This is a genomic window from Rhodococcus sp. 14-2496-1d (assembly GCF_002259365.1).
Taxonomy (GTDB): domain Bacteria; phylum Actinomycetota; class Actinomycetes; order Mycobacteriales; family Mycobacteriaceae; genus Rhodococcoides.
In genome coordinates this window covers 1-85,556 of sequence record NZ_NPFV01000022.1, presented here as the reverse complement: position 1 = coordinate 85,556, position 85,556 = coordinate 1, and the positions used below count along the sequence as shown (strand labels likewise).

The window sequence follows — 85,556 nt, the reverse complement described above, 5'->3', positions numbered from 1 at the left end:
CCGCTCGTGTACCCCGAAAGGCCTTACCGCTCGACTTGCATGTGTTAAGCACGCCGCCAGCGTTCGTCCTGAGCCAGGATCAAACTCTCCGTAAAAGACCTGCGAAACAACAATCCCCACAAGGGACCGTGAATCAGTCAAAGACATCAAGTCAAATCACTAGCAAAAAAACTCAACTAGCATTTCAAACAACACCCGACAACAACCACCACAAGCGGATGGCTGATACATCGAATGCTTTCACCAAAATAATTTCGGCACTGACATTCATCGACACACTGTTGAGTTCTCAAAGAACACGCACACACTGTCACCCCACGAACACACAGTCCGTCGGCCTCGAGGGCAACTGTTCCAGCGTATCCCAGCTTGGTCTCGGACACAAGGCCCGACTCTTGGGGGACACAACCTGCCGAGCCACACGTCCAACCTCGTTCACCCAGTCCGTGAAGACCGGGTCGGTGTCCGTCGCTCTGACTCGACAAAAGTTACGCCACCAACCACACCAACGCAAATCGGCAGGTCGACCGACGGTCTCGGGGCATTTGCGCAGCTCGACCTCGTAGCGTCACGTCATCGATCCCGCCACACGCTGCAACAACCATATGTGATGACAGCCACAACCCGAACTGCCTCTCACGCAACAGCGTTCACTACCGAAATACGTTCCGGCCCATGGCATCTACATGGTCCGGCACCGGTATGTCTTCCGCGAGATCCTCGGCAGGTTCGGCGTCACCGAGCGCCTCCCACACCGGGACGACGCCCGCCCACACGTCGCTCTGTCGAATGTCACGGTCGTCGTCGACGGGTCCACCGGTCCGCGATTTCACCGACGCCTCGTACATAGGAAGCGCCAGTACCGCGGTCGCAGCAAGCTCCTTCCTCGTATGCGAACGCAGATGCGCGCTTCTTCCGGGGACCACCTGATCGACTATCGCGTCCAGCGCCCGAATCCGTTCATCGGCGTCCTCCACTCTGCGGGGCCGGCCGACCACGACCGCACTTCGGTAATTCATCGAATGGTGGAATGCCGATCGAGCAAGGACGAGTCCGTCGACGACGGTCGTAGTGACGCAGATGTCCTGCTCGGGAGCATCGATCATGCTGCGTGATGCCACTGATCCGTGGAGATACAGCGTGCCCTCCCTGTCCGGACCGTTGGGATCCACGCCGAACACCGTCGGTACGACGCGAGTCAATCCAGCCACGACCACGCCGACATGACAGATGCGCGCCGAGCGTAGGACGTCGAGCAACGTTGCCCGTTCGAGGCTGGCACGGCTGCTACCCCGCATCACTACGGTTCGCGCTGTCGGGGAAAGAGGCACGTCGTCGACTGTCATGATTCACAAGATGCCGGACAAGTGGCCTTCTGTCATGGTCCAATCAAGGCAAACTTGTTCAGGCCACTTCGTCGAGAAAGCCAAGGGATACCGAAGCTCCATGCTCCCGATCTCTCTGTCGATCACCATCGACCGCGCCGACTCTCGGACGCTTCCCGTCCAGTTGGCCGATCGCATCCGATCCGCAATCGACGACGGAGAGCTGGAACCCGATTCTCGATTACCCAGTACCCGAGCACTTTCCGTCGATCTGGGCATTGCGCGTGCGGTCGTGGAGAAGGCTTACGAACAGCTCGTCGCGGAAGGATGGCTCGATCCCCGGCGCGGTTCGGGCAACTATGTCCGACGTATCCCCCGCGCAGGTCGGTCGGTGGCGGTGTCGCCGAGTGCACAAGCACCACCACGAACTCCCCCGCGCATATCGCTCCGTCCGGGAATCCCGTGGACTCCCCCCTCGGCGTCGGATGCCTGGAAGCGCGCATGGCGCGACGTCGGCAGCACACCGCCCCCGGCCGACTATCCCGATTCTGCCGGCACGCTCGAGCTCAGAACTCGCGTCGCCGAGCTTCTGCGCCGCGCACGCGGCCTTCACACCACCCCGGCGTCGATCGTGATCACGACGGGCAGCATCCATGGTCTCGATCTCGCCCTGGGTGCGCTTTCGGTTGCCGAGTCGATCGAACATGTTCTGGCACTGGAGAATCCGGGCTACAAGTCCGCTGCTGCGCTTGCGACGCACCGCGGATGGTCGGTACACGACGTTCCCGTCGACGGCGCCGGCCTGATCGTCGAACAGCTCGGCTCGGCTCCCCCGCGGACACCAGCGGTGTACGTCACGCCGTCGCACCAGTACCCGACCGGGGCCTTCATGCCCATCGGTCGCCGGCGCGCCCTTGCAGACTGGGCCCGCGACAACGATTCGATGATCATCGAGGATGACTACGACTCCGAATTTCGCTACGGTGCAGCACCTTTACCCACTGTGGCCGAATTGGCACCCGACCGAACCGTCTACCTCGGCACCGTCTCCAAGACCCTCGGTGCCGGGATACGTCTCGGCTGGATGGTGGCACCCCGGTCGATGGTCGACCGCATCTCGGCAACGCGCCGCGCAATCGGCGATCTTCCATCGGTTCCCGTTCAGCAGGCAATGACGTCGATGCTGCGGGACGGCGAATGGGACAGAGCCGTTCGAACGGCGCGACGGCTCTATCGCACCCGCGACCGCATGGTCGCCGCAGCGCTGGCCAGGTTCGGCGAGCTCCGGGGAGTAGGAGCCGGACTGCACACGGTGTTGGTACTCGATTCCGACGCAGCCCGTGCCGTCGCTACGTCCTGCGCCACGAAGGGTGTGGACGTACCGACGCTCGAGCACTCGACCCGCTCGCCCACAGCGCGCGGTGGAATCGTCGTCGGATACGGCTCCGTCTCCGACGACGAATTGGATTATGCCATCATCATATTGGTCGAGGCGCTGGAAGCCGCGCTACTCAGCTGACCCGCTCGATGCTGCCACCGAGTGCACTCAGGTTCTCCACGAATCTCGGATAACCGCGATCGATGTGAAACACGTCGTGCACCTCCGTCGTGCCGTCGGCCACCAATCCCGCGAGCACAAGACCCGCTCCGGCTCGGATATCGGAGGACCACACCGGCGCACTGGACAGCTGCGGCACACCGCGAACCACCGCATGGTGTCCATCGGTACGCGCGTCGGCCCCCAGCCTGATCATCTCCTCGACGAACCGGAATCGAGCCTCGAAGACGTTCTCGGTGATCATCGACGTGCCGTCGGCGACGGTGGCAAGCCCGATGGCCATCGGCTGCAGGTCGGTCGGGAACCCTGGATACGGAAGCGTCGCGAAATTGACCGCCCGCGGCCGCTCGCGCTGAACGACGCGGAAGCCGTCCGGCTCGCTGGTGACCTCGGCACCGGCAGATCTCAGCTTGTCCAACACCAACGACAGGTGCTTGGGATTGACACCACGGACTCGCACATCCCCACGCGTCATGGCAGCGGCGATTCCCCAGGTCGCAGCAACGATGCGATCGCCGATCACCCGATGGGTCGTCGGCTTCAGCGCGCTCACACCACGGATGGTCAAGGTCGACGTGCCGGCACCACGGACGTCGGCACCCATCTCGTTGAGCATGTTGCACACGTCGACGATGTCCGGCTCACGCGCGGCGTTGTCGATGACCGTCTCCCCGGTGGCCAGGACTGCGGCCATCAGGATGTTCTCGGTGGCACCGACGGACGGAAAAGCCAGTCTGATGTTCGCGCCGCGCAATTCGTCTGCTTCGGCGACGACACACCCGTGCTGAATCTCGCTGCGCGCCCCGAGCAATTGAAGACCCGACTGGTGCATGTCGAGGGGACGCGACCCGATCGCGTCACCACCCGGCAGTGCCACAACTGCTCGCTTGCACCGCGCAACCAGCGGTCCCAACACGCAGACCGACGCTCGGAACTGGCGGACTGCCGCGAAATCGGCGTGATACTTCGGCATGGCAGGCGTGGTGATGTGAACGACCGATCCCTCCAACTCGACCTCACAGCCGAGCCCACGCAACACCTCTGCCATCAGTGGCACGTCCAGGATGTCGGGGCAATTGGTGATCGTGCTCGTACCCTCTGCCAGCAGCGCCGCCGCCATCAATTTGAGGACGCTGTTCTTCGCACCACCGACCGCCACCTCACCGACGAGGCGATTACCACCGTTGACCAAAAAGCGTTCACTCACGTCGACAGCGTAGCCAGCGGGACCGGCCGACACCCGCGCGGTACCGTAGCGCCCATGGCCGTCCACCTCACCCGCATCTATACGAGAACCGGCGACGACGGGACCACCGGGCTGAGCGATTTCTCGAGGGTGTCCAAGAACGACGAACGACTGATTGCCTACGCTGACTGCGACGAGACCAACGCCAGCCTCGGTGTGGTTCTCGCACTGGGCAACCCGCCCGAATCGGTCCACTCGGTGATCCGCACGATCCAGAGCGATCTTTTCGACGCGGGCGCCGATCTGTCGACTCCGGTCGTCGAGAATCCGCAGTACCCGCCACTGCGCATCGATCAGAGCTACGTGGACCGCCTCGAAGGGTGGTGCGACGAGTTCAACGAGGATCTTCCTGCACTGACGTCGTTCATCCTGCCCGGCGGAACGCCGCTGGGAGCGCTGCTTCACGTATCGCGAACGGTGGCCCGACGCGCGGAGCGGTCGGCGTGGGCTGCTGTGCACGCAAGCCCGGAGACAACGAGTGCCTTGCCCGCGAAATACCTCAACCGACTCTCGGACCTACTGTTCATTCTGAGCCGCTACGCCAACCCCGAAGGCGACGTCCAGTGGGTCCCCGGATCGAGCCGCACGCCGGGTGAACCGGCTACAGACGAGAGCTGATCAGGCCGCAGGCCTGCGGCGACGCGAGCGGCCGGAGGGCCGAGACTCGACCCAGGACAGGAAAGCGGTCAACGCACTTCTGTCCAGGGCGATCTCGAAATATTTGCCGTTGTCTGACAGTTCCAACACCGCGATGTCGGGAGTCATGATGTCGAACTCGGTGTCCCGTGGGGCTCGTCGATCACCCACGTGAATGTCCTGCCGACCCAGGCGGTGATCAGGGCCGGGGCGAAGACTAGACAGCTTGAAGAAGACGAGCGTGTTGTCGCCGTACCGGATGATGCCGTGGCGCCAACCTGCGCCGCCGTCCGACGGCAACACCCGCATGATCGCCGCGGTTCCACCGCGGCGAAGAACCATCAGACGGTACGCGAAAGCCGCGACGAGCCCTGCGAGCAGCACAACCAGAATGATCAGAACAATCAATCCGTAGTGCATCGCAGGTCTCGTCGCGGCTTCTCGTGAACCTAGGACCGCTCGACAGCGCGGATACGACCCTTGGCCACCGCAATGGCCTCGACGTCGTCGCCGTTCTCTGCCACTACAGCCCGTGCCGCCTCGACATCGATGTCGTCGGCGAAATCGGCCGATTCTGCCAGCACGGTGACCGTCTTGCCCGTCACCGACAGGAATCCACCGTGGACGGCTGCGATGAGCTTCTCGCCGTCCGTGGTCGTGATCGACACCGTGCCACCCTCGATCAACTGACCGAGGACGGGCTCGTGGCCCAGCATGATGCCGATCTCACCTTCGGTGGTCTGGGCGCTGACGATGGTCGCGGTACCGGACCACAGCTTTTGCTCCACAGCGACCAGGGAGACCTCCATGCCGCTCTTCTCGGAAGAAGTCACGTCGGTCTACTTTCCGGCCATCTTCTTCGCGGCTGCCTCGACATCGTCGAGACCGCCACAGCTGTTGAAGGCCTGCTCGGGAAGGTGGTCGTACTCACCCTTGGTGACCTTGTCGAATGCCTCGATGGTGTCGGAGAGCGACACGACCGAACCGGCCTCGCCGGTGAACTTCTCGGCAACGATGAAGTTCTGGCCGAGGAACTTCTGGAGGCGACGTGCGCGGCCGACCAGAACCTTGTCCTCTTCCTGAAGCTCGTCCATACCGAGGATGGCGATGATGTCCTGCAGTTCCTTGTACTTCTGCAGGATCCGCTTGACCTCGTTGGCGACGCGGAAGTGCTCCGCGCCGACGATGCCGGGCTCGAGGATGCGTGAGGTGGAGCTCAGCGGGTCCACAGCGGGGTAGATACCCATCTGCGAAATCGGACGCGAGAGCTCGGTCGTCGCATCGAGGTGCGCGAACGTCGTGGCCGGGGCCGGGTCGGTGTAGTCGTCGGCGGGAACGTAGATCGCCTGCAGCGAGGTGATCGAGCGTCCACGGGTCGAGGTGATGCGCTCCTGGAGCTCACCCATCTCGTCCGCCAGCGTGGGCTGGTAACCGACGGCCGACGGCATACGACCGAGAAGGGTCGACACCTCCGAACCGGCCTGGGTGAAGCGGAAGATGTTGTCGATGAACAGAAGAACGTCCTGTCCCTGAACATCGCGGAAGTACTCCGCCATGGTCAGTGCCGACAACGCCACGCGCATACGCGTGCCGGGCGGCTCGTCCATCTGGCCGAAGACGAGGGCGGTGTCCTGGAGGACGCCCATCTCTTCCATCTCGAGGTGAAGGTCGGTGCCCTCACGGGTGCGCTCGCCGACTCCTGCGAATACCGAGGTGCCGGAGAACTCGCGTGCGATACGAGTGATCATTTCCTGGATCAGAACGGTCTTGCCGACGCCGGCACCACCGAACAATCCGATCTTTCCGCCCTTGACGTACGGGGTCAGAAGGTCGATGACCTTGATGCCGGTCTCGAGGATCTCTGTCTTGCCCTCGAGCTGATCGAAGGCTGGTGGCTTCCGGTGGATGCCCCACTGCTCGCCGTCGCGGCCGAGTCCGGGGGTGTCCAGGCAGTCACCGAGGGCGTTGAACACGTGGCCCTTGACGACGTCACCGACGGGAACAGAGATCGGCTTGCCCGAGTCGACGACTGCAGTGCCGCGGACGAGTCCGTCGGTGGGCTGCATCGAGATGGTGCGAACCAAGTTGTCGCCGAGGTGCTGAGCGACCTCGAGCGTCAGGGTCTTGGCCACGGTCGGCAGAGTGATCTCTGCGTTGAGGGCGTTGAACAGTGCGGGAATCGAGCCGCGCGGGAACTCGACGTCCACAACGGGGCCGATGACCCGAACGACACGGCCGGACTGTGTGTCCGCTCCGCTCGCGTTCTCTTGGGCTACTGCTGCGGTCATTGCTTAGTCACTTCCTGCGCTGTCGGCCAACGCGTTGGCGCCACCGACGATTTCGCTGATTTCCTGGGTGATCTGGGCCTGCCGAGCCTGGTTGGCCTGGCGGCTCAGGGTCTCGACCAATTCGTTCGCGTTGTCCGTCGCTGCCTTCATGGCGGTACGACGCGCCGCGGACTCCGACGCTGCTGCATCGAGCAACGACGCGTAGATCCTGGTGCTGATGTACTTGGGCAGCAGCGCCGAGAGCAGAGTTCCTGCTTCCGGCTCGAACTCGTACTGTGCCTGCACATCTGCGTTCGGCGAGTCGCTCAGCGCATCCGCACCCATCTCGAATTCCTCGTCGGTGTACGAGATTTCGAGCGGTGCCATACGGCGAACTTCGGGCTTCTGCGTGAGCATCGACACGAAGCGGGTGTAGACGATGTGCAACTCGTCCACGCCCTCGACGGTGCCTTCACCGTTGGGAGCGTCGACCTCGGTGCCCGAGCCGGCCATGAACAGCTCGACCAGGTGCCTGCTCGCCTTGGCCGCGTCGGCATATCCGGGCTCCTGGGAGAAGCCCGTCCAGGCACCCTTCACATCCCGCTCGCGGAATGTGTAGTAGCCCAGGCCTTTTGCGCCGAGGACGTAGATGACCGGATCCTTGCCCTCGGAACGGAGCAGCTGGAACAGCTCCTCCGTCTCCTTGAGCACATTGGAGTTGTAGCCGCCGCACATACCGCGGTCGCTGGTCACGACCAGAACCGCAGCACGCTTGGGCTCGGGTCGCTCGTTGAGCAGCGGGTGATCGAGCGAGCTCGATGCACTCGCCAACGCGGAGAGCACCTTGGTGATCTCTTCCGCATACGGCTTCGATGCGGCAACGCGGGCCTGAGCCTTGGTGATTCGCGATGTCGCGATCAACTCTTGTGCTTTGGTGATCTTCTTGGTCGAGTTGACCGACTTGATGCGGGAGCGAAGCTCGAGAATGCTTGCCATCTAGCTGTTCACGCTCCCTTCTGTACTCGTCTTGTCACCTGTCATCGCCGGCCTACTTGCTGACTGTCTTGCGGGTGACGTTGACCTGCTCCTGGCTGACCTCATCGGCGTTCAGAGTGTCGGCCTCCGCTTCGTTGACGACGCGGTTGCCGTCCGAATCGACGAATCCGGCCTTGAACTTCTCGGTCGCCTCGGTCAGTGCCTTCTGGTTGTCCTCGTCGAGGGCCTTGCCGCCGGCAATGCTGTCGTAGACGCCGCCGGCGTTGCGGTGCAGATCCTCGAGCAGCTCGGTCTCGAAGCGACGGACGTCGCCGACGGGCACCGAGTCGTACGTACCCTGGCCTGCGAGCCAGATCGAGACGATCTGATCTTCGACGGCAACCGGGGCGTACTGATCCTGCTTGAGCAGTTCGACCAGACGTGCGCCGCGCTCGAGCTGTGCCTTGGAGGCCGCGTCGAGGTCGGAAGCGAACGCCGAGAAGGCTTCCAGCTCGCGGAACTGAGCGAGCTCGAGGCGAAGAGATCCGGAGACCTTCTTCATGCCCTTGGTCTGTGCCGCGCCGCCGACTCGGGACACCGAGATGCCGACGTTGATCGCGGGACGGACGCCCTTGTTGAACAGGTCCGATTCCAGGAAGACCTGGCCGTCGGTGATGGAGATGACGTTGGTCGGGATGTACGCCGAGACGTCGTTGGCCTTGGTCTCGATGATCGGCAGAGCCGTCAACGATCCGCCACCGAGCTCGTCGGACAGCTTCGCCGAACGCTCCAGCAGACGGGAGTGCAAGTAGAAGACGTCACCGGGGTATGCCTCGCGGCCCGGCGGGCGGCGCAGCAGCAGCGAGATGGCGCGGTACGCCTCGGCCTGCTTGGTCAGGTCGTCGAACACGATGAGGACGTGCTTGCCCTGGTACATCCAGTGCTGGCCGATGGCCGAGCCGGTGTACGGGGCGAGCCACTTGAAGCCGGCCGAATCGGACGCGGGAGCCGCGACGATGGTCGTGTATTCGAGTGCGCCCTGCTCTTCGAGTGCAGCCTTGACGCCTGCGATCGTGGAGCCCTTCTGGCCGATGGCGACGTAGATGCAGCGAACCTGCTTCTTCTCGTCACCGCTCTCCCAGTTGGCCTTCTGGTTCAGGATCGCGTCGATGCAGACCGCGGTCTTGCCGGTCTTGCGGTCGCCGATGATGAGCTGACGCTGGCCGCGGCCGATCGGGGTCATGGCGTCGATCGCCTTGATGCCGGTCTGCAGCGGCTCCTCGACGGGCTGACGCTCGAGCACCGAGGCAGCCTGCAGTTCGAGGGCGCGGGTCTCGGAGGACTCGATGTCGCCGAGGCCGTCGATGGGCTTGCCCAGAGGATCGACGACGCGGCCGAGGTAGCCGTCGCCCACGGGGACCGACAGCACGTCTCCGGTGCGCTTGACTTCCTGGCCTTCTTCGATGTGCTCGTAGTCACCGAGGATGACGGCACCGATTTCGGTGGCATCCAGGTTCAGCGCGACACCGAGGACTCCGCCGGGGAATTCCAGCAGTTCGTTGGACATCGCCGACGGCAATCCGGACACGTGAGCGATTCCGTCGCTCGTGTCCGTAACCGTGCCGACCTCCTCGCGGGAAGACTCCGGTGAGTAGCTCGCGGTGAAGTTATCGATCGCGCTACGGATCTCGTCGGAGGAGATCGTCAGCTCCGCCATAGTGTTTCCTGCTCTTCCTTCAAATGATCGCGGGGTGAAATGTCTCGAAAGTCGAGACGCTTCTTCTCGTTACTGTGTCCGTGTCGGACTATTTGAGCGTCTTTCGCAATGCAGCGAGGCGGCCTGCCCCGCTACCGTCGATGACCTCGTCGCCGATACGAACGACAAGTCCGCTGAGCAGTTCGGTATCGACCTCGACATGCACCGTGACCTGCTTGCCGTACGTGCGGGTCAAGGTGGCCGTCAGCTTCTCGAGCTGACTGTCGCTCAGTGGTGCTGCGCTCCGGACGTGTGCCACCGCGCGGTCGCGCTGTTCGGCGGCCAGATCGGCCAGACCGTTGAGTACGTCGGCGGGGGCCGCCTTCCCCGGACGCGTCACAGCCTGAACTGCGAGCGCCTCGGTGACCGCGGTGACCTTGCCGTAGAGCAGACGACCGAGCAGTTCGCGCTTGGCCTGCGAAGGCTTCGAGCGATCCGACAGGGCCTGCTCGAGCTGCGGGTTGGCAGCGATGATCCGTCCGAGCCGGAACAGTTCGTCCTCGACCGTGTCCAACTGATCCTGATCGGCCGCGGCGCGAAGCAGAGCTTCACGACCCAGCTCGACCAGCGAGTTCAGCAGGTCACGGGCGTTGGACCAGCTTTCGCCTGCCGCGGCCTTGACGATCGTCGCCGTTGCACTCGACACCTGGCCGGAGAAGACCTCTCCGGCCAGATCGCTTCGCCGAACGCCCTCGACCGACGAGTCGGCAAGAGCGGTACGCAACGTGCGCTGCGCGTCGAGAGTCTCGACGACGGCGAACAACTCGGCACCGGTCTGAGCAGCGACGGCTGTTGCCTCGCCTGCCGACGCGGACCCCAGAGCTTCGTGGGCGACCGACCGCGTGCGAGCGAGTGCCTCACGAGAAGTTGCGTACATGGTTCGACTCACTTTCCGGATGCGGAGTCCGCGGTGACGGAATCCAACTCGTTGAGGAAGCGATCGATCGAACTGGAACGCTTCGCGTCGTCGGACAGCTGCTCTCCGATGACCTTCTCGGCGAGTTCGACGGCCGTGCGTCCGAGGTCGCCACGAAGTTCGGTGACGATCTGCTGACGCTGAGCAACGAGCTGATTGTGACCTGCAGCCACGATCCGGTCGCTTTCTTCCTGCGCCTTTTCCTTCATCTCGGCGAGAATCGCCTGCCCCTGGGTGCGCGCTTCCTCACGGATCTGCGCGGCCTCGGAACGGGCGTCGGCCAGCTGAGCGTGGTACTGCTCGAGTGCAGCCTTGGCTTCTGCCTGTGCCTCTTCGGCCTTCTTGATTCCGCCTTCGATGAGCTCGGAACGCTCAGCGAGAACCTTGGTGAAGCGCGGCACCACGTACTTCCAGAAGAGGAAGCCGATTGCCGCGACACAGACGATCGACCAAACGATGTCGTAGGTTGCGGGCAGAAGAGGGTTGTATTCCTCCCCCTCCGCCGCCAGCAACGTAATCGCGTTTGTCATCGCGCTCTCAGAGAATGAAGCCGGCGACGAGGCCGATCAGGGCGAGGGACTCGGTGAATGCGATGCCGAGGAACATGGTGGTACGGAGCTGACCGGCCAGCTCGGGCTGACGAGCGGTTGCTTCCATGTTCTTGGCGACGACCAGGCCGAGGCCGATGCCACCGCCGATCGCTGCGAGGCCGTAGCCGATGGCGCCGTATCCGCTTGCGGTGATTTCCTGCGCCTGGGCCAGAACTTCAAGGCTCATTGGGTTTTCCGTTCCCTTTCTTCGGTCCACATCCGGGTGTCGGAAGTGGCGGTGTAGCTGGTTCGGTCAGTTGGTCGGTCAGTGCGAGTCGGCGTGCAGCGACAGATCGATGTAGATCGCCGTGAGCAGCGCGAAAATGTAGGCCTGGAGGAAGATCACCAGCATCTCGAACATCGTGAACAAGAAGCCCATGATGAGCGAGGGTGCAGCGAAAATCTTCAGCCCGGCCGACGCCTCGAAGAGGAAGAACTGGGTCGCGCTGAAGAACAGCACGAGCATGATGTGGCCGGCCAGCATGTTGGCGAGCAGACGCACCGTCAGCGTGAACGGACGGAGTACGAAGTTCGAGACGAACTCGAGCGGGATCAGCAGCACGTGCATCGCGGGCGGAATGCCCGGGATGACGATGGTGCCCTTGACGAACTTTCCGACACCGAACTTCTTGACACCTGCGTAGATGAACGCGACGTACGCGACCGCGGCAAGCACGATCGGTAGACCGATGCGGGCATTCGACGAGATGTTCAGAAACGGAATGACGGCGCTCGCGTTCACCGCGAACACAGTGAAGAAGATGGTCATGATGACGGGCAGGAACCGACGACCCTGTTCTTTACCGAGCACATCTTCTGCGACGTGGATCCGAACGAAATCGAGAGCGATCTCTCCGACGTTCTGAAGACCACGCGGAACGATCTTCGGGCTGCGGAGGGCAACCACCATGAAGATGATCAGAATCGCCGACATCAGGATGCGGATGAGCATCAGCCTGTCGAGCTCGAACGGGGTCCCCTCGAACAGCACCGCGGGAGGAAAGAAATCGGATAGTGACGGCGGACTGTATTCCGCAGCCAGGGTGGTGACGCTCAGCGGTCTCTCCCGTGTTCGGGCCGCAGCCGGGTAGCGACTGCGGTTCGATCGGACAATGACGATCTATCAAGTCGACGAAAATCGGCTCGCAATCGTCAGAGGCTGAGGCCCGGTCTTCATCGGCCAAGCGTCTGTCGGGTGTCGGCGACTCACGTCGACTCGGCAACTCTCAGGGCGGAACCTTACGTTGCCGAAGTCGATGACTCCGGGCCTACTGTAAGGAAGCTCACGCTGACTGCTACCTGCGGGGGTCGAGTCCGGGGAAAAAGTCTCTTTCGTCCCGGTCTTGCCCGCCGCTTGATGCAAACTTTATCAACAGAACTACGACGTTGTGTAGGCGGCCCTCAGCTTAACCGATTACGACAGGCTGTCGTACTACCGATCGTCGGTCTTGTCCTCGGCGGGGACGCTGTCCACGTAGGCCACCTTGGTCTTGACGACCCCGAAGACCTCCGCACCGAGAACGACGACGAGTGCTCCCAGAATGGTCAGTCCCAACGAGTAACGGTTGTAGAAGTCGGCATCCTTGAGTGCGACCAGCACGATCAGGGCGATCACCATCTTCACCAACCAACCGCCCAACAACAGGGCTCCGACCGCCGAGGCCGGGAAACGCGTGGTCAGAGCAACCGACAACGCCGTCGTGATGACGAAGCCTCCGCCGATGGCCACGCCGATGATCGATCCCCACAGGCCGGGCGTTCCAGCCGCGGCCACGGATATGCCCACACTCACCACGGTCAGCACCACCAGTCCGATGAGTCCGTATCGGACTGCGGCGCGCAGCGGCGCGAATTGATCGGGCATGGACTGCGGAGTGAAGGTCACAGTTGTCGAGGGTACCCAGCACGCGACCGCGAACAGCCGACGGGATCAGCCGCCCCGTCGAGCGCTTCGTACTCGCGACCCATGCGATCGATCCACCCTCAGCGTTGGTACAGCGGTGACGACCAGCGCGAACACCAGGCCGGCCGCGACCAGGAGCACCACGATTCGGCGATCCAACAGGGACGACCCCACCGCCCCGAAAGCGAGGACACCGACCCACAGATAGATCACCAGCACCACCCGGCGGTGCGAATGTCCGATCTGGAGCAACCGATGATGCAGATGCATCTTGTCGGGACTGAAGGGACTCCGCCCTGCTCGGGTGCGGCGGATGACAGCCAGCAGAAGGTCGAGGATCGGAATGAGCATCACGGCCCCGACCAGCAGCAGCGGCGACAGCAAACCCAACAGATCTCGTGGACCGTACGCCGTCAGCGGGATCCGCCCCGAGGCGCTCGTCGAGATCGTGGCCAGCGTCAGCCCGATGAGCATGGAGCCCGAATCTCCCATGAAGATGCGCGCGGGCTGAAAATTGTGCGGCAGGAACCCCAGGCACGCGCCCGCCAGCGCCGCTGCGATCAGCGCCGGTGGGTAGACGCCGACGTCGCCACCCTGCTCTTGCAGCAACCCCACCGAGAAGATGCAGATGGCCACCGAGGAAATGAGCCCGAGACCGGCCGCCAGACCGTCGAGACCGTCCACGAAGTTCATCGCATTGACGATCACGACGGTGATCAGAACCGTCACCAGTCCGGCTTGCAGTTGATCGAGAACCAGGGTGCTGCCCGGCTGACCGGGCTCGCCTCCCCACGGCTGATACAAGACGACCCAACTGACACCCATGATCACCAGCACGCCCGCTGCCGTTACCTGGCCGACGAACTTGGTGAGGGCGTCCAGACCCCATCGGTCGTCGATGACGCCGACGAGCACGATCACGAAGCCCGCGACCAGCGCGGCCGGGATGTCGCGGTTGTAGGCGACGTCGAATCCACGTGCCAGAGCGGGCAGCTGCGACGCGAACAGCAGCGCAGCCAGCATGCCCACGTAGATGCCCACTCCCCCGAGCCTCGGGGTCGCCTGTACGTGGACGTCACGATCACGTGGAACGGCGACGGCCCCGAACTTGACGGCGGCTACGCGGACCCCGCCGGTGGCGAAGAACGTGACCACTGCGGCAGTGAGAAAGACCAGCAGCAGCTCGCGGATCGGAACACCTGCACCCAGGTTCGACTGAGCCAGCATTTCGACGCTCATGCGGCGCGGACAGGCATGTCAGGACGCTCCCGGGACCAGGCTTTCGGCGGTGACACCGAGAACCTCGGCAATCTTCTCGGTGGGGATTGCACCGACCCGCAGAATTCGAGCTCGATCGCTCGTCAGATCGATGATGGTCGACGCCACCGCGTGATCGGCCGGTCCCCCGTCCAGATAGACAGCGGCCGAGCCGCCCAGTTGTTCTCGTGCCTCCGTCACGGTGGTGGCGGGTGGACTGCCGGAGATGTTGGCGCTGGACACCGCGAGTGGGCCGACCTCGCGCAACAGCTCGAGTGCAACCGGGTGCAGCGGCATCCGCAACATGACGGTGCCCTGGGCGTCGCCCAGATCCCAGGCCAGGGATGGAGCCTGCTGCACGACGATGCTCAGTGCGCCGGGCCAGAAGGCACGAATGAGATCTCGGGTCCGTGGTCGGACGCTCTGGACCAGTCCGTCGATGGTGTTCCACGATCCGACGAGCACGGGCACGGGCATGTCGCGTCCCCTGCCCTTCGCGCGGAGCAGATCCGTGACGGCGCTGCCGTCGAATGCATCGGCGGCGATCCCGTACAGGGTGTCGGTAGGCATCACGACGAGTCGGCCGGACTTGAGGGCACCGCGGGCAGCGGTCAATCCGGCAGCGCGCGCGTCGGCTTCACGGCAGTCGTAGACGGTACTCACGGCACCTATCCTTCCACCTTCGATAACGAAGTGATGTCAGGTGTCGCCCGCCTGCCGTTCTCGTCGTCAGGCCGAGGCCGGATGTGCCCGTGCGGCGACGACGAACCGGGGCCTGCCCGCCAGATCCGGATGCGCGGTGACCTCGGTGAACACTCGTCGCCTGGACAGCAACGCCGCAACCTCGCTGCCATTGGAGTCGTCGTGTTCGATCGCGACGCCACCGCCGACCCGAAGCCAACGGGCGATGTTGGCGATCATCGGTTCGATGACCGACAGTCCGTCCGCACCGCCGAACAGCGCCATGTGTGGATCGTGGTCGATCACCTCGGGATCGAGTTCTGCCCCCTCCGGGATGTAGGGCGGGTTGGCGACGATCATGTCGACTGCACCGTCGAGCTCGGTCAACAGGTCACGGGCCGTGACGTCGCCGTGGTGCAGTGCGATCGGGGTATCACCGAGGCCACTGCGCAGATCGGCATTGCGCCGGGCCCACGCCAATGCCGACGGGTCGAGTTCGACGGCATGGACGACGGCGTCGGGCCGAGCGTTTGCGATCGCCAGTGCCAATGCCCCCGAGCCCGTACACAGATCGAGAATCACCGGCGGGTGGTGGTCGACGTTTTCGAGGAACGCCAGAGCCCAGGCCAACAACAATTCGGTTTCCGGTCGGGGCACGAACACGCCCGGTCCTACTTCGACGTCGATGTTGCCCAGCGACGTGGTTCCCGTGATGTATTGCAGCGGAATGCGTTTCGCGCGTTGCTCGACGGTTCGGAAGTACGCCTCGACGAGCTCGGGTTCCACGAGCGGCACCAGACCGAGACGGCCGCGATCGACTCCGACGAGGTGTGCGGCGAGCAGCTCCGCATCGACCCGTGGGCTCGGCACACCGGCAGCATCGAGCATCGATGTTGCTTCGAGGATGGCCAGACGTAACGGCTTTCGGCTCACTCGTACAGACTGCCACGAGGCTCCGACAGCCCGGTCACAAGCGCCCCAGCAACTCCGACTTCTTGGCGTGGAACTCGTCGTCGGTCAGGAAGCCTTTCGCGTGCAGACCCGCCAGCGCCTCGATCGCCGCCGTGATGTCGGAGATGTCAACACCCGACGGGTTGCTCCGGAGCGATTGGTTCGAGGACGGTTCCGAGGACGACGCGTGCGCGTGGGGCGGCGAGGCGGATTGCGGTGCCGGCTGGTTCTGCGAGTTCGTTCCACTCGACTGCTGGTCGACGCGAGGCAGGCTGCCGGCGGTGAACGTGCCGTACTGGCTGGTGAACTCCAGCGAGCCCGGTCCGCCGCCCTGCTGTTGCTGAACCCCGCCGATGGAGTGATCGAGAGTGTCGTACACGGCCAGTTCGCCGCCGACCGACACGGCGAGGCGTCGAGAACCCGGGAACACGGCGTACTGCGAGCCGTTCTGACCACCGCTCGAGCTCGGCGTACCGAGATCCGACGGCCACCACGAGCCGCCGCCGAACGAGTTGCCACCGAACGAGCCGCTGCCGGTCTCTCTGGGTGGGTACACCTGATGCTGCGAGAGCACGGCAGACAGATCGCGGCAGAGGCCGTCGACCCGGCTCTTGAGTCCGTGATCGAACATGTTGCCCACCATGATCATTCCGCCGCGCATCCACTGTCCACTGCCGCCGAGCTCGGGGATGTTGAACTGCGCCATGCTGCCGCGGCCGTTGTTGACGGCGTCGAGCATGGTGCGGACGGCGTCGGTCGAGACGCCGTAGCGCGCCGACAGCTCGGACACGGCGTTCTCGCCTGCGGGGGTCAGGGCCTGGTTCATCTCTGGTGTGCCTCTCGGGCGCTGTTACGGGGTCGAACCTGGCCGCCAGGGTAACGCACCGATCCGTGAATCAGCCCGGCGAAATCTGTAAAGCTTTGCGCCGCAGCTACTCTGCCTGCATGCGCGCATCGCGGTCTGCCTTGGCGAGCGCGTCGAGCAACGCATCCATTTCCCCGTCGAGCAGAGCGTCGAGGTTGTGTGCCTTGAAGCCGATGCGGTGATCGGTGATGCGGTTCTCGGGGTAGTTGTAGGTTCTGATCCGCTCCGAGCGGTCGACGGTACGCACCTGGCTGGCTCGACCGGCCGAGGCCTCTTCGTTGGCCGCTTCCTCCGCGGCCGCCTGTAGGCGAGCGGCGAGAACCTGCATCGCGCGCGCCTTGTTCTGCAGCTGCGAGCGCTCGTTCTGGCAGGTGACCACGATGCCCGTGGGCAGGTGCGTGAGCCGGACTGCGGAGTCGGTGGTGTTGACGCCCTGTCCACCCTTGCCCGACGAGCGGTACACGTCGATACGCAAGTCGGACTCGTCGATCTGTACCTCTTCGACTTCGTCCGGCTCGGGGTACACCAGGATGCCTGCCGCAGAGGTGTGTACACGCCCCTGCGATTCGGTCACCGGTACCCGTTGGACGCGGTGGACTCCGCCCTCGAACTTCAGCCGTGCCCAGACGCCGTCGAGGGGATCCTTGGTCTTGATCGACAACGTCGCGTCCTTGTACCCGCCAAGGTCGGAGACGTTCGCGTCGAGCACCTCCACGCGCCACCCGCGGCGTTCGGCGTAGCGCACGTACATCCGTGCGAGATCGGCCGCGAAGAGCGCCGACTCCTCGCCGCCCTCACCCGACTTGACCTCCATCACGATGTCGTCGCCGTCGTGCGGATCGCGCGGTGCCAGCAGGTCGGTCAGAGTCTGCTCGAGCTGCAGCACCGTCGCTTCGAGGTCGGGAATCTCGGCCGCGAACGACGAATCGTCGGCTGCCAACTCCCGTGCGGCTTCGAGGTCGTCCTGCGCGGAGGTCAGCTTGGTGTGCGCGGACATGATGGGGGCCAGTTCGGCGAATCTCTTGCCCGCTCTGCGGGCCGCGGACGGATCGTTGTGCAGTGCCGGGTCGGCGAGTTGCTGCTCGAGTCCGGAGTGTTCGGCGAGGATGTCGTCGATGGCCGAAGGCTTGTCTGTTCTCGCCATGGTGGTGACTCACTCTCGAACGCGGGTGCAACTGAATGTGGACACAAAAAAGCCGACGCCCGCCCTGTGATGCACAGGACGGGCGTCGGCGAAACAGCTAGCTGTCTGCGTCGGCCTTCTTGCCGGCGCGCTTGCCGTAGCGAGCCTCGAAGCGAGCGACGCGGCCGCCGGTGTCGAGAATCTTCTGCTTACCGGTGTAGAAGGGGTGGCACTGCGAGCAGACCTCGACGCTGATGCGCTCTTTGTCGGTGGTGCTTCGGGTCTCGAAAGTATTGCCGCAACCACAGACGACTGTCGTCAGTGTGTAGTCGGGGTGAATTCCTGCCTTCATGGTGTCCTTACCGTTCTCTCTAGTGGTCGCCGGGTCGTCTTCGCCGATCGAAGACGTGAACCGGAACCGGACTCGGCCGTTGATTATGCCAGAGCGTGCATCTGACCTGCTAATCGCCGGTACTTCTGTGCCGACAGATCCTTACAACGCGCGCACCTGTCGGCTTGTTCCCCGGACGCGACGTCCGGGGAACAACCGTCAGTCGTTCGCCCCGCCCGGCGCAGTCTTGGAGACTTCCATCAGGAACTCGAGGTTGTTCTTGCTCTTCTTCAAACGGTCGACCAGCAGGTCGATGGCCTGATGCGAGTCCAGTCCGGACAGCACGCGCCGCAGCTTGTGCACGACGGCAGCCTCGTCGGGAGCAAGGAGCAGCTCGTCGTGGCGGGTGCTCGACGGGTTGATGTCCACTGCCGGGAACACGCGGCGTTCGGCGATCTTGCGATCGAGCTTGAGCTCGGCGTTACCGGTGCCCTTGAACTCCTCGAAGATCACGGTGTCACCGGTGGATCCGGTTTCGACCATGGCCGTGGCGATGATCGTCAACGATCCGCCGTGCTCGATGTTTCGAGCCGCACCGAGGAATCGCTTCGGCGGGTACAGCGCGGTCGAGTCGACACCACCGGACAGGATTCGGCCCGATGCAGGCGAGCTGTTGTTGTACGCACGTCCCAGACGAGTGATCGAGTCGAGCAGAACCACCACGTCCTGGCCGGCCTCGACCAGACGCTTGGCCCGCTCGATCGCCAATTCGGCCACCGCGGTGTGGTCGCCCGGCGGCCGGTCGAACGTCGAGGCAATGACCTCGCCCTTGACGGAGCGCTGCATGTCCGTCACTTCCTCGGGACGCTCGTCGACGAGGATGACCATCAGGTAGCACTCGGGGTTGTTGATCGCGATCGCGTTGGCGATGGCTTGCAGAACGCTCGTCTTACCTGCCTTGGGCGGGCTGACGATGAGTGCGCGCTGGCCCTTGCCGATCGGCATCACCAGGTCGATGATGCGCGTGGTCAGGATGTTCTGCTGCGTCTCGAGGCGCAGTCGCTGATTGGGGTACAGCGGGGTGAGCTTGCCGAATTCCGGACGCTTGCGCGCGGCCTCGACCTCTCCCCCGTTGACAGTGTCCAGTCGCACGAGCGGATTGAACTTCTGCCGCTGGCTCGACTGCTCACCTTCGCGTGCCACGCGAACCGCACCGGTGACCGCGTCGCCGCGTCGAAGGCCGTTCTTGCGGACGAGGTTCATGGAGACGTAGACGTCGTTCGGTCCGGCGAGGTAGCCGGAGGTCCGGACGAACGCGTAGTTGTCGAGAACGTCGAGGATGCCGGCTACCGGCTGAAGAACGTCGTCCTCGCGGATCTCGGTGTCGCGCTCGCGGCCACCGCCACCGTCGTTGCCGTCGCCACGGTCGCGACCGCGACGGCGTTCGCGGAACCGACGTCCCCGACGTCCGCGGCCTTCGCCATCGTCGTCCTGGTTGTTGTCGCGGTTGTCGCGCGGGCCGTTGTTGCGATCCTCGTTGCGGTTGTCGTTGCGACCGTCGCCCTGATTGCGATTGCGCCCGCCCTGATTGCGCCCGCCTCCGTCACGGTTGGAATTGTCCCGATCACCCTGATTGCGGTTTCCGTTGTCTCGGTTGCCGTTCTCGCGGTTGGAGCCGTCCCGGTCGCCTTGATTCCGGCTTCCCGAGTCACGGTTGGCATTGTCGCGGTTGCCGTCGGCGTCACGCGGTTCGCGCTCCGACCCGTCCTGGCGGTTGCGTTCGCCGCGACTACGACGGGGGCGCTCGGTGGCGGCGTTGTCCCCGGTCTCGTCCGACTTCTCGGCCTGCGGCGCTGCTGCAGCCGAATCGGCGGCCGCGGGAGCGGATCCGGCCGAATCGTTGCTGTCGTCGAGTGGCAGTTGATCGGGGGCACCTGCGCGGCGACCCGCGGCCCGACGGCCGCGGGTGCGGCGACCCGTCTCGGGGGCGGAATCGGCAGCATCGCCCGGTTGCGTCACGGGTGCGTCCGCGGACGGCGCTTCGGGAGTCGACTGCTTCGGCGCCGCCTCCACTGCAGGCCGATCTTCGACGGCAGGCGCGGATGCAGCGGCACGACGCGACCTCGGTGCGTCGGACTTCGGTGCATCGGATTTCGGCGCGTCCGACTTGGCCGGTGCACTGCCCGACTGACGCTCGGAGATCGCAGCGATCAGATCGCCCTTGCGCATGCCGGAAATGCTCTTGATGCCCAGTTCACCAGCGAGGCTGCGCAGCTCGGTGAGAACCATTCCGGACAGGCCTGCACGTCGGCGTGACGTTTCGGGCGCAGAGATAAGTTCCGTATCGGTCACGGAGGTCCTTTCCTTCCCTCGCTCGCTCGATGCGCAGCCGAGGGTTCGTTCCGCAGTTCGGCGTTCTGCCGAACTCGGATATTGCCGTTCATGTTCGACGCACTCCGTCGACGACACCATCGATCCTCGACCGCAGAGAATCACGGGGAGGATCGAGTCAGGAGCGTCACATCACTCGGACGTTTGAATCCCCCGAATACAGCGACCTGATTGCCCTGACGAAACCGGCGTCTGAAGCGCACGATGTACGGACAGGGTTCACCATAGCGCCGTTGTCCCCACTCGGCAAGAACCCTACTCGGTGTTCGTCACGCGACGGTGACTCCGTCGGCCACGTCGAGGTCGAGCACTCGCCACCCCTCGGCCGACGCGGCCTCGCGCAGATCGGCCGGAAACTCGTCGGTGCACAGCGCCATGACCGTCGGGCCCGCGCCGGACACCACGGCTGCGATGGACCGCGCGCGCAAGGTGGCGATCCAGCGCGTGGTGTCGGGCAGCGCCTGAGCACGCTGACCTTGATGCAGCAGGTCCTCCGTCGCGGACATCAACAGATCCGGACGCTCGGTCAGCGCCACCACCGCGAGTGCACTTCGGCTGACATTGAAGGCCGCGTCGCGATGGGGCACCAACTCGGGCAACAGTCCCCGGGTGTGCGACGTCGACGAGCGCTCGGACGGTACGAGCACGACGACCTTGATGCTCGGGTGCACCTCGAGCCGAACGGCCGCGTACTTGCGCGCCGTCACACTGGCATTGGGCGGTTCGCTCCACGACACGACCGCACCGCCGAGGCAACTCGCGGACGCGTTGTCGGGATGACCCTCGAATTCCGACGACAGCTGGACGAGCTGGCCCTCCGACAGCGCGAGCGACCGATCCACCTTCGCAGCGAGCGCATTGGCAGCCGCCAGGCCCCCGACCACAGCCGAAGCCGAGGATCCGAGCCCCCTCGAATGGGGAATTGCGTTGCGACAGTGCACATCCAGGCCGTCGGCCCACACTCCGGCCGCTTCGAGTCCCCGCTCGATGGCGCGCACCACCAGATGCGTCGGGCCCCACGGCACGTCCGCCGAACCTTCACCGTCGACGTGAATCCGAAGTCCCGACGCGGTGGTCTTGACCTCGATCTCGTCGTACAGCCCCAAAGCGATTCCGAGACTGTCGAATCCGGGCCCGATGTTGGCACTCGACGCCGGGACGCGCGCGGTGACCGTCAGCCCGATGGGCAGTGTCGTCGTCATGGCCGGAGATTCCGTCAACTCAGGCCAGCTCGAGCGCAGCCGCGACAGCGACGGGATCGACCGAAATCGGCTCTACGACAGGCATTCCCGACAGCGCAGTGTCGGGATCCTTGAGGCCGTTTCCGGTGACCGTGCACACGACGGTCAGGCCCGGCTCCAGCCAGCCTTCCTTTCGAGCTGCCAGGAGTCCGGCGACACTGGCCGCGGAGGCGGGCTCGACGAACACACCTTCGGTCTTCGCGATCAACCGGTACGCCTCGAGGATCTCCTCGTCGGTCGCTGCGCGGAATGCTCCGTTCGACTCTTCCTTGGCATTGACGGCACCGTTCCAGGATGCGGGCGAACCGATCCGGATTGCGGTGGCGATCGTTTCCGGATCCTTCACCGGCGCACCGTGAACCAGAGGAGCCGCGCCCGCGGCCTGGACTCCGAGCATCCGCGGCTTGCGCGTGGTGAGACCGTCACGGAAGTACTCCGAGTAGCCACGCCAGTACGCGGTGATGTTTCCCGCGTTGCCGACCGGCAGTGCGTGGATGTCCGGTGCGTCGCCGAGGGCGTCGCAGATCTCGAAGGCTGCGGTCTTCTGCCCTTCGATGCGGACGGGGTTGACGGAGTTGACCAAGCCGATGGTCGGGAACTCGGCCGTCGTCTTGCGGGCCAGTTCGAGGCAATCGTCGAAGTTGCCCTGCACCTGGATGATCTTGGCTCCGTGCATGACTGCCTGAGCGAGCTTGCCCATGGCGATCTTGCCCTGCGGAACCAGTACGGCACAGCTCATTCCGGCCTTGGCCGCATACGCTGCCGCGGAGGCCGAGGTGTTGCCGGTCGAGGCGCAGAGAACGGCTTCCTGGCCTCGGGCGAGCGCGTCGGTGACGGCCATGGTCATCCCTCGGTCCTTGAAGGAACCGGTGGGGTTGAGTCCCTCGACCTTCAGATGCACTGTGCACCCGGTCAGTTCGGACAGGTGCCCGGCAGGCAACAACGGCGTTCCGCCCTCGCGCAGCGTGACGGTCTTCCAATCCGGGCCGATCGCCAGACGGGAGCGGTATGCCTCGATCAGACCGGGCCAGGGGGTGTGGACGCTCATACGGTGGTGCCTTCCAATCGGAGAACGCTGGCGACGTTGACGACGACGTCGAGCTGCTCGAGGGATGCAACGGTGTCGGACAGTGCGGAATCGGCCGCGAGGTGCGTGACGACGACGAGCCTGGCTCCGTCACCCGAGCCCTGCTGACGCACCGTGGAAATGCTGACGTCGCGTTTGGAGAACTCGGCCGCCACCGTGGCGAGAACACCTGGCTTGTCCGCGACCTGCATGCTGACGTAGTAGCGAGTGAGGATGTCACCCATGGGGGCCACCTTGAGCTTGGCGTACTTGGATTCGAGTGGACCCCGTCCGCCGTAGAACTTGTTGCGAGCGGCCATCACCAGGTCGCCGAGTACCGCGGACGCGGTCGGCGCACCGCCTGCACCCTGGCCGTAGAACATCAGGCGGCCGGCCGCCTCTGCTTCGACGACCACGGCGTTGAACGCACCGTTCACCGCTGCCAACGGGTGGTTCAGCGGAACGAGCGCTGGGTAGACCCGAGCCGAAATTCGCTCCTTGCCCTTGGGCGTGACGATTCGCTCGCAGATGGCCAGCAGTTTGATGGTGCAGTCCAGGGATTTCGCGGTCTCGAGATCGTCCGCGGTGATCTTGCTGATGCCCTCGCGGTAGACGTCACCGGCCGTGACCCGCGTGTGGAACGCGATGGACGCCAGGATCGCGGCCTTCGATGCAGCGTCGTAGCCTTCGACGTCGGCGGTCGGGTCGGCCTCGGCGTAGCCCAGACGCCCTGCCTCGGCGAGGGTCTCGGCGTAGTCCGCTCCGGTCTCGTCCATGGCCGAGAGGATGAAGTTGGTGGTGCCGTTGACGATGCCGGCGACCTTGTTCACGCGGTCACCTGCGAGGGACTGCATCAGCGGGCGAACCACGGGAATGGCTCCGGCCACGGCGGCCTCGAAATACAGGTCGGCGCGCGACTTCTCGGCCGCGTCGGCCAGTTCTCCGGTGTACTCGGCCAGCAGGGCCTTGTTGGCCGTGATGACGGACTTACCCTTCTCCAGGGCAGAGAGCACCAGCTTGCGGGGAATGTCGATTCCACCGAGCACCTCGACGACGATGTCGACGTCGTCGCGGCCGACGAGTTCGGCCGGATCGTCGGTGAGCAGCTCGGGCGGAACTCCACGATCACCGTCGACCCGACGCACAGCGATGCCCCGAATCTCGAGTGGCGCACCGATTCTCGCCTCGAAGTCCTCGGCGTTCTCGGTGAGGATTCGAACGACCTCGCTGCCGACGTTTCCGAGTCCGAGTACGGCGACGCCTATCGGCTTCGATGTCATGGCTGAACCTCCAAGCTGAGCAGATCTTCGATGGTTTCCCGCCGCAGGATCAGGCGCGAATGCCCGTCCTTGACCGCAACCACAGCGGGCCGCGTCAGCAGGTTGTAGCGACTGGACATGGAGTAGCAGTAGGCCCCGGTGGCCGCTACCGCGAGCAGGTCACCCGGGCCGACGTCCGCCGGCATCCACGTGTTCTTGATGACGATGTCGCCACTCTCACAATGCTTTCCGACCACCCGAGCCACGAGCGCCTCGGCTTCGCTCGTCCGCGAGACCAGCCGGCAATCGTATTCGGCCTGATACAGCGAGGTTCGGATGTTGTCGCTCATGCCGCCGTCTACGCTGATGTAGCGCCTGCGCGTCGTCTTGTCGACGGTGACGTCCTTGATGGTGCCGACCTCGTAGAGCGTGACGGTGCCCGGTCCGGCGATGGCGCGGCCGGGTTCCACGGCGATCGTCGGGACAGGCAGTCCCACCGCGGCGGATTCCGTCTCGACGATGGCGGTCAACTTCGCCGCGAGTTGCTTCACCGGCGGCGGGTCGTCGGTCGGCACGTACGAAATGCCCATGCCGCCACCGAGATCCAGCGTCGAGATCTGGGAGGTCTTGTCGACGCCGAACTCCGAGACGATGTCTCGGAGCAGCCCGATGACCTTGTGCGCAGCCAGCTCGAAGCCGTCGACCTCGAATATCTGCGAACCGATGTGACTGTGCAGTCCCACGAGGCGAAGGTTGTCGGCAGCGAACACGCGCCGGACGGCGTCGAGCGCCGAGCCGTCGGCGAGCGAGAAGCCGAACTTCTGGTCCTCGTGCGCGGTAGCGATGAACTCGTGCGTATGCGCTTCGACACCGACGGTGATGCGGATCAGCACGTCCTGCACCACACCGGCCGCTCCGGCGACGTCGTCGAGTCGATCGATCTCGATGTTGGAGTCGAGTACCACATGTTCGACGCCTGCGCGCACGCCCGCCTCGAGCTCGACGACCGATTTGTTGTTGCCGTGCATGGCAATTCGATCGGCCGGGAATCCGGCAGCCAACGCGATGGCCAACTCTCCCCCGGAGCAGATGTCGAGCGAGAGTCCTTCGTCGGCAACCCAACGTGCGATCTCTCCGCACAGGAAAGCCTTGGAGGCGTAGTGAACTCGTTCGGGTGCCCCGAACGCTGCCGCCATTTCACGGCAGCGCGAACGGAAATCGTCTTCGTCGACGACGAACAACGGTGTGCCGTACTGCTCTGCGAGCTCGGTGACCGACACTCCTGCGAGACGGACGGTGCCGTCCTCACCGCGCTCGGCGTTGCGGGGCCACACCTGCTCGGGCAGCGTCGTCATCTCCGACGCGTCGGCCGGGCGATGGGACATCGACTCTTTCGCGGGGGAATCGGCATGTTTGGGTCCTGCCGGATGTGCGCTCACATGCGCTCCGGTGCGCTGACGCCGAGCAGTTCGAGGCCGTTGGCCAGGACCTGCCGGGTCGCGTTCCCCAACGCCAGTCGTGCGGTGTTCACAGGTCCGGGCTCCTCGTCTCCTTGTGGAAGTACTCGACACGCACCGTAGAAGCGGTGGTACGCCCCCGCCAGCTCCTCGAGGTAGCGGGCGATCCGGTGTGGTTCGCGTAGTTCGGCGGCGCTGGCCACCACTCGTGGATACTCGCCGATCGTCCTGATCAACTCGCCTTCCTGCTCGTGGATGAGCAGGCTCAGATCCGGCTGCTGAGCGCTGATTCCCAGTTCGGCGGCATTGCGTGCGAGCGAGGCAAGGCGGGCGTGGGCGTACTGGACGTAGTACACCGGGTTCTCGTTGCTCGCGCTCGCCCACAGCGCGAGGTCGATGTCGATGCTCGAGTCGACGGACGAACGGATCATCACGTACCGGGATGCATCGACGCCGATGGCTTCGACCAGGTCGTCGAGGGTGATGACGGTTCCGGCACGCTTGCTCATCTTCACGGCCACGCCGTCGCGGACGAGGTTGACCATCTGGCCGATGAGCACCTCGACGGTCTCGGGGTCGTCTCCGAACGCAGCCGCGGCCGCCTTGAGCCGTCCGATGTACCCGTGGTGGTCTGCTCCGAGCATGTAGATGCACAGGTCGAAGCCGCGCTGCCGCTTGTTCTGGAAGTAGGCGATGTCGCCGGCGATGTAGGCGGCGTTGCCGTCGCTCTTGATGACGACGCGATCCTTGTCGTCACCGAAGTCGGTGGACCGCAGCCACCAGGCCCCGTCCTTCTCGTAGAGGCTCCCCGAGGTCTTGAGGTATTCGACCGACTTGTCGACGGCCCCGGACTCGAAGAGCGAGTTCTCGTGGAAGTAGACGTCGAAGTCGACACCGAACTCGTGCAGGTTCGCCTTGATCCGATCGAACATCAGCTCGGTGCCGATGGACCGGAACGCCTCCTCCCTGGCCTCGGTGTCCAGTGCGAGCGCGTCGGGTCGCTCGGCCAGCACGTGCGCTGCGATGTCGGCGATGTACTCACCCGCGTAGCCGTTGTCGGGTGCAGGCTCACCCTTCGCTGCGGCGATGAGCGACTGAGTGAAGCGCGCGATCTGAGCGCCGTGATCGTTGAAGAAGTACTCGCGGGTGACCTCTGCTCCGTGGGCGGTCAGGATGCGGCCGAGTGCATCGCCGACGGCGGCCCACCGGGTACCACCGAGGTGCACCGGGCCGGTCGGGTTGGCCGAGACGAACTCGAGGTTGACCTTCTTGCCTGCCATCGTGGAACCGTTGCCGAATGCCGCACCTGCGGCGAGTACGCGGGCGACGATCTCGCCCTGCGCTGCGGCGGCCAGCCTGATGTTCAGGAATCCGGGCCCTGCGACGTCGGCATCGGCGATGGCGGCGTCGGCGGCGAGAGCCTCGGCGAGCCAGCCGGCGAAGTCGCGGGGATTGGCTCCGGCCTTCTTCGCGACCTGCAGTGCCACGTTGGTTGCGTAGTCGCCGTGCTCGGGATTTCGGGGACGCTCGACGGTCAGCTTCGCAGGCAGGACGGATGCATCCAGGCCGCGGTCGGCAAGCACCTTCGCGGCGGTCGCGTGAAGCAGTTCGGCAAGATCGGCGGGAGTCACAGGTAGCTATCCTATTGGCTGGTGCGCGGCGTCCTCGCATCCACTGCCCGTCTGCCCGCGAGCAGCCTCGGCCGACGCGGTCCGCGCAGGCTCTGAGCACGCTCTCAGGCAGAGAACGTACAGTGAGGACGCTCTGCGCGGACGCTCATCCAATGATGCCGTCACCAGCAGATACGCAGCACCAGCGCAACCGACCACCACCTTTCCTCGACTGAGAGAGCAACTACAGCGATGCCAACGGGTCCCGACAAAGGCAGTCAGAACAAGTCGGCTGCGAAGGCAGACAAAGCCATCAATGCAGCCAACAAGAAGTCAGCTCGCAAGAAGAAGGGCGGTGTGCCCACCGCCACGGGCAGGCAGATTCCCTGGCTGACGGTTGCCGGTGTCGTCGTTGTCGTCGGTCTCGTAGCGGGCCTCGGGATCAATCTGTATCCGAAGTACCAGGACCGAGCCGAGGCGCAGAAGTTCGCACCCAGCGAGGCCAATCAGGATCCGTCGACGGGCATCGAGGGTGTGACCGTGCAGGAGTACCCCGCGGCTCTACACGTCGGGCGCACGCAGCGGGTCGCCTACGACCAGTCGCCGCCGTTCGGTGGACCGCACGATGCCGTGTGGGCCACCTGCACGGGAATCGTCTATCCCGAGGCAATTCGCACCGAGAATGCCGTGCACTCGCTCGAGCACGGTGCCGTCTGGGTCACCTACAACCCCGACGACCTGAACGCGGACCAGATCCAGTCGCTGGCCGATCGCGTCGACGGTGAAACGCAGATGATGATGTCGCCGTACCCCGGCCTCGACTCCCCGGTCTCGCTGCAGTCGTGGGGCCACCAGCTCAAGCTGGACAGCGTGGACGACGAACGCATCGGACAGTTCATCTCTGCACTTCGACTCAACCGCTTCGCCTACCCGGAGGTCGGTGCCAGTTGCGCGTCCGTCCCGAACACCAGCGGTGACGGCTTCGATCCCGACAACCCGCCGCTGTTCGATGCCTCCGCTCCCGGCGCGGACGCGGTGCCGATGGACGGTGCCGGGATCACTCCCGACGCCAGCGAGGCCGGTGGCGCCGGCGGGATGCAGCTGCCCAGCGATCTCCAGATCCCCGCGAACTGATGACCGCACCGACACCGACCGAGAATGCGGAGGCCACCACGTCCGCGACCAAGCCGAGCCAGCGCACCGCGCTGGTGGCCCTCGCGCTGATCGCCGTCCTCGCGATCGGCTTCGCCGTGGGCTTCCTGGTGCAGAGTCCACTGGGCGGCGACGACAGTGCACCGGCCGCGGACTCGGTCGATGTCGGCTTTGCTCAGGACATGACCGTGCACCACAACCAGGCCATCGAGATGGCCGCGGTGGCGCTGACCAACGCCTCCGATCAGGCCGTCAAGAACCTGGCGTTCGACATGCTGACCTCGCAGCAGAACCAGGTGGGACAGATGCAGGGCTGGTTGGCCCTGTGGGATCGCGCACCGATCTCGACCGACGGCTACATGACCTGGATGGCCGAGGACGACTCGCACGGTCACTCGATGGGCGGGATGTCCATGGATCCCGGATCCTCTGATCCCACCCGGGCCATGCCGGGAATGGCCAGTTCGGCCGAACTCGCCGCGCTTCGCCAAGCCACAGGCTCGGACGTCGACGTGATGTTCCTCCAGCTCATGCTGCGCCACCACGAGGGCGGCCTGGCGATGATGGAGTACGCGCAGACGCACGCGCAGTCACCTGCGGTGATCAATCTGGCGAAGTCCATGGTTGCCACCCAGACCAGCGAGTCGACGCTGATGAAGCAGATGCTCGCCGAGAAGGGTGCGCAGCCGCTGCCCGAGGGGTGATTTCGACTCGCGTCCCGGATGCGCTAGTCTTTCGTACAGCCCAACAGGCACACCGGTTCGTCCGGTGCGCCCCCGTAGCTCAGGGGATAGAGCGTTCGCCTCCGGAGCGAAAGGCCGCAGGTTCGAATCCTGCCGGGGGCACACATCTTTCACGCAGTTCACTGTCGTACGGTGGCTGCTCGAACGAGACGGTGGACTTCGATGTCCGAGGATCTCCCCCACATCGACACCGTCGTCGACGATCTGTATTCGCTCCCTCCCACCGATTTCGTCTCGCACCGCACCGCATACGTTTCCCGCTTCAAGAAGGCCGGCGACAAAGCCGGTGCCACCCGCATCGGTTCGCTCCGCAAGCCCACGGTCGTGGCGTGGTTGGTGAACACACTCGCTCGGCGAGACGAATCGGCTCTGGCCGAACTGTTCGATCTGGGCGAGCAACTCGAACGAGCCCAGCAGCGCGGCGACGGCCCCCGGCTGCGTGAATTGTCCACTGCTCGAAGCACTTCGATACGCGCCCTGACCGATCGTGCAGTCTCGCTGGGACGCGAGACCGGGACCACCGTCGGCGACAACGCTGCCCGCGAGATCTCCAACACCCTGAACGCAGCGATGGCCGATGCCGAGATACGCGACCGCGTGCGTGCCGGCCGAACCGTAGTGGCCGAAACGTACAGCGGCTTCGGACCTGCGCTGCTCTCCCTCGTTCCCGACCCGCCCGACGAGAATGACGGTGCCGAGTCCGACGAGTCCGACTCGCCGTCTTCGGAGATCGAGGACGACCGTCAGGAAGCGGACGAAGCCGAACGGAACCGGCTGCTCGCCGAACTCGAGTCGGCCGAATCCGATCTCGATGCCGCACGAACCGAAGCCGAGGACGCCCGGGCCGACACCGAACGAACGGCGTCCGAATTACACAGTGCTGCAGCGGAAGTAGAGCGAATCGAGTTCCAGTTGGAGGCCGCCAGGGCCACAGCGCAGGCCGCGCGAGAAGCGAAGGAGGCCAGTGTCCTACAGGCGGAGTCGACGGCGGAGGCACTCGACGCGGCCCGCGCTCGCGTCGCCGAAGCCCAGTCCGCCCTCGAGGAACTGAGCTGACCTACCCTGACGGGGTGACCACACGCTGGCAGGCCGAGAACTCCGCAGACGATTCCGCACGCTACATCGAGCGTTTCGACCGCCTGGCCGAGCGCGGCGTGGATCTGCACGGCGAGGCCCGCATGGTCGACGCGGTGGTCTCCCCCGCGTCGAGCATTCTCGATGCCGGATGCGGTACCGGCCGACTCGGCGCGGAGTTGGCCCGACGCGGACACCGGGTGACCGCAGTGGATCTCGATCCGGTTCTGGCCGAGGCAGCGCGCGCACATTCCGAACTCGACGTGCACGTCGCCGATCTGACGACGCTGGATCTCGGCCGGACCTTCGACGCGGCCGTGGCCGCGGGCAACGTACTGGTCTTCATGAAACCCGGAACCGAACGCGCAGCGCTCGAACGCATCTGGGCACACCTGACCGACGGCGGGGTGTTCGTCGCCGGATTCGCTACCGATCGGGAGTACACCGTCGACATGCTCGACGCGGATCTGGCGGCGGCCGGCTTCGTCCTCGAACACAGATTCGCGACCTGGGATCTGCGGCCCTGGCACGACGACGCGGACTGGGCCGTCACCGTGGCACGCAAGCCCGCTCTGCTGGCCTGATGCGAAACGAATCGAGACCGACCATTGCTGCTCGGCCTCGATCGAACAGAGCGAGCGACGGGATTCGAACCCGTGTAAACGGCTTTGCAGACCGGTGCCTAGCCACTCGGCCACACCCGCATCACCGATGACGATGCCGTATCGAGTGGGCGCGGCCCACAGTTTCGATCGCCGTGATTCGAACCCCGAGGGTTGGTTCGGACGCCCAGGGGAAGACTGTGCGTCATGAAGGAACACTTGGCCAAGCTGCGAGAATCGTTCTGGTTCATTCCTGCCGTCCTCGGAGTTGTCGCACTCGTGCTCGCGCAGGCACTGGTGAGTCTCGATCGCTACCTGCTGGACACCCGCGTGGATCTGACGGGCTCGCTGCTCTATCACGTGGGTGCCAGCGGTAGCCGCGACATCCTCGGTGCGATCGGCGGGTCGATGCTCGGCGTGGCGGCGACGTCGTTCTCCATCACCATCTCGGTTCTCGCCACCGCCAGCTCCTCGTACGGCCCCCGCCTGGTGCGCAACTTCATGGCCGATCGCGGGAACCAGGTGGTGCTCGGCATCTTCGGTGCCACGTTCCTGTACTCGCTGATGGTGCTGCGGTCGATTCGCTCGATCGAATCCGACGGGTCGGTCTTCGTGCCGGACATCGCCGTCAACGTCGCGGTGGCGCTCGCGGTGGTCGACGTGGGTGTGCTCGTCTACTTCATCCATCACATCGCGCAGTCGATCCAGGTGGCGACGCTGTCCGCCCGCGTCCGGGACGAACTGTCCGAGTCCGTCGACGCGCTCTACCCACCCGAGCAGCCCGCCGATGCGGCATCGGCGGAGGGCATCGTCAAGCCGCCCGTCTACACGACGGTGTTGGCCGAGGAGTCCGGGGTGATCATCGACATCGACGAAAACGGCTTGTTGGACATCGCTGCCGACACCGACACGTTGATCGACATTCATCGAGTACCCGGTGACCATGTCGTTGCCGGTGAACCGCTCGCCGACGTCCTGGCAGATCGCTCGGCAGACATCTCGGCGGACGCGATCGGACGAGTTCGAGGGTCGTTCGACATCGGCACCAGTCGAACACCCCGACACGACATCGCTTTCGCCGTCGAGCAGATGACCGAGATGGCGGTACGCGCTCTGTCGACGGGGGTCAACGATCCGTACACGGCACGCAATGCCATCGACGATCTCACGGTCGGGCTCGTCGCAGTCGTCCAGCGCCCCATGCCCTCTCGTGCTCGTCGCGGCTCCGACGGCACCGTGCGGGTGATCACCCTCCGCGTTGCCGTTCCGTCGTTGATCGACCATGCCCTCGATGCCGTGCGGATCTACGGCACCGGCAGCCCTATGGTGGTGCAGGCAGGCATACGTCTGGCCGAACGAGTGGGTCGCGCGGCACAGTCCTCCGAGAACGTCGATGCCGTACTGACCCAGCTGGACCTGCTGGACCGCGCACTGGCATCCGGCGACACCGACACCGCCCGCACAGTCGAAGCCCGAGAGCAGATCTCGCTCGCGACAACCGCGATCACGGATCGAGTTCCGCTCGCAGTACCTCGCGTCGTGATTCGGTAGACGCCGGAAGCGGGCACCGTGGGAGGATGGTCGGTATGCCAGCACCGTCCCCGCTTCCCCTCGATCCCATTGCAGAGGCACACCGCCAGTGGACCAAGCACGGCTGGTCCGAGGCCGCCGACGGTATGGCCGCGGTGACGTCGTTGATGCGTGCGCAGCAGATCATGCTGGCACGGGTCGAGGAAGCGTTGAAGCCGACGGGACTGACCTTTTCGCGCTACGAATTGCTGACGTTGTTGACCTTCACCAAGAACGGCGCTCTTCCGATGGCGAAGGCAAGCGCACGTCTGCAGGTGCATCCCACGAGCGTGACCAACGCTGTCGATCGCCTCGAGTCGGTGGGATACGTTCGACGCATCCCGCATCCGAGCGATCGGCGCACCACGCTGGTCGAAATCACCGAGCAGGGACGCACGTTGGCGGTCGAGGCCACCGAGCGCCTGAACTCACTGGTGTTCGCACGCCCCGGGCTGGCGCGTGACAAGTTGATGGCGCTCGTTCGGATCCTGGCGGAACTGCGTTCGGATGCAGGCGATTTCGACAGTGATGACATAACCACATCGTTCTGAGTTCGATGGTGACTCGTCACAAGACAATGGCACACCCGTACCGTTCGTGATCCAATTGCACTGGGAACAGGGCGGAGTCGAGCTGCTGAAGGGCGGGGCGGGGTGCTGGTGTTGGGGGTCGGGGCGGGTGCGCACGGTGCACGCGCAATTCTGACGTATCTGGACAGTCCCCATCGAACCCCCATCGTGTCGCGGACGGTGCGCCGCACGCCCGGGCAGTCGCTGTCCACCACGATCGCCACCGGTGTCGACGCCATCCACTCGATCGCAGCGACTATGTCGCTGCCGGTGCAGTTCTCGGCCATCGCCTATCGAGTTGCCACCGATCCAGGCGCAGTCGCCACCCGAGGTACGGCCCGCACCGCGTCGCTCGTGCCGGAAACTGCTGCGCAAGTGCGGTATCTGCGTTTCATCGGGCTGGTGCCCAATCACGGCGTCACCGTGTTGTGCGATATCGGTAGCACCGGCACCACGGTCACCGTCATCGATCTCGCGTCCACTCGCACTCTCATGACGCGGCGCACTGCCACGTTCTGCGGCGACGATCTCGATCACTCGGTTCGCAGGCTGCTCTCGTCCAACGGCGTTCGCGTCGGAATCGACGCCAGCCGGTCCATCAAGGAGCAGTTGAGCGTGGACTCCGTCGTCAGCACCACCGATCCGTCCGGTACTGCGCGGCATGTGCTCACTCGGCGCGACTTCGACGATCTGATCGCAGGACCGGTGCGGTATGCGGGCATGCTGGTGGAGCAGACCATCCAATTGTCCGGTGCCAGAACGCAGTCCATCGTCGTGGTGGGCGGCGGTGCGAACATCACCTCGATTGCGCGTTCTCTCGAGCTGCGTACCGGTCTGACGACGCTGGTGCCGTCGATGCCGGAGCTGGTCTCGGCCCGCGGGGCCGCCCTCCTGTCCCCCGACAGGTAGGACGGCACCGAGAGTGGAGCCCGCCGCTACCGGTGCTGGAAGTTCGGCGTCCGCTTCTCGATGAAGGCCGACATACCTTCCTTCTGATCCTCGGTGGCGAAAGTCGAGTGAAACACGCGGCGCTCGAACAGAACACCCTCGCGCAGACTGGACTCGAACGATCGGTTCACCGCTTCCTTCGCCATCTGGGCAACCGGTAGCGACATCTCGGCGATGGTGGTCGCGGTCGCGATGGCGTCGTCGAGCAGATCGGCAACCGGCACGATGCGCGAGACCAGTCCGGCTCGCTCGGCTTCCTCGACCTTCATGTTGCGACCGGTCAAGCACATCTCCATGGCCTTGGCCTTGCCCACCGCTCGCGTCAGGCGCTGCGACCCGCCGATTCCCGGGATGACGCCGAGCTTGATCTCGGGTTGTCCGAATACCGCGGTGTCCGAGGCGATCAGGACATCGCACAGCATCGCGAGTTCACACCCGCCGCCGAGCGCGTAACCGGAGACCGCTGCGATCAACGGCGTCCGAGCCGACGCAAGTCGATCCCACGCCGCGAAGAAGTCGTCGAGGTACACGTCCATGTAGGACTTGGGCTGCATCTCCTTGATGTCGGCGCCGGCCGCGAAGGCTCGCTCGGAGCCGGTGATCAGGATCGCACCGATGCCGGAGTCGGCGTCTAGTTCTTCGACCACCGAAACCACTTCGCGCATCAGCTCGGAGTTGAGCGCGTTCAGCGCCTTGGGACGGTTCAGTGTGATGATGCCGACGCGTCCCCGACGCTCGAGCAGAATCGTCTCGTAGTCACTCACTGGCCTGCTCCGTTCGAGCGCTCGCGGATGTCGTTGATGATGCCGGAGAAGTCGACATCGGTGCCGCCCCCGGATGTTTCCTTGAACCGAGAGTACAACTCGGCCGCCCGTAGGCCGAGGACACCCTCGACACCGTTGTCGCGCAGTGCATTGGCAGCCAGACCCAGGTCCTTGTCCATGAGAGCCGCCGCGAAGCCGGGCTTGTACTCGTTGTTTGCAGGGCTCGTCGGGACCGGTCCTGGCACCGGGCAGTTCGTCGTCAGTGCCCAACATTGACCCGACGCAGTCGACGCCACGTCGAACAGTGCCTGATTGCTCAGCCCCAGCTTCTCCGCCAGCACGAAGGCCTCACTGATGGCGATCATCGACACTCCGAGAATCATGTTGTTGCAGATCTTGGCGGCCTGGCCGTTGCCTGCTGCACCGCAGTGCACCACCTTGCGACCCATGACGTCGAGAACCTCTGCAGCAGAGGCGAAATCCTCCTCGGAACCGCCGACCATGAAGGTCAGTGTTCCTGCGGCCGCTCCCCCGACTCCGCCGGAAACCGGCGCGTCCAGACTGCGGTGTCCTGCCTCGTGCACCAGCTTGTGGGCGGTGTGCGCATCGGCGACGTCGATGGTCGAGGAATCGATGAACAACGTACCCGGCGCGGCAGCGGGCAGCAGGTCCGCGTACAACCCCAGTACCAGTCTGCCGTTGGGCAGCATCGTGATGACGATGTCGGCATCGGCGACGGCGGCCACGGCCGATTCCATCACGGTGACGCCGTCCTTCGTGGCCTGCTCGAGCGCGGCGGGAACCAGGTCGAAGCCCTGCACCGTGTAGCCGGCCGCAACCAGATTGGCGGCCATCGGTCCACCCATGTGGCCGAGGCCGATGAAGCCGATTGTCTTCTCGCTCATGACTGCTCACCTTCTGTGTGTGCGTTCGACAGGCCCAGCTCCGCGTCCCCGAGGGGCGCGAAGTACCGGTCGACGTCCTCGGGCGTGACGTCTGCCAACGTACGCGGTTGCCATTGCGGGTTGCGGTCCTTCTCGACCACCTGTGCTCGGATTCCCTCGACGAGGTCGTGGCTGCTCAGCGACGCGACCGACACGCGGTATTCCTCGTCGAGTACCGACTCCAGCGTCGGCAGCGTCGCGGCACGACGCAGCGATCTCAGTGTCACAGCCAGCGACACAGGTGATTTGGACGCGATGTCCTGCGCCGACTTCTGCGCCTCGGGCACTGTGCTGGCGGCAAGCGCCTCCACGATGCCCTGAACGTCGTCGCCGGCGTAGCACTCGTCGATCCACCCTTGCTGACCGACAATCGTGGACTCCGGTGCCGGCTCGCTGAACGTCGCGACGGCCTCTCCGACGCTGACCGTCTCGAGTGCCGAGTAGAAGTCCTCGAGCTTGTCGGACGGGATGTAGTGATCGGCGAAGCCGACCGCGATGGCGTCGGCGGCATTCATTCGCGCCGTGGTGAGCGCGAAGTGGGTGCCGATCTCGCCCGGTGCACGCGAGAGCAGGTACGTGCCACCCACATCGGGAACGAATCCGATTCCGACCTCGGGCATCGCGATCTTCGATCGTTCGGTGACGATGCGAGTGTTCGCATGTGCCGAGAGTCCGACGCCTCCGCCCATGACGATGCCGTCCATGATGGCCACGAACGGCTTGGGGAATCGAGCGATCGCGGCGTTGAGGATGTACTCCTCGCGCCAGAAGTCCTTGCTACCGCTGCCGCCGTCCTTGGCGTCGTGGTAGATGGAGACGATGTCGCCGCCTGCACACAGTCCGCGCTCACCTGCTCCGGTCAGCAGGACGACGTCCACAGTGTCGTCGGTTGCCCACTGCGCCAACGCCGGTGCGATCTGGCGAACCATTGCATGGTCGAGCGCATTGATGGCTTTGGGGCGGTTCAAGGTGATTCGACCTATACCGCCGGAGACCTCGAGGATCACGTCGCTCATGCGGCACCCACGATCGACCGAGCGACGACCACCCGCATGATTTCGTTTGTCCCTTCCAGAATCTGGTGCACCCGAAGGTCACGAACGATCTTCTCGACGCCGTACTCGCTGAGATAGCCGTAGCCGCCGAGCAGTTGCAGCGCTCCGTTGGCGACCTCGAATCCGGTGTCGGTTCCGAAACGCTTTGCCATGGCGCACATTTCGACCTTGTCCGGCGCGTCGTTCTGCAGCGCGTCGGCGGCCCGCCACAGCAACGTGCGGGCGGCTTCGAGTTCGGTCTTGAAATCGGCGAGTCGGAACTGGAGCGCCTGCGCATCGAGCAACCGCGCCCCGAACGCCTTGCGCTCGGCGAGGTAGGCAACGGCCTTGTCGAGAGCGGACTGCGCGCCGCCGATCGAACATGCCGCGATGTTGATGCGCCCTCCGTTGAGTCCGTTCATCGCGATACGGAACCCGTCGCCCTCGTTGCCGAGCAGGTTCTCAGCCGGGATGCGGACTCCTTCGAGAACGACCTGCCGGGTGGGCTGGGCATTCCAGCCCATCTTCTTCTCGTTGGCTCCGAACGAGAGTCCCGCGGAGTCCTTCGGCACGATGAACGCCGAGATGCCGCGCGGCCCTGGTGCACCGGTGCGCGCCATCACGACGTACACCTCGGATGTGCCTGCGCCGGAGATGAATTGCTTGACGCCGTCCAGCACATATTCGTCACCGTCACGCACAGCTTTGGTGCCGAGCATCGCGGCGTCGGATCCCGCGCCCGGCTCGGTGAGGCAGTAGCTCCCCAGCTGGTCCATCGCGCACAGGCCCGGGAGCCAACGCTGCCGTTGCTCGTCGTTGCCGTAGGTGTCGATCATCCACGCGACCATGTTGTGAATGGAGATGTACGCCGCGATGGACGGATCACCGGTGGCCAACTGCTCGAAGATCCGCACCGAATCGACTCTGGTCAGACCCGATCCACCCACATCCTCGCGAATGTAGATGCCGCCCATTCCCAGTCCCGCTGCCTTGCGCAGCACGTCCACCGGAAAGTGTTTCTGCTGATCCCATTCGATGGCATTCGGTGCCAGGAACTCGTCGGCGAATTCGCGAGCGGTGTCGTTGATCGCTCGCTCGTCCTCGTTCAAGGTGAACATCGCCGGATCAGTCCATGTTCGGAATGACGAAGTGATTCTGTGCAACTGCTTCTTTGGTGCCCGACGGCCAGCGCTGGGTGACCGTCTTGGTCTTGGTGTAGAAGCGGATCGAATCGGGTCCGTGCTGGTTCAGATCGCCGAATCCCGAACGCTTCCAACCACCGAACGTGTGGTACGCGATCGGTACCGGGATCGGCACGTTGACTCCGACCATGCCCACCTGGACGCGCGAGCAGAAGTCGCGAGCGGTATCGCCGTCACGGGTGAAGATCGAGACGCCGTTGCCGTACTCGTGCTCGGTGGGCAGGCGCAGCGCGTCCTCGTAGTCCTTGGCGCGGACGACGATAAGGACGGGTCCGAAGATCTCCTCCTTGTAGATCCGCATGTCGGTGGTCACCTTGTCGAACAGCGTTGCGCCGGCGAAGAATCCGTTCTCATGGCCTTCGAGGCTGAAACCGCGTCCGTCGACGACGAGCTCGGCACCCTCGTCCACACCGATCTGGGTGTAGTCGTTGACCCTCTTCAGCGCATCGCTGCCCACGAGCGGCCCGAAGTCCGCGCTCTCGTCGTCGCTGCGGCCGATCTTCAGCTTCGCCACTCGCTCGGTCAGTTTGGCGACCAACGCGTCGGCAGTCTCCTCCCCGACCGGTACCGCGACGGAGATCGCCATGCAACGCTCACCTGCCGAACCGTAGGCGGCACCGAGCAGTGCGTCGGCGACCTCGTCGAGATCGGCGTCGGGCATCACCAGGGCGTGGTTCTTGGCTCCACCGAAGCACTGCGCTCGCTTGCCGTGTTGGGCTGCCGTCTCGTAGATGTACTGCGCGATGGGGGTCGAACCGACGAAGCCGATCGCCTTGACGCGGTCGTCGGTGAGGAGCACGTCGACGGCATCCTTGCCGCCGTTGACGACGTTGAACACACCCGGCGGAAGTCCTGCCTCGAGGAAGAGTTCGGCGAGCTTGAGCGGAACGGACGGGTCACGCTCGGAGGGCTTGAGAATGAACGCGTTTCCGCAGGCGATGGCCGGGCCGGCCTTCCACAGGGGAATCATCGCGGGAAAATTGAACGGGGTGATTCCGGCTACGACGCCGAGTGGCTGACGCATCGAGTAGACGTCGATTCCGCCGCCCGCACCCTCGGTGTACTCACCCTTGAGCAGGTGTGGGACACCGACGGCGAACTCGACGACCTCGACGCCGCGCTGAATGTCGCCCTTGGCGTCGGCGATGGTCTTACCGTGCTCGGAGGAGAGCAGACGAGCGAGCTCTTCGGTGTCGCGCGTGACCAGCGCGAGGAATTTCATCAACACTCGGGCGCGACGCTGCGGGTTCCAGGTTGCCCATTCACGCTGCGCCTGTTCGGCGTCGGCTATCGCGGCCTCGACCTCGGATACGTCGGCCAGGGGAACCCGGGCCTGAACCTCGCCGGTGTTGGGATCGAAGACATCCCCGAATTTTCCGGAGGTGCCTGCGACATGCTTGCCGCCGATGAAGTGCGTGAGTTCGCGAGCCATGGAATTTGTCCGTCCTCGAGCGTGGAAGTGAAGTACGCCCATCCTATAGTCGGATGTCCACGTAAGTCCAGGAGTGGTCACATCCGGTCGTAGAACTGCCTCAGATCGGCGACGGCACGACTGACCTCGGCCTCGGTGGAGCCGTCGGCGCGGAAGATTCGGCGCAGGATCAACGGATCGAGATCGTCGACCGCCGGAGCGAACGACACCTGGGGAAGTTCCGGGAACGATGCGCGATCGGCGAACCAGTCGTCGGGGTCGAACTCGTCGTCCCCGTCACCGACACCCTCGATCAGTTGATCGAGATCGACGCCACGCAGCGTCAGGATGGTGGCGGCGGACGCGTCGATGTGCTCGGCAGCGATGTACATCAGAGCCGCCGCATGTTTGCAGGGCCAGCCGTCGTCGGGGCAGGTGCAGTCGAAATCGAGCTGCCCCTTGTCGTGCGGCAGCAATACCGACGCCAGTGCCTGCGGAATGGCATTGGAGGCCAGCTCGGCTAGCATGCCGGGGTTCGATCGCACCCTGCCGACGAGCGCGGCAACCTCACCCTGCGTGAGCGGGTCGACGGTGACCGAGGCCGAGAACGGCTCGAGCTGACTGCCCTGCACCTCGCCGTATATCTGCCCGCGCTCGACACCGAGAGTGAGCACCTGCCCTTGGCGCGCATACGTTCTGCCACGCGCTATCCGACCCGGATCCGCGAGGTCTTCCATGGCCGACACGAAATGCCTGCCCCACCACGTCTGCCCGAATGCACCGCGTTTGTTCCTGGACTCGATGCCGCCCTTGGCTTTTCGCCGTTTCCCGTATTGCGAGAAGTCGACCATCACTCCCCCACCGCGTCCTCGCTGAGGCGGAACAGTTCCTGCAGCTCCGCGGTGTCCATCTCGGTCACCCAGTTCTCGCCGGTGCCCACCGCCAGATTCGCCAGATCCTGCTTGGAGACGAGCATCGAATCGATCCGTTCCTCGACGGTGCCCACGCACAGCAGTTTTCGCACCTCGACGTTCTTGCGCTGCCCGATGCGAAAGGCCCGGTCCGTCGCCTGGTTCTCCACCGCCGGGTTCCACCAACGATCAAGATGAACGACATGATTGGCGGCTGTGAGGTTCAAGCCGGTACCGCCGGCCTTGAGCGAGAGCATCATGATCGGCGGACCGTTCCCGCTCTGGAACTTCTCCACCATCTCGTCGCGCTTGGACTTGCTCACGCCGCCGTGCAGGAACGGCAGGTCGGTCCCGAATCGTTCGGCGAAGTACGGTGCCACGAGCTCACCGAACTCCCGGAACTGGGTGAACAGCAACGCTTTCTCGTTGTCGCCCAGAATCGAGTCGAGCATGTCCTCCACCAGACCGATCTTGCCCGAGCGATGCTGCCCCCTCTTGAGCACCGGTGAGCCGTCGGACAGGAAGTGGGCGGGATGGTTGCACACCTGCTTGAGACGAGTGAGCGCGGACAGCACCGCACCTTTGCGCTTCATGCCCTTCGCGTCGGCGATCTGCGCCATCATCTCGTCGACGACCGCCTTGTACAGCGCGGCCTGCTCGGCTGTCAGGTTGGCGCGCACGGTCATCTCGTTCTTCTCGGGCAGATCCGAGATGACCGTCGGATCGGTCTTGACACGACGCAGAATGAACGGCGAGGTGATGGCGCGCAGACGCGAGACCGCGCTCTCGTCGTTCTCGCGCTCGATCGGAACCGAGAATCGCTTCCGAAAGTCCGACGGCCTACCGAGCATGCCCGGATTGGCGAAGTCGAGAATGGACCTCAGCTCGTCCAGACGATTCTCGACCGGTGTTCCGGTGAGTGCCAACTTGTGATCCGCAGGGATCGCGAGCGCCGCCTTGGCCTGAACGGTGCCCGAGTTCTTGATGTGCTGCGCCTCGTCGAGGACCACCCGACGCCACGTCTGCTCGGACAGCTGCGCGCGATCCTTCGCCATCAGCGCGTAGGTGGTGACGATCAGATCGTGCTCTGCGATCGCCCGGTCCAGCTCGTCGCCCTTGGACCGAGCCGGGCCGTGGTGCACCAGAACTCGCAGTGCCGGGGTGAATTTCGCCGCCTCACGTTGCCAGTTGCCGACCACCGACATCGGTGCCACCAGCAGCGTCGGCGTCGAACTCTTCTCGTGCGCGAGCAGTGTCAACACCTGCAACGTCTTGCCGAGCCCCATGTCGTCGGCGAGTACAGCCCCGAGACCGAGCCGACTCATGAACGCGAGCCAATCGAGCCCACGCTGCTGATACGGCCGCAGGGTTGCGTTCACACCGGCCGGTACGGGGATCGTCTCGGGCACCGCACCGGGCTCGAGCAACGTCGCTGCCCATCCGGTGGCTCTGATGTCCTGGACCGGAGCCGGCGGCGGGTCGGCCAGCGTCATCTCGCGCATCAGCGTGCTCAGGGCAGTCCCGTCGCCGTGATGCTCGGCGACGTACTTGGCGGCTCGTGCGAGCTGACCGCCGTCGGCCAGTACCCACTGCCCGCGGAGTCGAACGAGATCGCCCTTCGAGACGGCGAGTCTGTTCATCTCCGCCTCGGTGAGCACCATGTCGCCGAGTTGGAGTTGCCAGTCGTACGACACCAGTTCGTCCATGCCGACCGCCCGATCGGCGGCCGCTTTCGTCACCGCAGGCGAATCGACGCGCAGCCTCATCGACGGATCCAACCTCGTCCAGGCCCGAGGAAGCAGAACCGTCGTTCCGGTGGCCTGCAGCGCCGTCGCACCGTGTTCGACGAGGTCGATGACCACCGACGTCGGAAGCAACAGATCGAGGGTGCCTTCTTGAGACGGCAGATCACGCAGTCTCGGGTACGCCGCCACGGCCTCACCGAGCTTGCGCACGGCGATCGAGAGCAGGGTTGCATCGACCTTACGGCTCATCGGGACCGGCCGCGGCGCTTCACCATCCGCTCGCAGACACACCTGCAGCGTCCAGAACGACTCCGCTGATTCCTCGGAGGAACTGTCGACGACGCCATCGTCGTCATCGGGTTCGAGCAGGCGTAGCACCAGGGACGGCTCGTCGACGGTGAGGCTTGCGCGCCAGTTGTCGAGCAACGTCGACATCTGTTGGGTGCCATCCAAGTACGGGTCGTCGCGAATCAGAGCGGACAACAGCGGATGCTCCGAGTCGGGCCTACCCAGAACCGATCTGACGATCGGATCGGTGAGCTCCTCCACCATGTCGTCGAGGATCTTCTTGGGCCGCTCTCCCGCACGCTGCACCGACGGCATCGCGACGGCGAGTTCGCTCAGCCAGGCCCGTTGACGTTCACCCCCGACCAGACGCCACCGTGGCCACCACTGCCCGTCCATCAACTTCAGAGCAGGAACCACACGACCGCCGCGAACCCAGCGTTCGATTCCGCGGGCGACGTGCGCCAGGTACCGGAGATCGCCGGAAATCGAAGCGTGCTCGGACGGCGTCCGCAACAGCAGATCGGCACCGTCGTGCGGGGCGAGCGCGATGGCCGGAACCTGCACCGGGGCCTGCGCGGTGGCACTGCGCCCGGGTGCCGGAAACGACACCGCAGCACGGTGCCGGAACGGTCGGGTGAGGACGTGCGCGTGTGTCGGCGGCAGATCGGGTTCGTCGCCGGTGGAGATCTCGTCGTCCCACAGCATCAGCCCGGCACCGGGAGACCAGAGACCGTGCAGCATCGGTCCATCCAACCAGCAAGCACCGACACACCTCGGGTGAGGCACTCCCGAGCAAGTCGCTCGGTGAGGCACAGTGGATGCATGATCGCGTACGGCTTCAGCGAATACGGCGGACCCGACACCGAGTACCTTCTCGACCTACCCGTCCCCGAGCCGGGACCGGGGCAGATTCTCGTGGCGGTCCACGCCGCCGGGGTCAATCCTGCGGATTGGAAGGTGCGGGCGGGCAATCGCAAGGACACCGTGCAGATCACCTTGCCCGCGGTTCTGGGTCGGGAAGTATCGGGCACCGTCGTGACGGCCGGCGCGGGTGTGGCCGATTTCTCGGTGGGCGACCATGTGTTCGGGGCCACCGCCTCGGGACACGGAGGGTACGCGCAGTACACGGTGCTCAACGCATCGAGCACTGCCCACAAGCCGGAGGCCGTCTCGTGGGCGGCGGCGGCCACCCTGCCGGTGGCTGCCGGGACCGCGTACGACGCGCTGCGCCGACTGGCCGTCGGCGCGGGCGATTCCGTCCTGGTGCTCGGTGCGGGTGGCGGCGTGGGTTCGGCCGTTCTGCAACTCGCGCGAGCCGACGGTATCGACGTTCTCGCAGTTGCGAGTACTGGCAAACAGGAGTGGATCGAGAGCCTCGGAGCCGAATTCGTCGCCTCCGGCGGCGACTTCGTCGATTCGATCTCGCGACCGGTGAACGGCATCGTCGATCTCGTCGGAGGCGAGACCTTGCGCGCCGCGGCGACCGCACTGACGGCGGGGGTACCGATCGTCAGCGTCGCAGACCCGATGCTCGCGGCGCAGTGGGACGGATCCGGAGTCGATCGGGACCGCACCACCGCAGCATTCGCGCGGCTGGCGGACCTGACCGCGTCGGGCGTCATTCGTCCGCGTATCGACCATGCCTTCCCCCTCGAGCGTGCGGGCGAGGCTCTCGCCCTCGTGGAGAACGGACACGTGCTCGGCAAGGTCGTCGTCGAAGTTCGCTGACACCGAGACGGGTGCGGGGATCACTGTCGGTACCTTCCGGCACACTGCTGTCGCGAGGACCGATGACCGAGTACTGAGATCGACGATGGGGCGTGCGTGAGAAAACTGTGGGTCGCGGTACTGCTGGTGCTCGCTGCGGCAGTGATGGCCGTGTTCGGCTCGTGCGAGCGGTCCGTCATCCCCGGTTTCACACCCGCCCAACCCGCTCCCGGCAGTCCCACGCGTACTCAGATCGAGCAGTTGCTCGCCCAGGTTCGCGTGGTCGCGGCCAGGCCCGATGCCCTCGGCTACGAGCGCGGGTGCAAGAGCGGCGAAGGGTGTGTGTTCGGCCCGGCGTGGACCGACGACTACGACGGGCCGGGTGGTCACGACGGCTGCGGTACCCGCGACAACGTCCTGGCGCTGTCGATGACCGAGGTCGAGTTCCGCGCAGGCACCCGCGACTGCGTCGTGCTGTCGGGTTCGCTCGCAGATCCGTACTCCGGTGAGCCGATCCAGTTCACCAAGTCGGACGCCGGAAAGATTCAGATCGATCACGTCTACCCGCTGTCCGCTGCATGGGACATGGGCGCGAACACGTGGTTGCCCGACAAGCGCGTTCGGTTCGCCAACGACGTGGCGTTCAATCTGCTCGCGGTCAACGGAGCGGACAATCAGAGCAAGAGTGACAAGACACCCTCGCAATGGCTGCCACCGAACGCGGCCTACCACTGCTTCTATGCGGGTAAGTATCTGTCGGTCGCTGCGCAGTACGAGTTACCGATCACCCAGGCCGATCAGGGTGTTCTCGCTTCGGTCGCCTCGACGTGCGCGGCGTAACGTCTGAGCGATGGCAACAGCACACCCGCGCAGCGTCCTCGACCGTGAGACGCAGCTCTGCATGTCCTTGTCCGGCCGACCGAGCAACATCGGAACTCGCTTCCACAACTATCTCTACGACGAGTTGGGCCTGAACTTCGTCTACAAGGCGTTCACCACCACCGATCTCGCCGCCGCAGTGGGGGGCGTTCGCGCCCTGGGCATCCGAGGCTGCGCCGTCTCCATGCCGTTCAAGGAAGACGTGATCGAACTGGTCGACGTGATGCACGAGTCGGCAAGCGCCATCGAATCCGTCAACACGATCGTCAACGAGAACGGCGTCCTCCACGCCTACAACACCGACTACCAGGCCGTCGCGAATCTGCTCGCCGCGAGTGGCTTCTCGACCGACTACTCGGTGGCCGTCACCGGCAGCGGCGGGATGGCCAAGGCCGTCGTTGCCGCACTTCGGGATTCGGGCTACACCCGGGGCACCGTCGTCGCCCGCAACGCGAACACCGGCCCTGCCCTCGCCGAGACCTACGGCTACGACTGGTCGGCCGAAGCGGTGGGCGCAGACCTGCTCGTGAACGTGACCCCGGTGGGTATGGCCGGAGGGCCGGATGCCGATTCGGCACCGTTCACCGAGCAGCAGATCGATGCAGCGAATGCCGTGTTCGACGTCGTCGCCATGCCGTCGGAAACGCCGCTGATCGTTGCCGCTCGGGCGGCGAACAAGCCCGTGATCACCGGCGCTCAGGTCATCGCGCTCCAGGCTGCAGAACAGTTCGTTCTCTACACCGGAGTTCGGCCGTCGGACGAACAGATCGCGCGCGCATCGGAGTTCTCGCGCAGCTGACTCACAGGTGCTGCCACCGGGGCTTGTTGGCATAGGCGTACCGGTAGTACTCCGCGAGTGCGAGCGACGACGCCGCGGCCTCGTCCAGCAGCACCGTTGCGTGCGGGTGCCATTGGATCGCCGACGCCGGGCAGTGCGCCGACAACGGTCCTTCCACGGCCGCCGCCACCGCGTCCGCTTTCGACTGCCCTGTTGCGATCAACAGCAGGTGACGCGCCTCGTCGATGGTGCCCAGCCCCTGGGTCAGTACGTGATGCGGCACGTCCTCGGGCGAATCGAAGAATCGGGCGTTGTCGACGCGAGTCTGTTCGGTCAGCGTCTTCACCCGCGTTCGAGATCTCAGCGACGATCCGGGCTCGTTGAAACCGATGTGCCCGTCTGTGCCGATTCCGAGTATCTGAACATCGATACCGCCTGCGGCGGCGATCGCCGCGTCGTACCGCTGCGCCTCCACAGCTATGTCGTCCGCTTCGCCGTCGGGCGAGAACACCGCGGTGTCGTCCAGATCGACGTGGTCGACGAAGTTCTCGCGAATGAACGAGAAATAGGACTGCTCTGCTGTTTTCGCCAGTCCGATGTACTCGTCGAGCAGGAAGGCGCGGCATCGCGCGAACGACAGGCCGTCGTCCCGATGCCGTCGCGCCAATTCACGATATGTGCCCACCGGGGTGGACCCGGTTGCCAGTCCCAGTACAGGAGTGGAGCCGACTCGTGCGACTCGTTCGACGACGTCGGCGGCTGTTCGGTCCACCGCGTCGGCCCCGTCGAGGATCACGACCTCCATCTAGCTGTCCTCTCCGATTGCAGTTCCGCCTCTGATCACCCGCAGTGGTTCGAAGGCCGGGTCGACCACCAATACGTCGGCTCGCATGCCTGGTTCGAGGTGACCGACGTCGGAGTCGAGGCCGATCGACGCGGCAGGAGTCGACGACGCGGCCAGTACCGCCTCGACCAATGGCACGCCGGCGTTCAGCACGGCGCGGCGTAGCAGGTCCAGGACGGTTGCGGTCCCGCCCGCGATCGGAGCGGTCTCGCTGTCGGTGTCGCGGGACAACCGCGCTACCGAGTGTCGGACGGTCACATCCAGTGGTCCGAGTCGATAGCGACCGTCCGACATTCCGGCCGCGGCCATCGCGTCGGAGACCAGCGCGATGTGTGCACCACCGACGAGATCGAACACCGCGCGGACGGTCTCGTCGGCGAGATGCACTCCGTCGCCTATCAATTCGAGCACCATCGCGTTGCGCGCCGCAGCGGCCAGACACTCGCTCACCGGGCCCGGCGCCCGATGATGCCAGGTAGGCATTCCGTTGAACAGGTGTGTGGCCGTGATCGGACCGTCCCCCAGCGACTCGATTCCGCGTCGGGTGGTGAGCGCATCGGCGTCCGTGTGGCCGATGCTGGGCAGTATCCCGTTCTCTCGCAACATCTCTGCGACGGCGGTGAAGCCGTCGATCTCGGGTGCAAGGGTCATCGACCGCACCGCGCCCCGGCCCGCGCTCAAAATGTCGCGGAGAAGTCCGGGATCGCCGCTGCGCAGCGACGCGGGGTCTTGCGCGCCGCAGCGGTCGACCGACAGGAACGGCCCCTCGAGATGGACTCCGGCGACATCACCGGTCTCGTACAGATCGGCCAAAAGCGATGTCTGCATGATCAGCCGTTCCGGCGGTGCCGACACCAGTGATGCGAGCATCGTCGTGGTCCCGCGTGAGCGATGATGCCGTACCGCCGTCATGAGATCGACGGCAGGTGAATCCGGGAAAGATGCCCCCGCCCCGCCGTGGCAGTGCAGATCGACCAAACCAGGGAGGATCGTCGAATCCGTCTGCGGTACAGCCCGACCGGGCCATGCCGATGCCGGTCCGACCCACGAGATCCGGTCTCCCGTCCACGCGACGACGCCGTCCTCGATCACCTGGTCGCGCGTGACGACCCGCCCGCGGTGAGTGGTCGTGGTGGATGCGGTCATGCCCGATCGGGTTCGAGCACTGCGTCGTCCTCACGTCCAGGGGTGCGCAGGTTCCATTTCTTGATGACGAAGCTGAACAAGAAGTAGTAGATCACCGCGTACACCAGGCCGATCGGGATGAGCAGCCACGCTTTGGTTGCGATTCCGTAGTTGAGCAGATAGTCGATGCCGCCGGCGGAGAAGAAGAAACCGTCGTGGATCCCGAGGGCATTGCACAGGGCCATCGACGTTCCGGTCAACACCGCGTGGATGATGTAGAGCGGCCAGGCGACGAACATGAACGAGTATTCGAGCGGCTCGGTGATACCGGTGACGAACGCAGTCAGGCCCGTGGACAACATGATTCCGCCGACGAGCTTCTTCTGTGACGGCTTCGCGTTGCGATAGATCGCGAATGCCGCAGCGGGAAGAGCGAACATCATGATCGGGAAGAATCCGGTCATGAACACTCCCGCGGACGGGTCACCGGCGAAGAACCGATTCAGATCGCCGCGGACCAGTTGACCACCTGCATCCTGGTAGTCACCCACCAGGAACCAGACGACGGAGTTCAGAATGTGGTGCAGCCCAGTGGGAATGAGCATGCGATTGGCGAAGCCGTAGATGCCGCTGCCCACCACACTGTGGTCGGCGACGGTGTTGCCCACCCACTGGAGTGCACTGTAGAAGAGCGGATAGACGAACGACATGATCACGGCGACAACGAGACCGGTGATTGCCGTCATGATCGGTACCAGACGACGGCCACTGAAGAAGCCGAGATAGTCCGGCAGCTTCTGGCGATAGAAACGCTGCCAGAGAATCGCCGAGAGCAATCCGATGACGATGCCTGCCAGGACGCCGTAGTCGATCACGGCGGGGTCACCGTTGGCGTCGACCTCTCCGTCGAGCACGACCGGCGACATGGCCGTGAAGACTCCGTTCATCACCATGTAGCCGACCACAGCTGCGAGCGCGGTCGAACCGTCGGACTTCTTGGCCCAGCCGATGGCGATACCGACTGCGAAGATGAGGGGAAGCCAGGTGAAAACTGCCTGACCTGCAGCGGAGATGACCGCGGCGGTGGTCTCCAGTGCGCTGAATCGACCCAGCAGGTCGTCCTGCCCGAGTCTCAGGAGAATTCCGGCGGCGGGCAGAACAGCGATCGGGAGCATGAGGCTGCGACCGAAGCGCTGCAGCCCGGCCAATGATCGAGATTCCTTCTTCGGCTCGGTGTCGACCGAGTCAGTCTTCTTCGGGGTCATGGCGACCTTCTCTTCGAGGGCTGGTCCTTCGGGGGCTTTTCGCTGTTGTGACCGGGTGCCATCAGGGGTACTGTCCGGTCATTACCAGTTGTAGTTTGGCCAGGTGGCAAGCACATGTCAACCCGGACATGTGATCCACCCGACAGATGTACGCCCACAGAAAGCGAGAACCCACATGTCCAAAGCGGACGCGATCGTCGAAGGCCTCGGCGGTGCCGACAACATCGTCGAGATCGAAGCGTGCATCACCCGGCTGCGCACCGAGGTCAAGGATGGGTCGTTGGTGAACGAGGCAGCACTCAAAGCAGCAGGTGCCCACGGCGTCTTCCACAAGGGAACCGCAGTTCAGGTCATCGTCGGCCCCGAAGCGGACACGCTCGCAGAAGACATCGGCGACATCCTGTGAGCGACGCCGGTGCGATCCTCAGCCCTGTTGCCGGCCAGGTGATTTCGCTTGCAGACGTGCCGGACCCGGTGTTCTCGGCGCAGATGGTCGGCTCCGGTGTCGCACTGCGCCCGGCCCCGAACGACGGGTCGGTCGAGGTTCGTTCACCGGTCGCGGGCACGATCCTCAAACTCCATCCACACGCATTCGTCGTCTTCACCGAGAACAAGGCGGGCGTATTGGTGCACATCGGTATCGACACCGTGAAGATGAAGGGCGAAGGCTTCGAACTCTTCGCAGCAGAGGGTGATCGAGTCGAGGCCGGCGATCTCGTCGTCACCTACGATCCGGCGGCGATCGCGGCGGCAGGCTACTCGGATGTCGTTCCCGTGGTTCTGATGGACTCGAAGCCGGATTCGGTGACGAGTGCCAGCATCGACAACACCGTGGCGGTGGGCGACCTGTTGTTCGAGCTGCCCTGATCTCACCGACGCTGCGAGGTGCGTCGCCCGCCTTCGACTTCCATCGACAGTTGATACCGATCGCAGCGGTACCAACTCTCGGTGTGTTCGAGCGGCTCGTCGCCGCTGAAGGAGACGCGGTCGAAGTACAGCACGGGGGCACCGCGCTTGGTGCCGAGCAGGGTGGCGGTATCACTGTCGGCCGCAGTGGCTTTGACGGTCTGCTCGGCCCGGTCGATGGTCAACCCGTAGTGAATCTGAACGGCCTCGTACACGGACTTGCTCAGGTCGTGCTCGATCAGACCGGGCAGCAAGGAAGCCCGGTACCACGCGTCGTCGACGCTGACCGGTTCGGCATCGGCCAACCGAAGACGCTTGACGTGGTAGGTCTGTTCCTCGTCGGCCAGTCCGAGAGCGCGAGTCGTTGCCGCCGAGGGGCTTTCGAGCCGCGCGAACAGCACAACCGTCGTCGGCGTCAATCCTTGCGCCCGCATCTCCTCCGAGAACGACGCCAGGTGCAAACGAGACTGCACGGTGCGACTGGCCACGAACGTGCCCTTGCCACGGACCCGCACCAGGTGTCCGTCGTTGACGAGTTGACCGATGGCCTCGCGAACGGTGATGCGGCTGACGCCGTAGTCCTCCATCAGCTTTCGCTCGCTGGGCATGAGATCGCCGGGTTGCAACTCCTTCGTGCAACGGTGCAACAGAATTGCGCGAAGCTGTTCGTGCTTGGGGACCTGACTGTCCCTCAGATGTACGGGCATCACCACTGCGCAGGCCTTTCCGTCACTCGCCGAACCAGCGGTACGGACTGGTCCGGTCCAACCAAGAGACTACGTCACATCGGCGGTGCCCCGACAGCATTCGACCACCGACCCCTGGTGGCGACTCGGCTCGACGGGAAACGACGCGACAGGCGACGGCCCACAGTGCATCATCGTCAGTCGTGACCACCGCCGACGCTGCCGACAGACCGACGCCACTCTCCACCCCCGTCAGCGCTGGAATCGTGGCCTCACTGGTCGGCTTCACCAGCTCGTTCGCCGTTGTACTGACGGGCCTGCGGGCGGTAGGTGCCAGCCCGACCGAGGCGGCATCCGGTTTGCTGGCACTGTGCGTCACCCAGGCCGTGGGAATGATGTGGCTCGCGCGCAGATACAGACAGCCCATCACTCTGGCGTGGTCGACACCGGGCGCGGCGCTGCTCGCCGGAACCGGCATGGTGGTCGGAGGGTGGCCCGCGGCGGTGGGTGCGTTCGTCACCGTCGGAGTCCTGATCGTCCTGACGGGCCTGTGGCCGAGACTCGGCGCACTCGTGTCGACAATTCCGGTGCCACTCGCGCAGGCGATGCTGGCCGGAGTTCTCCTTCCTCTCTGCGCAGCACCGGTGGTCGCCTTCGCCGACTCCCCCGCCCAGGTGGCTCCGGTGGTCCTGGTCTGGCTCGTGGTCCTGCGGTTCAGTGCACGTTGGGCAGTTCCGGCAGCATTCGCCGCGGCGGCGGTGGTGATCGCGGCCGGTCTGGTCGGCGGCGGCATTCCGATCGCGCCGAACGATCTGGTCCCCCGAATCGACTGGACGGTTCCGCACTGGAGCTGGCAGGCCACAATAGGTATCGCGGTGCCGCTGTACATCGTCACGATGGCGTCCCAGAACATCCCCGGCGTCACGGTCATGGCGTCGTTCGGGTTCCGCATTCCCTGGCGTGCGTCGATGACCGTCACCGGAACCGGAACCGTCCTGGGCGCATTCGCCGGCGGTCACACGATCAACCTCGCCGCGATCAGCGCTGCGCTGTCGGCGAATCCCAGTGCCCATCCTGACCCGAAGCGGCGATGGATCGCCGCCTTCTCGGCCGGATCGTCCTACCTGGTGCTGGCGCTTCTCTCCACCGCCCTGGCCACCCTGGTCGCTGCCGCTCCCGCAGGTGTGGTGGAAACAGTTGCCGGGCTTGCCCTGTTGGGGACCCTCGCGGCGTCGTTGTTCGGCGCGCTGGAACATGCAGCGAACAGAGAAGCAACGGTTCTGACATTCCTCGTCGCTGCGTCCGGCCTGACATTCGCAGGAATCGGCTCCGCGTTCTGGGCCTTGGTCGTCGGTCTGATGGTCCGAGCGATCCTGCGTCGGCAGTCCCCGGCGACGCCAGCTACCGACGCCACTGGTTAGGGTCACGTTCATGACCGATCGAGTGAGCCCCGCGTCGGACTTGTCACACGCATCGGATTTTCCGGCACTGTGGCCGGTGACGACGAGATGGGACGACAACGACCACTACGGCCACGTCAACAACGTCACCTACTACGCCTATTTCGACACCGCCGTCAACGGTTGGCTGATGGAGACGACCGGTCTCGATATCAGGACACTGCCTGCGATCGGTGTCGTTGCCGAAACCTCGTGCCGATACCTGTCCGAATTGAGCTTTCCGGATCGCCTTCAGGTGGGCCTGGCAGTCGAGAAGCTGGGCACCCGCAGCATCGTGTACTCGCTCGGGTTGTTCCGCGAAGCCGACGACGATGCGTTGGAGCTGGCGGCCAGGGGTCGATTCGTACACGTGTACGTCGATGGGGTCACCCGTAGGCCGGTGGCGATTCCGCCCGAAATCGAGACTGCAGCTCGCACTTTGGTGATCGGGACGGCGTCGGCCTGACCGACTACAGCCCGATCTCGTCGGCCGTACGCAGAGCCCTACTGACGATGTCGTCGATGAGCGTCGTGGTCGGCCCGCCTGCCACCGCCCGGTTTCGCGAGTCTGCTTCCATCCGGCGCATGACACCTTCGGCGATGATCGAGAGCTTCCACAGCGCCAGTACCTGCCAGAATCCGACATCGGAGACGTCGCGGCCGGTGTGCCCCGCATACGACTCGACGAGTTCGGCCCGAGTAGGAAAGCCCGGCAGAGTCGACGCCATGAAGGGACCGGCGACCCCGTCGTCGGCTTGCGGCCAATAGGCCAGAAGTCCTCCGAGGTCCGCCAAGGGGTCTCCGAGTGTGCACAGCTCCCAGTCGACAACCGCGGCGACACGGCCGTCGTCGCGGGCCGTGATGACGTTGCTGAGGTGGAAGTCTCCGTGCACCAGAGTCACCTCGTGCTGCGATGGAATGCCGGCTGCCAATCGCGTTGCCAGCGAATCGATACCGGGTACGTCGCGAGTGCGCGAGGATTGCCATTGCTTGGTCCACCGGGCGAGCTGGCGAGCGGCGTACGGCTTGTGACTGGCCAGATCGGCCAGACCCGAGGAGTCCAGATCCACGCGATGGATGTCGGACAGCGCGACCGTGAGGCCGAGCCCAACTCGGCGCCTGTGATCGGGGTCGAGTCCTTCGGCTACCGCCACCGAGTCGACGACGATCCCGTCGACGAAACTCATCAGCACGAGTGGGACCTCGGACACCGACGAATCCTCGGTCATCGCAATCATTTTCGGAACCGGAACCGCCGTGTTCTGCAGGCCCGACAGAATTCGATGCTCACGCACCACATCGTGTGCGGACGCCAACAGTTTCCCCAGTGGTGGACGCCGAAGCACCCAGCTACTGCCGCCGGCATCACGAACTGCGTAGGTGAGATTGGACTGACCATTACCGATCCGATGGAAGGTGAGAGGCGAGGTTGCGCCGATTCCCAATCCTGCGATCCAGGTCGATACCGCGTCTTCGTCCAGTCCCACCGCACCCATACAGAACCCTCACTTCGCCGCGCGACACCGTTGTCGACTGCCGTCATCGGAATTCGACCGATAGTAGCGAAGCTGAACCCGCTCGGGTGCCGAGGCACCGAGCGGGGCCAATCAACTTGCGCGCTCGAACGCGGAGATCAGCGCTGGAGTCGCGATCGCCGGAGCCGGAGCGGCTACCTCGTTGCGCTTGACGGCAATTTCGTCCACTTCACCGACCAACAGGGCAACCATCGTCTCCGGCTCGGAGGCCCAGACGGAGGAGATGTTCCGCACTTCGGCAGGTGCGAACAGTCCGCTGGTTGCCAGAGCGTCGATCCATTCGGCGACGGCGTCGGCCGTGGGATCGGGCACGGTCGATCGGTCGAGCGAGTCCGCTTGGAACTCGTTGCAAAAGAACGCGCGGACCATAGCGAGCTGTCCCTGAGACATTGCGGTCATGTTCTTCTCCCTCGAGTTGTCGGCGTCCGTAGGTGTCGAATACCCGATTCCAACGGGTTGTGACGGGTACCACGGTCCGTTTCCAGATCGTTATCGATTTGGCTGTAACGGTCGATTGCGGGTTTCCGATGTGGCTGAAACTACGCCCTTTTGGTCGGTCTCGCCCAGGGTGAACTGGACTCTGTGACTATCGTCACGCACTTGGACCCATCCAATCAACGTCTTGCAACGAAGTCATAGTTTGGTTTACGAAATGCTGTGACAGGAAACAAGTTATCCACAAAACGCCAGGTCGGAGGGCATTCGCACCATTCGGACCGACGTCCGACTGCAGCAACTCGAACTCAGCATGCCTCCGCTACACGAGCTGCAAGAAGGCACGCAGTTCTGTATCGGGCCAGTTTTCGATCTCTTTCCCCGACTTGTGGCCGATTTGCCGACATGCAGAATTTGACGAAGTGAGCATCCTGCCGCTCACTTTTCGAAACCCCTCAGGCCGCTGCGTGATCGAAACGTTATTACGAAAACAATCAGCTCGTTCCCAACTTCCTCACATCCGATGTTCAGCCGAGTCGGGCACCGTGGCCGCATGCCAACACCGAGCCTCGGTTCCGGACCGATCCAAGCGTCCCGTCACGCCGAAACCGACGCCGAGACGCCAGCGGTGTCGTCCAGTGCCCCCACCCGTCCGCGGCGGCGCGCCGTGGTCGCTCGCTCGGCCGTGTCCGCTGCCTCTGCCGTCCTGTTGCTGATGATCCTGATGTGGGCACCGCAGGTCGCACCCTCGACGTCCGTCGAATCGACCCCTGCCACGGCACTGGCCACTCACGTACTCGATGCGATCGATGTGACCGCGGTGTTGATCGCCGTCGCCGCGCTCGCCGTCGTGGCGCTGATACGAAAGCTGCCGTTCGGGATCGGGGTGGTGATCGCCTGCACCATCGGTGCCGTCGTCAGCAGTGCGCTCGCTCGCGAGGTCCTGGGAGCGTCGATGCCGTCGGCAGATCTTCCGAACGGTCAACTCGTCGCGGTGGCCTCTCTACTCGGAGCAGCGTCCATGGTGGCGTCCGCAGCGTGGCGGCCCGTGGTCCTCGGCCTGGGCACCGTCGCAACGCTCGCGGTCGCGGCGGCTGCTCTTTTCGTCGGTTCCGCGTCCGTGACCGGGATCGTGAGCGCAGCGTCGATCGTGTTCGTGTGGTGGCCGGCGTGCTCGATCGTCATGCTCTACTCGCCCGTCGCAGCTGCCCGCGAAGCTCGCAACCCGCTCGACACGGCCGCTCTGGCCGTTCAACGCAAAATGGGGCGCTCCCGTTGACGAACAACCGGAAGCGCCCCATCTGACTGCTGACTGCTCGTGACTAGAGGGCCTTGAGCTCCTCGGTCACCTCGGACACCGACTTCTTCGCGTCACCGAACAGCATCGAGGTGCCCTCGGCGAAGAACAACGGGTTCTCGATGCCGGCGAACCCGGACGACATCGACCGCTTCAGAACGATGACCGACTTCGACTGATCGACGTTCAGGATCGGCATCCCGTGAATCGGGCTCGACGGATCGTTGCGCGCCGCCGGGTTGGTCACGTCGTTCGCACCGATGACCAACGTGACGTCGGTACGGGAGAATTCGTCGTTGATGTCGTCCATTTCCTTCATCGCGTCGTACGCGACATCGGCCTCGGCGAGCAGCACGTTCATGTGCCCGGGCATGCGACCGGCCACGGGGTGAATGGCGTACTTGACCTCGACGCCCTTCGACTCCAGTAGCTTGGCCATGTCCTTGACCGCATGCTGCGCCTGCGCAACCGCGAGTCCGTATCCGGGTACGACGATGACCTGGTTGGCGTAGGCCATCTGGATCGCCGCATCCGCCGCGGACGTGGCCTTCGCGGTTCCGCCGCCTGCACCCGCAGGCCCGGCAGCCGCGTCGCCGCCACCGAATCCGCCGGCGACGATCGCCGGGATGGAACGGTTCATGGCCTTGGCCATGAGGTTGGTCAGAATCGTGCCGGACGCGCCGACGATCATGCCTGCGACGATCATCGCTGTGTTGTTGAGCGCCAGACCTGCCGCCGCAGCGGACAGACCGGTCAGAGCGTTGAGCAACGAAATGACGACCGGCATGTCCGCGCCGCCGATGGGCAGCACGACCGTCAGACCCAAGATTCCGGCGAGTACGAGAACCGCCACGATCCACCACTGCGACACCCCGCCGCCCGGAGTGGCGTTGATTCCGATGACCACCGCAGCCGCCACGGCACCGATCAGCAGCAGAGCGTTGAGCGGCTGCTGCAACTTGCCGATGGTGATGGGCGAACCGGGCAGGGTCTCCTGCAGCTTGAGGAACGCGATCAGCGATCCCCAGAACGAGATCGACCCGATGATCGCCGCGAACAGCGACCCGATGACGATGTGGACCGTCGGCGATTCGCCGTGCTTGAAGTTCGAGAATCCCGATGTGTCGAGGAACTCGGCCCAGGCGATCAGTGCAACCGTTCCACCGCCGACGCCGTTGAACAGAGCCACCAACTGCGGCATTGCCGTCATCTTGACCCGACGCGCGGGAGGGATACCGAGAGCGACGCCGACGACCAGGCCGACGACGATGAGAATCCAGTTGCCGGTGTCTCGGATGGAGATGAGGGTCGCCACCACTGCGATGAACATGCCGACGGCGGCGATCTGATTGCCGCGGACAGCGGTCTTCGGGCCCGTCAGACCCATCAGACCGTAGATGAACATCGCGAACGCGACGATGTAGAGGATGTTGACGAGATTGTCCATCAGGAGTCAGCGCCCTTCTCGGCCTTGGCAGGGACAGGCTTGGACTTGAACATGCCGAGCATGCGGTCGGTGACGACGAATCCACCGATCACGTTGACCGTTCCGAAGACCAGCGCCACGAACAGGATCACCTGCAATCCGATGGACGGATCGTCCACCTTGCCCAGGACGACCAACGCGCCGAGCACGACGATGCCGTGGATGGCATTGGTGCCCGACATCAACGGGGTGTGCAAGGTGTTGGGCACCTTGGAGATCACCGCGAAGCCGACGAACCCGGACAACACCAGGATCGCTATGTTCGCGAGCAGCGGGGTGTACATCAGTTCTCCTTCTCACGTGTCACGCAGGCACCGGCGAGAACCTCGTCCGAGAAGTCGGGGGCGAGCTTGCCGTCGACCAGCATGAGTTCGAGCAATGCCGAGATGTTCTTCGAGTACAGCTCGCTGGCGTGCTCGGGCATCGAGGCAGGCAGGTTCAACGGCGAGCAGATGGTCACGTCGTGCTTGACGACGGTCTCTCCGGGCTCGGTGAGCTCACAGTTACCGCCGGTCTCACCGGCGAGGTCGACCACGACGCTGCCGGGCTTCATGCCCTCGACGGCTGCGGCCGTGACCAGTCGCGGGGCGGGGCGTCCGGGCACCAACGCGGTGGTGATGACCACGTCGAATCCCTTGATGGCCTCCTCGAGAGCCTTCTGCTGTTGCACCCGCTCGTCCTCGGTCAGCTCACGCGCGTACCCGCCCTCACCTGCGGCGTCGATCCCGAGATCGAGCCACTGCGCCCCGACGGAGCGAACCTGGTCCGCGACCTCCGGACGCACGTCGTACCCGGTGGGCCGGCCGCCGAGACGCTTCGCGGTGGCAAGCGCCTGCAGACCTGCCACGCCCACACCCAGCACCAGCACGGTGGCAGGCTTGACGGTGCCCGCGGCAGTGGTGAGCATCGGGAAAAATCGGGTGGACTCGGACGCGGCCAGCAGGACGGCCTTGTATCCGGCGACATTGGCCTGAGACGACAGTGCGTCCATCACCTGCGCCCGCGAGATCCGCGGGATCGCTTCGACGGCGAAGGCCTGCACTCCGGCCGCCTTCAACGCCCCGATGCTGTTCTCCGCGTTGCGCGGTGCCAGAAATCCGATGAGCGTCGAACCCGACGACAGCTTGGCGATCTCGGCGTCGGACGGCGGCGCGACCTTCACCACGACGTCCGCCGACCATGGATCACCGATGGTCGCTCCGGCGGCGACGTACAGCTCGTCGGGAATCAGAGCGCCCAGACCGGCACCCGATTCGACGACGATCTCGACGCCCTTACCCGTCAGGGAGGCAACGATCTTGGGCACCAGGGCGACGCGACGTTCGCCCTCCCCCGATTCCCGAACCACACCGACCACGGTCGTGGATCCCGAACCCTTCTCAGTGCTCTGCGATGTATCCAAATCTCCGTCTTCCTGCGTTGAATGGTGTCCACTGATCGGCCAACGGCCCCAAGCTTGCGACGAGTGGACGAACCCATGCGACAAAGGCACAAGGTCCCTGATAGTAGCCAGAGGAAACAGACCACGGGTAACTCGGAACACAGTCCGATTCGTTCTGAATCGAGTCCGTTCGGCATTCCGCAGTTACAGGGCGGGCAATTGTGATGCACGCCATACAGGTCTATCGGTGATGATCGGACCCTACAGTGACAACCGTGGAATCTTGCATCTTCTGTGCCATCGTCGCCGGCGACGCCCCCGCACACCGCGTGTTCGAGAACGACCACGCGATGGCCTTTCTCGACATCCGGCCGGTCAGTCGCGGACACCTGCTCGTCGTCCCGCGCGAGCACGCCACCGATCTGAACTCGACCCATCCGGACGCGGCCGCCGACGTATTTCGCGTCGGTCACACGCTGGCGCGCGCGGTGCGCCACTCGGATCTGCGCGCCGACGGAGCCAACCTCGTGATCAACGACGGCAAGGCCGCGTTTCAGACGGTTTTCCACCTGCACTTGCACGTGGTGCCTCGCTGGCATCGGGACCGGCTGCGGTTCGCTACCGGGTTCGTGACGCGCCGCCTGCGTGAGCCCGAGCATGTCGCGGACGCCGTTCGCGTCGGGCTGGCCCGGCTGAACGGCGAATCGACGGCGTGAGACTGTTCCTGTCGTCGTATCGATTCGGGGGCCACTCGGCTGCTTTCGTCGAGCTGACCGGGCCGCCGTCCGATCTCGCGGTGATCGCGAACGCGTCGGACGCGTGGCCCGCCGCCGCTCGCGAGTCCTCGCTTCGCAGTGAGTTCGGTCCGCTGCGCGCTCTCGGGTATCGGCCGGCGGAGCTGGATCTGCGCGAGTACGTGGGTCGGCCCGCAGCCTTCGAGCGCGCGCTCGAAGGATTCGGTGCGGTGTGGGTGCGCGGGGGCAACACCTTCGTCCTGCGCGCTCAGCTCGCCCGCTCGGGTGCGGACGAGGTTCTGGCCGACCGAGTTCGGCGAGGATCGATCGCGTACGGCGGATACAGTGCGGGTGCCTGTGTGGCCGCACCGTCGTTGATCGGAGTCGAGGACGCGGACGACCCGGGCGAGGTTCGGCACGCCACCGGTGTCGACCCGGTGTGGACCGGGTTGGGTCTGGTGGATTTCTCCATTGTCCCGCACCTGAATTCCGTTCTCGACGAGCAGAATTCGGGGCATGTGACGGTGCAGCGCCTTCGCCGGGCCGGCATGGACTGTCACGGGCTGACCGACGACCAGGCCATCGTCGTCGACGCGTCGGGGACGCGTGTGCTCGGTAGTTGACCGTCGGTCAGCCCAGGCGGGCAAGTGGAGCGAGTCGATCCAGCGAGGACCACGCCAGCGAGCACCGCCTTGCGGTCATTTCGTCCGCGTCGAGCACCAGCATGTCGAACAACTGCCGAGGGGCCTGATGCCACGAGTGGGCAATCTGCGCGATGGTGGCTCGATCGAACAATCCGGACTGGGTCAACGCCTGAACCCATTCGTCGACCTCGCCTCGGTGAATGCGCTCGATGGTGTCGTATTCGATTCCGCCCCCGAGGAATTCGTACGAGAACATCGCGGCCACGTAGTTCCAGGAGTCACTTCCGGGATCGATCATGGTGCAGCCTCCTTGTCGACTCGCACCACATGGGGTGCGAGATTCGCTGCGCTGGACGCTAGCGTGGCGAACTACAAATTTGCGTGTCGACGACGCATCGATCTGGTAACGCCTGAGGCTGGTGTTACTGATGTGACTCGCTTCCGGAAAAGGCTCACCCACCTCGAACAGGGTGGGTAAAGTCCGCATTCGTGGGCACCCGAGCCGTTGCAGCGTCGATCGCAGCGATCGCGTGCGGGCTGGTGGGATGCTCGAACACGCCGGGAACCGAGGCCGATCCGAATTCGCCCGAGACGGCCGAACAGCCCGTCACCGAAGAACTCTTCGTCGGCGAATGCGGGTCGATGGACAACACGGAAGTGCAGAGACTCACGGCCGTATCCGACCTGACGGTGGTGTCCGAGAACGCCGTTCGGTGTCGATGGGAATCCGCGACCGGCGCGTACGCGATGTTCACCTGGTATCGCGGCAGCCCCATCGACCGAGAGAGATCCGTGGCCGAAGCCGTCGGCCGCACCATCGAGCGCATCGATGTGGACGGTCACCCGGGATTCACCGCCGCGGCGTCGGGAGCGTCGTGCGAGGCCGGGGTCGAGAACGGGGACGGCTTCGTGCACTGGTCCGTCAACTACGTGATCGACGGGCCCCGCGATTCCTGCGACGTCGTCGAGGATCTGGCACGAACCACGATGTCGAAGGCGAAGTAGCCCCATGAGGACGTTCCCCTCCACCGAGTCCAACCGTCGCATCCTCGCCGCTGTCCTCGTCACTGCGGCCGTCGGTACGGGATGCACCACCACCGTGGCCGGTACGGCGGTACCTGCTCGATCGGCCGACAGCGGAGAGTTCGACAAGCTGCTCGAGGAGTGCATCGCCGTCCCGGATCCCACCATCGCCGACACAGTGGGTGCCGACCTCGTCGATCAGTACTTCTACGGTGCAGTGTGCATGTGGACGGGCATCGGTGCCGCCGGGCTCATCGACGTGACCTTCGCCTGGTTCGAGGACGATGCGCTCTCTCGCGTGCGAGAGCTGGCCGATCGGCTCGGCTACGCGACCGAGAACGTCCCTGTTGCCGGCACCACGGCATTCCTGTCACGACGACCGGCCGACCCGTCGTCGTGCGGAATCAGCGCGGCGTATTCAGGCGTCATCACCTGGTGGGTGCAATACCGAGGCACCAGTCCGATCGACCCGTGCGCCGCCGCCACCGAGCTCGCGGAATCGACGCTTCGACGCAACCAGTGACCGCGCGTCACCCGACCCCGCCTCCGCCCCACGCTCCGCCGTGACAGACTCGAGTGTCGACGGTCACATTTTCGACGTGAGGAGACCGAGATGTCCGTGACGACCGATGCAGATGCCCGCCTGAGTGCGCTCGAATCCCTTCTTTCACCCGGCTCGGTGGTCACCGACCCGGACATCACCGAGGGCTATCGACGCGACTGGGCGAAGGATCCCGACGCGGGCACCCCGCTGGCCGTCGTGCGCGCACAGTCCACCGAGGACGTTCGTGCCGTGATGCGGTGGGCCACCGAGCACGCCGTGGCAGTCGTCCCACGCGGCGCGGGGTCGGGTCTGTCCGGTGGAGCCACCGCCGTGGACGGCGGAATCGTGCTCACCACCGAGTTGATGCGAGAGATCACCGTCGATCCGGTGACCCGCGTCGCCGTCGTACAACCCGGACTGCTCAACGCGGAGGTCAAGAAGGCCGTCGCCGAACACGGCCTCTGGTACCCACCGGATCCGTCTTCGTTCGAGATGTGTTCCATCGGAGGCAATGCGGCCACCAACGCGGGCGGACTGTGCTGTGTGAAGTACGGCGTGACCACCGATTACGTTCTCGGTCTCGAGGTCGTCCTGGCCGACGGTACCGCCGTCCGGCTCGGCGGGCCACGACTGAAAGACGTTGCGGGTCTGTCCCTTGCGAAGCTGTTCGTCGGCTCCGAGGGAACGCTGGGCATCATCACCGAGATCACTCTTCGATTGATTCCGGCGCAACCTCCCGCCAGTACGGTGGTCGCCTCGTTCGCGTCGGTGCACGACGCAACCGCCGCAATTCTGGCCATCACCCGGACACTGCGCCCGTCGATGCTCGAGTTCATGGACCGAGCTTCCATCGGTGCCGTCGAAGATGCCATGAACATGGGGCTCGATCGCGAGGCGGCGGCGATGCTCATTGCTCGGTCCGACTCCCCCGGTGCCGACCGAGGCCGCGAGATCGAGATCATGGCGGCCGCGTGCACCGAGGCCGGTGCCTCGGATGTGTTCACCACCGACGACCCCGACGAGGGCGAGGCCTTCGCTGCCGCGCGGCGGTTCGCCATTCCCGCTGTCGAGCGACTCGGCAGCCTGCTCCTCGAGGACGTCGGGGTTCCGCTGCCCGCACTTCCGGCCCTCGTCGACGGAATCGCCGAGCTGTCCACGAAATACGACGTGCTGGTGGCGGTCATCGCCCACGCCGGTGACGGCAACACTCACCCGCTGATCGTTTTCGACCCCGAGGACGCCGACATGACACGTCGCGCCAACATCGCATTCGGCGCGATCATGGATCTGGCAATCTCGTTGGGCGGCACCATCACCGGCGAACACGGTGTCGGTCGCCTCAAGAAGGCGTGGCTGCCCGATCAGGTCGGTGAGGACGTCATGGAACTGACCCGCCGAATCAAGACCGCTCTCGATCCGGCGGGCATCCTCAACCCCGGTGCCGTGCTGTGATCACCCGTCGACGGTGAATCCGTCCGCCACCGTCAGCACCTCGTCGAGGATTTCCAGTCCTTGACGAATCTCGTCCTCGGACGTCGTCAGCGGAGGGGCGATCTGGAGGCGATTGCCTGCGACGAACGGCCACAGTCCACGTGACTTCGCCGCGGCGGTCACCGTGCCCATCGCCGCCGCGTCCTTGCCCGACGCGGCGAAGGCAACCAGTGGCTCTCGGGTCGTTCCGTCCTTGACCAGCTCGACGGCCCAGAAGAATCCCTTACCGCGTACCTCGCCCACACTCGGATGCGATTCGGCCAGCTTGGACAGGCCCGCACCGAGTACGTCCTCGCCGACGTGACGCACGTGAGGAAGGATCTTGTCGCGCTCGAACACTCCGATGGAAGCCACGCCCGCGGCGCACCCGAGCACGTGACCGGAGTAGGTCAAGCCGCCCGGGTACGGCTTGTGGTCGAACTGCGAGGCGATCTTCTCCGAGATCACGACCCCGCCGAGGGGCACGTATCCGGAGTTGACGCCTTTGGCGAACGTGATGAGATCCGGTGTCACATCCCAGGCCTGGCAGGCGAACCATTCGCCGATGCGCCCGAACCCGACCATGACCTCGTCGGCGATGTAGACGATCCCGTACTTGTCGCACAGCGCTCGAACGCCGGCCAGATAGCCGGGCGGCGGGATCAGCACACCGTTGGTGCCGATGACCGATTCGAGGATCAGTCCGGCGATGTTCTGCGCACCTTCGAGCACGATGACCTGCTCGAGGTGTGCCAGCGCTGCGGCCGTCTCGTCCTCGGGAGTCGTTGTGCCCCAGGGTGAGCGGTACGGGTACGGCCCGAAGAAACGTACGACGTCGACGTTGGTCGGCTCGGTGCCCCATCGGCGCGGCTCGCCCGTGAGACCGATCGCAACTCCGGTTCCACCATGGTACGAGCGATACGCGGCAAGCATCTTCGTACGCCCGGTGTGCTGTCGCGCCAACCGCACCGCATGCTCGACGGCTTCCGCCCCACCGGTCGTGAAGAACACTCGGTTCAGATCACCCGGCGCACGTTCGGCGATCAACGTGGCGAGTTCACTGCGCTTGTTGTTGGCCACGGTCGGGGAGATGGTCGTCAGAACCTGAGCCTGTTCGACGATGGCGGCGACCACGTCGGGGTGTTGATGACCGAGATTGACGTTGACCAACTGCGACGAGAAGTCGAGGTATCGGTTGCCCTTGTCGTCCCAGAACCACGACCCCTCCGCTCCCTCGACGGTGATCGGGTTCAGTTCGGCCTGCGCCGCCCAGGAGTAGAACACGTGATCCATCTACTTGCCGCCTTCCTCCAGTGTGACCTCCATCGGAGCGTACGACTCTCCGGTGACGTCCACTCCGTCGGCCTTCAACAAATCGAGCGCCTGCGTGACGTACTCGTTGGTGTACGCCTCGGCATCGGGATCGGCGGTCAGCACCGTCGATCCTTCGGCATTCTCGGTGCTCTTGGCGATGTCGACGGTCTGCTGCCAGGCCGCCTCGTCGATCATGCCGATGCCATCCGCGGACGGCCAGATCAGTTTGTTGACCTCGTTGACCTGCCAGAGCTGGTGACTCGCGCCGAGTGTGGAGCCTGCAGCGACGGTGATGTCGCGGCACGTTTCGACGTTGTCGCGGCAGAAGATCCAGCCCTTCAACGATGCCGCCAGGAATTTGACGGTCTGCTCCTGGTAGGCCTCGTCCGAGAGCTTGTCGGTGTTGGCCCAGATCGCGTCCTGCAGCATCGCGACGCCGTCGTCGTTCCAGTTCAGCGTGGTGAAATCGTCTGCGGTGTAGAGAGCTCCGGTTGCCGGGTTCACGGTCTCGAGCAACTGAGCGTACTCGTTGTACGACATCGCCTGGGCTGCAGCGATATCACCGGACAACAGGCCGTTCATGTCGAACTGCTGCTGCACCAGCGTCACGTCCGCCGGGCTCACTCCCGCTTTCGTCATTCCGGCGAACAATTCGAACTCGTTTCCGTAGCCCCAGTTTCCGACGGTCTTGCCTCGGAGGTCCGCGGGTGAGGCGATGTTCTGATCCTCGAACGAGACCTGCAGGGTGCCCGACTTCTGATAGATCTGAGCCACGTCGGTGATGCCGGCTCCGGCCTCGCGGGATGCGAGCGCCTTCGGTACCCACGCGATGGCGTAGTCGGCCTGCCCCTGGGCAAGCACGGTTTGCGGGACGATATCCGTTCCACCGTCCAGGATTTCGACGTCCAACCCCTGTTCCGCATAGAAACCCTGATCGACGGCGGCGAGGTAGCCGGCGAACTGGCCCTGCTTGAACCACTGCAGTTGCAGCTTGATCGTGGTGTCTCCGTCGGCACCGGTGTCGGTGTCTGTCGTGGTGGTACTGCACGCCGAGGCGACCACTGCAAGCGCCATCACGGCGGCGAGAAGAGATCGGGGGGTTCGGGTGATCTTCACGTTCATCTCCTAGGTACGACGCCGGGACACGAGCTTCTCGAGCAGCAGAACAACCAGAAAGAAGAGCAAACCGACTGCGATGGCACCCATCACGTAGGCCCATGCCCGGGGGTAGGCCGTGTTCGCCGCGGCGGAGGTGATCCGCGACCCCAAACCGTTCTGCAGTCCACCGAAGTACTCGCAGATGATGGCAGCAATGACAGCATTGGGAGCGGCAACCCGCAACCCGGTGAAGATGTGTGGAACGGCGGACGGGAGGCGGACGATTCGGGTGAACTGCCAACCACCGACGGCATACGACGTCATGAGGTCGTGGTGCACGGCCGAGACCTGACGCAGTCCCTTCGACGCACTGACGAAGACTGGGAAGAACACGACGATGGTCACCACGAGGCGGCGCGGTAGATCGGTGGTCGAGGAGAACATCGAGTTGAACACCGGCGCGAGAGCGACGATGGGAACGGCTGCGGCACCCGCTGCCAACGGGGTGAGCAGTTCGTCGACGATCCGCAGGCGAACTGCTGCCATCGCTGCCAGGAGACCGAGGACCGAGCCTGCGATCAAGCCCACGAGAGCGTTGGTTCCCGTTGCCAGACTTGCCGATCCGATGTTTCCGAGGTTTCGCACGAATTGCTCGGCGATGGCGCTCGGCGACGGCAGCAGGAACGACGGAACCCCCGCGACGACCGTGAGCAACTGCCACAGTGCGAGCGCCGCCGCCCCGAACACCACCGGTGGCAGCCAGAGCTTCATCGCAGATCCGCACTTCGAACCGAACGGCCGTGCAGTGCATCCCGAACCGCGGTGATGGACGAGAAGAACTCCGCCGATTCGCGCGGATCGTCGTTCGTGTCGAATCTGTCGATCGTGAGTGCGTCGACGATCCGCCCCGGCCGAGCGGACATCACCACCACCCGATCGGACAGGTAGACCGCTTCGGGAATCGAGTGGGTCACGAACACCACTGCTGCGCTCGACTCCTCGGCGATGCGCAGTAGGTCGTTCTGCATCTTCTCGCGGGTCATCTCGTCCAGGGCACCGAACGGTTCGTCCATCAGCAGTAGTCCCGGCGTTCGGGCCAGCGCCCGTGCGATCGCCACTCGTTGCTGCATCCCACCGGACAGCTGGCTGGGAAACTTGTCGGCGAAATCGGTGAGTCCGACGAGGTCCAGTAGTTCGCGAACCCGTTCTGCGCGTTCCTTCTTGGGAACCTTGTGGAGTTCGAGCGGCAATGCGACGTTGGATTGCACTGTGCGCCACTCGAGCAGCCCGGCCTGCTGAAAGGCGATGCCGTACTTCTGATCGACGCGGGCTCGGCGAGCAGTCAGACCGAACACCGAGGCAGTACCGGACGTGGGTTGCTCGAGATCGGCAACGATACGGAGCAACGTCGACTTACCGCACCCCGAGGGCCCGATCAGCGAGACGAATTCGCCGGGGGCGATCGCGAGCGATATGTCCTCCAACGCAGTCACTCCCCCGTCGAACGTCTTTCCGACGCCCTCGACGAGTACCGCATGCTCGGTCATGACCGATCCTTTCGACCCGGCGAGCGACCGGCGTACCGACCCAGTGCGATGTCGAGCAGTGACACCAACCCGGTCACCACCAGTCCGAGCACCGCTGCGCCGAGAACGGCTGCGTAAAGGCGGGATGCGTCTCCTGTTGCCTGCTGCGAGAACACGATGATCTGCCTGCCGATACCGCCGGTCGTTCCGGTGGAGATCTCGGCGACCACGGCACCGATCACGGCAGCTGCCGCAGCCAGACGAAGTGCCGGAATCAGATGAGGCACCGAGGCGGGTAGGCGTAGTCGCACGAGTGTGGTCCACCATCCGGACGCGTAACTGTGCATCAGGTCCAACGCTGCCCGATCGGGTGCACGCAGGCCGCGCAGCATCCCCACCGCCACCGGGAAGAACGCAAGATACGACGCGATGACGGTGATGCTCATCCACGGCTGCCAGGCGTAACCGCCGATTGCGATCTTTCCGCCCCACCCTGCGACGAGCGGTGCCAACGCGATCAGCGGAACCGTCTGCGAGACGATCACATACGGCAGCACGGAGCGCTCGACCCACACGAATCGTTGCATCGCCACCGCCAGCACCAGCCCGACCACCGTCCCCAGCGCGAACCCGAGTACCGCGAGCCCGAAGGTGAACAGGCCACTGGACACGATCGCCGCACCGACACTGCGAGCCCCCGCGACGTTCACCTCCGGCTCGGTCAGCGCTGCCAACACCGACCACACGTGCGGTAGCGCTCCGTCGTCGGTGCGGGGCAGCACCCGCACGCCGGCGATACTCACCCCGTTGTCGGGGACGAGCACTTTCACCGACTCCCAGAACACCAGCAGCACGCCGACGGCCCCCACTGCCATCAACGGACGCCGCGCTCCTCGATGCGCACCGGCGGGAGCAGGCGTCACCACCGAGGCCTGATCGAGAACACCCGTCACGACGTCGCCGTCACGCTCGGGCGGATCTGCGGAATTATGCTCTCCCCGTACGCTTCCAGCGTCGCTGCCTTGGCATCGTGTTGCAGGTACACCGAGAACTGATCGACACCGAGAGCCTCGAGATCCTTCAGCTTCGCGATGTGATCGGCCGGGGAGCCGAGCAGACAGAACCTGTCGATCACCTCGTCCGGAACGAACTCTGCGTGCGAATTGCCTGCGCGGCCGTGCTCGTTGTAGTCGTACCCTTCACGCGCCGCGATGTAGTCGGTGAGTGCCTGTGGAACACCGCTGCCGTCGCCGCCGTACCGCGAGACGATATCGGCGACGTGATTGCCCACCATCCCGCCGAACCAACGACACTGATCTCGGGCGTGTTCGAGCCCTGCGTCGGTACCGTCGGTGACGTAGGCGGGAGCGGCGACGCAGATCGAGATCGAATCCGGATCGCGACCCGCCTGCTCGGCCGCAGCGCGGACCCGGCCGATCGTCCACGCTGCGATATCGGGATCGGCCAGCTGCAGAATGAACCCGTCCGCCACCTGTCCGGTGAGCTCGAGGGCTTTGGGGCCGTACGCCGCTACCCACACCTCGAGTCGGGACCGCTCCGCCCACGGAAACTGCACTGTCGTCTCCCCGATCCGGGCACTTCGCCCATTGGCCAAGCTACGGATCACCTCGATCGATTCCCGCAGCGTGGCAAGGGTTGTCGGCTTCCCACCGAGGGCGCGGACGGCCGAATCACCGCGGCCGATGCCGCAGACGGTCCGATTGCCGAACATGTCGTTGAGCGTCGCGAACGTCGATGCTGTCACCGTCCAGTCGCGGGTGGCGGGATTGGTGACCATCGGACCGACGGTCACCCGCCTCGTCGCGGCCAGAATCTGGCTGTAGATGACGTACGGTTCCTGCCACAGCAGATGCGAATCGAACGTCCACACGTGCGAGAAGCCATGTGTCTCCGCCTGTCTGGCCAGGTCGACCACACGGGACGCCGGCGGATTGCACTGGAGCACTACCCCGATGTCCATGGCTCAGATCAGATTCTGCGACAGGTCGCGCCGAACGAATCGGCCGTGTCCCGCAGTGCCGGAAAAGGATCCACCGTCGACGATGATCCGGCCACGCGAGATCACGGTGTCGACATGGCCGTCGATCTCGAAACCCTCGTACGCCGAGTAGTCCATGTTCATGTGGTGGGTCTTGTCGATGCCGATGCTGGTGTGTCCGTTCGGGTCGTAGATCACGATGTCCGCGTCGGCACCGGGGGTGATGACGCCTTTTCTCGGATACATCCCGAACATCCTGGCCGGGGTGGTGCAGCAGACGTCGACCCACTTCTCGAGCGTGATCTTGCCGCTCTTGACACCCTGGAACATCAGATCGATGCGGTGTTCCACCGAGCCGATCCCGTTGGGAATCTTCGAGAAATCACCGATACCCATCTCCTTCTGATCCTTCATGCAGAAGGGGCAGTGATCGGTACTGACGGTCGACACGTCTCCGGTGCGCAGGTATCGCCACAGCTCGTCCTGATGCCCCTCCGCTCGCGACCGCAACGGCGTCGAGCAGACCCACTTGGCACCCTCGAAGCCCGGAGCGCCGAGCTGTTCCTCGAGCGACAGATACAGGTACTGCGGACATGTCTCGGCAAAGACGTTCTGTCCGTTGCCCCGGGCCTGCGCGATCTGTTCCAGGGCCTGCTTGGCAGAGACGTGTACGACGTAGAGCGGTGCACCGGTGACGTCGGCCAACATTATCGCTCGATGCGTCGCCTCCTCCTCGAGCTGCCACGGCCGTGACGTGCCGTGGAAGTACGGGGCCGTGTCTCCACGGGCGATCGACTGAGCAACGAGAACATCGATCGCGATGCCGTTCTCCGCATGCATCATCAGCAGTGCACCCGTTTCGGCGGCGGACTGCATGGCGCGCAGGATCTTGCCGTCGTCGGAGTAGAACACACCCGGGTAGGCCATGAAGAGTTTGAAACTGGTGACGCCCTCGGATACCAACTCGCTCATGGCTTTCAAGGAATCGTCGGTCACGTCGCCGATGATCTGATGGAAGCCGTAGTCGACGGCACACTGCCCCGCGGCCTTCTCGTGCCATTGCGCCAGAGTGTCCTGGACGCGCTGACCGGGAGTCTGAATCGCGAAGTCCACGATCGTCGTCGTGCCACCCCACGCCGCTGCGCGCGTTCCGGTTTCGAAGGTGTCGGAGGCGAACGTACCGCCGAAGGGCATCTCCATGTGAGTGTGCCCGTCGACCCCACCCGGGATCACGTATTTTCCGGTCGCGTCGACGACCACGTCCGCCGAGGTCTTCAGGTCCGCGGCCAGGGAGACCGATCCGGGTGCCAGTACCGCGACGATGCTCTCGCCGTCGATGAGCACATCCAATTCCTGTGCGCCGGTGGTGGATACCACGGTCCCGCCGTGCACGAAGGTGGTGGCCATCAGGGTTGCACCAACGGGCCGTATGCGTCGGGTCTACGGTCACGATAGAAGGCCCACCGGTCGCGGACCACCTTGATCAAATCCATGTCCAGGTCACGCACGATTATTTCGGATTCGGAATCCGACGCCACCTCGCCGACGAATTTGCCTTCGGGGTCCACGAAGTAACTGGTTCCGTAGAAGTCGTCGTCACCGTATTCGGATTCGATTCCGACTCGATTGATCGCGCCGACGTAGTACTCGTTCGCGACGGCGGATGCGGGCTGTTCGAGCTTCCACAGGTAGTTCGACAGACCCCGCGAGGTGGCCGAGGGATTGAAGACGATCTCGGCACCGGCGAGGCCCAACGCCCGCCAACCCTCGGGAAAGTGCCTGTCGTAGCAGATGTACACACCGATTCGGCCGACCGCGGTGTCGAACACCGGCCACCCCAGGTTTCCTGGGCGAAAGTAGAACTTCTCCCAGAATCCGTTCACGTGGGGAATGTGGTGTTTCCGATACTTGCCGAGATAGGTGCCGTCCGCATCGACGACGGCAGCGGTGTTGTACAGAAGTCCGGGTTGTTCCTGCTCGTAGACGGGCAGAATCATCACGATGCCGAGTTCCTTCGCCAATGCGGCGAAACGATCGACGGTCGGCCCGGGTACCGATTCTGCGTACTCGTAGAATTTCGCATCCTGCAATTGACAGAAGTACGGACCGTAGAAAAGTTCTTGGAAACAAACGACTTTCGCGCCCTGCTCGGCGGCGGACCGAGCAAACCCCTCGTGCGCCGCGATCATCGATTCTTTGTCACCGGTCCACTTGCTTTGGACCAGAGCAGCTCGAACTGTGGACATCATTGGCACTCCATCTCTCGCTGGCTTGCACCCTCAAGATATTTTGCGCCGTGTTACGGGATCGTTCGTGCGGTTTCGTACGTATTAATCGTCCGAACTGTTCACGAGTGCGGAAGCAGTGCACGCACGGCGTCGATGGAGTCCGCGGTGGCAAGGTTCTTGTCGGGTCGATACCGGAGTACTCGCGCGAATCGCAGTGCAACACCGCCCGGATAGCGTGGGCTGACCTGCACGCCGTCGAGTTCGATTTCGACGATCAGCTCGGGTCGCAGGTACACGGTGTGCTCGTCACGCTCGCGCTCGTGTTTCGGGAATTCGTCGGTCTGCCATTGCAACAGAACGTCGGTCAGGCCTTTGAAGGTCTTACCGACCATGATCGGGTCACCGCCGTCGGGATCGCGAGCTCCGAGGTGCAGGTTGGACAGGTAACCGGTGCGACGCCCGTATCCCCACTCGGCTCCGAGCACGACGAGGTCGAGGGTGTGCTCGGGTTTGACCTTCTGCCAGCTCTTTCCGCGGCGGCCTGCGGCGTACGGAGCACCGAGCGCTTTGAGCATGATCCCTTCGTGCCCGGCGTCGAGTGCCGCGTCGAAATGGGCTGCTGCCGCGTCCGCGTCGGGCCTGACGACACAGGGAATTCGGTGTCCCGGTGCCACCCGGTCCAGTGCAGACAGACGCTGCTCCAATGGGGCATCGAGCAGGTCGACACCGTCGAGGTGCAGGCAGTCGAAGAAGTAGGGCTGCAGCAGTAGCTCGTGTGCACTCTCGGCACCGAACCGACTCATCGTTTCCTGGAAAGGTCGCGGGCGGCCGCTGTCTTCGAGCGCGAGGGTCTCACCGTCCAGGACCACGGAGTCGCACGGCAGCGCGAGAACCAGATCCACCAGCTCGGGCACACTCGCAGTGATGTCGCGCAGAGTGCGCGTGTAGATGCTCACGTCGGTTCCGGAGCGGTGCACCTGAATTCGCGCGCCGTCGAGCTTGTATTCGACGGTGACATCGCCGGAGAGCTGTTCCCATGCGCCCCGCAGAGACTCCGCGGGCGAGGCCAGCATCGGCCGGACCGGGCGACCCACCTCGAGCCGAAATGCGTCCAGCGCTTCGACGCCACCGGTGATGGCAGCGATCGCAGTGGCAGGCAACCTCCCCGAGAGCATGAATGCGCGACGCACCGAGGCCTGCGGCAGATTCGTCGCGGCGGCGACGGCGTCGACCATGATTCCTTCGAGCGCGCCCTGACGCAGCTCACCGGTGACGAGCCGGATCAGAAACCGACGCTCCTCGGCTGTGCTCCGGGAGAACAGGTCCGTCAGCAGCGCCACCCGGCGAGCAGCAGAACCGGCCCCCGACGTCGCCGCGACCGACGATATCGCCTCGTCCACCTCGGCAACCGTCAGTGTCGAATCCGCGGCAGCCGCAACGTCGAGATCGGCCAGCGTGCGCCAGCCGACACCTATGCGACCCTGCGGCAACTCCCCCGAGAGCCACGAGACAGCAGGCTCGATGTCACCGGCTGCCGCTTCGGCCAGGAGCGCGCTCAGCTGCTCGATCTTGACCTTGCGCGAGCGCGTCGCTGCCACGGCACGGGAGGTTTCGACGATCCTCGACATCAACACACACCGAACATAACCGCCCCCACCGACAGCGTGCTGACATCCAATTGTTACCGCTGTGACTCGAGCGACCCGTGTTGTTGCTGTTACGTTCGATTCATGTCAGCAACGTCCGTGCGACACAACGCACGGGCGACGTGTCAGCTGAATCCCAGAACGCGGTCGCCCCACGCAGCGCGCATGTCGCCGTCGGGGTCGTCGACGAGAGTGTCGGATGCATCGATCACCAGCGTCCAGCGCGTCTTCTCGGTGTACGGAGCCCAATGCTTGGACGCATCCAACGCAGCGGGGACGCCGTACCGCGCGAAAGCGAGCCAGCGTCTCTGCATCCGCGCAGACACCGCCATTGCCGGCTTTCGGCCACCGAGCCAGAAGGTGGGGTCTCGGTTGAGCGTTCCGAAATTGCCGAAGACGTACGGCAGTTCGGTCGCGTGGCCGGCTCCCACTCGTGCGGCCTTGAGCATCGGTGTCGCATGATCGAATCGGTACATCCATGTCGGCGAGTGCCTGCTGTGCCCGTCGGCGATCCACACGCTCGGCATGAGGAATCCCGCGTCGCGCGATATGGCTTGTGCCCCGGCCGGTTTGTCTCGGTCCGGGTATGCCGCCATGATCTCGGCCACTCGATAAGCAGGCAGATCCGCGTGGTCGTGAGCGATGGCGCGGAACATCTCGGAGACCGTGTCGGAGGTGATCGGCATCAACGGAGACTTCATGAATCGAAAGATCGAGGGCTCGTCGTGGTTGGTGCCGATGATCAACGGGATCTTGTGCGAGAGCCCCTTCTGGAAGGCAGCCACGGGATAGCGCGGAACGATATCTCCGTCGACGACCGGCGAAAGACCAAGTGTCCCAGGCACTGTCGTCGGGATCTCGTAGCAGAGTGTGTCACCGGCGGTGACCAGCCTCGTGAAATGCATGTCCAAGAGTTCACCGATGTCCGCCGGCTCGACGCCTACCAACTCCAGGAACCTCGAGGCCACCGCGGCTCCGCGTTCGGGGCCGTACACCGAGGTCGCAGGCGCGCTCTGCACGATCGCTCTCTGGAACAGACCCTCGGCCTTCGGCGAGGTCATCAACGTGGTGACCGACGCTCCCCCGGAGGATTCGCCGAACACCGTCACCTGATCGGGATCGCCGCCGAACGCCGAGATGCACTCGCGGACCCACTGCAGTGCGGCAATCTGATCTCGCAGTCCCAGATTGGTCTCGAAGGTGTGCTCGTCGGTGGAGAACGACGACAGGTCGAGGAACCCGAACGCACCGAGACGAAAGTTGATGGTCACCACCACCACATCGCCGTTCTCGCTGAGGTTCCTCCCGTCGTACACCCGCTGTGCCGACGATCCGAGCGAGTAGGCGCCGCCGTGGATCCAGACCAGCACCGGCCGCAGTTCTGCCTCGGGACGGGGAGCCCAGACGTTGAGCGTGAGACAGTCCTCGGAAATCGACAGCGACGGATCGATCGGCACCGGACTGTCGCGGCCCTGCGGAGCCATCGCACCGAACTCGAGGCCGTCGAGCACTCCCGCCCAGGGCTGCAACGGTCGCGGCGCGCGGAACCGGAGCTTGCCCACCGGAGGCGTCGCGTAGGGAATACCCCGCCAGGCCACGATCGGCGACGTATCGGCATCGACCGGATAGCCGAGAACCTCGCCGTAGGGCGTGCTCACGAGCACGGTCGAATCGGACGCAGCGGAGTCGGACGCGGTGACCATGGAACCTCCCGTTCGGTCGTTGCCCAACGTACCAACATCAACCGTCCCCTCGGCGACGTTACTTACAGCGTCGACGCCCGCGAGCGAAGGAACCGGCGATGAAGAGAATCGGATGTGTCGCAGTGGCAGTCGTCGGAGCATGCATGCTCGGAGGGTGCGGTGCGAGCGGTGAAGGCGACGGTCCGATGGCAACCGTGATCACCGACCGCCCCACCCCGGTCGCCACGGCTCCCTCCGTGCCCTCTGCCACGTCGGCATCACCGTCCACCACATCCATCGCCACGCCGACGTCCACCACGGTGGCGCCGACGAGTCCTGCTGCAGCCCAGGCAAAGCCGCAGGACTACGCAGGTAAGGCACCCGGTTGGTACTACTTCTCGAGCCCCAGCGGAAAATTCGAGTGCGGTATCGCCGTCCTCGAATCCTCGATCGCCGGATGCCACGGATCACTCCCCGATTCGGCACCCGAGGTTCCCGGCAGCGGAGCGTCGGGGACGGCGGTGAAACCGAATGCCGTACAGCTGATCGCCGGGTCCCCGGCGAAGTTCGAGAGCCTCGGCGATCCCAAGTTCCACCGTTTCGACGGGCCTGCGACGGCCTTGCCGTACGGCGAAGTTCTCACCGTGCCCGGAAGTGGTTCCACCAACGGCCTGCAGTGCAGCGTCGACGAGAAGACCGGGGTCACGTGCTCCGATCAGGTCGGCCACGGTTTCACCGTCTCGAACGAGGATTTCGACCTTCGCTGACGGTCTCGTTCGCGCGGCAAATTACCAGGCGTAATGTCCGGGGACGGTACGACAATCCCTGCCGTACGGTCTCCCCAGCGGCCGACGCCCGTGCGCGCGGCCGGAAGGTGCATCACACATGAATCAGACCTCGGACCGCCACACAGCGAAGGTCATCGGCGTCAGCATCGCCGCTGCTGTGGGCGGGTTCCTGTTCGGCTTCGACAGCTCGGTCATCAACGGCGCTGTCGACTCGATCGAAGATCATTTCCTCCTCGGCTCGTTCACCACCGGCTTCGTGGTGGCGATCGCCCTCATCGGGTGCGCAGTGGGTGCCTGGTTCGCCGGCAGCCTCGCAGATCGTTGGGGACGCAAGAAGGTCATGCTGCTGGGCTCGGCCCTGTTCGTCGTTTCCTCGATCGGCTCGGGATTGGCGTTCAGCGTCCCCGACCTGATGCTCTGGCGAGTGCTCGGCGGACTCGGAATCGGCATCGCTTCGGTGATCGCACCGGCGTACATCGCCGAGATCGCTCCCGCCAAATGGCGCGGTTCCTTGGCCTCGCTTCAGCAATTGGCCATCACCATCGGCATTTTCGCTGCTCTGCTGTCCGACGCTCTTCTCGCCGGTGCCGCCGACGGCGCGTCCAACGACCTGTGGTTCGGCATCGAGGCATGGCGCTGGATGTTCCTGGTCGGCGTGATTCCCGCTCTCGTGTACGGGTTGCTGGCAACCCTGATCCCGGAGTCTCCGCGTTACCTCGTCGGTCAGCATCTCGACGAGGAAGCGGCCCGCGTACTCGCCGAGATCACCGGTGAGCTGCACCCGGACGAGCGCGTCCACGAGATCAGGCTGACGCTGCGCAAGGAATCACGCTCGTCGTTCGCCGATATTCGCGGGCCGAAGTTCGGCCTGCAACCCATCGTCTGGGTGGGCATCACGATGGCCGTGCTGCAACAGCTGGTCGGCATCAATGCGATCTTCTACTACTCGACGACGCTGTGGCGTTCGGTCGGCTTCTCCGAGGATCAATCGTTCACCACCTCCGTGATCACCGCTGTGATCAACGTGGTCATGACGTTCGTGGCGATCCTGTTCGTGGACCGAATCGGTAGGCGCAAACTGCTGATGGGGGGTTCGGTCGGCATGTTCGTCGGGCTCGTCATGGCGTCGGTGGCATTCTCGCAGGCGACCGGCAGCGGCGACGCCGTCACGTTGCCCGCTCCGTGGGGTGCGATCGCGTTGGTCGGGGCCAATCTGTTCGTCATCTTCTTCGCCTCCACATGGGGACCGATCATGTGGGTCATGCTCGGTGAGATGTTCCCCAACCGCATGCGTGCCATGGCGCTCGGCATCGGTACCGCAGCCAATTGGATGGCCAACTTCGCTGTCACGCTTGCCTTCCCGCCGCTGACGTCGTCCGTGGGGCTGTGGGCGATCTACGCAGGATTCGCTCTGTTCGCCGCGCTCTCGTTCTTCTTCGTCAAGGCCAAGATCAGGGAGACCAAGGGCATGGAACTCGAGGACATGCTGGGCTGACGCCGGACCGCAGATGCAGGGGCGGCACCAGCGCCACCGGGTGAGCGGTGTTACTGTCGCTTTCGTTCTGACACGGGGTGTGTCCGCCGATGCGGATGCTGAGATCAAACCCGCCGAACCTGATGCAGGTAATGCTGACGAAGGGATGTCAAGGCGATGACGCCTGTTGTATCTGCGGACCCGGTCCGCTTCACCGATCTACTGTGGGATGCGTCCGAGAACATCCGACGCGCGATCGACGACCTCGAGTTTCTCCGGCTTCTCGGAGCCGGAACACTTCCGCTCGATGCGTTCCGTCGGTATCTCGAGCAGGATTCGCTCTATCTCGGTGGGTACGTCAAGTCGCTGTCACTACTGGCAGCACACGCACCGAACCCGATCGCCGGAGCGTTCTGGGCGAGCGCCGCCGCCAGCGCGATGGACGAGGCCGCCTCGCACGAAGAGATGCTGACCGGTGGAGCGCTGCCCGCGTCGACCCGGACACCCGAGCCTTCACCGGCATGCCTCGGTTACACCTCCTACCTCACCGCGATTGCGGCAACCGAACCGTATCCTGTTGCAGCAGCGGCTGTTCTGCCGTGCTTCTGGATCTACGCCGACGTGGGCCGCTCACTCGCCGGTGCCGCGAGAGCGGTTCTCGATCGCGATCCCGACCACCCGTACGCGCGGTGGGTAGCCGCGTACGACGCACCCGAATTCCATGCGATCGTCGACGCCGCAAGGACATTCGTGGACGACGCGGCGGCTGCCGCGACTCCGGTACAGCGAGAGCAGATGATCGACGCCTTCGTCGTGGCATCGAGGTACGAATTGATGTTCTGGGACAGCGCTTTGCATCCCACTCCGTGGCCCCTGGCCGAGAGTGCGGTGCACGCATGAGAACCGCTCGGATCCTCGCCGCGTTGGCGGCGGCCGTCGTTGCCGCGACCGGACTGGTGGGCTGCTCGCAGTCGACGGAATCCGACACCATTCGATTCGCGTTGGACTGGACGCCGAACACCAACCACACCGGCCTCTACGTGGCGCTGCAGGAAGGCTACTTCGCCGACGCCGGTCTGGACGTGGAGATTCTGCCGTACAACAACACCGCGGCGGACACTCTCGTCGATGCCGGAAACGCCGAATTCGGTATCAGTTCACAGAGTTCGGGTGTGTTCGCCACTTCGGCGGGCGCGCAGATCGTCTCGGTCCTCGCGCCGCTCCAACATTGGGCGACCGGCATCGGTGTCCGCGCAGATCGAGACGACATACCGAGCCCGAAGGCACTCGACGGCAAGGTCTACGCCGGCTTCGGCGAATCCGGTGAGCAAGCCGGACTCCAGCAGGTCATCGAGAACGACGGTGGCACAGGCGAATACGAGACCGTCGTCCTGGGAACCTCGGCGTACGAGGCGGTGTATTCGGGGACCGCGGACTTCACCGTCTCCTATTTCGCATGGGAAGGCATCGAAGCCGAGCACAGCGGAACCCCGATGAAGTACTTCGACTACACCGACTACGGCTTTCCCGACGCCTACGCCATCACGATCAGCGGCAACGAGCCCTGGCTCGCAGCCCACCCGGACCAGGCCGAGAAGTTCGTCCAGGCTCTTCAGCGCGGCTACCAACTCGCCGCCGACGATCCGGACAAGGCCGCACAGGATCTGATCGACGCCAATCCGGGAACGTTCACCGACGAATCGCTGGTCTTCGAGAGCCAGAAGATGCTCGCGGCGAAGTACATGAAGGACTCGTCCGGCGAAGTAGGACGACAGAGTATCGACAAGTGGACGGCGTACTCCAAGTTCCTGTACGACAGTGGCGTGTTGGCCGATGAGAACGGCGCGCCTCTGACCGCGGAGCCGGATTGGTCGACCTACTTCACCAATGACTACCTCGGCGATCGATGAGACGGTGGCCCCTGATCGAGGTTCCTTCTCGCTCAGCGGTATCCGAGCCTCGCTGCGTTGGGCGTGGCCGGCGCTGACCATCGTCGTTCTGATCATCGCCGCCTGGCAGATCTACGTCGAGATCAGTGGCATCCGCCCGCAGGTGCTGCCGTCCCCCGGCCGCGTGGTGGTCCAGGGTTGGGCGCAACGCGATGCGATCGCCGAGAACGCAGCGGCAACCCTGCAGGTGACCCTCGTCGGGTTCGCGGTCTCCTTGTCCCTGGCCTGGTTGCTGGCCATCGCGGTGGACTTCTCGCCGTGGCTGCGTCGCGCGTTCGTTCCCCTCTTCGTCGTATCGCAGACGCTTCCGATCATCGCGATCGCGCCACTGTTGATCATCTGGTTCGGCTTCGGGCTGCTTCCGAAGATCCTGGTGATCGCTTTGGCGACGTTCTTCCCGATGGCCATCGGACTCATTGAGGGTTTCGCGGCGGCCGATCGAGACGCGCGATCGCTGCTGGCCAGCATGGGTGCCTCGCGCTGGCAACAGTTTCGATACGTGCGGCTACCGTCGGCGCTACCCCGGTTCTTCACCTCCCTGCGCATCGGAATCACCTACGCCGTGGTCGGCGCGATCTTTGCCGAATATGCCGGGGCCAGTGCCGGGCTCGGCATCTACATGAGCCAACAGAAGAACTCGTTTCGTACCGATCTGGTTCTCGCCGCGGTCGCCGTGACGGCCGTGATCAGCGTGGTCCTGTTCGTCTCCACCTTCCTGGTGGAGCGGTTCGTTGCGCCTTGGGCGCGCCACGGGTCGGTTGGTCTTCATGTCTGACCCCGACACCTGCATCGACGTTCGCGATCTCACCAAATCATTCGGCGACAAGCCCGTACTCGACGGTGTGTCGTTCAGTGCTGGCCCCGGCGAGTTCCTGTCGATCATCGGCCCGAGCGGTTCCGGTAAGAGCACGGTGTTCAACATGCTGGCCGGACTCGACAAGCCCGACTCCGGCTCGGTTCGAGTACCGCCGTGCGCCTACATGCCGCAGAAGGATCTCCTGTTTCCGTGGCGTTCGGTGCTGGACAACACCACCCTCGGGCTCGAAGTGCAGGGCGTTGCCAAGAAGGAGGCGCGTGCGCGGGCACGCGAGCTGTTCCCGGTGTTCGGCTTGGACGGGTACGAGTCGGCCAGACCGTCCGAGCTCTCCGGCGGCATGCGCCAGCGGGCGGCGCTGCTGCGCACGGTGGTGCAGGGACGATCGGTACTACTGCTCGACGAACCCTTCGGGGCACTGGACTCGTTGACTCGAAGCGATATGCAGGCCTGGTTGCAGCAGGTCTGGTCGGAGTTTCGGTGGACGGTCCTGATGATCACGCACGACATCCGCGAAGCGGTATATCTATCCGATCGCGTGATCGTTCTCTCCCCCAGACCGGCATACGTTCGACGGCAGATCGAGGTGGCGCTGCCCCGTCCACGCGGGCTCGATATCGTCACGACGCCGCAGTTCGCGGCGGTCGAGAAGCAGTTGATGGACGTTCTGCTCAACGCGCCGACGCCCTGACCGATACCCGCTGGCGAGTTCGGTCGACGCTGGGCTCAGTCGACGCAGGGAATGCCGCCGTCGCTGTGCACACCCTCGTCGGGGGCTGCCGCCGGATCCAGGGACGGATCCTGTGCGGCGACCTCGAGCGGGGGCGGCGTCGTTGCGGGATCAGCTGCTGCGGTGGTCGGCGGTGCCTGCACAGGTACGTCGCCGATCAGCCGGGCTGCCTCGGCCCGGACGTCGTCGACGTCGACGAGATTGACGTCCTGCCCGTCGATCGTGTCGTAGCCGGTGATCGGGAGCGTGTAGAAATCGATGTCTCCCTGCATAACTGCACCGGCTTCGCCTGCGAGCTTCACCGGATCCAAGGACGCGTCGATCACGACGTCGTTCTTGGTACCCGCGACGAGCGCCCGGAGTTCGCCGATGTTCGCCATGACACCGGAGGTGCTGAGCTTGGCCATCACTCCTGCCACGAAGGCCTGCTGCCGTTTGGTTCGATCGAGATCGCCGTTGTCGAGGCCGTGGCGTTGCCGGACGAAGGACAGCGCCTGCGAAGCGCTCAGTTCCTGCGCCCCCGCGGCGAAGTCCGCCCCCGAATAGTTGTCGTGTACCGGATTGTTCAGGCACACCTGAATCGGCCCGACGGCTGTCGCGACGTCGTAGAAGCCCAGCAGGTTCACCTCGGCGAAATGATCGATCGGCACGTCGAGCAGGTCACGAACCGCGGTCAACGTCGATCGCCGACCCGCGTCGCGTGCTCGACGCTCACGTTCGGCCGAATCGGTGACGCCCTCGTCGAGCAACTGTGTATCGGCGTCGGCTTTGGCAAGTCCGTACGCCTCCTTGATCTTTCGCTTGCCGTATCCGGGAACGTCGACGTAGTCGTCGCGAGGTATCGACAGCGCAGTCGCCCTCCCTCCGTCGGCCGGAAGGTGCACCAGCAGCAGTGTGTTGGTGTTGTAACCGCCGACGTCGCTGTCGCCCGCATGCAGCGCATCGGTGACGAACTCGGCAGGCAGGTCGTTGCCGTCCATGTCCTTGCGGCTGTCGAGACCGATCAACAGAATGTTGGTGTCCTCGCCGTTGCCGCCAGGATCATTGTTCGCGATGCCGTCGAGCGCGTCCGAGGTGGTCAGCCCCGTGGTGGCTTCGCGGTACACCGCGAACCCGATTCCACTCACCGCGATCGAGGCAACTGCCGCAGTGGCGACGACAATTCGGCCGATTCGGAGTGCGAGACCGCGGTTGCGCGACGGCGTCCTGATGCGATGGCGCCCTGATCCACGTTCACCGCGGGTGGTGTCGTTACCTGGGCCGTTCGAGAGCACCTCGCCAGGCTACTCGGCGCTCACCTGGTGGTTGCTCCACCCAATCGCAACGCAAGATCGTCGACGGCGGAGAACGCCGCCTCGAGATTGGCTCGTGCCTGCGGAATCTGCGGTGCGAGCGCCGGCACCCGCTCGGCGAGTGTCAAGTCGACCGGGACGAAGTGGACGTCCATCCCCAGCGCAACTCCGAGCACCTGTCGCAGTTGCGCGGTGGTGTGGTCGGAGGACGCGTTGTCGGTACCGGGGGTGTAGTCGTTTCCCCGACTGGTCACCACGACCACGGGCTTGCCGACGAGAGGTGCCGTGTCACTGTCGAACGGAACAGTGACACCCGGAACGTGTACGTAGTCGATCCATGCCTTCAGGGTCGACGGGATCGACCAGTTGTACATCGGCGCGCCGATCAGCACCGCGTCGGCCGAGATCAGTTCCTCGATCAGTTCGACCTGCAACGCCTCGGCGGACGGCTCCACGATTTCGTCGGCGGTTCGCAGGCGAGGTGCCCAGTGCAGCGCCGAGGTGGGTAGGTGGGGCAACGGACTCGAATGCAGGTCTCGATGGATCACCGAGTGGTCGGTGCCGATGCCATGCCAGGCGTCCGAGAAGCGGGCCGTCACCCGACGGCTTGTCGAACGATCCGGGTCGGCGGACGAATCGAGGTGCAACAACTGTGGCACTGGAACACTCCTCACATGCTGGGTGCTCCGAGCCTATGCGTACCGACGCCCGCGCCCACTCCTATCCTGGACGAATGGACTTCCGATTCGTCATGCCTGCTCTCGAGTCGCGATCGGCCAACTCGTTGGCGGCAGTCGTTCACGAGCGAACCGGAGCGGACGTCGACCTCAGAATCGGCGGTTCGGAGGTTCGACTCGACGACGCATCACGCAGTGCGGTCTTGGAACTTCTGACCCAACTCTCGACCGGCCGGGCGGTGGCCATCGGAACCGTGGACGAGTTGTTGACCACTTCGCAAGCTGCCGAGGTCCTCGGTGTCTCCGACACCTACGTCAGACGGTTGGCCGACGCGGGCGACCTATCGATCGAAATGCGCGGCACGCACCGACGATTCAGGCTCGAAGACCTTCTGCGGCAGCGTGATCGATTCCGGTGAGGGTACGCGTTGCGGTCACCCTGCCTCGCGTTCGATGTGCTGGGACTGGACGGTCATGAGATCGCGAAACGCTTGCCCGGCAGCCAGCCAGAGTTGTTCGGAGTCGATGTAGTCCACCCCTCTGATTTCGACATCGCCCAGGTACGCGCCGACGTCGACCGACAACATTCCGATGACCGAAGAGACGTCGGCATCGAGATAGGTGGATTGGGTGTTCTGCAGCTCGCGGAACTGAGCAGAGAAGAACTCGGCCGGGATTCTCCGATCGACGAACTGGGCGATGAGGAACAGAAAACGGGACGCATGGGCTGTGCCCGTCCGGAAGGAATGTTCCATGGTGAAAACCTCTCCCCACGGTCGACAGCACCCCTCGCACTGTCGACCGTTGAGCTCGCTGGTACCCGAATTTCGATGCGCGGACGAACTCTCGAACATCGATTCGACCCAGGGGCTAAAGCAGGGAGCTCGTCCTACCAGCGCTAGGTTAATCGGACCTTTGTCCCGTTTTTGGCGGATAGGCCAATTTAGGGAGCAATCACAACAGAGCAGTCATGCGCTGTGGTTTCCTACTGAAACGACCCCAGCGGAGCTCGATCCGGAGTGTCCAGCTGCCAGAACTGCCAACCGTCGCGCTCCTCGACGTCCCCACTGATGTGCGTGGCTACTGCACTGGCTGCGACGGAGGGATTGTCGAACCGTCGACCCTCCATCGGCCCTGCGGTGATCTCGAGTCGTTGCGTCTCGGGGTCGTAGCGGCCGCTCAGCCGATAGCCCTCGCAGTCGGCAACGACGCGTACCCGGTTGTCCACAACTTCCTCTTCGACGGCCGCCTTGGCCGACTTACGAGGCGTCTTCACCCGTGGAGTACGAACCCACGTCTGTTCGGGTCCGAGATCGACCGTTGTGTCCAAGGTTGCACTCAGACCGAGCAGGTCCCAACGCTCACTGCCGTGCAGCACTCTGTCCACCGCGATCGCATGATGCCCAGTCCTGGTACGGAGGGGCGAATCCTGGACCCACAGGTCGACTTCTCCGCGAATGTCTGTGGCCATCTCCTCGGACGAGACCATGTAGAAGCTCGGCTCTTCGTTCGCGAGATCGACGAACACCCAATACGAGGATCCAGTGTCGTCACTCTCGAGCGATTCGTCCTGCCTGCGGGCTTTCCAGTCACCCGTCACCTTGGATCGCACTCGGACTATGCACGAGGAACTGCCATCCATGGACCAGACCTGCACGGGATTACGCCGCGACGTCGTCAGCCGCTCTGCGCGACCACCGCGCTGAGCGACGGTTCGAATGAATGCCTTGATTCCCCGGTCGGATGTGTCTTCCACGGATTGCCACCTTCAGCCTCGAGAGCGCCCCGTACTTATGAAGAGCGGTGTTGCGACGGGTGGCGCTCGCACGACTCGGTTTCTCTCACCCTACTGCGTCGATGCGTGCTCGAGTAACCGCAGAACGCTCCGCGGGACGAGTGCCGGTTACGGTGGTGACACCGAACTCGGCGAGGAGGTACCACCATGACTGTCGAGATCACCCATGACAGTGCCGACCATCGATTCGAGATTCATGTCGATTCCGAGTTGGCGGGCTACTCGGAGTACCTGGAATCGGACAGTTCCAGAACGTTTCATCACACTGTGACGCTTCCGCAGTTTCGCGGCCGAGGACTTGCCGCTGCGCTCACCGAATTCGCTCTCGACGACACCAGCACGCAGGGACTCCGCGTTGTCCCTACGTGCTGGTTCGTTCGCGACTTCATAGCAGCCGCGGGTGATCGCTACTCACATCTGGTGGAGACCTGACTGTCACCGGCTGAGCGACATCACCCCGATGCCGATCTCGGAGTCCGATTCGCAGTCGTTCGAGGCCACCGATCCCATGGCCTCACTCTCACGTGAATCCGATTCTGCGACAACTGCTTCGGCAGCTCTTTCTTCTGCCACCCGACGCCGTTCGTAATTCTGCACACCACGCGCGACGCGTTGTCGATGTTCGTTCAGGATCTCTTCGTAGTGGTACATCTGTTCTCCTACAACAAAAGTGGACGCCGGACACAGGGCATTGTTGTGCGGCGAAGTATTGGTCAGATTGCGAAATTGGGTCAACCGATTAGCACCGGTTGGGCCGAAGGCTTACTCAGAGAGCATGATCGGCGACCATGGCAAACCGCGTGCAGACAACTCGACGGCGTGCGTAATTCATTTCCGCTGCCATTGTCCACCTCCACGGTCTCTGCGATGTGCCTGTGTCACGATCATGCACGGCCGCCGCCCCGAACTCCACCGATTAAATTCGACGCTAGAGGCGCACGCGTTGTGGTCCACGAATCAGGTTGGCATAGCGGCTATTTGGCAACCAGTAGGCATTGCGGACGACATAGGCCGACGCAACGAACCGACACACCGTGTACTGCCCGATGAAACTCCCGTCTACTGCCACCGGAGTCGAGGTCGAGAGTCCCAGCTCGCAAACGCGCGCGCGTTCGCGCTCCCGTCGGCAGCCCGCACTCGCGTCACGCACCGGCACCCGACTTCAGCCCCGGAGTTCAGCCCTGGGTGTCCGCAAATGCGCGCGCCTTTGTCGGGTGCGCGGGAAATGGCGGGTGTCCGAGCCGCGATTGTGCGCGCGGTTGGCGACTGCGCGCGCGTTTGCCCCCTGTGGGTGTGAGCTCATCCGGTCGGGTGGAGGCTGAGGCCCGCGTCGATGGTGGTCGACATTCCGCAAATGCGCGCGCGTTCGTCAGCTGCGCGGGGATTGGTGGGTGTCCCGGTTGCGATTGTGTGCGCGGATGACAACTGCGCGCGCGTTTGCCCCCCCCCTGCGGGTGCGAGCTCATCGGGTCGGGTGGAGGCTGATGCCGGCTGCGCTGGTGGTCGGTGGTGGTCGGGTCGAGATCGGGTAGGCGCTCGCTGCTGTGCGGTGCTCGCCATTCTGCAAATGCGCGCGCGTTCGTCGGGTGCGCGGGGATTGGTGGGTGTCCGGGGTGCGATTGTGTGCGCGGATGGCGAATGCGCGCGCGTTTGCCTCCTCATGACGGAGTCCGCATTCGCCTCGCGCGTCGGCATCCGGCCTGCGATCCTCGTGTCCCGCACGTGCGCGCGCGTTCGTCGGGTGCGCGGGGATTGGTGGGTGTCCGGGCTGCGATTGTGTGCGCGTATGGCGATTGCGCACGCGTTCGCCCTCGGAGGGGATGGGGGGTGGCGTGAGGTGGGTGTGGTGTGGTTTCGAAATGCAGAACACCCCCGGACCGGGTGGTCTGGGGGTGTTCTGGGAAATTGTGTTCGGCGGTGTCCTACTCTCCCACACCCTGTCGAGTGCAGTACCATCGGCGCTGGAGGGCTTAGCTTCCGGGTTCGGAATGGGACCGGGCGTTTCG

General features: G+C 64.5%; 86 protein-coding genes, 2 tRNA genes, 2 rRNA genes and 1 riboswitch. Of the genes, 31 read left to right on the top strand and 59 right to left on the bottom strand.

Going from position 1 to position 85,556, the window contains the following annotated elements:
- Both CH296_RS17475 and CH296_RS17470 read right to left on the bottom strand, forming a co-directional pair.
- Window positions 1-95, bottom strand: a 16S ribosomal RNA gene (locus CH296_RS17475); the annotation flags it as partial.
- Window positions 96-653: 558 nt separating this feature from the next.
- The gene (locus CH296_RS17470; RefSeq protein ID WP_094632232.1) at window positions 654-1,346 is read right to left on the bottom strand and encodes a pyridoxamine 5'-phosphate oxidase family protein; all 693 of its coding nucleotides are present in this window, start codon (window positions 1,344-1,346) and stop codon (window positions 654-656) included.
- A gap of 100 nt (window positions 1,347-1,446) precedes the next feature.
- On the opposite strand from CH296_RS17470, the gene CH296_RS17465 reads away from it, so the two are divergent.
- A complete protein-coding gene (locus CH296_RS17465) occupies window positions 1,447-2,844 on the top strand; it encodes a PLP-dependent aminotransferase family protein (RefSeq protein ID WP_094685323.1) in 1,398 nt (465 codons plus the stop codon).
- Here CH296_RS17465 and murA read toward each other — a convergent pair.
- Complete coding sequence (gene murA / locus CH296_RS17460; protein ID WP_032393537.1) at window positions 2,837-4,090, bottom strand: UDP-N-acetylglucosamine 1-carboxyvinyltransferase; 1,254 nt, start codon at window positions 4,088-4,090, stop codon at window positions 2,837-2,839. The two genes, CH296_RS17465 and murA, sit on opposite strands and share 8 nt — an antisense overlap.
- Window positions 4,091-4,144: 54 nt before the next feature.
- On the opposite strand from murA, the gene CH296_RS17455 reads away from it, so the two are divergent.
- Window positions 4,145-4,747, top strand: a complete 603-nt coding sequence (locus tag CH296_RS17455) for a cob(I)yrinic acid a,c-diamide adenosyltransferase (RefSeq protein ID WP_094632236.1) — start codon at window positions 4,145-4,147, stop codon at window positions 4,745-4,747.
- Here CH296_RS17455 and CH296_RS17450 read toward each other — a convergent pair whose 3' ends face one another.
- The 22 genes from CH296_RS17450 to argS all read right to left on the bottom strand — a co-directional run bounded on the left by CH296_RS17450 (window position 4,748) and on the right by argS (window position 27,425).
- A complete protein-coding gene (locus CH296_RS17450) occupies window positions 4,748-5,185 on the bottom strand; it encodes a DUF2550 domain-containing protein (protein ID WP_094647098.1) in 438 nt (145 codons plus the stop codon). It abuts the gene before it with no gap.
- Window positions 5,186-5,214: 29 nt separating this feature from the next.
- Window positions 5,215-5,574: a F0F1 ATP synthase subunit epsilon gene (locus CH296_RS17445; RefSeq protein WP_032393525.1), complete on the bottom strand. Its 360-nt coding sequence runs from the start codon at window positions 5,572-5,574 to the stop codon at window positions 5,215-5,217.
- Window positions 5,575-5,604: 30 nt separating this feature from the next.
- Entirely contained in the window at window positions 5,605-7,053 is a 1,449-nt protein-coding gene (gene atpD / locus CH296_RS17440; RefSeq protein ID WP_027497899.1) for a F0F1 ATP synthase subunit beta, read from the bottom strand.
- 3 nt (window positions 7,054-7,056) lie between these two features.
- On the bottom strand, window positions 7,057-8,028 hold the full coding sequence (locus CH296_RS17435; protein ID WP_045194485.1) for a F0F1 ATP synthase subunit gamma: 972 nt from the start codon (window positions 8,026-8,028) through the stop codon (window positions 7,057-7,059).
- 52 nt (window positions 8,029-8,080) lie between these two features.
- Window positions 8,081-9,724, bottom strand: a complete 1,644-nt coding sequence (gene atpA, locus CH296_RS17430; RefSeq protein WP_032393523.1) for a F0F1 ATP synthase subunit alpha — start codon at window positions 9,722-9,724, stop codon at window positions 8,081-8,083.
- A gap of 88 nt (window positions 9,725-9,812) precedes the next feature.
- The gene (locus tag CH296_RS17425; protein WP_045194484.1) at window positions 9,813-10,640 is read right to left on the bottom strand and encodes a F0F1 ATP synthase subunit delta; all 828 of its coding nucleotides are present in this window, start codon (window positions 10,638-10,640) and stop codon (window positions 9,813-9,815) included.
- 8 nt (window positions 10,641-10,648) lie between these two features.
- Complete coding sequence (locus CH296_RS17420) at window positions 10,649-11,209, bottom strand: F0F1 ATP synthase subunit B (RefSeq protein WP_032393521.1); 561 nt, start codon at window positions 11,207-11,209, stop codon at window positions 10,649-10,651.
- 7 nt (window positions 11,210-11,216) lie between these two features.
- The gene (locus CH296_RS17415; RefSeq protein WP_008715092.1) at window positions 11,217-11,456 is read right to left on the bottom strand and encodes an ATP synthase F0 subunit C; all 240 of its coding nucleotides are present in this window, start codon (window positions 11,454-11,456) and stop codon (window positions 11,217-11,219) included.
- A 78-nt stretch (window positions 11,457-11,534) separates the two neighbouring features.
- A complete protein-coding gene (gene atpB, locus CH296_RS17410; RefSeq protein ID WP_032393520.1) occupies window positions 11,535-12,260 on the bottom strand; it encodes a F0F1 ATP synthase subunit A in 726 nt (241 codons plus the stop codon).
- 441 nt (window positions 12,261-12,701) lie between these two features.
- Window positions 12,702-13,133 carry a hypothetical protein gene (locus tag CH296_RS17400; RefSeq protein ID WP_045199492.1) on the bottom strand — a complete coding sequence of 144 codons (432 nt, stop codon included), beginning with the start codon at window positions 13,131-13,133 and terminating at the stop codon, window positions 12,702-12,704.
- Window positions 13,134-13,199: 66 nt separating this feature from the next.
- Entirely contained in the window at window positions 13,200-14,411 is a 1,212-nt protein-coding gene (locus CH296_RS17395) for a glycosyltransferase family 4 protein (protein ID WP_045194478.1), read from the bottom strand.
- Between the two features lie 18 nt (window positions 14,412-14,429).
- Window positions 14,430-15,092, bottom strand: a complete 663-nt coding sequence (locus tag CH296_RS17390; protein WP_045194476.1) for an L-threonylcarbamoyladenylate synthase — start codon at window positions 15,090-15,092, stop codon at window positions 14,430-14,432.
- Between the two features lie 66 nt (window positions 15,093-15,158).
- Window positions 15,159-16,043 (bottom strand): peptide chain release factor N(5)-glutamine methyltransferase, encoded by an 885-nt coding sequence (prmC, locus tag CH296_RS17385; RefSeq protein ID WP_032393516.1) that lies wholly within the window; start codon window positions 16,041-16,043, stop codon window positions 15,159-15,161.
- Between the two features lie 34 nt (window positions 16,044-16,077).
- The gene (locus CH296_RS17380; RefSeq protein WP_094685322.1) at window positions 16,078-16,887 is read right to left on the bottom strand and encodes an SHOCT domain-containing protein; all 810 of its coding nucleotides are present in this window, start codon (window positions 16,885-16,887) and stop codon (window positions 16,078-16,080) included.
- A gap of 106 nt (window positions 16,888-16,993) precedes the next feature.
- Window positions 16,994-18,070, bottom strand: coding sequence for a peptide chain release factor 1 (gene prfA / locus CH296_RS17375; RefSeq protein WP_032393514.1), 1,077 nt, complete (start codon window positions 18,068-18,070; stop codon window positions 16,994-16,996).
- 97 nt (window positions 18,071-18,167) lie between these two features.
- On the bottom strand, window positions 18,168-18,401 hold the full coding sequence (gene rpmE / locus CH296_RS17370; protein WP_008715081.1) for a 50S ribosomal protein L31: 234 nt from the start codon (window positions 18,399-18,401) through the stop codon (window positions 18,168-18,170).
- Window positions 18,402-18,599: 198 nt separating this feature from the next.
- Entirely contained in the window at window positions 18,600-20,669 is a 2,070-nt protein-coding gene (gene rho / locus CH296_RS17365; RefSeq protein WP_373557290.1) for a transcription termination factor Rho, read from the bottom strand.
- Window positions 20,670-21,040: 371 nt separating this feature from the next.
- Complete coding sequence (gene thrB / locus CH296_RS17360) at window positions 21,041-21,973, bottom strand: homoserine kinase (RefSeq protein ID WP_032393512.1); 933 nt, start codon at window positions 21,971-21,973, stop codon at window positions 21,041-21,043.
- Window positions 21,974-21,992: 19 nt separating this feature from the next.
- Window positions 21,993-23,060, bottom strand: a complete 1,068-nt coding sequence (gene thrC / locus CH296_RS17355) for a threonine synthase (RefSeq protein ID WP_027497914.1) — start codon at window positions 23,058-23,060, stop codon at window positions 21,993-21,995.
- Window positions 23,057-24,358 carry a homoserine dehydrogenase gene (locus CH296_RS17350; protein ID WP_032393511.1) on the bottom strand — a complete coding sequence of 434 codons (1,302 nt, stop codon included), beginning with the start codon at window positions 24,356-24,358 and terminating at the stop codon, window positions 23,057-23,059. Before CH296_RS17350 ends, thrC begins: the two co-directional genes overlap by 4 nt.
- Window positions 24,355-25,776, bottom strand: coding sequence for a diaminopimelate decarboxylase (gene lysA / locus CH296_RS17345; RefSeq protein ID WP_094681727.1), 1,422 nt, complete (start codon window positions 25,774-25,776; stop codon window positions 24,355-24,357). Before lysA ends, CH296_RS17350 begins: the two co-directional genes overlap by 4 nt.
- Window positions 25,773-27,425: an arginine--tRNA ligase gene (argS, locus tag CH296_RS17340; protein WP_094685321.1), complete on the bottom strand. Its 1,653-nt coding sequence runs from the start codon at window positions 27,423-27,425 to the stop codon at window positions 25,773-25,775. The genes lysA and argS overlap by 4 nt, the downstream gene beginning before the upstream one ends.
- Before the next feature lie 231 nt (window positions 27,426-27,656).
- On the opposite strand from argS, the gene CH296_RS17335 reads away from it, so the two are divergent.
- The 5 genes from CH296_RS17335 (at window position 27,657) to CH296_RS17315 (ending at window position 30,957) form a co-directional block, all read left to right on the top strand.
- Window positions 27,657-28,538, top strand: coding sequence for a DUF3105 domain-containing protein (locus CH296_RS17335; RefSeq protein WP_032393508.1), 882 nt, complete (start codon window positions 27,657-27,659; stop codon window positions 28,536-28,538).
- The gene (locus tag CH296_RS17330; RefSeq protein WP_045194457.1) at window positions 28,538-29,260 is read left to right on the top strand and encodes a DUF305 domain-containing protein; all 723 of its coding nucleotides are present in this window, start codon (window positions 28,538-28,540) and stop codon (window positions 29,258-29,260) included. Before CH296_RS17335 ends, CH296_RS17330 begins: the two co-directional genes overlap by 1 nt.
- Window positions 29,261-29,328: 68 nt before the next feature.
- Window positions 29,329-29,401, top strand: a tRNA-Arg gene (locus tag CH296_RS17325).
- A gap of 60 nt (window positions 29,402-29,461) precedes the next feature.
- Window positions 29,462-30,355, top strand: a complete 894-nt coding sequence (locus tag CH296_RS17320) for a hypothetical protein (RefSeq protein WP_094685320.1) — start codon at window positions 29,462-29,464, stop codon at window positions 30,353-30,355.
- 14 nt (window positions 30,356-30,369) lie between these two features.
- Window positions 30,370-30,957: a class I SAM-dependent methyltransferase gene (locus tag CH296_RS17315; RefSeq protein ID WP_094685319.1), complete on the top strand. Its 588-nt coding sequence runs from the start codon at window positions 30,370-30,372 to the stop codon at window positions 30,955-30,957.
- A 49-nt stretch (window positions 30,958-31,006) separates the two neighbouring features.
- Here CH296_RS17315 and CH296_RS17310 read toward each other — a convergent pair.
- Window positions 31,007-31,077, bottom strand: a tRNA-Cys gene (locus CH296_RS17310).
- Window positions 31,078-31,182: 105 nt separating this feature from the next.
- On the opposite strand from CH296_RS17310, the gene CH296_RS17305 reads away from it, so the two are divergent.
- The 3 genes from CH296_RS17305 (at window position 31,183) to CH296_RS17295 (ending at window position 34,022) form a co-directional block, all read left to right on the top strand.
- Complete coding sequence (locus CH296_RS17305) at window positions 31,183-32,526, top strand: DUF2254 domain-containing protein (protein WP_094685318.1); 1,344 nt, start codon at window positions 31,183-31,185, stop codon at window positions 32,524-32,526.
- A 35-nt stretch (window positions 32,527-32,561) separates the two neighbouring features.
- On the top strand, window positions 32,562-33,095 hold the full coding sequence (locus tag CH296_RS17300; RefSeq protein WP_032393535.1) for a MarR family winged helix-turn-helix transcriptional regulator: 534 nt from the start codon (window positions 32,562-32,564) through the stop codon (window positions 33,093-33,095).
- 102 nt (window positions 33,096-33,197) lie between these two features.
- Window positions 33,198-34,022 (top strand): hypothetical protein, encoded by an 825-nt coding sequence (locus CH296_RS17295; protein WP_094685317.1) that lies wholly within the window; start codon window positions 33,198-33,200, stop codon window positions 34,020-34,022.
- A 26-nt stretch (window positions 34,023-34,048) separates the two neighbouring features.
- Here CH296_RS17295 and CH296_RS17290 read toward each other — a convergent pair whose 3' ends face one another.
- From CH296_RS17290 to CH296_RS17260, 7 genes are all read right to left on the bottom strand, one after another.
- Entirely contained in the window at window positions 34,049-34,825 is a 777-nt protein-coding gene (locus CH296_RS17290) for an enoyl-CoA hydratase (RefSeq protein WP_045194450.1), read from the bottom strand.
- Entirely contained in the window at window positions 34,822-35,730 is a 909-nt protein-coding gene (gene mmsB, locus CH296_RS17285) for a 3-hydroxyisobutyrate dehydrogenase (RefSeq protein ID WP_094685316.1), read from the bottom strand. The genes CH296_RS17290 and mmsB overlap by 4 nt, the downstream gene beginning before the upstream one ends.
- Window positions 35,727-36,785 (bottom strand): enoyl-CoA hydratase/isomerase family protein, encoded by a 1,059-nt coding sequence (locus tag CH296_RS17280; RefSeq protein ID WP_094685315.1) that lies wholly within the window; start codon window positions 36,783-36,785, stop codon window positions 35,727-35,729. The genes mmsB and CH296_RS17280 overlap by 4 nt, the downstream gene beginning before the upstream one ends.
- Window positions 36,782-37,921 (bottom strand): isobutyryl-CoA dehydrogenase, encoded by a 1,140-nt coding sequence (locus CH296_RS17275; RefSeq protein WP_032393500.1) that lies wholly within the window; start codon window positions 37,919-37,921, stop codon window positions 36,782-36,784. The genes CH296_RS17280 and CH296_RS17275 overlap by 4 nt, the downstream gene beginning before the upstream one ends.
- Window positions 37,922-37,928: 7 nt before the next feature.
- Window positions 37,929-39,437, bottom strand: a complete 1,509-nt coding sequence (locus tag CH296_RS17270; RefSeq protein WP_032393499.1) for a CoA-acylating methylmalonate-semialdehyde dehydrogenase — start codon at window positions 39,435-39,437, stop codon at window positions 37,929-37,931.
- Between the two features lie 77 nt (window positions 39,438-39,514).
- Window positions 39,515-40,267, bottom strand: coding sequence for an SWIM zinc finger family protein (locus tag CH296_RS17265; RefSeq protein WP_094685314.1), 753 nt, complete (start codon window positions 40,265-40,267; stop codon window positions 39,515-39,517).
- Window positions 40,267-43,101 carry a DEAD/DEAH box helicase gene (locus CH296_RS17260; protein ID WP_094685313.1) on the bottom strand — a complete coding sequence of 945 codons (2,835 nt, stop codon included), beginning with the start codon at window positions 43,099-43,101 and terminating at the stop codon, window positions 40,267-40,269. The genes CH296_RS17265 and CH296_RS17260 overlap by 1 nt, the downstream gene beginning before the upstream one ends.
- 81 nt (window positions 43,102-43,182) lie before the next feature.
- Between CH296_RS17260 and CH296_RS17255 the strand changes: the two genes are divergently transcribed.
- The 3 genes from CH296_RS17255 to CH296_RS17245 all read left to right on the top strand — a co-directional run bounded on the left by CH296_RS17255 (window position 43,183) and on the right by CH296_RS17245 (window position 45,745).
- Window positions 43,183-44,088: an NADP-dependent oxidoreductase gene (locus tag CH296_RS17255; protein WP_045194439.1), complete on the top strand. Its 906-nt coding sequence runs from the start codon at window positions 43,183-43,185 to the stop codon at window positions 44,086-44,088.
- Between the two features lie 96 nt (window positions 44,089-44,184).
- The gene (locus CH296_RS17250; protein WP_254924453.1) at window positions 44,185-44,907 is read left to right on the top strand and encodes an HNH endonuclease family protein; all 723 of its coding nucleotides are present in this window, start codon (window positions 44,185-44,187) and stop codon (window positions 44,905-44,907) included.
- Window positions 44,908-44,917: 10 nt separating this feature from the next.
- Window positions 44,918-45,745, top strand: a complete 828-nt coding sequence (locus CH296_RS17245) for a shikimate 5-dehydrogenase (RefSeq protein ID WP_032393494.1) — start codon at window positions 44,918-44,920, stop codon at window positions 45,743-45,745.
- A 1-nt stretch (window position 45,746) separates the two neighbouring features.
- Here CH296_RS17245 and nagB read toward each other — a convergent pair whose 3' ends face one another.
- From nagB to CH296_RS17230, 3 genes are read right to left on the bottom strand one after another with little or no spacing between them, the layout of a single operon-like run.
- Entirely contained in the window at window positions 45,747-46,529 is a 783-nt protein-coding gene (gene nagB, locus CH296_RS17240; RefSeq protein WP_094632264.1) for a glucosamine-6-phosphate deaminase, read from the bottom strand.
- Window positions 46,530-47,714, bottom strand: coding sequence for an N-acetylglucosamine-6-phosphate deacetylase (locus tag CH296_RS17235; protein ID WP_176459475.1), 1,185 nt, complete (start codon window positions 47,712-47,714; stop codon window positions 46,530-46,532).
- Complete coding sequence (locus CH296_RS17230; protein WP_045194431.1) at window positions 47,711-48,958, bottom strand: PTS transporter subunit EIIC; 1,248 nt, start codon at window positions 48,956-48,958, stop codon at window positions 47,711-47,713. Before CH296_RS17230 ends, CH296_RS17235 begins: the two co-directional genes overlap by 4 nt.
- A 175-nt stretch (window positions 48,959-49,133) precedes the next feature.
- On the opposite strand from CH296_RS17230, the gene CH296_RS17225 reads away from it, so the two are divergent.
- Window positions 49,134-49,364, top strand: a complete 231-nt coding sequence (locus CH296_RS17225; RefSeq protein ID WP_032393491.1) for a glucose PTS transporter subunit EIIB — start codon at window positions 49,134-49,136, stop codon at window positions 49,362-49,364.
- Complete coding sequence (locus tag CH296_RS17220) at window positions 49,361-49,825, top strand: PTS glucose transporter subunit IIA (protein ID WP_094632266.1); 465 nt, start codon at window positions 49,361-49,363, stop codon at window positions 49,823-49,825. Before CH296_RS17225 ends, CH296_RS17220 begins: the two co-directional genes overlap by 4 nt.
- A 2-nt stretch (window positions 49,826-49,827) precedes the next feature.
- Here the strand turns inward: CH296_RS17220 and CH296_RS17215 are convergent, their stop codons facing one another.
- The gene (locus CH296_RS17215; RefSeq protein WP_032393533.1) at window positions 49,828-50,574 is read right to left on the bottom strand and encodes a GntR family transcriptional regulator; all 747 of its coding nucleotides are present in this window, start codon (window positions 50,572-50,574) and stop codon (window positions 49,828-49,830) included.
- A gap of 179 nt (window positions 50,575-50,753) precedes the next feature.
- Here CH296_RS17215 and CH296_RS17210 point away from each other — a divergent pair, with 179 nt between their 5' ends.
- Together CH296_RS17210 and CH296_RS17205 are read left to right on the top strand one after the other, a co-directional pair.
- Window positions 50,754-51,971, top strand: coding sequence for a benzoate/H(+) symporter BenE family transporter (locus CH296_RS17210; RefSeq protein WP_094685312.1), 1,218 nt, complete (start codon window positions 50,754-50,756; stop codon window positions 51,969-51,971).
- 10 nt (window positions 51,972-51,981) lie between these two features.
- Window positions 51,982-52,455: a thioesterase family protein gene (locus CH296_RS17205; protein ID WP_045194423.1), complete on the top strand. Its 474-nt coding sequence runs from the start codon at window positions 51,982-51,984 to the stop codon at window positions 52,453-52,455.
- Window positions 52,456-52,459: 4 nt separating this feature from the next.
- On the opposite strand, the gene CH296_RS17200 is transcribed toward CH296_RS17205, so the two are convergent.
- The gene (locus tag CH296_RS17200) at window positions 52,460-53,485 is read right to left on the bottom strand and encodes a phosphotransferase family protein (RefSeq protein ID WP_094647080.1); all 1,026 of its coding nucleotides are present in this window, start codon (window positions 53,483-53,485) and stop codon (window positions 52,460-52,462) included.
- A gap of 111 nt (window positions 53,486-53,596) precedes the next feature.
- Window positions 53,597-53,923 (bottom strand): hypothetical protein, encoded by a 327-nt coding sequence (locus CH296_RS17195; protein ID WP_052049157.1) that lies wholly within the window; start codon window positions 53,921-53,923, stop codon window positions 53,597-53,599.
- 589 nt (window positions 53,924-54,512) lie between these two features.
- Here CH296_RS17195 and CH296_RS17190 point away from each other — a divergent pair.
- Complete coding sequence (locus CH296_RS17190; RefSeq protein WP_052683692.1) at window positions 54,513-55,238, top strand: hypothetical protein; 726 nt, start codon at window positions 54,513-54,515, stop codon at window positions 55,236-55,238.
- 43 nt (window positions 55,239-55,281) lie between these two features.
- Here the strand turns inward: CH296_RS17190 and CH296_RS17185 are convergent, their stop codons facing one another.
- From CH296_RS17185 to CH296_RS17175, 3 genes are read right to left on the bottom strand one after another with little or no spacing between them, the layout of a single operon-like run.
- Entirely contained in the window at window positions 55,282-56,703 is a 1,422-nt protein-coding gene (locus CH296_RS17185; protein ID WP_032393486.1) for an NAD(P)(+) transhydrogenase (Re/Si-specific) subunit beta, read from the bottom strand.
- Window positions 56,703-57,026 carry an NAD(P) transhydrogenase subunit alpha gene (locus CH296_RS17180; RefSeq protein ID WP_032393485.1) on the bottom strand — a complete coding sequence of 108 codons (324 nt, stop codon included), beginning with the start codon at window positions 57,024-57,026 and terminating at the stop codon, window positions 56,703-56,705. The genes CH296_RS17185 and CH296_RS17180 overlap by 1 nt, the downstream gene beginning before the upstream one ends.
- The gene (locus tag CH296_RS17175) at window positions 57,026-58,144 is read right to left on the bottom strand and encodes a Re/Si-specific NAD(P)(+) transhydrogenase subunit alpha (RefSeq protein WP_045194417.1); all 1,119 of its coding nucleotides are present in this window, start codon (window positions 58,142-58,144) and stop codon (window positions 57,026-57,028) included. The genes CH296_RS17180 and CH296_RS17175 overlap by 1 nt, the downstream gene beginning before the upstream one ends.
- A gap of 254 nt (window positions 58,145-58,398) precedes the next feature.
- Here CH296_RS17175 and CH296_RS17170 point away from each other — a divergent pair, with 254 nt between their 5' ends.
- Together CH296_RS17170 and CH296_RS17165 are read left to right on the top strand one after the other, a co-directional pair.
- Window positions 58,399-58,839, top strand: coding sequence for an HIT family protein (locus CH296_RS17170; RefSeq protein ID WP_032393483.1), 441 nt, complete (start codon window positions 58,399-58,401; stop codon window positions 58,837-58,839).
- Window positions 58,836-59,480 (top strand): Type 1 glutamine amidotransferase-like domain-containing protein, encoded by a 645-nt coding sequence (locus tag CH296_RS17165; RefSeq protein WP_094647079.1) that lies wholly within the window; start codon window positions 58,836-58,838, stop codon window positions 59,478-59,480. The genes CH296_RS17170 and CH296_RS17165 overlap by 4 nt, the downstream gene beginning before the upstream one ends.
- Before the next feature lie 7 nt (window positions 59,481-59,487).
- On the opposite strand, the gene CH296_RS17160 is transcribed toward CH296_RS17165, so the two are convergent.
- On the bottom strand, window positions 59,488-59,799 hold the full coding sequence (locus tag CH296_RS17160; protein ID WP_032393481.1) for a hypothetical protein: 312 nt from the start codon (window positions 59,797-59,799) through the stop codon (window positions 59,488-59,490).
- Between the two features lie 191 nt (window positions 59,800-59,990).
- Here CH296_RS17160 and CH296_RS17155 point away from each other — a divergent pair, with 191 nt between their 5' ends.
- The 3 genes from CH296_RS17155 (at window position 59,991) to CH296_RS17145 (ending at window position 62,520) form a co-directional block, all read left to right on the top strand.
- On the top strand, window positions 59,991-60,506 hold the full coding sequence (locus CH296_RS17155) for a DUF3558 domain-containing protein (protein WP_094647078.1): 516 nt from the start codon (window positions 59,991-59,993) through the stop codon (window positions 60,504-60,506).
- Between the two features lie 4 nt (window positions 60,507-60,510).
- Entirely contained in the window at window positions 60,511-61,047 is a 537-nt protein-coding gene (locus tag CH296_RS17150) for a DUF3558 domain-containing protein (RefSeq protein ID WP_094685311.1), read from the top strand.
- Window positions 61,048-61,137: 90 nt separating this feature from the next.
- Window positions 61,138-62,520: an FAD-binding oxidoreductase gene (locus tag CH296_RS17145; RefSeq protein ID WP_094659188.1), complete on the top strand. Its 1,383-nt coding sequence runs from the start codon at window positions 61,138-61,140 to the stop codon at window positions 62,518-62,520.
- Here the strand turns inward: CH296_RS17145 and CH296_RS17140 are convergent, their stop codons facing one another.
- The 10 genes from CH296_RS17140 to CH296_RS17095 all read right to left on the bottom strand — a co-directional run bounded on the left by CH296_RS17140 (window position 62,521) and on the right by CH296_RS17095 (window position 74,052).
- Window positions 62,521-63,831, bottom strand: coding sequence for an aspartate aminotransferase family protein (locus tag CH296_RS17140; RefSeq protein WP_032393478.1), 1,311 nt, complete (start codon window positions 63,829-63,831; stop codon window positions 62,521-62,523).
- On the bottom strand, window positions 63,832-64,974 hold the full coding sequence (locus CH296_RS17135) for an ABC transporter substrate-binding protein (protein ID WP_032393477.1): 1,143 nt from the start codon (window positions 64,972-64,974) through the stop codon (window positions 63,832-63,834).
- Window positions 64,975-64,977: 3 nt separating this feature from the next.
- On the bottom strand, window positions 64,978-65,721 hold the full coding sequence (locus CH296_RS17130; protein WP_094685310.1) for an ABC transporter permease: 744 nt from the start codon (window positions 65,719-65,721) through the stop codon (window positions 64,978-64,980).
- A complete protein-coding gene (locus CH296_RS17125) occupies window positions 65,718-66,497 on the bottom strand; it encodes an ABC transporter ATP-binding protein (protein ID WP_094685309.1) in 780 nt (259 codons plus the stop codon). Before CH296_RS17125 ends, CH296_RS17130 begins: the two co-directional genes overlap by 4 nt.
- A complete protein-coding gene (locus tag CH296_RS17120; protein WP_032393474.1) occupies window positions 66,494-67,429 on the bottom strand; it encodes an ABC transporter permease in 936 nt (311 codons plus the stop codon). Before CH296_RS17120 ends, CH296_RS17125 begins: the two co-directional genes overlap by 4 nt.
- Window positions 67,426-68,457, bottom strand: a complete 1,032-nt coding sequence (locus CH296_RS17115) for a TIGR03842 family LLM class F420-dependent oxidoreductase (protein ID WP_032393473.1) — start codon at window positions 68,455-68,457, stop codon at window positions 67,426-67,428. The genes CH296_RS17120 and CH296_RS17115 overlap by 4 nt, the downstream gene beginning before the upstream one ends.
- A gap of 3 nt (window positions 68,458-68,460) precedes the next feature.
- Window positions 68,461-69,882 (bottom strand): dihydropyrimidinase, encoded by a 1,422-nt coding sequence (gene hydA / locus CH296_RS17110; protein WP_094685308.1) that lies wholly within the window; start codon window positions 69,880-69,882, stop codon window positions 68,461-68,463.
- On the bottom strand, window positions 69,882-70,721 hold the full coding sequence (locus tag CH296_RS17105; protein WP_197914655.1) for a nitrilase-related carbon-nitrogen hydrolase: 840 nt from the start codon (window positions 70,719-70,721) through the stop codon (window positions 69,882-69,884). The genes hydA and CH296_RS17105 overlap by 1 nt, the downstream gene beginning before the upstream one ends.
- Window positions 70,722-70,822: 101 nt before the next feature.
- Window positions 70,823-72,337 carry an ATP-dependent DNA ligase gene (locus CH296_RS17100; RefSeq protein ID WP_094685307.1) on the bottom strand — a complete coding sequence of 505 codons (1,515 nt, stop codon included), beginning with the start codon at window positions 72,335-72,337 and terminating at the stop codon, window positions 70,823-70,825.
- A 137-nt stretch (window positions 72,338-72,474) separates the two neighbouring features.
- A complete protein-coding gene (locus CH296_RS17095; RefSeq protein WP_032393469.1) occupies window positions 72,475-74,052 on the bottom strand; it encodes a carboxylesterase/lipase family protein in 1,578 nt (525 codons plus the stop codon).
- 98 nt (window positions 74,053-74,150) lie between these two features.
- Between CH296_RS17095 and CH296_RS29560 the strand changes: the two genes are divergently transcribed.
- From CH296_RS29560 to CH296_RS17065, 6 genes are all read left to right on the top strand, one after another.
- The gene (locus CH296_RS29560; protein WP_045194396.1) at window positions 74,151-74,798 is read left to right on the top strand and encodes a hypothetical protein; all 648 of its coding nucleotides are present in this window, start codon (window positions 74,151-74,153) and stop codon (window positions 74,796-74,798) included.
- A 118-nt stretch (window positions 74,799-74,916) separates the two neighbouring features.
- Window positions 74,917-76,314 carry a sugar porter family MFS transporter gene (locus CH296_RS17085; protein WP_094685306.1) on the top strand — a complete coding sequence of 466 codons (1,398 nt, stop codon included), beginning with the start codon at window positions 74,917-74,919 and terminating at the stop codon, window positions 76,312-76,314.
- A gap of 63 nt (window positions 76,315-76,377) precedes the next feature.
- Window positions 76,378-76,477: riboswitch (TPP riboswitch) on the top strand.
- Window positions 76,471-77,193: a TenA family protein gene (locus tag CH296_RS17080; protein ID WP_094659210.1), complete on the top strand. Its 723-nt coding sequence runs from the start codon at window positions 76,471-76,473 to the stop codon at window positions 77,191-77,193. (Overlaps the previous riboswitch by 7 nt.)
- Window positions 77,190-78,203, top strand: coding sequence for an ABC transporter substrate-binding protein (locus CH296_RS17075; RefSeq protein WP_094685305.1), 1,014 nt, complete (start codon window positions 77,190-77,192; stop codon window positions 78,201-78,203). The genes CH296_RS17080 and CH296_RS17075 overlap by 4 nt, the downstream gene beginning before the upstream one ends.
- Window positions 78,181-79,017, top strand: a complete 837-nt coding sequence (locus tag CH296_RS17070; protein ID WP_094685304.1) for an ABC transporter permease — start codon at window positions 78,181-78,183, stop codon at window positions 79,015-79,017. The genes CH296_RS17075 and CH296_RS17070 overlap by 23 nt, the downstream gene beginning before the upstream one ends.
- Window positions 79,010-79,747 carry an ABC transporter ATP-binding protein gene (locus tag CH296_RS17065; RefSeq protein ID WP_094685303.1) on the top strand — a complete coding sequence of 246 codons (738 nt, stop codon included), beginning with the start codon at window positions 79,010-79,012 and terminating at the stop codon, window positions 79,745-79,747. The genes CH296_RS17070 and CH296_RS17065 overlap by 8 nt, the downstream gene beginning before the upstream one ends.
- A gap of 35 nt (window positions 79,748-79,782) precedes the next feature.
- Here CH296_RS17065 and CH296_RS17060 read toward each other — a convergent pair whose 3' ends face one another.
- Both CH296_RS17060 and CH296_RS17055 read right to left on the bottom strand, forming a co-directional pair.
- Complete coding sequence (locus CH296_RS17060; protein ID WP_094685302.1) at window positions 79,783-81,060, bottom strand: LCP family protein; 1,278 nt, start codon at window positions 81,058-81,060, stop codon at window positions 79,783-79,785.
- A gap of 20 nt (window positions 81,061-81,080) precedes the next feature.
- On the bottom strand, window positions 81,081-81,737 hold the full coding sequence (locus tag CH296_RS17055) for an FMN-dependent NADH-azoreductase (protein WP_094632299.1): 657 nt from the start codon (window positions 81,735-81,737) through the stop codon (window positions 81,081-81,083).
- Between the two features lie 74 nt (window positions 81,738-81,811).
- Between CH296_RS17055 and CH296_RS17050 the strand changes: the two genes are divergently transcribed.
- Window positions 81,812-82,174, top strand: coding sequence for a helix-turn-helix domain-containing protein (locus CH296_RS17050; RefSeq protein WP_032393460.1), 363 nt, complete (start codon window positions 81,812-81,814; stop codon window positions 82,172-82,174).
- Window positions 82,175-82,189: 15 nt separating this feature from the next.
- On the opposite strand, the gene CH296_RS17045 is transcribed toward CH296_RS17050, so the two are convergent.
- The gene (locus CH296_RS17045; RefSeq protein ID WP_032393530.1) at window positions 82,190-82,510 is read right to left on the bottom strand and encodes a hypothetical protein; all 321 of its coding nucleotides are present in this window, start codon (window positions 82,508-82,510) and stop codon (window positions 82,190-82,192) included.
- Between the two features lie 230 nt (window positions 82,511-82,740).
- Window positions 82,741-83,511 carry a hypothetical protein gene (locus CH296_RS17040; RefSeq protein ID WP_094685301.1) on the bottom strand — a complete coding sequence of 257 codons (771 nt, stop codon included), beginning with the start codon at window positions 83,509-83,511 and terminating at the stop codon, window positions 82,741-82,743.
- 186 nt (window positions 83,512-83,697) lie between these two features.
- Between CH296_RS17040 and CH296_RS17035 the strand changes: the two genes are divergently transcribed.
- Window positions 83,698-83,982: a GNAT family N-acetyltransferase gene (locus CH296_RS17035; RefSeq protein WP_094685300.1), complete on the top strand. Its 285-nt coding sequence runs from the start codon at window positions 83,698-83,700 to the stop codon at window positions 83,980-83,982.
- Window positions 83,983-83,985: 3 nt separating this feature from the next.
- Here CH296_RS17035 and CH296_RS17030 read toward each other — a convergent pair whose 3' ends face one another.
- Window positions 83,986-84,201, bottom strand: a complete 216-nt coding sequence (locus CH296_RS17030; protein ID WP_094685299.1) for a hypothetical protein — start codon at window positions 84,199-84,201, stop codon at window positions 83,986-83,988.
- 1,258 nt (window positions 84,202-85,459) lie between these two features.
- Window positions 85,460-85,556 (bottom strand): 5S ribosomal RNA (gene rrf, locus CH296_RS17025); the annotation flags it as partial.

What these genes read in the sequence shown, in the direction of transcription:
- CH296_RS17350 (WP_032393511.1), bottom strand. Translation starts at nt 24,358, where the DNA reads ATGACATCGAAGCCGATAGGCGTCGCCGTACTCGGACTCGGAAACGTC.
- CH296_RS17035 (WP_094685300.1), top strand. Translation starts at nt 83,698, where the DNA reads ATGACTGTCGAGATCACCCATGACAGTGCCGACCATCGATTCGAGATT.
- CH296_RS17065 (WP_094685303.1), top strand. Translation starts at nt 79,010, where the DNA reads ATGTCTGACCCCGACACCTGCATCGACGTTCGCGATCTCACCAAATCA.
- CH296_RS17045 (WP_032393530.1), bottom strand. Translation starts at nt 82,510, where the DNA reads ATGGAACATTCCTTCCGGACGGGCACAGCCCATGCGTCCCGTTTTCTG.
- CH296_RS17270 (WP_032393499.1), bottom strand. Translation starts at nt 39,437, where the DNA reads ATGGCTCGCGAACTCACGCACTTCATCGGCGGCAAGCATGTCGCAGGC.
- CH296_RS17435 (WP_045194485.1), bottom strand. Translation starts at nt 8,028, where the DNA reads ATGGCAAGCATTCTCGAGCTTCGCTCCCGCATCAAGTCGGTCAACTCG.
- CH296_RS17420 (WP_032393521.1), bottom strand. Translation starts at nt 11,209, where the DNA reads ATGACAAACGCGATTACGTTGCTGGCGGCGGAGGGGGAGGAATACAAC.
- CH296_RS17115 (WP_032393473.1), bottom strand. Translation starts at nt 68,457, where the DNA reads ATGGACATCGGGGTAGTGCTCCAGTGCAATCCGCCGGCGTCCCGTGTG.
- CH296_RS17085 (WP_094685306.1), top strand. Translation starts at nt 74,917, where the DNA reads ATGAATCAGACCTCGGACCGCCACACAGCGAAGGTCATCGGCGTCAGC.
- CH296_RS17140 (WP_032393478.1), bottom strand. Translation starts at nt 63,831, where the DNA reads ATGGATCACGTGTTCTACTCCTGGGCGGCGCAGGCCGAACTGAACCCG.
- CH296_RS17450 (WP_094647098.1), bottom strand. Translation starts at nt 5,185, where the DNA reads ATGCACTACGGATTGATTGTTCTGATCATTCTGGTTGTGCTGCTCGCA.
- CH296_RS17145 (WP_094659188.1), top strand. Translation starts at nt 61,138, where the DNA reads ATGTCCGTGACGACCGATGCAGATGCCCGCCTGAGTGCGCTCGAATCC.
- CH296_RS29560 (WP_045194396.1), top strand. Translation starts at nt 74,151, where the DNA reads ATGAAGAGAATCGGATGTGTCGCAGTGGCAGTCGTCGGAGCATGCATG.
- CH296_RS17300 (WP_032393535.1), top strand. Translation starts at nt 32,562, where the DNA reads ATGCCAGCACCGTCCCCGCTTCCCCTCGATCCCATTGCAGAGGCACAC.
- CH296_RS17470 (WP_094632232.1), bottom strand. Translation starts at nt 1,346, where the DNA reads ATGACAGTCGACGACGTGCCTCTTTCCCCGACAGCGCGAACCGTAGTG.
- CH296_RS17130 (WP_094685310.1), bottom strand. Translation starts at nt 65,721, where the DNA reads ATGAAGCTCTGGCTGCCACCGGTGGTGTTCGGGGCGGCGGCGCTCGCA.
- hydA (WP_094685308.1), bottom strand. Translation starts at nt 69,882, where the DNA reads ATGGCCACCACCTTCGTGCACGGCGGGACCGTGGTATCCACCACCGGC.
- mmsB (WP_094685316.1), bottom strand. Translation starts at nt 35,730, where the DNA reads ATGAGCGAGAAGACAATCGGCTTCATCGGCCTCGGCCACATGGGTGGA.
- CH296_RS17265 (WP_094685314.1), bottom strand. Translation starts at nt 40,267, where the DNA reads ATGGTCGACTTCTCGCAATACGGGAAACGGCGAAAAGCCAAGGGCGGC.
- CH296_RS17455 (WP_094632236.1), top strand. Translation starts at nt 4,145, where the DNA reads ATGGCCGTCCACCTCACCCGCATCTATACGAGAACCGGCGACGACGGG.
- CH296_RS17425 (WP_045194484.1), bottom strand. Translation starts at nt 10,640, where the DNA reads ATGTACGCAACTTCTCGTGAGGCACTCGCTCGCACGCGGTCGGTCGCC.
- thrC (WP_027497914.1), bottom strand. Translation starts at nt 23,060, where the DNA reads ATGAGCGTCCACACCCCCTGGCCCGGTCTGATCGAGGCATACCGCTCC.
- CH296_RS17380 (WP_094685322.1), bottom strand. Translation starts at nt 16,887, where the DNA reads ATGAACCAGGCCCTGACCCCCGCAGGCGAGAACGCCGTGTCCGAGCTG.
- CH296_RS17150 (WP_094685311.1), top strand. Translation starts at nt 60,511, where the DNA reads ATGAGGACGTTCCCCTCCACCGAGTCCAACCGTCGCATCCTCGCCGCT.
- CH296_RS17335 (WP_032393508.1), top strand. Translation starts at nt 27,657, where the DNA reads ATGCCAACGGGTCCCGACAAAGGCAGTCAGAACAAGTCGGCTGCGAAG.
- CH296_RS17445 (WP_032393525.1), bottom strand. Translation starts at nt 5,574, where the DNA reads ATGGAGGTCTCCCTGGTCGCTGTGGAGCAAAAGCTGTGGTCCGGTACC.
- CH296_RS17245 (WP_032393494.1), top strand. Translation starts at nt 44,918, where the DNA reads ATGGCAACAGCACACCCGCGCAGCGTCCTCGACCGTGAGACGCAGCTC.
- CH296_RS17050 (WP_032393460.1), top strand. Translation starts at nt 81,812, where the DNA reads ATGGACTTCCGATTCGTCATGCCTGCTCTCGAGTCGCGATCGGCCAAC.
- CH296_RS17205 (WP_045194423.1), top strand. Translation starts at nt 51,982, where the DNA reads ATGACCGATCGAGTGAGCCCCGCGTCGGACTTGTCACACGCATCGGAT.
- CH296_RS17030 (WP_094685299.1), bottom strand. Translation starts at nt 84,201, where the DNA reads ATGTACCACTACGAAGAGATCCTGAACGAACATCGACAACGCGTCGCG.
- prfA (WP_032393514.1), bottom strand. Translation starts at nt 18,070, where the DNA reads ATGGCGAGAACAGACAAGCCTTCGGCCATCGACGACATCCTCGCCGAA.
- CH296_RS17275 (WP_032393500.1), bottom strand. Translation starts at nt 37,921, where the DNA reads ATGTTCACCTTGAACGAGGACGAGCGAGCGATCAACGACACCGCTCGC.
- CH296_RS17395 (WP_045194478.1), bottom strand. Translation starts at nt 14,411, where the DNA reads ATGAGCGTCGAAATGCTGGCTCAGTCGAACCTGGGTGCAGGTGTTCCG.
- rpmE (WP_008715081.1), bottom strand. Translation starts at nt 18,401, where the DNA reads ATGAAGGCAGGAATTCACCCCGACTACACACTGACGACAGTCGTCTGT.
- CH296_RS17105 (WP_197914655.1), bottom strand. Translation starts at nt 70,721, where the DNA reads ATGTCCACAGTTCGAGCTGCTCTGGTCCAAAGCAAGTGGACCGGTGAC.
- CH296_RS17180 (WP_032393485.1), bottom strand. Translation starts at nt 57,026, where the DNA reads ATGTACACCCCGCTGCTCGCGAACATAGCGATCCTGGTGTTGTCCGGG.
- CH296_RS17225 (WP_032393491.1), top strand. Translation starts at nt 49,134, where the DNA reads ATGTCCAAAGCGGACGCGATCGTCGAAGGCCTCGGCGGTGCCGACAAC.
- CH296_RS17415 (WP_008715092.1), bottom strand. Translation starts at nt 11,456, where the DNA reads ATGAGCCTTGAAGTTCTGGCCCAGGCGCAGGAAATCACCGCAAGCGGA.
- CH296_RS17200 (WP_094647080.1), bottom strand. Translation starts at nt 53,485, where the DNA reads ATGGGTGCGGTGGGACTGGACGAAGACGCGGTATCGACCTGGATCGCA.
- atpD (WP_027497899.1), bottom strand. Translation starts at nt 7,053, where the DNA reads ATGACCGCAGCAGTAGCCCAAGAGAACGCGAGCGGAGCGGACACACAG.
- CH296_RS17230 (WP_045194431.1), bottom strand. Translation starts at nt 48,958, where the DNA reads ATGACCCCGAAGAAGACTGACTCGGTCGACACCGAGCCGAAGAAGGAA.
- CH296_RS17195 (WP_052049157.1), bottom strand. Translation starts at nt 53,923, where the DNA reads ATGACCGCAATGTCTCAGGGACAGCTCGCTATGGTCCGCGCGTTCTTT.
- CH296_RS17330 (WP_045194457.1), top strand. Translation starts at nt 28,538, where the DNA reads ATGACCGCACCGACACCGACCGAGAATGCGGAGGCCACCACGTCCGCG.
- CH296_RS17255 (WP_045194439.1), top strand. Translation starts at nt 43,183, where the DNA reads ATGATCGCGTACGGCTTCAGCGAATACGGCGGACCCGACACCGAGTAC.
- CH296_RS17135 (WP_032393477.1), bottom strand. Translation starts at nt 64,974, where the DNA reads ATGAACGTGAAGATCACCCGAACCCCCCGATCTCTTCTCGCCGCCGTG.
- CH296_RS17095 (WP_032393469.1), bottom strand. Translation starts at nt 74,052, where the DNA reads ATGGTCACCGCGTCCGACTCCGCTGCGTCCGATTCGACCGTGCTCGTG.
- CH296_RS17305 (WP_094685318.1), top strand. Translation starts at nt 31,183, where the DNA reads ATGAAGGAACACTTGGCCAAGCTGCGAGAATCGTTCTGGTTCATTCCT.
- CH296_RS17260 (WP_094685313.1), bottom strand. Translation starts at nt 43,101, where the DNA reads ATGCTGCACGGTCTCTGGTCTCCCGGTGCCGGGCTGATGCTGTGGGAC.
- atpA (WP_032393523.1), bottom strand. Translation starts at nt 9,724, where the DNA reads ATGGCGGAGCTGACGATCTCCTCCGACGAGATCCGTAGCGCGATCGAT.
- CH296_RS17465 (WP_094685323.1), top strand. Translation starts at nt 1,447, where the DNA reads ATGCTCCCGATCTCTCTGTCGATCACCATCGACCGCGCCGACTCTCGG.
- CH296_RS17190 (WP_052683692.1), top strand. Translation starts at nt 54,513, where the DNA reads ATGCCAACACCGAGCCTCGGTTCCGGACCGATCCAAGCGTCCCGTCAC.
- CH296_RS17160 (WP_032393481.1), bottom strand. Translation starts at nt 59,799, where the DNA reads ATGATCGATCCCGGAAGTGACTCCTGGAACTACGTGGCCGCGATGTTC.
- CH296_RS17235 (WP_176459475.1), bottom strand. Translation starts at nt 47,714, where the DNA reads ATGACCGCATCCACCACGACCACTCACCGCGGGCGGGTCGTCACGCGC.
- CH296_RS17080 (WP_094659210.1), top strand. Translation starts at nt 76,471, where the DNA reads ATGACGCCTGTTGTATCTGCGGACCCGGTCCGCTTCACCGATCTACTG.
- rho (WP_373557290.1), bottom strand. Translation starts at nt 20,669, where the DNA reads ATGGTTCTCACCGAGCTGCGCAGCCTCGCTGGTGAACTGGGCATCAAG.
- CH296_RS17185 (WP_032393486.1), bottom strand. Translation starts at nt 56,703, where the DNA reads ATGGACAATCTCGTCAACATCCTCTACATCGTCGCGTTCGCGATGTTC.
- CH296_RS17070 (WP_094685304.1), top strand. Translation starts at nt 78,181, where the DNA reads ATGACTACCTCGGCGATCGATGAGACGGTGGCCCCTGATCGAGGTTCC.
- CH296_RS17280 (WP_094685315.1), bottom strand. Translation starts at nt 36,785, where the DNA reads ATGAGCGACGTGATCCTCGAGGTCTCCGGCGGTATAGGTCGAATCACC.
- CH296_RS17320 (WP_094685320.1), top strand. Translation starts at nt 29,462, where the DNA reads ATGTCCGAGGATCTCCCCCACATCGACACCGTCGTCGACGATCTGTAT.
- thrB (WP_032393512.1), bottom strand. Translation starts at nt 21,973, where the DNA reads ATGACGACGACACTGCCCATCGGGCTGACGGTCACCGCGCGCGTCCCG.
- CH296_RS17075 (WP_094685305.1), top strand. Translation starts at nt 77,190, where the DNA reads ATGAGAACCGCTCGGATCCTCGCCGCGTTGGCGGCGGCCGTCGTTGCC.
- CH296_RS17400 (WP_045199492.1), bottom strand. Translation starts at nt 13,133, where the DNA reads ATGCCCGATCAATTCGCGCCGCTGCGCGCCGCAGTCCGATACGGACTC.
- nagB (WP_094632264.1), bottom strand. Translation starts at nt 46,529, where the DNA reads ATGGAGGTCGTGATCCTCGACGGGGCCGACGCGGTGGACCGAACAGCC.
- CH296_RS17125 (WP_094685309.1), bottom strand. Translation starts at nt 66,497, where the DNA reads ATGACCGAGCATGCGGTACTCGTCGAGGGCGTCGGAAAGACGTTCGAC.